The organism is Paenibacillus sp. GCM10027630, assembly GCF_042676305.1.
Classification (GTDB): Bacteria; Bacillota; Bacilli; order Paenibacillales; family NBRC-103111; genus Paenibacillus_S.
In genome coordinates this window covers 115,344-207,889 of sequence record NZ_JBHTGY010000033.1, presented here as the reverse complement: position 1 = coordinate 207,889, position 92,546 = coordinate 115,344, and the positions used below count along the sequence as shown (strand labels likewise).

80 protein-coding genes and 2 pseudogenes are annotated in these 92,546 nt (G+C 42.8%); 7 read left to right on the top strand and 75 right to left on the bottom strand.

What is annotated here, in order from left to right; translation table 11 throughout:
* Positions 1 to 360: 360 nt before the first annotated feature.
* The 19 genes and pseudogenes from ACFQ0C_RS16645 to ACFQ0C_RS16555 form a co-directional block, all read right to left on the bottom strand.
* On the bottom strand, positions 361 to 588 hold the full coding sequence (locus ACFQ0C_RS16645) for a dihydrofolate reductase family protein (protein ID WP_379368195.1): 228 nt from the start codon (positions 586 to 588) through the stop codon (positions 361 to 363).
* A gap of 866 nt (positions 589 to 1,454) precedes the next feature.
* Positions 1,455 to 1,805: an MmcQ/YjbR family DNA-binding protein gene (locus ACFQ0C_RS16640; protein ID WP_379368194.1), complete on the bottom strand. Its 351-nt coding sequence runs from the start codon at positions 1,803 to 1,805 to the stop codon at positions 1,455 to 1,457.
* Positions 1,806 to 1,916: 111 nt separating this feature from the next.
* The gene (locus ACFQ0C_RS16635; protein WP_379368193.1) at positions 1,917 to 2,372 is read right to left on the bottom strand and encodes a GNAT family N-acetyltransferase; all 456 of its coding nucleotides are present in this window, start codon (positions 2,370 to 2,372) and stop codon (positions 1,917 to 1,919) included.
* Between the two features lie 292 nt (positions 2,373 to 2,664).
* Entirely contained in the window at positions 2,665 to 3,324 is a 660-nt protein-coding gene (locus ACFQ0C_RS16630; protein ID WP_379368192.1) for a peroxiredoxin-like family protein, read from the bottom strand.
* A 119-nt stretch (positions 3,325 to 3,443) separates the two neighbouring features.
* Positions 3,444 to 4,442, bottom strand: coding sequence for a helix-turn-helix domain-containing protein (locus ACFQ0C_RS16625; RefSeq protein WP_379368191.1), 999 nt, complete (start codon positions 4,440 to 4,442; stop codon positions 3,444 to 3,446).
* 255 nt (positions 4,443 to 4,697) lie between these two features.
* Positions 4,698 to 5,360: a CPBP family intramembrane glutamic endopeptidase gene (locus ACFQ0C_RS16620; RefSeq protein WP_379368190.1), complete on the bottom strand. Its 663-nt coding sequence runs from the start codon at positions 5,358 to 5,360 to the stop codon at positions 4,698 to 4,700.
* 307 nt (positions 5,361 to 5,667) lie between these two features.
* Entirely contained in the window at positions 5,668 to 6,120 is a 453-nt protein-coding gene (locus tag ACFQ0C_RS16615) for a 2'-5' RNA ligase family protein (protein ID WP_379368189.1), read from the bottom strand.
* A 275-nt stretch (positions 6,121 to 6,395) separates the two neighbouring features.
* A complete protein-coding gene (locus ACFQ0C_RS16610; protein WP_379368188.1) occupies positions 6,396 to 6,884 on the bottom strand; it encodes a DinB family protein in 489 nt (162 codons plus the stop codon).
* 105 nt (positions 6,885 to 6,989) lie between these two features.
* Positions 6,990 to 7,610, bottom strand: coding sequence for a nitrite reductase (locus ACFQ0C_RS16605; RefSeq protein WP_379368187.1), 621 nt, complete (start codon positions 7,608 to 7,610; stop codon positions 6,990 to 6,992).
* Positions 7,611 to 7,865: 255 nt separating this feature from the next.
* A complete protein-coding gene (locus tag ACFQ0C_RS16600; RefSeq protein WP_379368186.1) occupies positions 7,866 to 8,354 on the bottom strand; it encodes an MFS transporter in 489 nt (162 codons plus the stop codon).
* On the bottom strand, positions 8,302 to 9,288 hold the full coding sequence (locus tag ACFQ0C_RS16595; protein WP_379368185.1) for an MFS transporter: 987 nt from the start codon (positions 9,286 to 9,288) through the stop codon (positions 8,302 to 8,304). The genes ACFQ0C_RS16600 and ACFQ0C_RS16595 overlap by 53 nt, the downstream gene beginning before the upstream one ends.
* Positions 9,289 to 9,616: 328 nt before the next feature.
* Complete coding sequence (locus ACFQ0C_RS16590) at positions 9,617 to 11,221, bottom strand: extracellular solute-binding protein (protein ID WP_379368184.1); 1,605 nt, start codon at positions 11,219 to 11,221, stop codon at positions 9,617 to 9,619.
* Between the two features lie 81 nt (positions 11,222 to 11,302).
* On the bottom strand, positions 11,303 to 12,163 hold the full coding sequence (locus ACFQ0C_RS16585) for a carbohydrate ABC transporter permease (protein WP_379368183.1): 861 nt from the start codon (positions 12,161 to 12,163) through the stop codon (positions 11,303 to 11,305).
* A 13-nt stretch (positions 12,164 to 12,176) separates the two neighbouring features.
* Positions 12,177 to 13,145 (bottom strand): ABC transporter permease, encoded by a 969-nt coding sequence (locus tag ACFQ0C_RS16580; protein ID WP_379368182.1) that lies wholly within the window; start codon positions 13,143 to 13,145, stop codon positions 12,177 to 12,179.
* A gap of 267 nt (positions 13,146 to 13,412) precedes the next feature.
* Positions 13,413 to 14,173, bottom strand: a pseudogene (locus tag ACFQ0C_RS16575) (family 43 glycosylhydrolase); the annotation flags it as partial.
* 141 nt (positions 14,174 to 14,314) lie between these two features.
* Positions 14,315 to 14,485 carry a hypothetical protein gene (locus tag ACFQ0C_RS16570; RefSeq protein WP_379368181.1) on the bottom strand — a complete coding sequence of 57 codons (171 nt, stop codon included), beginning with the start codon at positions 14,483 to 14,485 and terminating at the stop codon, positions 14,315 to 14,317.
* A gap of 248 nt (positions 14,486 to 14,733) precedes the next feature.
* The gene (locus tag ACFQ0C_RS16565) at positions 14,734 to 16,119 is read right to left on the bottom strand and encodes a hypothetical protein (RefSeq protein ID WP_379368180.1); all 1,386 of its coding nucleotides are present in this window, start codon (positions 16,117 to 16,119) and stop codon (positions 14,734 to 14,736) included.
* Between the two features lie 43 nt (positions 16,120 to 16,162).
* Positions 16,163 to 17,704 (bottom strand): extracellular solute-binding protein, encoded by a 1,542-nt coding sequence (locus ACFQ0C_RS16560; protein ID WP_379368179.1) that lies wholly within the window; start codon positions 17,702 to 17,704, stop codon positions 16,163 to 16,165.
* Between the two features lie 147 nt (positions 17,705 to 17,851).
* Complete coding sequence (locus ACFQ0C_RS16555; protein WP_379368178.1) at positions 17,852 to 19,996, bottom strand: helix-turn-helix domain-containing protein; 2,145 nt, start codon at positions 19,994 to 19,996, stop codon at positions 17,852 to 17,854.
* Between the two features lie 216 nt (positions 19,997 to 20,212).
* On the opposite strand from ACFQ0C_RS16555, the gene ACFQ0C_RS16550 reads away from it, so the two are divergent.
* The 3 genes from ACFQ0C_RS16550 to ACFQ0C_RS16540 all read left to right on the top strand — a co-directional run bounded on the left by ACFQ0C_RS16550 (position 20,213) and on the right by ACFQ0C_RS16540 (position 23,600).
* Entirely contained in the window at positions 20,213 to 21,175 is a 963-nt protein-coding gene (locus ACFQ0C_RS16550) for an ABC transporter permease (protein WP_379368177.1), read from the top strand.
* 19 nt (positions 21,176 to 21,194) lie between these two features.
* A complete protein-coding gene (locus ACFQ0C_RS16545) occupies positions 21,195 to 22,055 on the top strand; it encodes a carbohydrate ABC transporter permease (protein WP_379368176.1) in 861 nt (286 codons plus the stop codon).
* Between the two features lie 171 nt (positions 22,056 to 22,226).
* The gene (locus tag ACFQ0C_RS16540; RefSeq protein ID WP_379368175.1) at positions 22,227 to 23,600 is read left to right on the top strand and encodes a rhamnogalacturonan lyase family protein; all 1,374 of its coding nucleotides are present in this window, start codon (positions 22,227 to 22,229) and stop codon (positions 23,598 to 23,600) included.
* Here ACFQ0C_RS16540 and ACFQ0C_RS16535 read toward each other — a convergent pair.
* The 5 genes from ACFQ0C_RS16535 to ACFQ0C_RS16515 form a co-directional block, all read right to left on the bottom strand.
* The gene (locus tag ACFQ0C_RS16535) at positions 23,595 to 23,738 is read right to left on the bottom strand and encodes a DUF2711 family protein (protein ID WP_379368174.1); all 144 of its coding nucleotides are present in this window, start codon (positions 23,736 to 23,738) and stop codon (positions 23,595 to 23,597) included. The genes ACFQ0C_RS16540 and ACFQ0C_RS16535 overlap by 6 nt on opposite strands.
* A gap of 394 nt (positions 23,739 to 24,132) precedes the next feature.
* Positions 24,133 to 25,323, bottom strand: a complete 1,191-nt coding sequence (locus tag ACFQ0C_RS16530; protein ID WP_379368173.1) for an oxalate decarboxylase family bicupin — start codon at positions 25,321 to 25,323, stop codon at positions 24,133 to 24,135.
* Between the two features lie 360 nt (positions 25,324 to 25,683).
* Positions 25,684 to 25,968, bottom strand: coding sequence for a hypothetical protein (locus tag ACFQ0C_RS16525; RefSeq protein WP_379368172.1), 285 nt, complete (start codon positions 25,966 to 25,968; stop codon positions 25,684 to 25,686).
* 21 nt (positions 25,969 to 25,989) lie between these two features.
* A complete protein-coding gene (locus ACFQ0C_RS16520; protein ID WP_379368171.1) occupies positions 25,990 to 26,610 on the bottom strand; it encodes a phosphotransferase family protein in 621 nt (206 codons plus the stop codon).
* A gap of 1,148 nt (positions 26,611 to 27,758) precedes the next feature.
* Entirely contained in the window at positions 27,759 to 28,598 is an 840-nt protein-coding gene (locus tag ACFQ0C_RS16515; RefSeq protein ID WP_379368170.1) for a sugar phosphate isomerase/epimerase family protein, read from the bottom strand.
* Positions 28,599 to 29,191: 593 nt separating this feature from the next.
* On the opposite strand from ACFQ0C_RS16515, the gene ACFQ0C_RS16510 reads away from it, so the two are divergent.
* Positions 29,192 to 29,680 carry a hypothetical protein gene (locus ACFQ0C_RS16510; RefSeq protein WP_379368169.1) on the top strand — a complete coding sequence of 163 codons (489 nt, stop codon included), beginning with the start codon at positions 29,192 to 29,194 and terminating at the stop codon, positions 29,678 to 29,680.
* 408 nt (positions 29,681 to 30,088) lie between these two features.
* On the opposite strand, the gene ACFQ0C_RS16505 is transcribed toward ACFQ0C_RS16510, so the two are convergent.
* From ACFQ0C_RS16505 to ACFQ0C_RS16490, 4 genes are all read right to left on the bottom strand, one after another.
* Positions 30,089 to 30,652 carry a beta-class carbonic anhydrase gene (locus ACFQ0C_RS16505; protein WP_379368168.1) on the bottom strand — a complete coding sequence of 188 codons (564 nt, stop codon included), beginning with the start codon at positions 30,650 to 30,652 and terminating at the stop codon, positions 30,089 to 30,091.
* A gap of 234 nt (positions 30,653 to 30,886) precedes the next feature.
* Positions 30,887 to 31,288, bottom strand: coding sequence for a hypothetical protein (locus ACFQ0C_RS16500; RefSeq protein WP_379368167.1), 402 nt, complete (start codon positions 31,286 to 31,288; stop codon positions 30,887 to 30,889).
* Positions 31,289 to 32,191: 903 nt separating this feature from the next.
* Positions 32,192 to 32,986 (bottom strand): aminoglycoside phosphotransferase/kinase family protein, encoded by a 795-nt coding sequence (locus ACFQ0C_RS16495; RefSeq protein WP_379368166.1) that lies wholly within the window; start codon positions 32,984 to 32,986, stop codon positions 32,192 to 32,194.
* Positions 32,987 to 33,327: 341 nt separating this feature from the next.
* Complete coding sequence (locus tag ACFQ0C_RS16490; RefSeq protein WP_379368165.1) at positions 33,328 to 33,750, bottom strand: VOC family protein; 423 nt, start codon at positions 33,748 to 33,750, stop codon at positions 33,328 to 33,330.
* A gap of 543 nt (positions 33,751 to 34,293) precedes the next feature.
* Here ACFQ0C_RS16490 and ACFQ0C_RS16485 point away from each other — a divergent pair.
* Complete coding sequence (locus ACFQ0C_RS16485) at positions 34,294 to 35,034, top strand: class I SAM-dependent methyltransferase (protein WP_379368164.1); 741 nt, start codon at positions 34,294 to 34,296, stop codon at positions 35,032 to 35,034.
* 214 nt (positions 35,035 to 35,248) lie between these two features.
* Here ACFQ0C_RS16485 and ACFQ0C_RS16480 read toward each other — a convergent pair whose 3' ends face one another.
* From ACFQ0C_RS16480 to ACFQ0C_RS16395, 18 genes are all read right to left on the bottom strand, one after another.
* Entirely contained in the window at positions 35,249 to 35,968 is a 720-nt protein-coding gene (locus ACFQ0C_RS16480) for a metallophosphoesterase family protein (protein WP_379368163.1), read from the bottom strand.
* A gap of 17 nt (positions 35,969 to 35,985) precedes the next feature.
* Positions 35,986 to 37,464 (bottom strand): DUF4340 domain-containing protein, encoded by a 1,479-nt coding sequence (locus ACFQ0C_RS16475; protein WP_379368162.1) that lies wholly within the window; start codon positions 37,462 to 37,464, stop codon positions 35,986 to 35,988.
* Positions 37,465 to 38,904, bottom strand: coding sequence for a Gldg family protein (locus ACFQ0C_RS16470; protein ID WP_379368161.1), 1,440 nt, complete (start codon positions 38,902 to 38,904; stop codon positions 37,465 to 37,467).
* Positions 38,905 to 38,906: 2 nt separating this feature from the next.
* Positions 38,907 to 39,770, bottom strand: a complete 864-nt coding sequence (locus ACFQ0C_RS16465; protein ID WP_379368160.1) for an ABC transporter permease — start codon at positions 39,768 to 39,770, stop codon at positions 38,907 to 38,909.
* Entirely contained in the window at positions 39,754 to 40,710 is a 957-nt protein-coding gene (locus ACFQ0C_RS16460; protein ID WP_379368159.1) for an ABC transporter ATP-binding protein, read from the bottom strand. Before ACFQ0C_RS16460 ends, ACFQ0C_RS16465 begins: the two co-directional genes overlap by 17 nt.
* Before the next feature lie 43 nt (positions 40,711 to 40,753).
* Complete coding sequence (locus ACFQ0C_RS16455) at positions 40,754 to 41,620, bottom strand: carbohydrate ABC transporter permease (RefSeq protein ID WP_258213730.1); 867 nt, start codon at positions 41,618 to 41,620, stop codon at positions 40,754 to 40,756.
* 9 nt (positions 41,621 to 41,629) lie between these two features.
* Positions 41,630 to 42,535: an ABC transporter permease gene (locus ACFQ0C_RS16450; protein WP_379368158.1), complete on the bottom strand. Its 906-nt coding sequence runs from the start codon at positions 42,533 to 42,535 to the stop codon at positions 41,630 to 41,632.
* 107 nt (positions 42,536 to 42,642) lie between these two features.
* Positions 42,643 to 44,205, bottom strand: a complete 1,563-nt coding sequence (locus tag ACFQ0C_RS16445; RefSeq protein ID WP_379368157.1) for an extracellular solute-binding protein — start codon at positions 44,203 to 44,205, stop codon at positions 42,643 to 42,645.
* Positions 44,206 to 44,287: 82 nt separating this feature from the next.
* Positions 44,288 to 45,013 (bottom strand): histidine phosphatase family protein, encoded by a 726-nt coding sequence (locus ACFQ0C_RS16440; RefSeq protein WP_379368156.1) that lies wholly within the window; start codon positions 45,011 to 45,013, stop codon positions 44,288 to 44,290.
* Between the two features lie 272 nt (positions 45,014 to 45,285).
* On the bottom strand, positions 45,286 to 46,185 hold the full coding sequence (locus ACFQ0C_RS16435; RefSeq protein WP_379368155.1) for a dihydrodipicolinate synthase family protein: 900 nt from the start codon (positions 46,183 to 46,185) through the stop codon (positions 45,286 to 45,288).
* Between the two features lie 312 nt (positions 46,186 to 46,497).
* The gene (locus ACFQ0C_RS16430; protein ID WP_379368201.1) at positions 46,498 to 47,232 is read right to left on the bottom strand and encodes a PHP domain-containing protein; all 735 of its coding nucleotides are present in this window, start codon (positions 47,230 to 47,232) and stop codon (positions 46,498 to 46,500) included.
* Between the two features lie 103 nt (positions 47,233 to 47,335).
* On the bottom strand, positions 47,336 to 48,208 hold the full coding sequence (locus ACFQ0C_RS16425; protein ID WP_379368154.1) for a sugar phosphate isomerase/epimerase family protein: 873 nt from the start codon (positions 48,206 to 48,208) through the stop codon (positions 47,336 to 47,338).
* A gap of 97 nt (positions 48,209 to 48,305) precedes the next feature.
* Positions 48,306 to 49,376, bottom strand: coding sequence for a Gfo/Idh/MocA family protein (locus ACFQ0C_RS16420; protein WP_379368153.1), 1,071 nt, complete (start codon positions 49,374 to 49,376; stop codon positions 48,306 to 48,308).
* Positions 49,377 to 49,426: 50 nt separating this feature from the next.
* Positions 49,427 to 50,458, bottom strand: coding sequence for a zinc-dependent alcohol dehydrogenase (locus ACFQ0C_RS16415; RefSeq protein ID WP_379368152.1), 1,032 nt, complete (start codon positions 50,456 to 50,458; stop codon positions 49,427 to 49,429).
* A gap of 33 nt (positions 50,459 to 50,491) precedes the next feature.
* Positions 50,492 to 51,394, bottom strand: a complete 903-nt coding sequence (locus tag ACFQ0C_RS16410; protein ID WP_379368151.1) for a sugar phosphate isomerase/epimerase family protein — start codon at positions 51,392 to 51,394, stop codon at positions 50,492 to 50,494.
* Positions 51,395 to 51,411: 17 nt separating this feature from the next.
* Positions 51,412 to 52,086 carry an orotidine 5'-phosphate decarboxylase / HUMPS family protein gene (locus tag ACFQ0C_RS16405; RefSeq protein ID WP_379368150.1) on the bottom strand — a complete coding sequence of 225 codons (675 nt, stop codon included), beginning with the start codon at positions 52,084 to 52,086 and terminating at the stop codon, positions 51,412 to 51,414.
* An 18-nt stretch (positions 52,087 to 52,104) separates the two neighbouring features.
* On the bottom strand, positions 52,105 to 53,145 hold the full coding sequence (locus tag ACFQ0C_RS16400) for a zinc-binding dehydrogenase (protein WP_379368149.1): 1,041 nt from the start codon (positions 53,143 to 53,145) through the stop codon (positions 52,105 to 52,107).
* A 909-nt stretch (positions 53,146 to 54,054) separates the two neighbouring features.
* Positions 54,055 to 60,603: an S-layer homology domain-containing protein gene (locus tag ACFQ0C_RS16395; protein WP_379368148.1), complete on the bottom strand. Its 6,549-nt coding sequence runs from the start codon at positions 60,601 to 60,603 to the stop codon at positions 54,055 to 54,057.
* A 461-nt stretch (positions 60,604 to 61,064) separates the two neighbouring features.
* On the opposite strand from ACFQ0C_RS16395, the gene ACFQ0C_RS16390 reads away from it, so the two are divergent.
* Together ACFQ0C_RS16390 and ACFQ0C_RS39140 are read left to right on the top strand one after the other, a co-directional pair.
* On the top strand, positions 61,065 to 61,244 hold the full coding sequence (locus ACFQ0C_RS16390; protein WP_379368147.1) for a hypothetical protein: 180 nt from the start codon (positions 61,065 to 61,067) through the stop codon (positions 61,242 to 61,244).
* Positions 61,245 to 61,353: 109 nt separating this feature from the next.
* Positions 61,354 to 61,461: a hypothetical protein gene (locus ACFQ0C_RS39140; protein ID WP_445324357.1), complete on the top strand. Its 108-nt coding sequence runs from the start codon at positions 61,354 to 61,356 to the stop codon at positions 61,459 to 61,461.
* Between the two features lie 257 nt (positions 61,462 to 61,718).
* Here the strand turns inward: ACFQ0C_RS39140 and ACFQ0C_RS16380 are convergent, their stop codons facing one another.
* The 29 genes and pseudogenes from ACFQ0C_RS16380 to ACFQ0C_RS16240 all read right to left on the bottom strand — a co-directional run bounded on the left by ACFQ0C_RS16380 (position 61,719) and on the right by ACFQ0C_RS16240 (position 92,526).
* Positions 61,719 to 63,503: a sulfatase gene (locus tag ACFQ0C_RS16380; protein ID WP_379368146.1), complete on the bottom strand. Its 1,785-nt coding sequence runs from the start codon at positions 63,501 to 63,503 to the stop codon at positions 61,719 to 61,721.
* Positions 63,504 to 63,535: 32 nt separating this feature from the next.
* The gene (locus tag ACFQ0C_RS16375; RefSeq protein ID WP_379368145.1) at positions 63,536 to 65,347 is read right to left on the bottom strand and encodes a sensor histidine kinase; all 1,812 of its coding nucleotides are present in this window, start codon (positions 65,345 to 65,347) and stop codon (positions 63,536 to 63,538) included.
* Positions 65,348 to 65,355: 8 nt separating this feature from the next.
* Positions 65,356 to 66,369 carry a helix-turn-helix domain-containing protein gene (locus ACFQ0C_RS16370; protein ID WP_379368144.1) on the bottom strand — a complete coding sequence of 338 codons (1,014 nt, stop codon included), beginning with the start codon at positions 66,367 to 66,369 and terminating at the stop codon, positions 65,356 to 65,358.
* A gap of 129 nt (positions 66,370 to 66,498) precedes the next feature.
* Complete coding sequence (locus tag ACFQ0C_RS16365; RefSeq protein ID WP_379368143.1) at positions 66,499 to 67,368, bottom strand: carbohydrate ABC transporter permease; 870 nt, start codon at positions 67,366 to 67,368, stop codon at positions 66,499 to 66,501.
* A gap of 2 nt (positions 67,369 to 67,370) precedes the next feature.
* Positions 67,371 to 68,309: an ABC transporter permease gene (locus tag ACFQ0C_RS16360; RefSeq protein ID WP_379368142.1), complete on the bottom strand. Its 939-nt coding sequence runs from the start codon at positions 68,307 to 68,309 to the stop codon at positions 67,371 to 67,373.
* 13 nt (positions 68,310 to 68,322) lie between these two features.
* Positions 68,323 to 69,720 (bottom strand): sulfatase family protein, encoded by a 1,398-nt coding sequence (locus tag ACFQ0C_RS16355; protein ID WP_379368141.1) that lies wholly within the window; start codon positions 69,718 to 69,720, stop codon positions 68,323 to 68,325.
* 24 nt (positions 69,721 to 69,744) lie between these two features.
* Positions 69,745 to 71,277 (bottom strand): extracellular solute-binding protein, encoded by a 1,533-nt coding sequence (locus tag ACFQ0C_RS16350; RefSeq protein WP_379368140.1) that lies wholly within the window; start codon positions 71,275 to 71,277, stop codon positions 69,745 to 69,747.
* 133 nt (positions 71,278 to 71,410) lie between these two features.
* A complete protein-coding gene (locus tag ACFQ0C_RS16345) occupies positions 71,411 to 72,889 on the bottom strand; it encodes a sulfatase family protein (RefSeq protein ID WP_379368139.1) in 1,479 nt (492 codons plus the stop codon).
* 715 nt (positions 72,890 to 73,604) lie between these two features.
* Positions 73,605 to 74,756 (bottom strand): oligogalacturonate lyase family protein, encoded by a 1,152-nt coding sequence (locus ACFQ0C_RS16340; protein ID WP_379368138.1) that lies wholly within the window; start codon positions 74,754 to 74,756, stop codon positions 73,605 to 73,607.
* Positions 74,757 to 75,013: 257 nt separating this feature from the next.
* A pseudogene (locus ACFQ0C_RS16335) lies at positions 75,014 to 75,997 on the bottom strand (SLAC1 anion channel family protein).
* Positions 75,998 to 76,583: 586 nt separating this feature from the next.
* A complete protein-coding gene (locus ACFQ0C_RS16330) occupies positions 76,584 to 78,167 on the bottom strand; it encodes a sigma-70 family RNA polymerase sigma factor (RefSeq protein WP_379368137.1) in 1,584 nt (527 codons plus the stop codon).
* Between the two features lie 437 nt (positions 78,168 to 78,604).
* Positions 78,605 to 78,946, bottom strand: a complete 342-nt coding sequence (locus ACFQ0C_RS16325; protein ID WP_379368136.1) for a hypothetical protein — start codon at positions 78,944 to 78,946, stop codon at positions 78,605 to 78,607.
* Between the two features lie 263 nt (positions 78,947 to 79,209).
* On the bottom strand, positions 79,210 to 79,629 hold the full coding sequence (locus tag ACFQ0C_RS16320; RefSeq protein WP_379368135.1) for a DUF1801 domain-containing protein: 420 nt from the start codon (positions 79,627 to 79,629) through the stop codon (positions 79,210 to 79,212).
* 469 nt (positions 79,630 to 80,098) lie between these two features.
* Entirely contained in the window at positions 80,099 to 80,959 is an 861-nt protein-coding gene (locus ACFQ0C_RS16315; RefSeq protein WP_379368199.1) for an RCC1 domain-containing protein, read from the bottom strand.
* A 178-nt stretch (positions 80,960 to 81,137) separates the two neighbouring features.
* Positions 81,138 to 81,485 carry a VOC family protein gene (locus ACFQ0C_RS16310; protein ID WP_379368134.1) on the bottom strand — a complete coding sequence of 116 codons (348 nt, stop codon included), beginning with the start codon at positions 81,483 to 81,485 and terminating at the stop codon, positions 81,138 to 81,140.
* Between the two features lie 77 nt (positions 81,486 to 81,562).
* Positions 81,563 to 82,255 (bottom strand): DUF3888 domain-containing protein, encoded by a 693-nt coding sequence (locus ACFQ0C_RS16305; RefSeq protein ID WP_379368133.1) that lies wholly within the window; start codon positions 82,253 to 82,255, stop codon positions 81,563 to 81,565.
* Between the two features lie 122 nt (positions 82,256 to 82,377).
* Complete coding sequence (locus tag ACFQ0C_RS16300) at positions 82,378 to 83,037, bottom strand: SDR family NAD(P)-dependent oxidoreductase (RefSeq protein WP_379368132.1); 660 nt, start codon at positions 83,035 to 83,037, stop codon at positions 82,378 to 82,380.
* Positions 83,038 to 83,387: 350 nt separating this feature from the next.
* Positions 83,388 to 84,629 carry an RNA polymerase sigma factor gene (locus ACFQ0C_RS16295; protein ID WP_379368131.1) on the bottom strand — a complete coding sequence of 414 codons (1,242 nt, stop codon included), beginning with the start codon at positions 84,627 to 84,629 and terminating at the stop codon, positions 83,388 to 83,390.
* A 7-nt stretch (positions 84,630 to 84,636) separates the two neighbouring features.
* On the bottom strand, positions 84,637 to 84,984 hold the full coding sequence (locus ACFQ0C_RS16290; protein ID WP_379368130.1) for a YciI family protein: 348 nt from the start codon (positions 84,982 to 84,984) through the stop codon (positions 84,637 to 84,639).
* A 122-nt stretch (positions 84,985 to 85,106) separates the two neighbouring features.
* A complete protein-coding gene (locus ACFQ0C_RS16285; RefSeq protein WP_379368129.1) occupies positions 85,107 to 86,093 on the bottom strand; it encodes a phosphotransferase in 987 nt (328 codons plus the stop codon).
* Between the two features lie 174 nt (positions 86,094 to 86,267).
* Positions 86,268 to 86,435 carry a hypothetical protein gene (locus tag ACFQ0C_RS16280; protein WP_379368128.1) on the bottom strand — a complete coding sequence of 56 codons (168 nt, stop codon included), beginning with the start codon at positions 86,433 to 86,435 and terminating at the stop codon, positions 86,268 to 86,270.
* Positions 86,423 to 87,421, bottom strand: a complete 999-nt coding sequence (locus ACFQ0C_RS16275; protein WP_379368127.1) for an aminoglycoside phosphotransferase family protein — start codon at positions 87,419 to 87,421, stop codon at positions 86,423 to 86,425. The genes ACFQ0C_RS16280 and ACFQ0C_RS16275 overlap by 13 nt, the downstream gene beginning before the upstream one ends.
* A gap of 258 nt (positions 87,422 to 87,679) precedes the next feature.
* Complete coding sequence (locus ACFQ0C_RS16270; RefSeq protein WP_379368126.1) at positions 87,680 to 87,943, bottom strand: hypothetical protein; 264 nt, start codon at positions 87,941 to 87,943, stop codon at positions 87,680 to 87,682.
* Between the two features lie 249 nt (positions 87,944 to 88,192).
* The gene (locus ACFQ0C_RS16265; RefSeq protein WP_379368125.1) at positions 88,193 to 89,182 is read right to left on the bottom strand and encodes an SH3 domain-containing protein; all 990 of its coding nucleotides are present in this window, start codon (positions 89,180 to 89,182) and stop codon (positions 88,193 to 88,195) included.
* Between the two features lie 70 nt (positions 89,183 to 89,252).
* The gene (locus ACFQ0C_RS16260; RefSeq protein WP_379368124.1) at positions 89,253 to 89,687 is read right to left on the bottom strand and encodes an ester cyclase; all 435 of its coding nucleotides are present in this window, start codon (positions 89,685 to 89,687) and stop codon (positions 89,253 to 89,255) included.
* Between the two features lie 199 nt (positions 89,688 to 89,886).
* Positions 89,887 to 90,858 (bottom strand): alpha/beta hydrolase fold domain-containing protein, encoded by a 972-nt coding sequence (locus tag ACFQ0C_RS16255; RefSeq protein WP_379368123.1) that lies wholly within the window; start codon positions 90,856 to 90,858, stop codon positions 89,887 to 89,889.
* Positions 90,859 to 91,155: 297 nt separating this feature from the next.
* Entirely contained in the window at positions 91,156 to 91,365 is a 210-nt protein-coding gene (locus ACFQ0C_RS16250) for a hypothetical protein (RefSeq protein WP_379368122.1), read from the bottom strand.
* A 124-nt stretch (positions 91,366 to 91,489) separates the two neighbouring features.
* Entirely contained in the window at positions 91,490 to 91,786 is a 297-nt protein-coding gene (locus tag ACFQ0C_RS16245; protein WP_379368121.1) for a winged helix-turn-helix domain-containing protein, read from the bottom strand.
* 122 nt (positions 91,787 to 91,908) lie between these two features.
* Positions 91,909 to 92,526 (bottom strand): FMN-binding negative transcriptional regulator, encoded by a 618-nt coding sequence (locus tag ACFQ0C_RS16240; RefSeq protein ID WP_379368120.1) that lies wholly within the window; start codon positions 92,524 to 92,526, stop codon positions 91,909 to 91,911.
* Positions 92,527 to 92,546: the final 20 nt, after the last annotated feature.

The window sequence follows — 92,546 nt, the reverse complement described above, 5'->3', positions numbered from 1 at the left end:
GTAATGCTCGAGGTGAAGAACGTCGGAAAGCCGTATGAGGGAAAACCTCACGTACGGTTTGATGAGGAGGGGCTGGATGCCCAGCCCTTCACTCTACTATTTTTCGTCCATGGGTGTTGCTGTTTCGTTTTTCGCGTCAGTCTAATACTTATTTTTCAGAGTTTGACGAATTGAACAATTTCCTTCTTTCTATTAAGTTCTTTGTATATATAGCAAAAAACCTGTCATGGAAGCCGCTCATAACTTCCGTCTTCCGTAATTTCACTTGATTATAGTAAGCCCAAAAGCGTATCTCCTGAATTTCACTTGATTATAGTAAGCCCAAAAGCGTATCTCCTGAATTTCACTCTAGCGTCGCGGTCAGACGATCACGCGGTAGTGAAGATGAACAACGCCGCTTCGGAAGCGGCGCTCACCGTCTCCCAGTACACCATCGAGACGCCCGAATAGGTAGGTGCCAATCGGCCGCTCGAAGTCAGTCCAGAACGCAAACACCTCGTCATCGGAGATCGTCCACTCGATATTGCCGCGCTCGTCCTCAATGTAACCGTCCAAAGATACGTTAGCAGCGTAGATCAGTTTAGCCATTTCAATAACGCCCTCCAATTTTCAGTTTCCAACGAGACCAAGGCCTGCCCCTCTGAATTTGAAGAAAGAAACATCTTTTTCTATATTAACACATATTGGAAGTATCATTCCCGTTACTTCAATAAGAATCAAAAAATACCCCACATCCCTGCAAGCTCCTCTGCTATCGTGTCCCGCTTGAATCCCTTACCAACCCACAATTTATGCTTCCTTTTTTGTATAAAAGACAGTATTGTTTTTCATTAATCTTCCCAGTAAAACAATGCGTCGAATACCTTATACCCATCGTCGTTTAATATAGTTCTAATTTCAGTTTCAAATGAAAGTTGTTCCTTAACGACCCTCTTAGTCAAAAATTCTATTTTATACTCCGCAATCTTCTCCTTAATAAATTTCAATTCTTCATCCCACTTACCTGACGGGATTTCACCTATTGAATATGGGTTTAGCATACCATAGCTCCCATTTCGATTACGCATATCCACTGCCATATGATCGGAAATCGGCATCAAACTTAAGTAACCTTGATCTTTCCATTCTTCCTACTAGCTCTTTAGGTAAAACACTACTTGTTTATTGGTCCCTCCTAAGTAAGGAAAGAAATCTCCAATAATTTTACCTTGAATTATCTGCTGTAATTGTTCATCTGAAAACTTCATAGCTATCACTTCTTTTCATAGGATAGTTAAATATTACCATGACAGCAAAGCAGATGAATTATTATTTTTCAAAAAAACTCTATGGAAAATGTTAACGCGGCTGTCCAATAGTGCCTGCAGCCGCGTATTTGTTATTTATTAAGTTATATTTTTCCGTTAGCTCAATACCCAATTGCGGACCCGGTCGATTGCTACACCATTGATCAGTTAGTTCATTTTCGATATAGATTCTTGGAGACTCTTTGGAAGATTTTTAACAACCAAATCGTAAGAGTGATCAATCATTGCAAAAACATCCGACACTGGCAAGGAACCATCGATCGTAATTGTATTCCAGTGCTGTTTGTTCATGTGGTACGCTGGTCGAACGGTCTCATGTTGCTCTCTTAAGTTTTCCGCAATCACCGGGTCACATTTTAGGTTTAAGTACCCTTTATCCTCAAAAAAAAGAGCGAACATTTTACCTGAAATTTTTAGCACCAATGGATCGGATCCGAAGGGATAATCCTTAGTCGCTCCTTTCTTCTTTAAACAGTATTCGATGATTTTATTTTTCAAATCAGCACCTCTCCTTCTCTTCTGAATCAACTTGAATAAATTTACTGTCACTGAAGTAGATTTTATAACTCAAACCGTTTGCCAATATTCCCAGTAGAGTCACCTCAAACTTCATAATTCCAATTTCATGAATGTACTATAGGGGTCCTCAATGTAATCCGAAAATGGTTCACAATACTGAAACCCGAAACTTTCGTAGAGTCTTCTAGCCGGTTCGAAGGCTTCCATCGATCCCGTTTCCAAACTTAATCGTTGGTAGCCACGTCGCTTAGCTTCTTCAATGATGTGTGTAAGGATTCCCTTCGCAACCCCTTTTCTAAGATGTTGTGTAGAAGTACGCATTGACTTTACCTCACCATGTTGATCATCAATTTCCTTAAGTGCTCCGCAACCCACTAATTGATCTTCTTCCCACGCGCTCCAGAATGTAACATCTGGCTTTTTCAATCCTTCAAGATTTAAGGCGTGTATACTTTCTGGTGGAGAATGAAGAGTCATACTTTGAAGATGTTCACCGATTAATGAAGTCACTTCAGGTCCACTTAAATCATCTAATAATATAATCAAAAATACCACTCCATTTCCTGTATTTACTTAATTGCTAGTTTCAATTTCCACATTCTTTCTTAATTATCCTGCATGTACTTCAATAAAGAAAAGAGGAACTGCACAGCTGCAGATCCTCAACTATATAATACTGAAATATCTTATAATCATCTCTGCCGTTGATTACCTTTTAGATCTATCGGGACGGAAACTCTTTGAGTGTGCGATGGATCGCGGACAAGTCCAATCTTTAAACACTGAGGCGATCCGATTTATTTGGATGGATAAATAGAAAACTCGTATTATCAGGCTGTTATAGAGATTGAAGAATGTTCAATATTTCATTTGGCTCCGTCCGTTTTGTGTAATCTGGGTCCACGTTCGCAAAACGGATAACCCCCTGCTTATCAATAATATAAGTTGCAGGTACAGGAAGCTCCCATGAATCGTCGCCGTTATGTTCATCTAATGCAGCTCCAAGTGATCGATGAAAATCATGCAGATCTTCACGGAGCTTGAATTTGAGTTGATACATCTCCGCCACCTGATTGTGCAAATCACTCAAGACATGAAAGCTCAATTCGTTCTTTTCATGGACGCTTAACGAATGGTCCGGTGTTTGAGGACTGATGGCCAACAGTTGAGCGCCGGCTTCATGAATGTTGTCAATGATTCGCTGATAAGCTCTTAATTCTAGATTGCAGAACGGGCACCATCCTCCACGGTAAAAGGTAAGGATAACATGACCCTTCGCGGTTTTTTCCGACAAAGTAATATTATTACCTATTTGGTTACCCAAGGTGAAGTCAGGCGCCATTGCTCCAACAGCCAAACCTTTAGCAGTGCCTGTTTCCCGGAGCTCCTGGGTAGAATGCACGAAGGCCTCTACGACCTCCTTAGGAAGAACCTCCAAACCATGCTTCGCCTGTGCATCCAGCTCATCTTGCAATTTTAGATATTGCGGGTTTGCCACTGTCCATCTCTCCTTCCCTAATATACGACAATCGTAGCACTCTCATAACCAAGCCTCTACCAGTGGGCGGAGACCGGTGCTGGTTTGCGGGATTATCCGCATCATCACAATCCAAAAAACTAATTCAAAGAGTGATTAGGGGAAGAGCTTAGCGAACGTCGAATAAACTCGCCAGGGTTGACGCCATATTTTTCACGGAAAACTTCCGCAAAATAACTGGGATTCGAATAACCCACGGCATAAGACACCTCAATCACGCTGGTACTACCATTCTGCAGCAAGCGATACGCTTTTTCCAGACGTTGATCTTTTAAGTAACCGAACACCGTTTTGCCATACATTTCTTTGAAGCCAATTTTTAATTTATAGTCATTCAGGCCAATCAATCGAGACAGATCCATAAGTGAGGGCGGCTCCGCCATCTGCTCCAAAATTATTGCCCGAGCTTGTTCAATTTTTGCCATATCGGTCTTGGATAACTTGGTTGATGCTGACTTATCGTCCATTAAGAAGGAGCCGAAGGCCAAAGACATCAATTCGAGCATTTTACACTCTATCTCGAGGTTTCGTATGCCCTGACCTCTGGCGAACTGCATCATATGTTTGAGGAGGACGAACGTCGCCGGATCTATAGTCTCCTGAAACATGCGGTATGGCTTCTCACCAATGATTCGATTAAATTCGACCGATCGAGCACCGCCAGTCTCTTCCATAAACTGATGAAAGGTCGACACAGGGATACCGATACTCAGCATTTTAACAGATTGATCTTTTTTAAAATGCATGCTGGCCTCCGCAGGATTAGCAAATTGCAAAGTGTAGCTACCAGGTGCTACCTCGTACTGCACACCGGCGACTTGGATTTCTCTAGTACCTTCTAAGCAGTAGCTCAGTTCAACCATGGGTGCATCTGTGTGAAAATTCACATTACTGTTGTGATGTAGCTTAAACTCAGCAATAGCCACCCCTAAATCAGAACGGGGTACAAATCGGTGAACAGAGCCCACTCCTATCCTTGAATGGAGCTTCATCAGTTCAGTCCGGTTATCCGTAAACCTGTGTATTTGAAGACCGTCGAAGAGAAGATTAAAGTTCTGATGAAAGTCAGTAATACCCATAGCTCAGACACCTCTCATGCAAATAATAATTAATTATATGTGTTGTTCGAGTGATTTTCAGATAGTTCTGTTTAGTGATGCTCGAACCTATCTCAGATGAACCTTCCACCAACATAGACACAACTTTCTATCTCTCAAATAGACGCTCGGCGCTAACCAATTGTTTCGCTAAACTGCTAGTTTGGAGAACGCTCAGCCCTTCGAATACCTATACTCTCCTTCTTTGAGATCCAGATCATGCTTGGTAAAGAGTTACTATTGTATGTATTGCATATATATAATCACGATTCCAAAGTCGGCAAACATATGGCTTACAATCGGGGTGAGCACAGATCGCGTCTGATGACGAATCCATCCCCATAGTACACCTGCTGCAAAAATAGGAACCGCAGCAATAACGTTAAGCGGCCAACTGAATACCGATACAATGACAACAAGATGATAAGCTGTATACCAAAAAGAAGCATGAAGCAAGCTTTTCGCAGAACCTGGGGTTTGTCCAATCCTGCGGTATAAGTATCCACGCCAATAGATTTCTTCCAAAATAGGATTGAGCAACACCAGTACGAGCAGCAATAGAACAGACTGGTCACCGGAAAAACCCCACTCTCCAAACAAGCTTCTCAATCGAACGATATCGAACAACATGTCGTGCAAATAATAAGCGCCAATTAGGAGAGCTATTAAAAAAGAGAGTCCTAAACCAAGTCCGACTATCGTTTGTCGGGCGTTTACAGTCAACCCCCAACTGCGGATCGTATGAGTCAGACTTTGTTTTCGAAACAGTAGGTAATCTAAAAACGGTACTGCACCCAACCAACTGTAAAAGAGCGCAAACGTAAGTACTACGCTGTGCCCTGCATAAAGTCCGAGTGCCACCAATACAGTTGGGGCCAGTCCTATCACATAACGGTTCATAATAATCTCCCTAATTGAGACATATTCCATATTCTGATGGGAATATCATATCGGGAACTGTTCGACAAGTATAGTACTAATATCATATAGTACCGATAAGATTTTCCTATTAGCAAAAGGCATCTGTTTCTGATGCCTTTTGTTAATAGTATTTGACTTGTTTCAAAAATAAAACAGCGGCATACTTTAGACTATATAAAAGTCTAAGTATGCCGCTGTTCTATTAAGATATAGTTCACCGTTAGTTGAATCACACTCCTATTTCGTCTTGTCATTTAACAAAAGTTGCTTTACCACTTGCCAACTATTAACTCGTAAGTACCTTTAGGGCGTTCATCGCTGCGAGCTTCATTTCTTCAATCTCCGTTTCGTTCATCCCCCAATAGGTTTGGCCCAATGTCAGATGAGGATGAAATCGTTCCAATTCGAAGTAGCGGTCGATAAGCTCCGGTGACGGAGATACCGTACCTACCAGTCGCCTGTGCAAATCATATATATCTGATGATTCAACTGTAAGGAATGTTACGGCATTCCCAAACGTACCCGGTTCTGAAAGTGATAACCGAAAGCATTGGATCGATGAACAAGTTAGCCTTACATTATGAAGCCAGCGTAGATCCACTGTAAGTCCACCTTGCGCTTTGACAGTAATGTGAGGCTCCACAACATCGTTAAGACGATTACTAGGCCAACGAATACGATATGCTGCTATTTTTTCTTTATATTCGTCTGGCGGGACAATCCCAATGAAATATTGCATCTCACACCTCACATCCTTTAGTAAAACAACGCTATTTACCAATACTCCTTTTCTTTGTTATTCTTCAATTCATTCCATTATCCTGCCCATTAGGTGAGAAAAGGCCTGCCGATCGCTTCGACAGCCTTTTCATGATTGAACTAACGTTCTCCGTAATCCTTGTATTATATATGGTCGTCCGACACCTCTCGAGCCATCAATAAATCTAAAACTCCCTGCTAGGCAAGGAGTTTTAGATTTATTGATTTAATTTAGAGCCATGCACTGAATCACCGTTATTGTTCGTCCGCGCTGGGGCCATATATCCCTGGAACCGGTATTCCGAGCAGTCGGAGATAGACCGTCAACTGACCCCGATGATGATAAACGTGATTGAACATCAGCGTGCGCACCATGTCGATCCGGGGCGCTTCCAAGACGGTCTCCCCCTTGCTGACGAGCTTCCAGGTATCCCTTAGCCCGTCTTCTCCCCATTCCCGAAGCTTGCTCTCGGCGAGAGACACGCTCCATTCCAGCGCTTCGAGCAGTTCTTGCCGGGTGGTCGGCTCCGGCATCGGAACGACCGGAACTTCGCTGACTGCCTCGTCCAGTAATAAAGCTAGCCCTCCGGGCACTCCTGCAGCGTGTAGGGCGAGCTGTCCTAAAGACATCGACCTCGGGTGCGGTCTCCAAGAGAATTTGTCTTCCGGGAGCCTTTCGAGAAGCGATCGCGTCGATGCGGCTTCCCTTTTTAATTCGCCGCTCCAATCCTCAATAACATTCATAATAATATCCTCCTCTGGCCAAGGCCGTTCATCACCTCAATCCTATCACGTCATGCGCGCGAACGTTTCTTACGGATTGCGGAAATCATCGCCGGTAGATTGAGATTACGCGGCGATTTGCTTAAGGACCTCCAGTGTTACCCGATCCACAAATTTACTGAACTTCTCTTTTCCTTTAGCATTCTCTTTATAATAACTAATGATATTGGTAACGGACTGCACAAGCTGCTCTTGGGCGATCCCTGACAAAAGAAGCTTTCCCACAGATGCTTTTAAGCTCTTAGGTTCACCTCCAACGTAAACATCAAAGGTCTCCCTCATTTTTACAACTCCAATATCTTTAAGCATCGGTTCGCTTGTACCGAGTGCACACCCTGCATAGCCTATTTTGATAGGAATTGGCGTTTCGATCCCGGCGACTGCTTTATTCAGTATGTGTGCCATCTCCAACCCGGCTTCTTCAGCGCCCCTGCAGAAATTGCAGGCAATTAGACTTTTAACACTAAAACCTGCAGAATAGATCTCCAATCCGATCTTTTGTAGGTTATTTTTAACGTCTTCGACCCTGTCGGTATCGACTTCTACATACATTTGTTTGAATGAAGTCATTTCAATCTTGCTGCTGGGTCCTGCAAGTGTACCAATCGCGGCTAATTGATCCGCGGTAAACAGGCTTCCTCCGACTTGAATCGGGGGTGAAACGGCAATTTTTATTTTCTCTCCCATGCGTTCATCCTCCTGTTTATATTTTGTTATTGCACATTCACAACAAACGGAACTGTGAAAACTTCCCCATTGTGCTGGAACTTATACATTCCAGTTTTCAGGAAGGATGTCGCAAATTTGGCATCAGGCCCATCGCTTTTTCCTCCAGTGGGTGCACATCCCGTTCATCCCTTCCTTTGAGTTCGTATTGCTGGTACCCCCAAATCCTATAACACGGCCAAACTTGTGTTTGGCCGGTAGTATAGTCGTTAACTCTTACATCGCTGAGGATGTACTGTGATCTGCATGCTTCGGAGTACGAATAAACAATAGGGCAAGCAGGGCTCCTGATGCTGCTATTACACCTGACCAGAAAAATGCAGCTTGAAATCCGAGGTTTAGCGCTACAACCTGATCTAAGGCTTCGTTTGTCGCTGTAGTCGCTCCAGCGATGGCGACCATAGCTGCCAGTCCGATCGCGGAACCGATTTGATAACTGGTATTCGCCAAACCTGAAGCAAGACCGGCTTCCTCCGGTTTTGCACCCGACATGGCAGCTATCGTCGCCGGGATATAAGCAAGCGACATTCCTAATGCACCAAGCAAGGATGCAAGTAGCACATGAGAAACAAAATTCCCGCCTACCGGTGTATTTCCGGCGAAAATGAACAAGGAAACGGAGAGTACAATTAAACCTAACACCATGTTCATTTTAAATCCGAATTTTGCAATCATTTTGCCCATGAGTCCAACCATGAGAATCATAACCGAGTCCCCCGGCAAATGCAGAATACTTTAACACTTGTTGTAAGTATAAATTCAGAAAAAACCATAATGGTATCCAGGCACCCGATAGTGCGATTAATGCAAGATTACCCGCAAATAAATTCGGAACGGAGAAAATACGGAGAGGTACTAACGGTTCTTTTTTAATTGATTGAGTAATAAGGAACAATATGAATAGAACAACTGATATCCCTAGGAACCAAACGGTTGTTGAGGAGCTCCATCCATTATGCTCTGCAGTAACAATACCATATACCGCCATGACTAAAGCACCTGTAACGGATAAAGCTCCGGTCATATCAACAGTGCCCTTTCTTCGTACACCAGCAGACAAAAGTCCGGATGACATCAAAAGAACGATAAGTCCTACCGGAACGTTGATTAAGAAAGTCCACTGCCAGCTTAACCATTCTGTGATGATACCACCTAAAAACACACCCGCTGTTCCTCCTGCTGCTGCCGAAGCACCCCAAAACCCTAAAGCTTTACCTAGTTCCTTCGGGTTACCATTAAATAAAATCATCACAATGGTAAGCGCTGCTGGCGCAATCAATGCGGAACCGAATCCTTGCAAGGCACGCCCTACATTTAATGAACCTTCATTCCATGCGACACCTGCTAATAGTGACGCTACCGTAAGAATCAGGAAGCCGAGCATAAAGATGCGCCGTTGTCCGAATAAATCCGATAGCCTTCCGCCAAGTAACAGAAATCCGCCAAAGAAAATAACATAGGCGTTGAAAACCCATTGAAGACTTGCTTGTGTATATCCTAGAGCTTCTTTAATAGCAGGTAATGCAACCCCGATGATGGACGTATCCATAATAACCATGAAATTAGCCAGACATAATAACGCCAAAGCACTCCAACGCCGTGGATCAGGTAAGCCCGCTGCTTGCGCTTGATTCGCCATAATAATTACCTCCTTTTCTTATCAATACGGGGTTATGAGTTTACAACAGTGTCTCGTGACGGCCGTCCTGCCGAGCCCATTAATCAACTCTCCAACCATGTATTAACATTAAATATAGTATACCCCCGTTATGTATATTGTCAACACATTAACTGAGTAGTTTGTACTAAATTGTGTCATTGGACAAATAATTAGTTAGTTGCATACCTCCGCAGATAACAAAAAACAGTGGCAGCCTTGGAATTATAATCCCTAGCTGCCACTTTATTATCACTTATTCATTTGTTGAAAGTATTTATTAATAACGAGATATAGCGAAGAGCCCTTATTATTTACCATTCTGAACTTTGTAATTTTTTACATACTCGTCTTGAACTGCCTTGCCACCCTGATCCATGTACTGTTGTACTAATGTTTTGTACAGGCTATCCACTTCGGCTGGCTTAGCAACAATTAGTTTTGCAAGCATTTGAGCTGAAAGATTCCTAAGCTCTGCGTTGTTTTTTGCATCGGCTGCATTCGGTATTGAATAAAAGTAAGTCGTATAATAGTCCGCCATCCCTACCTTTAAAGCATTCTCTGCATCCTTTTCATAACCAGGATATCCTGCAGAAATTGCTGCATTATTCTTCTGCTGATCACCAAGTTCGATACCGTTTGAAAGTATATCATAGTCGAGGTTGTTAGCAACCGTCATCATCTTTTCGCCTGTATTTGTTGTTCCTGTCTGTTTTGGAACACCATTAACCATGTTGTAGTCCACGCCTTCCTGACCGTTCTGGAGGAAGAGGGTTACCTTGGGATCAGCCATCCAGTTGAGGTACTGTATTGCAAGGTCAACATTCTTACTTGATTTAGGTATAATTATATACATACCATTTGGGCTGTACCCGTTCTTAGGATGTTTGCTTGCATCATTCTGCCATGGATCGATAGGAATAAGCTGAGCACCAGGAACGTTCTTTGCAAGGTTGACATAGGTGCCGGGAGCTGTCCTGTACGGACCGTCCCAGTTAGTCTGGAATGCTCCGACTTTTCCATTGGAAATATCCGCATCCAACAGTTTTCCATCCTTGTCAGTTGCGAAATTCGGGCTAATCAAGCCTGCATTATACATCTTGTTCATATATTGAACAGCTTTATCAAACCCTGGCATACTCCAATTTGCCTGCCAAATAGCTTGCGGCTGAAGCGTAGCAAACTGTTCTTCAGTAAGGTTAGATGGTTTAAAGGCTTCCGGTACATAGCTCAGCCCGGGATTTTGAGGTTGCAGTGAGTAACCATATGGAATAACTCCGGTTACATTTCCAGGGTTTTTCTCTTTGAATGCAACCATGGTGTTATAGAATTGTTCCGATGTAGTAGGAACAGGAAGACCCAGTTTATCGAGCCAGTCTTTACGGATAAACGTATTTGAACCTGCGAGAACAGTCCTCTTGCCTGGTACAGAATATTGCTTGCCATTAAATTTACCATACTTTAATACATCATCGCCAAGATACTTTGTAAGAATAGGTCCATGCTGCTTGAGTACTGAATCAAGCTCTGCCAAACCACCCTGCTGTACATAATTATAAACAACACCCTGGTTGTATGTGTAGGAAATGTCAGGTGCCTGGCCGGCTGCCATCAATACGTTCAACTTGTCTACTTCCTGGGCTCTAGGAACTGTAACAAAGTTTACTGTGGCATTAAACTGCTTGCCGAAATTATCGTTGATATACTTTGTCCAGAAGTTATTATTCAAATCCGGCTGACCGGGTTTGCCTCTGTCGAAAACTTCGACAGTCAACGTTCGATGTTCTTTTGTAGTGCCTGCTGCACCATTTTGTGTGCCGCTTGACGAATTACTCTGACAGCCGGCCAACACAATTGTTAGCGCTGCCAAAGAAACACAGATAGATCTTTTTGCCGTTACCTTCAAAGAAACCACTCCTTTTGTAAATTTGTTATTTAGCAAATTAATTATATAAATTCGCGAAATAGATTAAATAATCCATTTCACTTACCTACATCAACCTTTAACGGCACCAATCATAATGCCAGATACAAAGTACTTCTGGAGCCACGGATATACTAAAAGAATCGGAACTGTACCAAACATAATACTTGCCGCTTTCAAAGCCTCTGAAGGCAGATTTACATTGACATTCTCGCCAGACATTTGCTGCGAAATATTGATGACATTATACAGCTTAAGCTGTATCGTATACAGATTTTGGTCTGTAATGTAGAAAAGAGCATCCTGAAAATAATTCCACCTGAATACCGCATATAGTAAACTGACTGTGGCAAGTGCTGGCTTAGAAAGAGGCAGCACAATCTTAAGCAGAATCTGCAGTTCGTTGCATCCGTCCAGGTGTGCAGCTTCCTCCAAGCTATCAGGTAAGCTCTGGAAGAACGATTTCAAAATGATCATATAGTAAACGCTCAACATACCCGGAAGAATAAGTGCAAATGGAGTATTCAAAAGATTCAGATTCTTTACATTCAGATAATCCGGAATTAAACCACCGCTAAAATACATGGTAAACAGCATCATTAGCAATAAAGTATTTCTGCCCTTGAGTCTTTTTTTAGTCAGCGGGTAAGCCGCCAATATTGTAACTGTCAATGAAAGGAGCACAAATGCAACTGTCAGGATCACCGTATAAAACAATGAGTACAACATACCGGCATCACCGAAAACAACTTTATAAGCTTCTATATTAAAGTCTATAGGATAGATGGTAACCGCCTGGGATATAATTGCCCTATTAGAGCTAAGTGATTGCGAAAGAATATAGAGAAAAGGAACCAGGCATATAAAAACCGCAATTAATACTACAAATGCTGCTGTATAGTCAACAATTCTATTTTTTATAATTTGTGACATTGTCAGTTCCTCCTTACCATATTCCATTTTCGCCTAGTTTGCGCGTAATAAAGTTGGAAGTTACCAGGAATATTAAGCAAATTACAGACTGGAACAGGCCGACAGCTGCACCAACTGAAAAGTTCGCAGATTGGATACCTACACGATAAACATAGGTGCTGATAACGTCACCAAAGTCCATGACAAGGTTGTTTTGAATGGTAAATGGACGGTCGAAGTTAATAGCCATAATATTACCGAGCTGCAGTATCAGAAGGATCGCAATAGTTGGTCTGATACCTGGCAGCGTAACATGCCAAATCTTCCTGAATCTCCCTGCACCATCTGCGTCAGCTGCTTCATACAACTGCTTGTCAATTCCCGTCATAGCAGCAAGATACAAAATTGTACCCCATCCTGCATTTTGCCATACTCCAACTAAAGCATAAGTTGCAACCCATGCATATTTGTCCGTGAGGAACGGTAACGGTTGTCCACCCATATGGCTAATTAATGTATTTAACATACCTGTAGGAGAAAGTAACTGAGCAACAATCCCGCCGATAATAACCCAGGAAAGGAAATGCGGCAGATACAGTATTGTCTGACTTACCTTCTTAAACTTATTCCAAACCAGTTCATTTATTAAAATAGCCAAAATGATCGGCGCTGGGAATCCCACAATCAAATCCAAACCGTTAAGCATCAAAGTGTTTCTAACAACCTGAAAGAATTGTGGTGATGCAAAAATTTGCTTGAATGTTTCAAAATTATTCCAGGGACTCATGTTGACTCCCTGAAAAATGTTGTAATCCTTGAAAGCAATCTGTATGCCATACATGGGAGCATATTTAAATGTCAATAAATATGCAACAGGGATAATCAACATAAGGTAAAGTATAAAATCATATTTTATATAATAAAAGAATCCTTTCTTTTTTTTCAGCGGCTTTCCAACGCTATGCTTTTTATCCAGAGCAACACTACTATTCATTGCGTTCATAAACTACAACCTCCATTTACGGTTCTTCGCTATACTTCGTAACTAAAGTTATGTTCAACGGATGGTAATGAACCGTCTTTTTTCATGGGTTTTAGCCCGGTACGATACGAACTAAGGTTGCACATTTTTCAACCTGACTATTTCAATTTGTATATTTCTTCAGTACATTGAGCAGGCCATCGTTGACCTTGCAGTTTTTGAACGCGAACGGTCGATCTCTGAAAGGTAGCACTTGGCTTCCTCCATAACAGGCGATTCCACTTATTGTCTGTCTGTAAGATGAGCCAAATACCATTCTCCTGTATGCGTTTGCACTATCGAAGCATGCCCGCACTTTTGCAGCGGATTTCTCTGGACGTGCCATGACGTAAGGAAGGGATTATCAGGATGCAGTTCATAAGGACCATCAATCGTTTTCGACCTGGCCAGAGTGGCTGCGTGCCCATACCGGGTTTTACCCACTGCCGTAAGCAGGTAATAATATCCGTTTAACCGGTATAAATGGGGCCCTTCCGTTATTTTGATGTCCGTTCTTTGAAAAATAACTTTCGGTTTTCCAATAAAACGTTGTTCTACCTGAGAGTATTCCTGCAATACAATGCCGGCAAAAGTAAGTCCTTTGGTTCCAATGCATATTGACCAGATATTTCTTTCCGTCATCGTCGTGAAACAAAGAATGATCGAATCCCCAACTGTTCAAACGAACCGGGTCGCTCCACTCGCAGGTAACCAAATAATTATGGCCGTCTTTCCAGGCCCCGGCATACACCTTCATATCCGAAAAAATAGCAAAACTTCCCGTCGTGGTAATTTAAAAACGGAGCCTGTACCCCGTCGGAGCTCGGATCCCCTTTCATATCCAATTGGGAAACACGATTTAAAGGCCGGGCCACAAGATGTCAGTTGACCAAATCCCTGGAATGGTGAATTTGCACCCCGGGAAGCCATTTGAAATTCGAAACGGCTATGTAATAATCGTCTTCAACCCTGCAAAAGTTCTGATCGGGATTCCCCCCCCAGTTCCGGATTTTGAATGTTTGCCACGGACATCACTCTCTCGCAGTTCACTTGGTTAATTCAATGAATAAACTAAATGGCAGAGGCTATGCTCACCCTCCTATTCTATGGGGGGTTGTTTACGTTTTCATAACCTAATTGTAGTTCAGATTTTAACCGATGTAAACCCTCTTGTATTCTTGTATTCTAGTATATTTTTTAAAACAAGTTGGTCCCACCCCGAAAAATATATATTCAGGCACTAGCGTTGCATCAATTTCATCATAATTCCCATAATATTCTGTCTTTAAGCTATCAAGCACAGCTTTAAACTCAGGTTTCAAACAATAAATCTCCGCTACGGTAAAAGGGGGAGATTTTGTCGTCAATAACGGAGAATGGGAGTAATTTAATGTCATTAATAAATGACACTAAACTACTCCCATAAAGTCGAATTGCGGTTTCTGCCATAAGCCTGATTCCTCAAGCTTTTCTTCCATATGTTATGTTGGCACATTTGTGTCCAAACTAAACCAAAAACCGTGTTCTCAGCCCAAGGCGGGGAACACAGTTTTTGGTGTTTTGCCGCTCCCTACAAGCCGGCAATAATATATAAATTATAACCCACTGCATACAATCTTTGGCATGCCTTGTAATAAGGATCCTTATACCGAGCTGTCGCCTCCGGGCCATCCTCGGCATTTCGATCAGCCCATAGGGTGATCGTACCATCAGGACTGAACGATAATATTTGCTCGCCAGGCAAATCCAATAACTTCGATGCCATAGCCACGGTACCTCCCACGTTCCCATAGGAAACGCCATGACGATCGAACACCTCTCCATCACCGGCAGGCATCCCCCGTACAAGCTCATGGTAGCCGTCGCCATTAATGTCAACTGGTATCGTGCGATAAACGCTAAATGGCAGCTCATAAGACTCGCCTGACTCCGCATCATATATAAATTCGTCCATATTCTGATGAAAACGGCCATCAGGTCCGCACGTTTTGGCACCAATTCGAATAGCCATGGTCACGTGGCTCCGGTCATCCTGAAGCCGGGCCGCCCATCCGATGTCCATGTGTCCTGCCTCCACATCTCCCCATTTGCGGTTCCCTTGATCGTCAAACATGACGACACGCGGTGTAGCAGTCGGATCGGATTCCCGAACTGTAAACAGAGACCACTCGTTCTTATTCCGATTAAGCACCGGCTGAACCACATCCGAATGACCCGCATATACATCCCGGTCAGCGCAGAACAGCTCTTTTCCTGTATCGAGCTCGATGCAGCGTTCTCCCCACATTAATTCATCGACACCGTCTCCGTTCAAATCTATGACTGGAGTGACATGGCTGCCCCGAGCGCCTGGATCGTCCTTCTTGATGTTCAGCTCCCAACGAGACGACATATCCGGGTTCCAGCCTTGCAGATGCATGCCCCAATACGTACCTTGTGCCGTTACCAGCACAGGCTCGCCGTTGGCATAGCCCCCAACAATAAAGTTACGGAAGGTGCAGCTAAGCGGCTCCTCCTTACCTCCATCATTAGGCCATTGCCATTGTCCGGTCGTTTCCCCATTCGTTGCATCCAGCCGCTCCAGCCGATAAAAAGGAAGGGCAAACGGATGCTGCTCATTCAAATTGTTGACGAACCACAACTCATCGACACCATCTCCATCGAGGTCGAACGGATACACCGGACAAAACCAAATACCGGGTACGACCGTTTTCCCCAGCTCCCGCTTCCACAGCACTTCCCCTGTTTCTTCAAACAGCATCATTTTCAATGTATCCGTAGGATAAAAAAACATATTAACCGACGGATCCACATCGAAGTCAGCCGAATATACGGCGAGAAAGGCTTGCTTACCTCCTCCTAATTGAACGGGAATAGCTCTAAGCTGTCCAAGCTTTTGTCCAACCGAAAATTGTATTATTTTCTCCAGCTTAACTTGTTTTGTAGAATGGGTCATTTAATAAGCCTCCTCGATTATAATAGCGTAAATTGCTGCAGCCCTATTTAAGAAGGGTCTTTCCTTCTGTGTTATACCAATTGGTCCAGAATTGAATGGCTTTGTCTCCTCCGGCTGAATTGTACCGATTTACGTAATCGTCCCATGTTTTATCCACATCAGCGTTGCCAAGAATCGCTTTGGTCGTATACTCGCTTGTAATTTTACCTAGATTAAACCCTATCAGATCCGGGTAGTATGGCAATGCCGCACGAAGCAGATCGGCCTTACCGATTTTGGCCGCCATTTCCAGATTATCTACCGCTTCCTTCGGATAAACGACCCCAATGTATTTCTTTACATCATCAGTCAATTGTCCTGTTCTCACCAGCGAGAACGACCAGTGGATAGGAGCCAGCTGCTGCTGGGTCAGCTCAATTTTGCCGCCCACTTCCTTATAGTTGAAATCAGGTACGCCGATAAATGAGAATTTCATCCCCTCAGGCGACACAGCCCAATCCATAAACTTCATTAATTGATCGATATTTTTAGTCGTTTTAGGAATGGCCACGTAATGCCGGTTCAAGCTCGGGTACGAGAAGCTGGCAGGCTTGCCATCCGGCTGCAGTGGCAGCGGTAAAGCTATATACTGGCTCATTACTTCCTTCGGGATTTCAAGACCGGATGGATAATGCCAGAAGCCGGAGATCACACCGTACTTGAGCGACTTAAACTTTTGCTGAAAAATCGGCGACGTCACGGTAGGAAACTCAGGATCTAGAATTTTCTCATTAACCAGCTTGTTCATAAACTTCAAGAAATCTTTGTATTCCGTAGTAATTTCCGGAGGCGTTACCTTGCCATCTCTAATTGAATAAGCCTCTGCATTATAAGCCGCCTTGAAAGCTCTGGCCCCATTATCTATATTGTTAGTGGTCAGTAAGCCGAAGGTATCATTCTTGCCGTTGCCGTCAGGATCATTTAATGTAAATGCTTTCATAACGTTATAAAAATCATCTATCGTCTTCGGAATGGGCAGCTTCAGCTTATCCAGCCACACTTTGTTAATATAAACAACCTGGCTCAAGCCGTCGGGGCGGCTGTAAGGAATGGCGAACACCTTACCTTTCTCAGTAACCGGCAGCCATGAGTCAGCAGGCATCACCTTTTTCAAATTCGGATACTTGGCGGTGTCATTGATGTAAGGACTCAGATCAGCCAGTAGATCGTCTTTGGCATATTTCATTATTAAATCCCGGTCCCCTACGGCAAAAGCATCCGGGTAGCTGCCAGAAGCCATAAGAACATTCAGCTTATCGACATATCCGGCTGTCCCTGGCGAATCGAGCACAACCTCAACACCCGTCTTTTCTTTAAGAAACCGGATGTATTCGTTATCGGTCAAAGACATTCCCTTCGGATCTACATTATAGTCGAACATAACCTTGAACTTGGCCGGCCCTGCGCTCTTTGCTTTGTCTGGGGTATCGGCAGCTCCTCCAGTTGTTGATCCACCTGAGCTGCAGCCGGCTATAGCCGTGCACGCAGCGGTAATTAGCAACATGGGGAGCGAGATAGATTGCCAAGAGACCCTTTTCCTTTTCATGCGACTTCCTCCTTCAAAAGTGTAGGATGCATCCGTCCGTCAACTAGTGCTGGACGTTATCCCTATTGTTGAATGCCTTGGAAAGAATCGCAATTTACAATATTTCGAGTCATGTATAAACTTTTGAAACCAGCTCTGTTCATTTTTTTATACATTCCTCTTGGCCAACAATTTATTTCGGTATTCACTGGGTGTAAACAAATTTAGCTTCTTAAAATTGCGAATAAACGAATGAACCGTATCATAGCCGCACATTTCCGATATGAGCTTAATAGCCAGATCTGGATTCTCCAACAGAAGCTGGGCTTTTTTAATCCTGAGCTGATTCAAATACTCAACAAAGCCGCAGCCAAACTCGTGTTTCATAAGGGTACTAATGTAGGAAGAGTTGATGCCGAGCGAATCCGATATGGTCGTCAGCGATATCGTTTTGTCATAATTGGCATGAATGTAGTCGACGATCAGCTGAAGCGTCTTATTGTTAGAGTTTTTCCGTGACATGATGCAAGCCGACACCTTACCAGCTACCTGCTTTACGTACTCCGTTTTATCCTGTACAAATTCATAGCTGTACATGTTCATAAAAATATCGCCTTGAACAATTTCATTCATTTCAAGTCTAAGCTCCAGCATCATTTTCACAATTCCGTACAGAACATTGGAAAAAAACGCATTTACGCGATCCAACGAGAACCTTTCCTCATTTACCAGTCCATCCAGCATTTGCTGCAGCTGCACTTCAAATTCATTCGTCAGCCCCTCTTTAAGAAGCAGACACAGCTTGCTGATATCGTCTACCCCATATGCAGATTCCTCCGTCTTTTTGGCGGCAATGTCCCGATAATGGATGATGCTGTGCTTTCCGTATATGGTTTTGAACCCAACGGCCTGGAGCGCTTCATAATACCCGTGGTGCACACGATTAAGCCCATCCTGAATCCGGCTGATCCCCGCACAAATCGTTAAATTGCAGCTGTCCCGGATTTCATTTTGCAAATATCTAACCGTCCCTTCCAAACGTTGAAGCATCGCGCTTTCCTCCACATCCCGCGGGACAGCAACAAGAATGGCGATCTTCTCCAGCTCAGCTTTAACCGGATAGCAGGCATAGGTTGTCATGAATGTCCACTTAATGGCATTATAGATCGTTTTGTCCATGAAAAAGCGTTCATCCTGCTTCATGCTGAGAAGGTAATTGTAAAAGTCATCAATCTGGAACACGATCACCATAAACCGATCCGTCGGAAACCTCAGCCCCATCTCCGTCATTTTATCCCGAATATCGGCTTCCTTCAGCTTTCCAGTCACTACATTCAGCACCAGATGATGCTTGAGATCCTCCAGATTTTTATTAAATGAGATTTCCAGCCTCTCGATCGGTTGAAAATAAGATCTTCGAATATATCCGTAAATAATAACAATTAATCCTATTAATAAAACAGCTACTGCCAGTATCATATTCCTGCGGTTTTTCCAGGAGGAGGACAGCTCAATCTGCGGTGTGAACGAAACCATTTTCCATTCGCCGCCCGGCTGCCCGGAAACGGACATGTAATAGGCCCCCCATTGGACCGGTTTATCCGATATCTTGTTCAGATCAGGCAGTTGACCGAGCGGCAGTGTGTCCACGTTCACATCCTTGCCGGCTCTTATCGTAAGAATTCGGTCCCCTTTGCCCATCAGAAACATGGCGTAATTATCCGGTGTTGTAGCAAACAGCTTCTGCTCATCCACATTAATGGCTACAAGCCCTGTATCCCCTAATGGACCGACAAACGTAATAATATTCTTTTTGTTGACATACCCAGCCTTCTCCTCACGCTTGCCGACCCAATGACCTTCTCTTTCATTAAACTCGGAGAACAGCTCCTTTTCGGGAAACTGGTCAAGGTTTGTGAATTCATGGTTGGAAGCCAGTACCATTCGGTTTACTTTACTGTATATATACACGGAAACGATTAGTGGGTTGCTGTTAATAATTTTGAGCGAGTTTTCCTGCACCTCACCCAACATATACATATTTGTAATGAGCGGCTTGGGCTGGGATAACCAGTCCCTGAGGACGCGTTCCAAGGTCAGTTGGTAATAAATAGAGTTAATCTGCTTTTCCAAAACTAATGAAAGGGAAACCAGGTTCTCGTGGGTCACATGAAACGATTCCACGAACCGTTCCGAAGTATCTCTGTGGACTTTAATCAGATTCACCCCATAGGAAAGCACGATCATCAGAACGACAACCATCAGTAACAGCACAAGCTTCTTTTTCGGCAGCTTCAGCCTTGCGAGCCTCATTTGACTATCCCCCCGATAATGTTGTCTTTTTACAAGTAAACGCTGTCATGCCGATTATAACATTTTATACATGCTGGTTAAGGTACATTTCTTTGACTCAAAAATTTGTTCAGTCCAAAGCTAGAAATATATACACGATCCGTTATAATGTTAGTTTTCCAGGCGGAGCTGCACTCCTATAATAAAGCCAATATCGAATGAGGGAGGCGAAAGATCATGAGAGCTTGGACGGAGTCACAGAGCCGCGTCACGCAAACAGCTAAACGCAAGAAGCTAACGGCCGCTTGGCTGACCATAACGAAACATAAGTATTTGTACGTACTGCTGCTTCCCGGGCTGCTGTGGTATTTCATTTTTCGTTATATGCCCATGTATGGAGTCATGATCGCGTTCAAGGATTACAATTTTTCCAAAGGCATTTGGGGTAGCCCCTGGGTGGGACTTAAGCATTTTGAGTTTTTATTTCGCAATCAGGATTTTTATGCCATTGTCCGAAATACGCTGGTAATCAACTTGTACGAGCTGGCGTTCGCTTTTCCCGTCCCCATCATCCTTGCCCTATTACTGAATGAAATGAAAAATCTGCTGTTCAAAAGAGCGATCCAAACGGTCGTTTATTTCCCCCATTTCTTGTCGTGGGTTGTATTTGGAGGCATTGTTATTCAACTTTTATCCCCGAATGAAGGCTTGGTCAACAATATGCTTCGTTCCTTAGGTATGGAGCCGATCTTTTTTCTGAGCAAGTCCGAATTTTTTCGACCTATTGTTGTTATTTCATCCATTCTGAAGGAATCCGGCTGGGGGGCTATCATTTATTTAGCGGCATTAAGCTCCATCGACACTGAGCAATACGAAGCTTCAACCATCGATGGAGCCAACCGTCGGCAAAAGCTGGTTTACATCACTCTGCCGGGCATACGCAATACAATTCTCATCATGCTCATCTTGAAAATCGGCTACTTGCTTGATGTTGGCTTTGAGCAAATTTACATCTTGTACAATCCGTCTGTGTACGATGTCGGCGATGTATTGAGCACCTATATTTACCGAGTTGGCTTGCAAAGCGCTCAATTCAGCATTACCGCCGCAATCGGGCTGTTCCAGTCAGTCATTGGCTTCTTCCTGATTTGGAGCACCAACCGGCTGGCAAAAAAATTCAGCGAGGTTTCCTTATGGTAAACGGAAAGGAGCAACCACCATGTCCATGAAGCTATCTGCGAATGCAGGAATCGGTGCTATACTTATCGTTTTTGCTATCCTGACCTTCCTCCCCTTCTATTATGTTATGTTGGCGTCCGTCAGTGACTCCAATCTAATTCGAGAAGGCGAGCTTATGCTGCTGCCAAGAGGCTTCAATCTCAAGGCTTACGGTCTGATCTTCGATAATCCGCAGTTTCTGCATTCCTTTATGGTGACGGTAACACGTACTGTGCTTGGGCTTGCAGTCAATTTGCTGCTGCAGCTAACGATAGCCTATGCGCTTTCCAAGAGGTATTTGCCGGGCCGAAAAGCATTTATGATCTACATCATCATCACGATGATGTTTAATGGCGGCATCGTGCCCACCTTTCTGATTGTCAAAGCAACCGGATTGATGGATACGATCTGGGCGCTCGTCATTCCAACAGCCATCAGTACGTGGAACGTTATTTTGCTTCGCACCTTTTTCGAGAATGTACCGGACAGCCTGGAAGAATCCGCCAAAATGGATGGAGCTAACGACATTTTTATTTTCGCCAAAATTTATTTACCCTTGTCCCTTCCGGCCATTATGACCATCGGTCTGTTCATAGCTGTACAGCATTGGAATGCTTTTATGGATGCGGTCATTTATACCAGCTCCGCCGATCTCAAAGTGCTGCAGCTCTTCCTGAGGGATATGGTTATCCAGATGGAAATGGCAGCTTTAATGGGAGACATGTCAGCCATGAGCGAGGTTTCATCTCTTTCTATCCGCACGGCATCAATCTTTCTGGCATCACTGCCAATCATCGTGATTTATCCGTTTATCCAACGGTTTTTCGTAAAAGGGGTTATGGTGGGAGCAGTTAAAGGATAGAAGATTCAAGCGGGCAGTAACTTACACTTAAGAAAAGCTATATCGAGATCTCTCAAGGATGAAGGACCGCAGATCAAATACAGGTTTTCTTGCTAGTAGAAAGTTCAACATGCACTTTAGGTGAGGTTATGCTTTCTTAGCTTTTATAAAAAATGTAGGAGGGTTTAATCAATGACCAAAGAAATCGAATTAAAGCAAGTCCTGGAGCTTTCGCTGGGGTCCCCTATCGGTATGCTACGTGCTTTCCCGGTGCGGCTTGGCGAAGGTAACAATGCTATTGCGGTAGTGTACAGCGCCGATTTCGATATTGACCCATATTATGAAATGTTTTTCTTTCCAACAGATACCTTGAAGCTGACGCTATTCACGCAGGAGGGGGACCTATTATGGACTCGTGATTTCGGCAAAACCGTTATTCCTGGCATCTGGTTTTGCCCTGTCTTTCCTTTCGATCTGGACGGCGATGGCGTGGATGAAATCTGGTATGTCAACAACCTCAACCAGCAGCATCAGCTAAGCCTGCAAAACAGCTGTCTGGAAAGGCTCGACGGACGGACTGGTGAAACGATCGGACAATATCCATGGATCTATCAGGATGTACAGCAAACGTTATCCACCCAATTCCGCAATTTTATTGCAGGCGGGCACGTGAACGGTGACCCTGTATTAGTAACAGCGCAGGGAACCTATGGCAATATGTACCTTCAAGGCTGGAATAAGGACATGAGCCTTCGTTGGGAATTCAAGGTAGGTAAAGACGAAGCAGGTGCCAGAGGGAGCCACCTGTGCCCCGTAGTGGACATCAATCAGGATGGGATTGATGAGATTTTCTGGGGGGAGCGCTGCATCGAGCTCGATACCGGCAAGGAACTGTTCTGCGCCGACCGCGATACTTACCGCGGGCATTCCGATATTATCCAGCCGATGCGCAATCCAAACACGGGTGAATGGAGTTTTTATACGATCCGAGAGGGAGACCCTGAAGCATCGCCGCGCGTGCTTCTGTACGACACCGCGGGTGAAAGGCTGTGGGGCGACGTCGATTATGGCCACATGGACATGGGCTGGACCGCTCGTCTGAAAGACGACGGCGGGCATGTCGCGATGGCGATCCGCATCGGGAAGAAAACCTGCGGGCCGGACGGCCGCTTTCATCAGGACCGCGATGAATTCGTCTTCGATACCGCAGACGGCCAGCCCTACACGCTGCCCTTCAGCGTGTACCAAACCATCCCCGTCGACCTGAACGGCGACGGGTTCCATGAGCTCGTCTGCGGCGTGCCTGGCGGCGATGGTGAAGTGCTCGACCGCAGCGGACGCTCCTGCGGGCACGTCGGCGGAACCGTGGCCATGGCGTCACGGTTTATGGATTTGCCGGGTGAGCAGCTGCTCTGCTTCTACCCGGACGGCATGATTCGCATCTGGGCCGATGCGAACGCCAAAGACAATGAGCGGGCGCTCCAGCGTTATCGCGACCCTTTCTATATCAACAGCCAACGGTTAACCGGTGTCGGTTATAATCTATGCCTCATGTGCGGGCTATAAAAAGGCTACCGGCCCCTTGCCAACGCATGCTCCATTAGAACTCAGAATATCGAGGATATCGGGTATAAAAAATTCCGATATTCTGTTTTCACGAGGATAGTAAAGGTCTTTGGATAGATTGTTCCTAGGGGCTGGCAAGTGCTATCCGTCGGGAATGGGATCAAGTTCTTGTCATTCGGCTTTGACAAGAACTTGATCCCATAAAACATAAAAGCCGCGATATTCGCGGTTATTAATATGATAATGTTCTTGTCACCCGACATGAACCCAAAAAATAAACTTCGTCTAAATATTCGTGTGCCCAATGTTGGATAAAGGAAAATATTTCATTTGCAGCTGTATGTGGGAATGTATTTGGACCTGTTGGCCCCTTGTGAGTACACATTTAAAAGCAAGTCATGTGACAAATTAAATGATCACACCGATATCAACTTTTGTGATGTTTCTTTTAGGTAGGTGTTTTATTAAGCTATCGTACTCGTTGTCCAACAAGCTTTCCAACTAATAGAGGAGCCTAACAACGCTGATGCACCTATATATCAGTTTTTGGGTAGTAAGAAAATCCCGGATTTTTTACAATATATTGTTTTTCTTTTGTCAATGCGTTTATTAATTCTGGTCCTACATTAAGGTTCCCCTGTACTAATTGATGAGGTGTAAGTGCCATCCACTGATTAAGCGAAACATCTTCAAAGCGGTCACTCTTAAATATCTCCATAACCCAAAGGGTTTTATCACCGGTATTCTCAATATAGTGACCAAATGCACGCGGTACATATCCTACATCCCCAGCTCGATAATCGAAAGTGCGAGCAGTGCCATTGGCTGCGAATACCGTCATACGAGCTGTACCTGAGATATAATATTGCCATTCATCATTATTTGGATGCCAATGCATTTCTCTCATCGCTCCTGGTTTGATTTCCAACAACGATGCGGCAATTTGAGTGGAAATCAGAAAGTTGGTAGAATCGACTATACGCACAGTGCCGCCCGGAGTTACAATCGGCTTTTGTGCGAGTAGTCGATGTGTAAAGGATAATGGTATCGTACCTTGCGGGTCTGCTACCTGCTGACTTTCGATTGGACCGGGAACAGTTCCCTGATAAATGTATAGTTGATGGTTCGGGATATGGGCAAAAGTGCTTGTTGGCACACCGAAATTCGCCGATAGTACTTCCTTTGGTGTATGTGCGAACCAATCTGAGATAGTTATAGTATTGAGGTCAGAGAAATTGCCGTCAGGGAAGACGAGCAAAAACTCGCTACCTTCTTCCAATCCTTGAATAGAATGCGGAATTCCGGGAGGGAAGTACCACAAGTCGCCTACACCTACGTCGGCAATGAAGTTCCTCCCGTTCTGGTCAACTGATGTAATGCGCGCTCGCCCCACAAGCATGATAGCCCATTCCGCTTGCTGATGCCAATGTAACTCGCGCACACCACCCGGAGTCAAAGCCATATTCACCCCCGCAATCGTGGTTGAAATCGGCAGTTCTCTAACCGTAATTTCCCGCGACCAGCCACCATGGTTTAACTGCATGTGAGTGTCGGAGAAAGAGAACTTCATATTGGACAACGACCCGGCATCGGTGGCAGGCGATACTAGCATGTCAGGGTTCTCAATGTCTCGCATGATGTCGCGTGGCCCTAAATCCCACCAACCGGCACCATCATTTCTTATCGGTTGTGGTATATTTCCATTCCGTGTTTCATTTTCCATAATTATTTACTCCCCTCGATCTATTCACTTCATAATCGTGACTGGGTAAATGCCTAATGTAAGTTATGAATAGAAACAGGAATTGGAAACATGTCCACTTTAAACTGCTCTCGGACTTGTTATAAGTCAGACATTGATAAAGAGTAATGTAAAAAGCTTTTTTGATTACTGTACTCTTTGTTTATTAAGTTATTTTCTTCTCGCATAATTTCAAAGGTTATGTCAAATAACAAATCTTCTTCGAATTGATTGTTGCATCGGCTGATTAAATGCTTCTTTTATATTTACCCAAAGTGATTGTCCTTAAGGTGAACTTTCAAGTAAATCACTTTAGAAGCATTTTATTCTTCTTAGAATTACTTAAGTCTCTAAGTTGAGAAGAAAGTTACGAGTACTGTAATAGGCATCTTTCCACCCCATTTTTGCATAAAAACGAAGTCCATCCATCCCTTTAAAATAATAGGCTCCAAGTAATCTCTCTTTGAAATCTGGAATAATAATTCCAACTTTTTCTTGATAGTCTTGATAAGTTTGAATTACCTGACGCCCTTCCATGTGTCTATTGAGAATTGCGAGATCAACAAGAAAATCGCCATATGCAAAGTTGCCATCAATGATACCGGTTATACGTGTGCCGTCGGACAAGATATTCTATTGGTGAAAATCTCAGTGAATGAAGTAACGGTGAGGTTCATTGTAGGACGAGTAAGCCATTAATCGTTTGTAGCATTCATCAAATACATCTTTTTCTAAACAAGTACTTTGAAATAAGTCGTACCAATTCTCCCAGAAGTTCCCCGTCTGATCCTCCGCAAATGATGCAACCAAATAGTCTTTCCATGTTTGAAATGCTCCGTCACCGTTAGGCCCGACCCACCCATATCCGCTTGTTAGCCCGAGATCTACATGGTTTAGACGTGTCAATATCCTTATAAGCTCTGGGAGTTGGTGGGTTTGCTGTTCAGCTGAGAAATCCGCTAGATTACGGCCATCAATCCGTTCCATTATGGAGTATGCTAGATGTCCGACTTTCCCTTGTCCAAGGCATCTAGGAAACGGTATATCCTGGTTAGAAAGCAGTTCCGAAATATAATGTTCAGTTTTATACGCTCCCTCCATGTCACTGAATTTAATCACGCATCTTTTTCCTTCATTGCTGAAGGAGAAAACAATGCTCAAGTTACCGCCAACCAGCGGCGTTATCTCTACCACTTTAGAACCGAGATGAGTCCTTAATACTGCCTCTACCTCACTTAAGTTCAAGCTTGGTTTTTCGTATGCAGTCATTACTCGCACTCCCCTCCTATTGTTACATGAGCCCCGAATATAAACATTAACATAATAATAAGTAAACTAACCTTCGAATTCTAGATAAAGGATCTATTAAGTCAAATAATCCGCTTCATTTGGAGTTTTTTAATTTTGCTCAAGTTTTATAACAAGGCATCATCATTTCATAGAAACTGATCATCAAAGTACTTACTCTTTTTACCAGAAAAATCGTAAAATAGAAGTAGTCAAGGAGGTCGTTGCTATGTTGACGGAGCAGGTCTTCGTTGAAAGCGTGTTTATTGCAGGTCTGCTCTCCTTCTTCTCCCCGTGTATTTTTCCATTATTGCCTTCTGCCCAAACTGGGTGGTGTCGGCTATGGTGTCGCTATACAATCCCAACTCGGAGAAGGGACAACAGTAAGGGTCGTGATTCCATCAAAAATTAAGAAGCAGGACTGATTATTTAATCTTAACCTTTATCGGACATGATAATTTGATCTATAGCGAAACGCGGCTGCAGAACAATGCTGGCAGCCGTGTCTTGGTTTGATTCGACATCAAATGTTGAAACATAAATAATGCCCTTCCGACTTCCTATTGGGAGGCGAAAGGGCTGCTGATCCACATGTACGGTGGTGTGAGAGGACTGGTGTTAATCGCCCCCTCCTACTCGATTGCCTAAATTGCTTTAGTACGATATACGTTTGACAATTTACCTATTTTACAAATAATGCTGGTGCGACATCTCCGACTTGTCCTTGATAATCTTAAGGCTTTTTCTTAAAGAGTTTCATGTCTCCAGTAAGTTTTATTTTCAAGATAATGTAGCAATTTTCAATATCTTCGATTGCATAGCTTTTAACACGGATGTCTTCCCTTCAATACATCACTTAACTTGAAAATCACATTCTGCTTTGTTTTCTTAAATTCTCAACGGCTTTTAACAAATAGACTTCCTGACCGTTTCTCTCCCATATGTCGCGAGGCTCGACACGAACTTATGCGCATAATCGCGGTGATAGTAAGGTTGGATTTGTAATGTATTATTCACATGCCCATTAAGCTAAATGGCATTTTAATGTGGCTGAATATTAAGATTTTGCCCCCTCGTCTTAGTTGATACGGGCTAGACGATTCTTTCGGCGTCATTAAGTTCTCAAGTTTCTATCCACGCGGGATACCAGCATTGGCCAATGCTACACTAATCGTTTTGTAACAGAACTCAGCACTTATAAGAGCATCATAGTTTGGAGACTTAGAAACTAACATAGACACTTCCGAGGTAAGATAGCCGTTATAGCCTGCTCTGTACATTCGCAGGGCAAAATCAGCATAATCAAACACGGTCTCACCTGGGAGAGCAAAGCGCGAGTTCGGGTAACGCCCCAGTACATCTTTGAGGTGAGTGGCATCCGTATATTTGATCAATTTATCAATCGACTCTTGTAAGGACTCACCAATAGCCTCAAAGTGACTGAAGTCAAAGTTCAATCTAAGAGCGGGATGATTGACCTCCTCTAACATCCATAATGATCGATTAGGGTTATACAACATTTGACCTACGTGAGGCTCAAGTGCGAGCACCGCCCCTGCCTCATAACATATTTGAACCCATTCGAGTAAATTCTCCGCTGTGCGACTACGTAACTGATCCCAATCGCCTATTTTTCCATCGTCCGTTTTGATCACAACCGCTCGCTCCACTCCCATATCCGCGCTTAACTCCAGAACCCGCCGCAGTCCATCCAGATTGGCGGAGTGCTGTGCAGAGTCTGTCTCAGTCAGCTTGCCTGGTGTACCCATAAACGCGATGATGTCCAGATCAATATCGTTTAACATGCTACTGAACTGCGTGCGATCCATTTTCGTCAATCTTTGAGGTGATGTAGGCCACTCGGGCTTCACACAAATTTCTAATCCATCGAATCCAATTTCTTTCACCTGCTGAACGACCGTCGGGTATGGTGTCTCAGGCATCCCATAGTTTCCGTATCCAACTTTCACAAAACATCCTCCTAATAGTTTTATGAGAAAGCGCAAACTTCAGAATAAAACTACTGCAGTTAATGAAATACTTGATGCACTTTGGTCCCCGGGTTCATAGTTCCTGTTATAAATTTTAACATTAGGCACCACTCCAGACTTTAACAGGATGTATCTATTTTACTATAATAATGGATTAGATTGTTATTGTGCTTGTTGCGTTAATCTGCCCGATACTAGTAAATAAAAACGAGGAAATGCCGCGCGGCATGCTCCTCCACTATAGTTTCTTTCATTAATGCATTCCAGCATATTTCTTCTCCTTCAATCTTCACAGCCATATAATCTTGCATGACTCTAAAATATATCGTTAATGGCTGGGAATCTGCGAGAATACCTGCTTCTCTTCACTTAATGTTCAGAGTGCTTCTCTCGTCTTCTGTTCTTCAATCATTTGGGTTATCTGGTTAAACGGCTTGTGGAATCCTCTTGATTGGAATTGATAGCTCCTGGTTGTAAGCCTTTTCTCTTAAAAATAGATCATTTATCAGTTTTCTTCCCACCTTGTCCCTACATTATATGAAAGTATGGATGAATAAGGGAGGGGAACTAGGATGGCGGTTATTTTCAAAAAAGTGGAGGAGACGGCTATACTCTCCGCGAATGCCGAAGTCAAGACTAAAGATGGCGTCCTGGAGGTCAGTTTCGTGGAAACCCAGCGTATTCCTAACGGAAATTTGAACGGAGTAATGCAGATTTCCTTGAATGGAAAACCTTTGCTTATCACTTCGAGCAGCGTTATGCCGAAGTCAGATGGGGGCAAATCGAAAATTACCCAGCAGCAATTCAAAGTCTACGATGGCGACAAGGTTAACGAGCTTAGCGAAGATTTGGCTCGGGCCTTTGGCAAGCTGAGAAAAGAGTTGATCGCATTCGAAAAGAAAAAATCGGTTTCGCTGAGACTGCCTTGCTTTATTAGGATCCCGCTATGCCGCTTGACATACTCCCAATACATCGTAGCCTGCAGGCTCAGGGGGAGACCCGCTCTGGACTGTTTGCGGGAAGCAGAAGCCATCTACAATAACTGCAAAGGCAACTGCTGAATCAGGTTTTCCTTTATTTCATTCCACTTCACTACGTTATCGTGCCAGTTAATTCAACGACGAAGCAGACCACCCCGGCAGTCTGCTCAATTTCAATATCGTATCCCGTTAACGCAATTTTAAGGATCCTTGAACATACTTTATTGCCACACCATATATTGCCTAGAGGGTCTCATACACGCCCAACTCGTTCACTGTTCATTAAAAAGTTGCCGATATTTGTGATACGGTTCACCGAATTTAACATTTAACTAAACTGCCCGTCACTTCAAAGGAAACGGCAGCCAATCGTCTGTCGGCTGCCGTCGTGTCTTCATTGAGATATAGTTTCTTGATAGCTCAGTATTCCTCAGAATAGCGCTTCGTGATCCAGGAAGGCTTCAATCAATTCGGATTTCCCTACGATTCCTAATGTTTATAACCGTCAACTATTAAGTCCAACTTTCCTGTTTCCGGGTGGATTACAAGGCCATGAACTGGAATGTTTTTTGGCAGGAGGGGATGGTTCTTGACCGTTTGCACGCTTCCATTGACGGAATCTTCAACACTATCGAAACCGTGTAGCCACTGTTGCAAATTAATTCCGGCACTTTCGAGGGTGTCGATAGTTTCGGAAGATATGCCTTTTTCCTTCATTTTATTAATTGTTTCGCCAGGGTCAATACAGCTCATCCCGCAATCATGATGTCCGACCACAAACACTTCATCGGCATTTAATTCGTATACAGCGACAATAATGCTGCGCATAACGCTACCAAATGGATGCAAAACAATCGCTCCAGCATCTTTGATGATTTTAGAATTCCCATCCTTTATATTTAATGCTCGGGGAAGAAGGTCGGTAAGCCTTGAGTCCATACAAGTTACAACAACCATCTTTCTATCTTTGAATCTAGATGTTTTATATTTTTCAAATTCCTTCTTCTCTACAAACTCCGAGTTAAAGTGCAAAATATCATAAAGTCTGTCCAAGCTTCTCACCTCAATTTCTCTCTTGATATCTCATTATCTTATCATAACTTACGAAGCACCCTCAACATGCCAAAAGGCTGCCGATTCATTCCAGCAGCCTCGACCCGATTTCTATTGAACAAACGTTTTCCGTTAGTTGAATCTTGAGACGCTATGGTTAACAATTCTGACTCATATGATTCTTGATAGTTGAACTTAATCCAGTGGTTAACATTTTCTTACTAATGCACTAAACTAAAGTAGTTCATAATCCGTAAAATCTTCATATTTTTCTAATTCGATAAATACTTGTTCTGATGATACACTATTTTTGATTTGAATCATTGAATAAGGATTACTGCCTACATCACTAATTAAACAATAACAGTTCAATAGCTCACATAGTTTCCCAAGTATCAGAATATCATTCTTAGGAATTAACTGATGGTCCCTTAAGTACATTGTTATTCGTAAAGGGAATTCTGCTTTACAGAGATATGTTTCGCAAAGCAGCTTAACGTCTTCTGGAATACTCTGGCTCCATGTGCTGTCCGTAAAAAATATCTGGCTTTCTTCTATGTTAAATACAATCTTTAGCCCTTGTAATAATTCCTGTCTTGTAAACTTACGATTCATAAATAAATCTTGCCATATCAATTTTGTAGTACCTCCCATATTTTCCGAGCTGCTTGCCTTGTTTCATTACTTATTTTAATGATATGGAATATTTTAATAGATTGGGGATGCTCATGAAGCCAAGTAATCCATACTAACAATCTGCCCTTTAGCACAATGCGGCTGCCGTGTTTGAGTTGTTTGTTAAGCTATAGTAATGCGTTAACTTAATTCGCCAAGCCTATAATATATGAAGTCTGACGCAAAAAAGATTACATATTTCTATTGATTCATAGCCTTAATGGCGAGAAAAAGAACGGTGAAAATTAGTAAAAGTCCATATATAAGGTATTTAATAAACTTCGCCATTTCTTCCGAAATAATTTGGTTTTCGACTAGATAGCCTTTAACTAAGACTGCAATAATGTACAGTACTATTAAGGTCATCAAAACTAATCTAGAGCCAATAACTCATCCCACCCCTGATATATCCATTCATTATTGGATGCTGAAAAAGTAAGCTGCAACGCTATAGTATTGTAGGCCTTACCGGACGTCAATACGAGCTCGGCAACCTCAACTATCATCCCTCGTTAGGTTATTAAGCTGTAAAGGTAACTTATGATTATCTTGACCAACATTATTATGAATACTGCGATCCATCCAAAAAAGAAAATACCTAAACAAGCACTTAGCATTTGTTTCCCGAAACTAATTTTTTCATCTGAAATCTTGAGTGTTAATAGAAAACTTATTAATACTAAAAAAAATAAAGACCAAAAGAAGCTCTTGAATAGATAGATTGCTCCGCCGTATAAAAACGAAGCTAACATAAAATAAAGTAATTAATTTGTATTAAACTGCCCAATTACTTCAATAAACAAAAAGAGCTGCCGCGAAGCAAGCCCCTCCATTATCATTCTCTAATAGCTGAATGGATGAATGCTACTTTATATACTCTATTATGGATTTGAATGCCTGATACTCTTGGAAAAACTTATTATAATCACCATTTGAAAATATACTGGAAACCGCTAAACGGAAAATAATAGCTCGTATAATCATTTCTTTATATAGTTCATTATCTGGAAGCAGGTCTATCTCAGATATTTTGCTTCCTTGCCATGCTATACAATCACAAACTAAAATGGCTTCTGCATATTCTACTGGGGCAATTGTTGGAGAAAAATCAATTACTAAAGGACTCAAATCTTGGTCAAAAAGAATGTTTCCCGACAAATCGCTATGAACAATCTGTACCTTATATTGCTCTTTCAGGCTTACCCTACTAAGTAAATTATTAATTATTTCTTGTGTCTCTCTTGGCAATTCCCCGGGCAAATCATCTATTTGCCATGCTATACGATGACCCTTTGACCAAGGATTATCCGTATGAGGGAAGTCCCTAAAATGAATGGAAGATAGATCGCGATGAAATAACCTCGATACCTGAAGTTTTTCTTCTATTCGCCCTTTTGTATCCTTACCTATCTCATACTGAGTGCAAGCCCATCCTCTACTTACAAAAGTACCGTATTTACTTCTAATAGGCTTAGATACCCTATAACCTTCAGGGTTTATATTGTAAAGAATATTCAGTAACCATTCCGAATGATGTATGTCATCCACAGGTTTTAGTACAGCGTTACTAATTCTTACTGATGTATTTTGACCACCACTCAATGCCACAATATCCCCACTAAGAATAAATGAATTTAGTATTTCTTTGGATAGTTCCATTTCTTCACCTTCCTAGCATCCTACTTCTAAAGATTCATTTTAATATTTCAATATAACCCTAGAAGAATCCTGCATTCGCATAGGTTTTCCGCCCAAATTGAACAGGCTACCGATGATACCGCAGCCTGTTTGTCATGGTACTAAAGTCTCCGTTAGTTGAGCGACCGTCATCTTTAACCTAAGATACGGTTCTCCGCGCTGTCTGTGACGGCAAGTTTACAAATGCGCTCCATCGGTCGCATCGAGCATCTTGTACAAAAATGCCTGTTCCCTATAACGAACGGCTACAGATTCTCGACAACCCTTTGAGGGAGCTATTCCCCTTGGAAATCATAGCTTTTTTAATGTCTTGTAGTAAATATTTGAAATGTGATACCAAATTGGTCCGTTAGCATACCATAAGCTGGACTAAAATGAACTTCTCCTAACTGCTGCAGCACCTTCCCGCCTGGCAGCAGAGCTTCATAATATTGGCGAGCCTTTCCAGCATCATTGGTCGTAATGCATATTGTCACTTGATTGCCAACTTGCAACTTTTGACCCGGAATTAGATCAGAGGCATACACATTAGTTTCCCCAATTTTTAGAATGGAATGGGAAATTTGTGCCTTCTGTTCTTCTGTTAATTGAACTTCAGGACTCAAGGGGTCTTCACCAACCGTCTGCTTAAAAAGTACTTTGGCTTCCAGAGCCGTTTCATAAAACGAAATTGCTTCACTGGCGTTACCGTTAAACATTAAAAAGGGAACCAGCTGCATTGTCATGTAGATCTCTCCTTCGAGTTTTATTTTATTTGTTCCTGACTTTAGTTTAGCCAATAATAGTGACAGCAATTGTCATTAATTTTGAATGATAAAAAAAGAACGCCAAAAGAAAACGCCGAAGTAACAACCCGAACATTTTCTTCCGCTCTGTAGCCGTAAAATAACGGGTAATGATCGTGTTATTTATGGCCGCGGGATGGCTGAAGCCCCCAATCTGTCGCCGCTCTGCCACGAATGTTTAGCAAATACAAATATTACCATCCCTTAATCCATTGGATAGAAAATACGATATGGCATATTACCAGCATGCGGTGTGAGACGCTTCGCATCCGGTACCATTGCCACAGGATGGGCCGGTCATGTTTTTGAGATCAAATGGACGCTAGATGGAATATTTTAGGTGGATTTGTTCATAGAAAAACGATATATTATTTGGGGAGTAATAGCGCAGAATGTTTGTGTTCGATATGTGTTATTGGGATAACGCGCAAGTCGGGATATACGTTTAGGCTCATATTATTTATATTTGGGGAGGGCGTCGGCATGGACAAGAATTCTGTTTATAAAACAAACAGCTTCTATTGGGATACAAAAGGAAACGATTTCTTAGGAGCAATCGTGCTTCCTTTTTATGGAGCATTTGTCTCAGAAGAAAAATGCCAGCTTTTTGGCGATGTCTCAGGTAAAAAGATGCTGGAAATAGGCTGTGGAAACGGTCAATCCTTGCAATATCAGGGGGAACGCAAAGCATCTGAACTATGGGCTGTGGATATATCAGAAAAACAAATCGAAAAGGCAACGCAACATTTGAAGGCATGCGGTCTTTCAGCAAAAATAATCTGTTCTCCCATGGAAGAAGAATGTGGCATACCCGTGGATTATTTTGACTTTGTTTATTCGATTTATGCCATAGGCTGGACCACCGACCTTGAGGGTACTTTTTGCCGGATCGCTTCTTACCTTAAAAAAGACGGTGTATTTATTTTCAGTTGGTCCCACCCTATACACAAATGTGTTGTTGCAGAAAACAATATGCTTGCTTTTAACAAATGTTATTTCGATGAATCTTGGTATTCGGTATCTCTTGATGAAGGTGCGCTAACATTGTCGGATCGCAAACTATCAACCTATGTGAATGCGTTGGCAAAAGCAGGATTTGTAATTGAGCAAATGATTGAGCAATCTGATGATGAAATTATGCAATCGCGGGATGAAAACAGTGATTTTGCAAAAAAAGCAAAGATGCTTCCTGTAACTTTTGTAGTCAAGGCAAGAAAACTATAGTATCCGATAGCTTAATCATGACTCGCATACTTTTAATACATCGCCATACATTTTCACTGTTACTGACTACTGCAACTCTAATAAAAATGTTAAAATATTCCAATAAATAAGGAGACCCTATGACTAAAGGTCTCCCCGTTCCAAATTCTGTTATTTAGTTTTCTTCACATGCCATTTCCAAGTCACCCGATCAGATTCCAGAACCTTTCTACCGCTAGTTTTCCCCGAAAAAGACAAGAGCTACATCTAGTTCTCCTTTTTTCTTAAGTGTTGTGGACAAGGTTGCCTTCAGCAGGGGTGAACGATCGTACTGTAAGCTCTTCATATCGATACGTCCATCTGTAATCGTCATATAATGCGCTTCTTTACATGGATCGTCAGGTCTGCGATACGAGATACTTCCGGGATTCATCCACAGTTCATGGTTGCTGAGATAATGAATAGCTCTCCGATGTGTATGGCCGAATATCATTCGTTTATGTTTCATGCTCGTAATTGGTTCCTTGGTCTGCTGTTCCCAGAAGCTATAATAATGATGGAGACTAGGAATGATCTCGTAATTGTTATACATATGCTGCATGCTATATCCAATAGAATCCATCGTGAATGCAATAGAATAAGGCAGGTTTTCCAAAAATTCAATATCCAACTCACTAAGCTTTTGAGCATTATCATGCGCCCAAGTTCGATCCTCAAGTGTAACATTCCACAATTGATCTTTGTTGCGATATAAGGCAGTTACACGCTCATCATGGTTTCCTTTCACGCACAAAGCCTTATGCTCCCTAATCCACTGTAGTACTTCTTTGGGAAAAGGTCCGTAATCTACCAAGTCTCCCGCACAATAAATGACATCACTGTCTTTTTCTTGTTTCCATATGTTTTCTAATGCATAAATATTGGCGTGGATATCAGAAATAATCAGTGCCTTCAACGAGCGTCATCTCCTAATTATTTGATAAATCTATCTGACATAATATCATTGCATGTGATTATGACTTCATCAACTGCTTGTTCATTTATTAAATATTGAGCAGGTCCATCACCTACTTTTACCAAATAGAAGTTATCATCATATGTATAGAAAGTTACATTCTTTTCTCCTTTTTTAGTTGTATATTTTATCGTAATAAATGGATTTCCGGGCTTTTCTACAGGTTCAATAACCACATCAAAACTTAGTCCTATTATCATTTCATAAAACTTTCTTAATTGATCAACCTCGACCACTTTAAAGTTAAATGTTCCGCTTTGTTCTTCTCTTTGAGTTGATTGTCCACTTGCTAAGGGTAATTCTTTATGATTAATTTTTACGTTGAATTTCGAAGATGAAGCTTCTATTGAAATTTGATCACAATCAACAATATTGATTAAAGCCAAAAAGCGATCTATAAACTGAATGGGCTCAAATGTAAGGATTGAACGGATACTTTCTCTGTTTATCGAAAATATATAGTTCTTGTCAGCAAATTTAGCATAAATGATATCACCGCTAGTATCACCTAACATTAGATGATAACCATTTTTATCATCTTGAATTTTAAGCTCTAATGCAGGCACCGAAAGTCCGTAATGTCCCATGTCTAACGGCTTCTCATCAACTAAGGATAATACTTTTATCTTATTATTATTTATATTGGAAGTGCCATCAGGCAATCCAAATGTCTTTTTAGCAAAATCTTCCAAATAAACATCTCTGTCAGGTACAGGATACTTCATAACTAAATGATTAATTGGTAAAAGATGTGCTCCAGGTAAAGATGCAGGTGCAGACTCTATATTTTGTTTTGCTTTAAGATCTAAAAAAAGTTTTCCTGCTTTAAGGATCTCAATCGATTTTAAATTTTTTAAATTAATTTCAGGAATTTGGTTGTCAAACAACTCGTTTGAACTAACTAATAATCTTTTTGCATTACCGCTATTCATTAAATAAATTGCTTTTTCATCATTAATAGCAACATAATAATTTGCCAGATCCGGAGTTGGATTACCAATTTTTATTGTATGATCTCTACCATTATTAAGTGTAACAATCACTTCAGCATTTGCTTGGTCTAACCCGAATTGCTTTAAATTTGTTGCATGTTCGTCAAGCAAAGTGAATTTGGTTAATGTAGCACTTACAGCCATATTGTTTAACAAATTCGGGTCAACCGGAAAGTCCGGCTTGGTTTCCAAAGCCCAATCTATACTCTCGCTACCCGAAATCCCCTTTGTATGTACCAATTCAAACCTACCAGCTGTGTTTACGATTTTGATTTTTTTTACTTCGCTTTCACTACCACTAATCGAAAATGTAGGTGATGATACGGTTGTTTCCGCTGCGTGAGTGCCTTCGATTTTATTGCTATTTTGAATTGCAAATTGAATAACCAGCAGGATAATCAAAACTACTACTACCGCGTTTAAAAATATGATTTTTTTTTTCATTTAGCTATTTCTCCTTCTAGCCCAAACCACAATACCAATAACTAATATTGTCAAAGGAATTATAATTACGGTCACTAATGTTATGATAACCGCTTGTCCGCCACTTAATTGTAACTGTGTAGCAGCATTAGGTGCTTTAGGAGGGATGTAGCTTCCGCTTTCTTTGCCTTGAGTCCAGTTTATTGAATTTACTATAAAATTATAATTCGTTCCTCCGGATACCGAATTTGATTCAGGTGAAATTAACGTATCTGTACCAATAACGACTAATTTTGTTTCGAAATAAGTTTTCATATCCGTATAATCCGTAATCATTACTGCCAAATTAAAGGGCCCAGAAATATCGCCATTCACTTTTTCAACACTTTGGGCTGAACTATTTTTAGCATATGACTTAGCTGAACTGGTTAATAACGGATTAACTCTTAATGAATTTCTCTTAATATTATTTTGTTTAATGCCAGTTGCTACCGGCAACAATACTTTGTATTGTTTGTCTGCTAAATTTTTTGTAATTTCATTTGCTTCCAGGTTAGGTAGCAATACCGTAGGTTGATTTGGTAAAGAATTATTTGTATTTGCTTCTATTATTACTTTATTATCTACAGACACTCCGTAAGCACCCAACACTGACATTAAATTAGGAAAACCAGAAGTAGTAAAATTAAGTGCAAAAACCGCATGTCCGCCATTTTGCAAATAGGTTTTCATTTTATTTGCCATCTCTGGTGTCCAGTCTTTAGCAGGTGTTGTTGCAAATATTAAGTTTGTCTCTTTTGGAACCTCTTCTGTTAATATATTTATATCTTTCATCTCATAATTGGCAAGTTTAATAGCATGAATGAGTTTTTCTGGCAAAGATAGCTCTCCATTACCTGTTATACTATAAATGTTATGTGTTTTATCACCTGTAACATTTTCAATAGCATTAGTAATTTGAGGCTCAACATCGATTGACTGCACATATTCTTTATATGATTGCTGATCAAATCTTATGGTAATCATTTGCCCGGCATCTATTAATTTGAACTTTTTTGTTATTCCATTTTCTACCACAACACTGTTACTTGAAACCGATTGCGAAGGGTCCGATTTAAATTTGTCCACAAGCTGCGGATATAAATTGGGATCTTTTACTTCAACCTTAATATTACGGTTATATTTTGTATAATCGAGGATAATAGCTTTAAAATCAGGATTTTCACTCCCAGTCTTAGCCAAAACATAAATATTTATAGGATCTTGTACTTTTTTAATAATATCTATTGAATATTTCGATATGGAATACGATTTGTTTTTACTAACATCATAGCTTAAATTTAAACTGGAAAAAATTAAGTTTACAACGATCAACACCGCTATAACGACTATTGCTGTTAATGTTGAAAATGCTCCATATCTAAATTTTTTACTATTCAGGGCATGAATTAAATTACTCATTATTACCTCCATCTTCTCTTTTCAATTCCATCTATGGTTAGATAGGTGAACGCAATAATAAATGTAAGGTTATAAATAATGTCAGATACATTCAAAACGCCGCGTTGAAAATTTGTAAATCTGTTAAACACAGAAAACCATTGTAGAGCATAAGCAATTGTACCCTCAAAAAAGGTTGGCTTTATGAAGTATAAACCCGCTTCTACTACTATGAATAAAAGGGTAATAAAAACGGCCACTGCTTTATTTTTCGTACTGTCGTACACGATGATTCCAAATAAACCTATTATTGCTGTAATAAAAAATAGGGAGCTCATTTTATCAGCTGGCAGCGCTCTTGCTAAACCGTCCATTATAAAGAACAAAAATACCGTTGCAAATGTTATAATTGCAGCTATGATTTGGTTTTCTGTTAAAGACGATACAAACATTCCTATACTAATTAAGCTTAAACCGAACAATATAAATCCCAAATAACTAACAACGATGAGCATCAGGTTAATATCTGAAAATAGTAATAATATTATAGGAAAGATGAATGTAAATACCGTACCTATACATAATACAATTGAAGCAGCTATAAATTTGCCTACAGTTATATCCGTTATTGAAACAGGCGATGTGTATAATAATTGGTCTGTTTTTAATTTAGCCTCTTCCGAAAATAACCTCATGGTCAATATGGGAATTAAAAACAAATAATAAACAGCAATACTTGTTAGTACTCCCGAAAAATCTGCTGATTGTGCACTTATATTTCCAATTACAAAATATACCGCTGAAAGTAATAATAAAAATGTCAAGAAAATATATCCTGACATAGTAGTGAAATAAGTTCTTAATTCTTTCTTAATTATGCTTGTCATAATTGTTCCTTTCCCCTGTTGCTTCTAAGAAAATTTCTTCCAAGGAAAGATTAAGAGGTTGTTGTGTTAATATCGGTAAATTACTTTTTGACATAGCTTTAAAAATAGATTCTCTTATATCCGTGTGACCGTCTCCCTCAAAAAGAACATCTATCGTATCGCATTCTTTGCTGCCCACTATTGTTACATGCTTTATTAATGGAAAACTAGTAACCGCATTTTTAATTTCTGCTTCTGTCCCTTTAATACGAGACAACAATTTAGACCCTTGTATCAAGTTATTTGACAATTTGTCAGGAGTCTCGCTAGTAACAATTTTGCCTTTATTTATAATTATAACTCTGTCGCAAACTGCACTAACCTCTGAAAGTATGTGTGAGCTTAATATGACGGTATGTTTATTACCTAATGTTTTAATAACGTCGCGCATTTCAATAATTTGTTTAGGGTCTAAACCTACTGTAGGCTCATCTAAAATAATGATTTCGGGATTGCCTATCATAGCTTGTGCTAAACCAACTCGTTGCTTATACCCTTTAGATAAATTTTTTATTAACCTATTAGACACATCCATAATCCGTACCGTTTCTTTTATTTCTTCGATCATTGCCTTTTTTTGACTTGACTTGACTTTTTTTATATCAGCTACAAAATTTAAATATTCATCTACTTTCATGTCAAAATAGAGCGGTGGTTGTTCAGGCAAATATCCTATTTTGGATTTTGCTTTTTCCGGCTCATCCAAAATATTATGTCCCGATATGATAACCTCTCCTTCTGTTGAAGCCATGTATCCGGTCATTATATTCATTGTAGTAGATTTACCTGCACCATTGGGTCCAAGAAAGCCTACAATTTCTCCATCGGCTATTGTGAAACTTACATGATCTACCGCTACATGTTTTCCGTAATGTTTCGTTAGATTTCTCACTTCTATCATATGTACCTCCTGAATTAGACACTAAAAAACAGACTATGGAGAATTAGCCTTTTATACCACCAATCATAACGCCTTTTACAAAGTATTTTTGGATAAATGGATATACAAGCAAAATAGGTAATGTCGTAATAAACACCATGGCCATTTGAATTTGATAGGCTGGAGGAATTGTACCCGTATCAACATTAGAGTCGGCGGCTATCGTTGTACTTAAAATATTTTTCAACACTAGCTGTAAAGGCCATTTGTCTTTTGTGTTTATAAAAATAGATCCATTAAACCAAGCATTCCAGTGATCTACGGCATAGAACAAGCCAATTGTGCTTATAGCTGCCATTGATAGCGGAAATATAATTCTGAAAATCATTTGTATCTCTGATAACCCATCAATTCTGGAAGCATCAATAATTTCTTGTGGAATAGTTTCGAAGAAGCTAATCATAACAATGACGTTAAATGTATTAATAAGTCCCGGTATAATTAAAACCCATATCGAATCGATTAAGTTTAAATTTATATAAAGAATATAGAGCTGCACAATACCTGGTGGAAAAAGCATAGTAAGTAATAAGAAAAATTTAACAGGTTTTCTGTAAGGTAAATCTTTTCTTGATAACGGATACGCCGTAACTACTGTAAAAATCAAATTTAAAGCTGTACCTACAACCGTCACAAACATAGTTACATTAAAACCGGTCAAAAGTTGACTGTAATTAGCCAGATATTTATATGCTGCTATATTAAAGCCTATAGGAAATATAGTTATTGATCCTGTGTTAGCAGCAGCCGTAGAACTAAAAGATATGGCAATAATATTAATAAATGGATATAAAATTGTTATACTGAAAATGATTAGTAGTAACCCATTAACGTAACCGAATATTTTCTCACCTGTTGTACGTCTTGTCATCTTATCCTCCTACCATATGCCATGATCTTTATCTACGTATTTGACTATTTTATTTACTGCAATAATCAAGAGTAAACCTACAACTGATTTAAATATGGTTATAGCGGTTGCAACTCCATAGTTAAAGTTATTTTGGATACCAATACGTAAAGCGAGTGTATCCAGAATATCCGCAACAGGATATACAGGTGGAGTATAGAACAAGTAGATTTGCTCAAACCCTGCGTTAAGAATACCTCCTAAATGCAAAATCAACAGTATAATAATCGTAGGGATCATACAAGGTAATGTTATATACAGGGCTTGTTTAAATCTGGAACACCCATCAACAATTGCCGCTTCATACATTTCTGTATCTATTCCGGATATGGCAGCCAAATAAATAATGGTACCCCAGCCCAGGTTTTTCCATACTTCAGTAATGACCATAATGCTTCTAAAATAATTGGGGTCTGCCAAAAATATAATTTTATCTTGATGAAGCATTTCAACTAAAACATAATTTATTATACCTTTAGAAGAAAGGATCCCTGTCAATATCCCGGCAATGATGACCCATGATATAAAATGAGGCAAATAAGATATGGTTTGGATTACTTTTTTAAATTTAGTACTTATTACTTCATTTAATAACAATGCTAAAATAATGGGGCCGACAGTTCCAAAAATAAGTTTATATACACTGATTATGAGCGTGTTATTTAAAGCGTTTACAAAATTATTGTCTTGAAACATAAAACGAAAGTTATCTAAGCCAACCCACGGACTCCCGAATAGACCTTTACCTATTTTGAAATCTTGAAAAGCCATTAAATAACCAACAATAGGCACGTATTTAAAAATGATATAAAATGCAAGCCCAGGCAATAAAAGCATATATAATGAAAAGTGTTTCTTGATATTTTGAACAAACATTTCGGCATCTCCTCTTTACTAAACGGAGTTTAATATCTTGTCAATAAGTGCAAGGACAAGAAATTTCTTATCCTTGCACTTGTAATATTTAAAATAATTCGCTTGCTTTATTTAGCATTTTTAGCATATCTTTCGTTTATTTCCTGAGTCATGACATCGCCTTTTAACAATTTAAATTGTTTTTCCCATTCAGCCCAACCTGCTTCTAATTCCACTTTACCTGAAATAATTTGTGTAAATAATTCAGTTGCTTTTGCTGTAATTTGTGTTAATTGTGCATCCGTTGTAGGAGTTGAGAAATAGATGACCCTTGGTTGAGTGGATAATCCTGTATTAGCCATGTTAGCAGCAGTTTCTGCTGGCCATAGGTCTTTCCAGAACTCTCTTTGCCCCTCCATATTGCCGATGGTGTATACGTCCCAAGCACCATCTTGTCTTAAACCTTTTAAGTCTTTAGATAATTTATAATCATTACCTGATTTTGTGTAATCTTTACCTTCAACACCAACTGTCATTAATTGGTCTTTAGTTGTAAAGTCAAAAATTCTTGTAATACCATCTAAAACTTCGGCATTTACTTTTGAATTCACAGCCCAGATGCTAGAGAAACCAACAGGCAAACCATCTTTATTTTTTTTGATAATGTTTCCATAAGCTGATACACTTTTTGCAATTCCAGGCGCAGGTGGAACCTCTAAAACAACGACTTTAGCATTAGGTGCCTTTTCCTGGATAATAGCTAAGTCAGCAGCAGCACCAGAGGAAACCCCTTGATACACCCCAACTTTGCTGTTTCTTATAAGTTGAGATTTACCATTGTTGGGTTGATAGGTCACAAATTCAGGGTCAACTATTTTGGCTGTAACTAATTCTCTTGCAAACCCGATAGCTTTCTTATATTCGGGAGTGATCTGCGACCAAACTAATTTATTGTCAGCCGTTTTCATCCAATCTGCGGTAGGAACACCGAAAGGTGCTAATGCCGGTTCCAAACTGCCTGATTTATCAAATACAGCGCCATAAGTATCACCGTCTTTGCCATTTTTGTCAGGGTCTTTTGTTGCAAACTGTTTTAAAACTTCCTTATATTCATCAAATGTTTTTGGAGTTTTCAAACCTAAGTTATCCAACCAGTCTTGTCTAATAAATACTGCGCCATATCCAACATCTCTTGGTGTAGGCAATATATATAAACTGCCGTCAGCATTTACAAATTTGCTTTGCATCTCTTTGTCATAAAACTTTTGAACATTAGGCATTTTAGGTAATAGATCAGACATTTTCTTTAACAAACCGTTTGCGCCAAAATTGTTGATCATCCCGATCGTTGTCGTATCAGTGCTGGAATGAACGACATCAGGCGCGGTTCCGCTGTTGAATTGCAAAGTGATTTTTTGAACATAACCGTCATCCGGCATCTCTTGAACTTTAATGACCGTGTTGGTTTTTTTCATCAATTCGTCTAATACCGGGTTTTTGGTTCTGTCTCCCTCAGTAAACACCCCTTTGAAACCTATATTGATTGTTGGCGCAGGCCCTGCAGGAGTTGAAGATGATCCAGAAGGTGCAGGTGAAGCTGTAGTACCTCCAGAGCTTGAACATGATGTCATCATAGCAACGGTTAATCCAAACGTAGCCACTTTACCAAATAAATTGAAATACTTACTCATTTTGATTCCTCCAGTAATATATTTGTTATAACTTGACGATTGTTTTGGCTTACTCCCAATGGCTCCTGAAACCGTCTTACATCTACAATTCCAGACCTTCAGTGACCATTTCCGGCCGAAGATGCCCAACATAATTCAACAGTCGGAGGCTTACCGTATCGTCATCCTCGATATCAACCCTGGCAATGGCTGCATGTGAGAAGCTGAACCGGTTATGGTCGCACGGATCGCATCCCAGCAGGTCGTTTAGCATAACGGAGCCAAACGCCGCATGGCAGACAATAGCAATCGTGACATCTGTGCCTTCATGAATTTTCCTGATAGTCGCCATCACACGTCTCGCGCGATCATAGGTTTTCTCTCTCGTTTCCGCTTCTAGCGCAGGCTGCCAAATATCCGGCCAATTGAAGTCCCGTCCTGTTTGTACACCGGGGAACAGCTCTCCTACTTTAGATAATAACGGGTAATGCTCGCTTTGGGCGGCTTTGTTGGCAGCCGCTTCTTCAGCATGGACCTGATACCTCCCTGCACCTACCAATTCACGCATCAGTGGCCAGCCTCTGCGATCGGTTTCGGACAACGCCGGATACACATACCAAGGTACGCTCCTCCTTTTATGGATCGCTTCTGCGGTCTGAAGTGCTCTTTGCAGGGTGCTGGAATACATAACATCCAGTGGCAGCCAATTGGCGAATTGTTCTCCTACACACGCTGCCTGCTCCATTCCAAGCTTGCCCAGCGGGTAATTAGGCCCGCCTGTATAGCCCAGTTCTTGATTAGCAGGCTGCGCATGCCTGACTATATACATCCTTATGGTCATACTCCTTCACGAACCCTTCCTACTTTTCTGCGAATATGACATTTAACGTCATCTGCGAAGCCCCTTCATTCGTGCCCATCTCAGAAACTTATGAAGCAAGCGCTACCTGTATCACGATGTTTTCCTAACGATTACCGTCCGCGATTGTCCCCTATTGGTCATCCTTGGACGGCATTGCTGCGACTGCAGCCTGTCCTTTAATCAACCATTTTGATCATTTTCAAATAGAAGCTGGATAGGCTTGACCTCTTACCATTTCTTCATATGTTCATGGTTGAACGGTGCCATGCGCGTATCGCTGCTGATGCTTCTTCACTCAGGCTTTTGTTTGACCTTGTTACATTACTCATTGGTATTCCACGTAAGGCTGCAAGATATTTTGCGGTTGCTGTATAGCCCAAGCCAAGCGCGGTATCTAAAGCTACAAGCTTCTCGTGTGTCTTGACAGCCTCGTCGGATTGGCTTGATGCTTCGCGCCATAGCTGTATCACGACGTCAGCCGCAGCTGTTGCCGTAATGGCCATAATGCCTCCTGCACCGAGATGAATTGCATCCAACATGTACTGCGTATTTGCTTGGTAAACGATACTATCTGGAGCCCCTTTAATTTTCGCCTCGATACCTTCGATCGTACAAGTCGTGTCTTTAATCCCTACAATCCCATGATTAACAACAAGACTGCTGTACACATGCGGATCGATAAGATGCGGCTTATTTGACGGACACTCGTATAAAACGACGGGCACCGAAGATCGGTCGGCTAGATCAGCAAAATATGCACCAAGCCGTTCCTGATTTTCACCCATTCCTTTTGGAGGAATGAAAACCACACCTGACACACCGGTATCCTCCATACGGAGCAGTTCTTCAGCGTGGCTGCCGGTGTCGGGGCTGACATTGGTAGTAGCGACAACCGGCATATTGCCAGCTCGATTCACAGCAATTTCCGCAAGAGACAACCGTTCATCCAAGGTCAGCATCCCCATCTCGCTGCTGCCGCAAACGGCAAATAGGCCGTTTGGCTGCATGGAGAGCTGCCAATCTACATATGTATCGTAGCAATTCCAATCTATACTTCCGTCTTCCAGAAAAGGGGTAAGAAGCAATGAATACACACCGGAGAATGGATGATTATGTTTCAATTTAAGATCGTTCGACATACTATCACTTCCTCAATATTCGAAATTTAACTTGCAATATGCATCTCCGCCCGCCCGTTAAGCTGAGTGAAGTCAGATAAACATAGAAAAGATTCTCCTTTGTCGGGCTACTACGATCCAATTTATTTCGGCACGTATTCAATTCAAACGGTCCGATATACGCGTTACAGCCTATAGTTCTTACTTAGCTTCCACATTGTATTCTTATTGATTAAGATAATTGCTTATACATTTAGAGTCAGCCGCTCGACGCAGCATGATTCCCCCCTGTAGCGACGTATCTGGAGGCGTGATTCGCCATAGGATCCCTATTTACTCCAATAACTGTTTCAATCGCTCCAAGTACTGGGACGTCGAGACGGCGGCCATCGAATGGGCGTCAGTACCCAAATGGAACACAACGCCAACCTCTTTGCCTATACGCCAGTATCGCTTTGAAAATTCCGGATCTGCGAACAAAGCCGGCACGTTCAATTCCCAGGCAACCTGGCTTCGTTTCCCCTTTTCCAGTATATCCCCCAGTTCGTTATCAGTGATCTCCTTCGTAACGAGTGTCTTGTCTTCGAAACAATGAATAAATCGGCCGATAAAAGGATGGGCGATGCAATCAGCCCGACTCGCAGCAAATAACGACTCCAGTACTTGCAGCGCATGCTGCACATACCCTCGCGGTGACTTGTCTTCGGGGTGCTCCCAGTAATCGAGGTGATAATGATTGTAGGCATATAGGCGATAATCCAAAGCTTCATTAATGTCAGGTGTATCGAGAAATTTGCCGACACCGTATGCCGACAACTCAGCGGCGTATAAAACTTTTAGATCCGTACCGCATTCCTCCGCTTGTTTCTTTAACTTGCGATTCGTGTCCAGTATTGGAAAATCTCCACTGTTATAATGATCGGTGAACGCGATAACCCGAATGTCGTCCTTCACTGCCATGTTCACGATATCGCGAGCAAGCATTTCAGGTTTGGCACAAGGCGAATACGTAGTGTGAATATGCAGGTTTTGTTGGATTAACCGTTCCAAATCGTAGGTTTGCTCCATTTTGTACACAGGTGCGCCTCCTTTCACACTTTCTACTTAATCAATAAGATAATTTCATGTGGAAACACTCACCTTGTCAAAACCTAGGGTCTTTTTATAAAAATCACTTAAAGTATTTCGTCAAATGTTCGTAGGCTTTCACAATACCTTGCTGTTCATTCTCGATGGTACCATGGAACCGATGATCCTCAAGTTCGATGCAAATCGCTCCTTTGTAGCCGAGACGATCGAGCCGAACCGCTACTTTATCCCACTCCACCGTTCCGTGACCCGGAATGGTATACCTCCAGGAGCCGCCGCAATAGTGATATTTCGAGCCAAAGGTCGGCGATATAACACCGGAATTGTATAACTCCTCGTACAAAATTTCCGTATCCTTGCCATGACAGTGATTTATCCGCTCCCCGAATTCCGACAAAGCCCGCAAATAGTCGATGCGAAGCCAAACGAGATGAGAAGGGTCGTAGTTCAGTCCGAAATGCTTGGAAGGGATCGCTTCGAACATGGCGCGCCACATCTCCGGAGTACAACCAATCGTAGGAAGTTCCGGACTCGGGCCCGGCCATCCTTCGATGGCAATATACACTCCCTTCTGTTCTGCGTACCGGACGACTTCAGGAAAGGTTTCCTTCCAAATGGCAAATGTTTCGTTACGCGGCATTTTACGGTCTTCTGGAACGAGGCACATAAACATGACGCTTGCCCCGATAGATGCCATATCATCCATTTGTCTCTTGATGGACTCAAGAGCATTTTCTCGCTTGCTCTCGTCCGCACTCAGCAAATGGCCGACAAGGCTCGCATCTACGGAACCGATCTCCAGGCCGTATCGATCGCATATTTCCTTCTTTGCAGCCAATTCGGTTCCCCCGATATCCAGTACATCGAGTCCTACACCTGCCGCCCATTTCGCGGTATTATCAAAGCCTTGCTCTCCAATCATTCGGGGAATACGCATACCGATTTTCCATTTCATATGATCATCTAGTCCTCTCTATCATATTTGAATAACGGTTTCAGCCCGTAAAGATCCCATCCCGTCTTGGTGTGGAACACTCGAATCCAATAGCCATTTAAAATTTGGGAATATGAACTTCAACTTCCCGGCCCTGTTTAGAAGAACGGAGAATACCGTCAAGAATTGCTTGGTTGATCATAATTTGTTCACCCGGGATCGGAGCAGAACGGTTTTCACGGATTGCCTCTACAAAATCGCGAATTTTTTCATGAAATACATCAATTTTATGCTGTTTAACCGGAATCGACGTGTCTGTTTGGTGTCCTAGCAGGTCATGGAACAAGGTCATGCTTTCAACCGGACTATCCCATGTCTGCCCCGATGGATTTGCTTTCAAACCGCCTTCCGTACCAAGGAACAAAGTCGGCCCAAAGGAATCGGCATGCATCGCCCAAGAGATTTTGAAGTTGAGAAGGATGTCTCCTTCAAGACGGATCATTGCAACGCCGAAATCATCGACTTCGAATTTTTCCGATTGATTGTGATATTTCGGATTAGTTCCGAAGTAATTAGACGTATAGGCTGAAACAGTGAGCGGTTTCGGATAACCAATGGTGTTCAATGCCATATCAAGGGAATAACAGCCAATGTCGAATATTGCTCCAGCACCCGATATTTCTTTGCTTATAAACGTTCCGCCAGGCATACCGCGTCTGCGACCGGCACCAGTCTGAACATAATACACTTTACCGAGCTGCCCCGATTCTACGATCTCTTTCATTGCCTTATGGTTAGGGTCATAACGCGGTTGGAAACCAACCGTAAATATTTTCCCGGATTTTTTGCCGGCCTCAACCATTTCCACCGCTTGCTCCAAAGAGGAGCACATCGGTTTCTCAACGAGCACGTGTTTACCTGCGAGAAGTGCATCGACTGTTGTACGATGGTGCGCGACATGCGGCGTACATACGCTGACGGCATCAATATCTTCGTTCAGTAGATCGAGGTGATTTTCGAACGCTGAAGCACCGTTCAACTGTCTAACCTCGATAAATTCCTTCGCTTTGCTGGGAACAATATCCGCCACCCCGACAATCTCTACTCCTGGAAGTGCTTTGTAATTGGCCGCATGCGCTCTAGCGACGCTTCCGCTGCCTATAATTCCAACACGAATTGTTTTTGTCACGGTTCTGTCTCCTCAATTCAAATTTTAACATTCAATCTTTTCGAATATTATTAGGTAAGCTCGATCAGCGTTTTCCCTATCCCTTTCCCGGAATCCAAAACATCGAGTGCTTTATCAACCTCTCCAAGCGAAAATCGATGCTGAATCAATTTATCTACGGGGATCAGGCGATTGGTAACGAGATTAACAGCATCCTGCCAAGTCTCTTTGGTGTAAGATAGAATCCCGTGGATTTCGAGATCCTTCACATGAAATATGTCACTGAAAAGCTCCATTTTCGCATCCTTGCCGGCTGCACCAAGTAGAACGACTTTCCCGCCCCTGCGAACGATGGAGAAGGCCATACCCACAGCACTGCTTTTTCCCGCACATTCATACACGATATCGGCTCCCAACCCATCTTCCAACTTGGACACCCTGTCTGCTGCTTCTTCTAGTGTTAAATTTACGATTTCTGTAGCACCCAGACTTTGGCCAAGCTTTAAGGATTCGTCGGTAACTCCGATCAGAATTATTTTACGCGGTGAAAACATCTTAGAAATCATAATCGCCAAGAGACCGACGGTACCGGGACCGATCACTGCAATCGTCTCACCTGGTTTTGGTTTTGCACGCCATACCCCTCGGGTGACTACTGCTGTCGGCTCAATCAAAGCGGCCATATCCAAAGGAAAATCCTCCGGCAGACGATGAACCATTCTGGCATTTGCAACCACATACTCCGATAACCCGCCCGGAATGGTGAAGCCCAATTCCTTCATATTCTCGCAAAGGTTGCTTTGCCCCTGCCTGCAAAACCTGCAATATCCACAATGCTGCACGCCTTCAGAAACGACTCTGTCCCCGCGCTTGAGGCCGGTGACACTGGCTCCGACTTTTTCAATGATTCCACTCCATTCATGTCCAGGTATGCACGGGTAGTTAACTGCATCAGCGCGAACCATCCCTTTCGCCAACTCCACATCCGTCCCGCATATGCCGGCATACATGGAACGAACAAGCACCTCTCCATCCCCCGGTTCTGGGACAGGAGCTTCCACAATGGAATAATTATGGGGCTCATGTATCATAAATGCCTTCATGGTTGCTCTCCTTTTCAAACCCGATTACTGTTATTACATCAAATATTCGGAAACTTTTTCCCTCAAGAAAATAACAGAATTGCGCAAATCCTCAAGACCGTTTACTCCGTCTTCAATCGAAATCCAGCCTCGAAAACGAACGCTTTGCAACTCTGTGAAAATGGCATTGTAATCGTTCATGCCCTTCCCGATCACCCCATGAGCCAATGCTTCGGAATAGCCCTGCAAGGAATACTCCTTCAAATCTTCCAGGGTATACCCTGCCTTCAAGTAGCGATCGCTCGCATGCATCGTAATCATCCTGTGTTTGACTTCATTTAATAGTATTAATGGATCTTCCCCGGCGAAAATCGCGTTGGAAGGATCATAGTTGACACCGAACCATGGAGAAGATATTTGCCGTATGATCGCCAAATATATATCGGATTGTTGGGCAAACTCGGGATAAATCCAAAATCCGTCCTTGTAATGGTTCTCCATCACCAAGAAAACCTGTTTCTCTTCAGCATATGGAATCAGTTGTTCGATGCACTCAACTGTCCAACGAATCCCATCTTCTCTAGATACTTCAGGCCGTTTCTGCCCTGACAGTACCCGGCAGCTTCGGAATTGCTTCGGACCCAGAAAAGCTATTACATCGATCATTTGCTTCATTTTGACAATTTCTTGCGTCCGAAATGAGGCATCGTGATGGGTAAAATCTGGTGAGGCACACATCATCGGAATGTCCAAGCCTTGTTTTGCCGCCGCTTCCTTTATGGATTGCAAATAATCCTCATCTTGTCGCTTAAGAAATAGCGGATATAATTCCAAGCCGTCTGCACCGAGTGTGCCGGCCATTTCAATCCACTCTTCCAATGACATGGATCCGTTGGATAATTCTTCGATATATCCTTTTGGAAATACAGCTATTTTCGCTCGATCTCCCGCGTTCATTTCCAACCCCTCTTTTCTTAGGCGGTCTTCACTTTAGCTACAAGGTCCTGTAATATGGCTTTTAATTCGGATTTGTCTGTACTTGGGCGGAACTCTTTCTTATCGATGACAAGAGGAGCACCGACCACTACCAATGGGGCACCGTGTTTAGGCATTTCAGCCGCTTGTGCAACGGAAAGACCGCCTACAGCCTGAACAGGAATGGAGACGGCATTTACCACCTCATGAAGATGATCAAACGGATTTCGTTCTGGGTCTTCTCCTCTTTCGTCGAAGCCCGTATGAACGATGATATAATCAACACCGTTCGCTTCAAGCATTTTGGCACAAGCCACTTTATCCGGGCTAGCCATGATGTCCCCCATTACTTGGATGTTATAATCTTTGGCTGCTTTCACAACCGCTCGGATTGTAGCTGGATGGGCAACTCCCATTACCACGACATGGGTTGCACCTGCTTTTGCCATCATCTCCGCTTCCAAATAACCTCCGTCCATCGTTTTTAAGTCTGCAACGATTGGGTGATTTGGGAACTCTTTCCTCAGTGCCTCTACGGAGTGAAGTCCTTCGCCAAGGAGCAGCGGGGTGCCTGCTTCAATCCAATCAATACCGGCTTCCACGGCGATTTTGGCCATTTCGAGCGCATCCTTAATGTTGGTTAGATCCAGTGAAATTTGTACAATAGGCTCCATTTGCTTCACTCCTAAGTTTTATGAATGGGGTAAAATGATGGACTTGGCATGTACTAGGGAATCCATTTCATCAAAAGCTGCTTTCCATTGATCGATACCATACGACTTCGTCATAGGTAGCGGATCAATCTCGCCAGTGCCCATCATCAACAGCACTTTTTCCCACATCGGATAATTATGGCTGAAGGAGCCCTGAAGACGAACCGCTTTTTGAATTAATGGATCTAGGGAAAATCCAATCGGAGCCGGACCCCATCCAATCTTTGTTATTTGTCCGGCCGGTCGAACGACTTCAATACTTTGCTTTAGCGTTGTGGATATCCCCACAGCATCAAGCACCAGATCAGGGCCGAATCCGTCTCCGAATGAGAGAATTTCTTTGACCACATCCTGTTCATCGCCAACAATAACGGTATCCGCTCCGAATTGCTTCGAGATTTCCAGACGATTTTTATCCTTGCTGGTTCCCACGACGGTCAGTCTTCCGGGCGAAAACAGTTTAGCGATTTGGACACACATTAAACCTATCGGTCCCGGCCCGAATACGACAACATAGTCGCCGGGGCGAATGTGGGAATGATGGGCCACCGCGTTATAAGCAACGCAGGTAGGTTCTGTCATAGCCGCTTTCTCAAAAGAAACATTGTCAGGCACATGATGAACGATGGCTTCTCTTGTTTTTACATATTCAGCCATTGCACCGTCTTCGAGTACGCCAAACCCCCGACGATCCGGACAAAGATTATATTGACCGGTACGGCAATAAATGCATGTTTCACATATATAGGCAGGAGTTTCACTAACGACGCGGTCTCCCTGTTTAAATTGGGTGACCTCGGAGCCTACGGCTGATACAATACCGGAATATTCGTGACCGAGCGTAACCGGCCTTTTAACTGGAAAGCCCTGTATATCGTGATACATATGCAGATCGCTACCGCAGACACCTGCAGCTTTCACTTGAATCAATACGTCTTTCGGCCTCAATTCAAGAGGTGCCGGGACGTCACATACTTTAACCATTCCCGCTCCGGATTGATAGTTGACAACAGCTTTCATTTCAATTCCCCCTTGAAAAAATAAGGAACAAAGTTTCTCACCACAAAATGCAATTGCATCAAAGTACGACCTAAACAAATACAGCAGGGTTTGCCCACTTGATCCGACAATTGAACCCTGCTGTAACTATTCGTGTTGACTTTCTTGTAGGAGAGAGAAATTCTTATTTATACTTCGCATGACCTAGACTTTCATTGGTTTTTACAATCCATCCGTGAAATAAGTTTCAATTCTGTTGCGGCTATTGACGACAATCAGTTTCCCTTGAACCGACCAATATTGTTCACGCCTCCGTTATCGACTTGATCAATGACACCAATCACATCAACGCGGGCAACCATCTGGTCCAACTCCGTATTGCAGCAATTCCGTAATCCGTCTCTCCAATTTCTTCTCAGTCAGCAACATTGAATTCAAGCTTTTCAAGGATGTGCTTCCCGTACTTCACTATATACTTTAATGATTAAGATAATATGATTATAGCAAACGTTTTTTTGTATGTAAACTTAATTATAAGCGCTTTCATTCAGACGTTGCTGGTCTCAACATTGAGGAAAAACTTTTGCTCGAGAATCATGCATGGTAAACTGCTAAATGCCTCTCCTGATTAAAAATACCAGATAATGGTTATACAACTTATTTCTGTTATATAAAATGGCAAAAAAATATTATCCTACTTAATAAATAAAGTCCATTCCTTGTAACTGATTAAGTTCGTGTTTCTCGGGTGGAAGTTTGCCTCCAGCTTCCTTCGGATTCCACCTCACGATGGACACCTTTGTTCTTGGCTATAGTAGACGCTCGCCAGCCCCCCCGTTCAGGACTTTCACCCTAGAGATGACGTCCCTGCTGGGCGTACTTAAAAAAGGTGCCGGGGTAAAATACCCCAACACCTTTTTTGTTTTGTTTCTATTTCAAAGAATTAATCAAAGAAGCAATTTCAGGGTTCAATTTTAAGGAGCGAAGCAATACGGTCAATGCTTCGGCACGAGTCGAGTTTTTGTCCGGAGCAAAGGAACCTTCACCCGCACCGTTAATAATGCCGGCCTTTGTTGCCGCTTCGATCTGGTTTTTATTCCACGAATCGCCGATATCGGTAAACGCAGTGTTGCTTGTTCCTTGAACTGTAGTCAGGTTAATGATTCTGGCGATAATGGCGATCATTTCTGCACGGGTGATGTTAGCTTCAGGATAGAATGTGCCATTTTCATATCCGTTGATGATACCATTTGATGCAAGTGCCAAGATCGCTTCTTTAGCCCAGCTTCCGTTGATATCACTAAACTGAGCAGCCTTCAATTCGCCAGTACCGATATTGAAGGTTTTGGCAACGATAGCAGCAAACTCTCCGCGAGTAATAGGAGCATTCGGCTTAAATGTGCCATCCTCGTAACCATTAACAAGCCCAAGCTTCGAGAACACATTTATACTTTCAGCTGACCAATGTTCGGATACATCTTTGAACGTTACAGATTCATTAGAAGATTTTAATTTTTCTTTCAAAACCTCCTTCAATACGGAAACCGACTCGGGTTTGCTCAGATCGAATACCGGTTGGCCAGGGGTAGTCGATACCACTGATGCCGGTGTTTCTGGCGAAGATGGTGATGCTGGCGTTGTCGGTTCTGCCGGTGTTCCTGGTGAAGATGGTGATGCTGGCGTTGCCGGGTCTGCCGACGTTGTGGAACTGCGTCCCGATCGGTGGATCACCTCTGTTGTCACCGTCACGTTCGGCCCGCTGGTAGACCAGTTGCCTGCCGCATCCCCAGCCTGTACTGCGAAAGTATAGGTGGTTCCTGCCGTGAGCCCTGTTACATTAAAGCTGTTTACTGCGCTCGTCACTGTTGTAAGCAGTGTTGAGCCTTGGTATACCTTATAGCCTGTTACTCCTACATTGTCTGTTGCTGCAGTCCATGTAAGTGTTGTCCCTGTTTGGGTTGTGTTACTTGCAGTGAACGTAGTTCCAGCAGGCCAAACCGGTGCTGTCGTATCAGTGGAAGCAAGAGTGGTAACATTAACCGTTTTTGCTTCAGACAAATTATTTACATTATCTACAGCCTTTACACTGAAGGTATAGGATGTACCCGCGGTGAGCCCTGTTACTGCATATGAATATACATTTGATGTTACTGTCTGCAAAAGGGACGAACCGTTATATATTTTGTAGCCTGTAACCCCTACATTATCTGTTGCCGCAGTCCATGTAAGTGTTGTCCCTGTTTGGGTTGTGTTACTTGCAGTGAGCGTACTTCCAGCAGGCCAAACCGGTGCTGTCGTATCAGCTGAAGCAAGAGTCGTAACACTAACCGTTTTTGCTTCTGACAAATTATTTCCATTATCTACAGCCTTTACACTGAAGGTATAGGATGTACCCGCGGTGAGCCCTGTTACTGCATATGAATATACATTTGATGTTACTGTCTGCAAAAGGGACGAACCGTTATATATTTTGTAGCCTGTAACCCCTACATTATCTGTTGCTGCTGTCCATGTAAGTGTTGTCCCTGTTTGGGTTGTGTTACTTGCAGTGAGCGTACTTCCAGCAGGCCAAACCGGTGCTGTCGTATCAGTTGAAGCAAGTTCGGAGGCATCTACTCGCACGTTGTGCAGCATGACGGTATTATTGGTACCCGTGTTGCCGTATTCGTAAGAGGAGTTGCCAGAGTTGTTAATGCGGATGCCGAAGCCGCCGAAAATGTTCTTACCCAAAGCGCCGGTATCATCCGTCCACGAGATGTCAACCGAATTAGGCAGATTTTGTTCGGTTTGCAGCGGCGTCTTCTCGGACAGCGTCGAGCCCTGTACGCGAAGGGTGCTGCCCGTTACGGAAACGGTAATGGTGCTCTTTGGCATAAACGCGACTGTCTTAAGGGGCTCGCTCAACGGTGTTTGATCGGTACCGTCATATTTATACAGCATCCATATCGTAGCGTTAGAGCCGCCGGCAGCGGTACGTTCTACGTGCAGGCCGTATCCCTTGCGGGTCGCCGGATCATATTTAACATAGATATCCATGAAGTTACCGTTGCCGCCGAAGCCCTGGCCCTCTACCTTACTTGTGGAGTAGTTCAGGTTCAGCGACATGTTGCCGTAGCTGCCGGGTTGACCGAACACGAATCTGGTGTTCGTACCGTTGGAATTGCTCTGAAGGCCCCAAATCTTATCTGTGCCGTTGCTTCCAATACCCCATCCCCACGGCACTCCTGTACCGCTCACGCGATCAAAGAACCATCTGCCCTTCGTGGCGGTATTGTCTTCATTGGTAAAATACAAATTCTTAAAGTCGGTATATAACGACGTTTCCGTTACGTCGGCCGTCGTGACCGCACGCTGGGAGTATACCGTGACGGGGGCGCCGGCGGAGCTGAACTCATACTTCGGTGAAATAACGACTCGCAGGTAGTACCCTACGTCGTACTTATTAAGCGCATAATTTTTATACGGATCGTCTACGAATAAATCTTTAACATCGTTACGCATCGTGCCGATATGAATGCCGTTCGTAGTATCGGGCCCCGTCTCGCGGTACCATTCGATGACGGAGGTATCCTTGTTTTCGAGCTGATCTAGCGTGTAGCTGAGCGTCGCAAGGTTTTTGCTGATAGCGATCGCGGGCGCCGTAACAACAGGCGCGGGGACGGGCGTCGGGCGGATGTACAGCGTCGCGCCGGCCGAGATACCGCTCGGAAGCGTGCCCGTCACAATCGTCTTAACGATAGCGCGAGTATTGTTGGGCTTGGCGGTCAGCGTAATTACGCCGGTCGCGGCGTCGACTGTGCCATTCAACAGATTCGTATCATACGTCCAAACGGTATTCTTTACGTCGACGGAAGTCGCCGGAGCCGCGGCGGGCGTCAAAACGGCCTTGTTGGTGTTGTCTACTTTGTCGGAATACATGGTTTTACCCGTTGCTCCGACTAAGAATCGATACGGCAGGTTGGCGTAAGGTGCCCACTCCGCGTTGTTCTGGCCTTTAGGATCCCAATTGTCATTACCCTTTAAGAGGTTATACACGTTGTATTCCTCGCCGACCTTAAAAGCCTTAAGGGCGTTTCCAGTAAGCGTGACGGAAGTTTGCGGCTGGGACGGGCTGATTACGAGCGGCCTTTTTCCTTCGCCGATTGTGTTGTTCGACACAAAGTGGCGAGCGTCCTCGCGTACCACGTTTTCCCACTCGACAGATTCGATCCGGCCGGTGAACTCAGTATCGATGATGGCGAAGATACCGTTCGCGTTAGGGCCGATTTCGTTGGACTGCTTAGCAAGGTAAAGATCCGTACTAGTCATTTGCGGCATGCCGATGATTTTGCTGCCCAGCAGCGCGTTGATGCCGCCGTTACCGGCGCCGCTTACGGACGGGTGGTTGCCGAAGAAGTGGAAGGTACTGTTCTCGTACACATTGACACCACCGGCGAAAATGGAGTCGTCGGTTAATTGGAAAAAGCTGTCTAAGAAATACGCACGGGTAGGCGCAAGGTTAAGCATCATGTTCAAATAGCCGACGAACCTCGTGTTTTTAAAGTACAGCTTGTCGGGCGCGCCCGTGCTGCCGTTGGCTCTCGTTAAAACCTCGGCGTGGTTTTTGGAGTCTATCCGCTTTTTTATATTTTGCGAAGGATCGCGCGGATAAACCAAATCCTCCTGCGCGTAGTTTGCGATTGTGATGTTCTCGCTGTGGAAGCCCGTAGAGATGCCAAGCGTATACCAGCTGCCGTTCGCACCTAAGCCGGTCTCGCCCCCCTCGCCGCGGTTTCCGCTGATGATCGTGTCTGTAGCGTCCTCGGTAAGGCCGAGGAAAGATATGTTTTGGCCCTGAATGCTGAGCCCGATATTCGGACCTGCAATCACGCCGCCTTCCTTATACGTCAAATCCGTCCAGTACACGCCGGGGGCTACGTACACCGTCGTGCCTGCGGGCAGCGTCAGGTCGCGTTGGTTTGCGGACAGCGTTCCCAATGTCTGCAGCGTCGCCGCGACGTAAGGGCTTTCAAGCTCTTCGGCCGAGGCGTAGGCGTTCAGCAGGCGATGCGTCGCGTCCACCTTGACCCACTTTGCGTGCAGCTCCGTGGAACCGGCCACTTTTTCATTCAAAAAGTCCCACATATGGACACTGGTGGTTTTATCCCTGTACCAGCCCACAAAAACCCAACCGTCCTTTTTAGGACGCGCTGGAACCGCGATTGCGTCACCGACACGCACGCGTTGTGGAGCAACCGCGCTACCGCCGTCGGTGTTAAACGTTACCAACAGATCATCGCCGCTTATCGCGTAAATATTAGACCAATCACTTTCTCCGAAGGAATTGCCCGCCTTTATCCTAAAGGCATATGTTCCGTTCCTGTTGTCGGCCTGTGCCAAAATGCTTTTGAAGTTGGCGAATTGGTCTATCTTTTGGGTGATAAAGGTGTTTGGTCTGGAATTCGCTTGAACGGTTCCAATTGTTTCCCAATTGTTACTTCCCTTATCCCACTGAATTTCATAGTGGTCTGTCAAAACATCTTTGGAAACCCAATTGATTGTAAAGGTATCTTTATAGACAACAATCTTGCCGGGAGCAGGTATAAATGACCCACCGAAAGCAGAACGCACTTCGTCGTTGATTTTGACGCTTGAAATTGCAGGAGCCGCAGGAGCCGAATTGGGTGTCATTGCAGGCATTGCGCCGGTATAGGTCTCAATCTCGTTTCTCAAAGCTCCCACTTGTTCCGAGGTTTCTGTTGGCCATACGCCAGTACGGTTTGGCCTAAATGACCAATCCAATTGCGCTGCTGGGGTTGTGGATATATTCGGATTCGTCGTAGTTGAACCCGCAGCAACCACTACGCCAATGTCCAGCTTCGGGTCATAGTACTTCCGAGAAGCTTCGTCAAGAACATTTGGCTGAAGGCTTAGAGCAGCAGCCCTGAGCTCTTGAAGACCTGTTTCTGTAAGACCGGTCATATAATCTGAGGAGCGTCTAAAACCATCTACACTATTAGGGAAGTCACCTTCAGTTACATCCTCTTTTGCGATGATAAAGCCGGGAGCGTCTCCAAAGAAATGGTTATATCCACTTCCAGTAGTAGAATCAATGGGATCATTACCCCTTGCATGACCCTGGCGGCTTCTAAGGAATGGGAAGTTGACGTTCTCAAAGATATTGCCTTCCGCCCATATGGTGGCATTGTGGGCCGCGCCGATACCATAACCCGTATTTCTATTTAAGAGAGTATCATGATACGGATGCCCCTGAATATCTTCATACAGGTTATTAAACACGTGAACCCTGCCGTTCCGCACACGGGGGGTCCTTTCCTCCGAGCCCAAGAACCAGTTGTGGTGTAAGGTGCCATAGTGAGGGCTCATTGAACCGGTGCCGCCACCTATCAGCAAGACCTTGCTGCTTCCGGCATATTTATTGTAAGAAACCGTATAGTTTCTTGCGTGGTTCGTTATATCTGTCGCGCCGTCACCCTTTGCCTGGTCAGGGTCTTGATTCAGAGTGAGATACTTGTTCTGCCCGTATCCAAATGTACAGTTATGCACCCATACATTGGAAGCCCTTACAGTCGCGCTGGTGCCATTAATCTCTATGGCGTCGTCATGCCACTGGTCGAAGTTGAGGTTGCTAAATACCACGTTGTGGGCACCACTGGTGCTTATACCCCAGCCAAAGATCGTCGCGTCGGGGCCAATACCTTCTAAGGTTACATTGCCGTTGCCCTGACCGACCTGAATCATACGGTTGGCGTTTAACCCCGGAGGTCCTACCGTGCCGGAGTTGGCAACGGTTGAGTTGACCGTTTCAAAAGAGCCTACAGTACCTAAGAAGCGAATGACAAGAGGTGTTCTCGCATTTGCAGTAGATCCTCTGTTTGCTGTAAATACATTCGCAGGAAGGGTTTCCCTCATATTTTCATGGGTTACATAGATTATGATAGCATTGGGATTCACTCTGCCATCCGGCAAATATCCACCTATGGCCCCATCGAGAGCAAAAGTGTGGCTTCCTTCGAAAGTATTTTCGTTGGAAGGCACAAACGCTGCGCCATTACGCGGGAAAGACCACGTTTTAAGATTGGTGAATGAGTGAAGAACGGTCGTCCCGTCAGTCGCCCTGACTTGGATTTCGTATTCTCCTCTGGGAAGGCCGGGAATATCCACACGCCAGGTGTTGCGGGCAGGATCCACCTTGCGAACAAGCTGGGCGTCCACTTCTTTCCAGTCCACAAGCCAGCCTGCGATTGGGCTGTTATCTCTCCAGTCTTTAGCGCCCAAAGTCCGGACGTAAGCCCGGTATCCACCGACGGATTTGCCTGTCCAAGTGGCATGCGCAGTTTCAAACCAAGTGCCTGCGCTCGCAGTACCTGTGGGTGCAGCTACACTGTCGCCTGTCGCGGCAAACCCCATTGTCGGGAACATACTGAGCACAAGAAGAACGCTGATCAGAATGTTGACTACTCTCTTTACTACAATCATACATACACCCCTAAGCTATTTATATTTGAAGGCTGATCCTTCACACCCGCAATAATCAATACTTCTCCCTTCCCTATGGCGCCGTGGCTGCGGGCGGATCGACGGCACCAGAATAAAAACTCTGCCAAGCAGTGTTTCATCTGTCAGTGCACCAACTACGGCTGCCTGTTGATAGGTAAACACGTTCGGGAAAAATCAATAACTAATAACGAGCAATTGCATCTCCCTTCTTAGCGATTATGAAAGCACTTACAAAGCTAAATATATTGGGTTAGGTCGTTACAAACAATATACATATATTAACCTTTGTCCATATGGAGCTGAAATATAATCATTATAGACCGAATTTATTAGTTTTCATTATAAATAGATAATAAAATTTTCAATCAAACTATTTCATTTGACACACTACCTTGATAGTCATAGTAGCTTTCGTATTATAAAAATGCGGTGGTGATTATATGAGCGAGAACAAAATTGCATCCAACCTGCTGATCGGACATACCCAAAAGGGTAAGGCGACTTACGCCGCAACAATAGCAACTGGGAGTATACAAAACGCGTGCTTGAAAACTTATTCTAGAGAGGTTTCACTGGAGTGGCAGGTGGTAAGAAACTTTAGCGCAAGCAAATCTACCTAAGAGCGACTTTGCTGGTGTTATTGCGCATAAAGGGAAATTTTCAGGGAGTGCACTGCGAGGTCTGTGTTTTGACGGGCAAAACTTTATCGGCGTCAATTTCGGCAAGGTTGTGCTGAAAGGGGTTTCATTTAGAGGTGTGACACTTAAGAATGTGTCTTTCCATTCGGGGTTTACGTTGTCTAAAAAATATTATCTGAACCAGAGCTCTTGTCGCTAGTACGAATTTTGCAGAATGATCAATTGAAGACAATATAGCTTTATTAGTATAGAGGTAGCATATATTACTCCTACCTTTACCTCCTTAGTATTTATTATACCTTTTAACAAAAAATGCTCGTATATTCAATAGTATAGGAGCAGTCTGCTGCTACGGCAAACTACTCCATGTTTAGCAATATCAACTCGTACGGCATTAGAAGTAAGATTTGTCATTGTCACAAGTAAAGCCATTTTCCCTCTATTCCCATGATTTATCTAACTAGTACGCCCCGCCAGCCTGATAAAGTATAAGGCCATTTCTCTTCTTTCAGAAGGCAGCATCACGTTGATAAAACCAAGAATGACTTCTTCTTCAATGTTCATAAGGGCTGCATCGGTTACATATTGCTTAAAGCTCTCTAGAGTCTGATCTCGCATTTCCTTTGGTATCGTATTAAGAAGCGTCCACATTTGAAGCTGAGCTCCCCGCGTCCAAGAAAGCTCCTGTAGGACCGGAATCTCGATGGCTTGCTCTACTTCTTTTTTCTGCTCGGTTAATTGGGAGACGTCCAAGATTCCATCCCTAGGTATGCCTAACCGCTCATATTGTTCCAGCGGAGCATCGTTTTCACTCATCAGCTCGGCCATCCTGTGAATCAGTCGCAATTCGGTGTCGCTATCTTCCACTTCTTGGCTTTGTTGCGGATCGCTCGCTAGATCGAAGAGCTTCGATCCGTATTGAAAAGGGCTCACCCTGCCTGACCCTGCACGAATTTTCATGGTTTGGCAGCCTTTGGTGAAAGCAAATGGCTCCTGCAGTTCTATATTTTGAAGCTGCTGCAAGGCAAAAAAGCTCCTCATGGTCGTAGGCATAAGCGTATATTCGAATAAAGGACCGTTGTCCGGAGATACCGGGCCTCTCATATACACATACCGCCCGTCTGTAATGTTAACACTGCTGCCGTGGAAGCCGAACAGAGCTGCATCCCGGATTTTAGCATCCGTCAGGATCGTATCCTTCAATGGCTTTCCACTCATCCCTTCCGGAAGGGGCACCCCGAAAAATTCAAGCAGCGTTGGGGCTACATCGACATTTTGGACAAGAGCCGATCTTCTCTCCCCTTTAATACCCAATCGAGGATCCCAAGCAAAAAAAGGTATGTGGGCAATTTCCTGATACAGCGGCATCACCGACTTTGACCACCAGCCATGTTCACCGAGTAGATAGCCGTGGTCAGTATTGACAATCAGCATGGTATCCTTCCACATATCATGTTGATCCATCAGATCAAGTACACGTCCTAAGTAATGATCGCACATACTAAGCAGAGCCGCATATTGATATTTGCCATGCTGAACGACATCCTCAGATTCTTGTACAAAATAATAAGGTGGCCAGTCGAAATGCTTCCCATTATAGGCGTGAGGATATAAATCCTTGTAATGCTGGCAGCTGAAGAAAGGCTCATGCGGATCGAACGTTTCGATTTGCAAAAACCACTTGTCTTCCTCCGTGTTCTTCTCTATAAATTCCAAACCCAGATTAAAGGTCATCGCCTGAGGGAAGTTTTCCTCCGCCTCTATATACTTGCGGTTAATCGTATCCTGCCGAGCCATTTTCTGAAACACAGGAGCCTTGAGACGGGGAATTTCCGTTTCTGCCATATCAGGGTCCTTAACCTCACCTTTCCAAGGATCGCCTTCCTGTCCACGGACGAATTCCACGGAGCTGTACCGAGTATGGTAAGTAGCCCCCCCGTCTTCCCAGTAGTGCTGATGGTCGGTTATAAGATGTGTATACACCTGGTTATTCTTTAGCCTCTCAGGCATACAGTCATCGAAAGGCTCAATCGGTCCCCAGCTCCGATGCAAGAAATTGTAACGTCCTGTATGCAAATCTCTTCGAGCTGGCATGCAGGGCATACTGCCGACGTAGCAATTATCAAAGGTTACCGTTTTCTCTGCCAGCCGTTTAAAATTCGGTGCATGTGTCCAGTCACATCCGTAATTCGGGAGCATATGACGATTCAGTGAATCAAACATGACCATGATAGCGCGCATAAAGTTCTACCTCCAACCAATATTTAACGTTATTATTCAATGATATTTAGCGGCAAACGAATGGACACGACGGTCCCGCGACCCTCGAAAGAATCCAACCTCAAGCCATAATCTGTTCCATGCATTAAAACTATGCGTGCATGCACATTAGCTATACCCAGTGATTGCTGTATTCCATATACGAAATGAGAGCCTTCATTAAACTGAGAAAGCGATTTTTCAATCTCGATCAGCCGATTATTTTCGATCCCCGGCCCGTTGTCTGCTATTTCTATGACAAGATCGGAATGATCATCGAATGCATTAATAATAATAGTCCCTTGTCCCTCTTTAGGTTCAATTGCATACTTTACGGCATTTTCTACAATAGGTTGAATGATTAATTTGGGTATCAGGCAATTCATGAATTTTTCATTTACACTAAATTTACTCCGGAAAGTCCCTGGAAAACGGATGTGGATAATCGATAAGTAATCCTTTAATTGAGATAATTCCTCTTCTAGTTTTACAATCCCATTCGTATCCTGTGCGGTATACCTATAAAAATCAGCTAGACTGCGGGCCATCTTTACAATTTCCGGCATATCCTCCAAATAAGCCATGCTTTTAATAATATCCAACGAATTATATAAAAAATGAGGATTAATTTGGTTTCGTAACGCTTTAACCAGAGCTTCCTTTTCCCTGAGCTGAAGGCTTACTTCTTTCAACTTCAGGGTGGAAACAGTCTCCAGCAAGTCATCGATTCTCTCAATCATATTGTTAAAACTGCGGTTTAAATATTGAAATTCGTCTTGACCCGATATATAGGAAGCCCGAACGGATAGATCCCCCCGCTCCACACTGCCCATGACTTGTCGAAGATGGACAATCGGCTTCATGAAAGCTCCAGATAAAAACGGAACAGTCGATATAATACATACAGCAATAATCATAAACGCAATTAACATAGCATTAGGGGTATTTTTTGTGGCTGACGCCATCTCGTCAAATGGAACGATTGACACGAAATTCCAGCCGATTTCAGCTGATTTCGTCACAGCAACTAGGGTCTTTTTACCGTCCCATTGTTGGATAGATGCACTTTCATTATCCGAAAGATTCAATTTACCAAGCTCTGTTTCATTGCGGGCAACCCCTAGCCATTTATATTCTCGATGATAGACGATCGAGTCCTGATCTGAGACGATAAAGAATTGGCCCTTTGGAGCCAAGTTAGTCTTTTCGAATGTACGTTGAATTTCGTCTAAATGAAAATCAATGACCATCTTCCCTAAATAATCCATATTTGCGATACTATATATCGGTAGCTCTAACGAAAGGACACGCACGTCACCAGGATAATACTTTACCGTATGCGTCGAAAGAACCGAAATTTTTTCCGGAAATCCATTATTGTACCAAGGTTCATCGTTAAATAGATCCATGGATGTCGATGCCAAAGTAGACATAGCCAACTTGCGTCCATCCGGAGTCAGAAGAAAAATCCCAACGATCTCGGAGTAATTAAGCGCCACATGTTTTCGCAGTAGATTTTGAACATCCGCTATTTGTTCCAGGGAAAGTCCTTGTTCACCTTGCAGCCACTTCTGAATTAATTCATCTTTTGCAACGGACGAGGTCGATTTCGCGAGCTGATAAATATAAAACTCGATATGATGATTAAGACGAATCGTTGCTTCTTGAGAGATGCGGTAAAAATCTCGCTTAATACCAACGGTGTAATAGGTGTATGATAAATAACCCATTATTAAAATGGTGAGAAGCCCCACCAGAAGAAAAGCAACCGTCAACTTTGTTTTGATCGAAAATCGGGAGTGAATATTAGCTATTCTTTGTTTCATGGTTAGTCTCATACACTCATACACTTTCTGTATTCCTTGGGCGAAACTCCTGCGAATTGTTTGAACACACGATTAAAGTGTGGCAGTGAATTAAACCCAACCTTCTCCGCTACTTCATAGATCTTCAGGTCACCGTTCATCAATAGATGCTTTGCTTTTTCTATTCTCAACGTATTTAAATAAATGATAAATGATTGTCCTGTATACTTCTTAAATAGCAAGCTAAACTGAGACACGCTAATGTGGAAGCGACTTGTCATATCGGAGACAGATAAATCTTCGAAAAAATGGGCTTGCATGTATTCGCATGCTTTACGGATGATCTGACGCATCTCTCCATTTAATAGAGTCTTAAAGCATGTCAGCCAGTGCTCCGTCAAACTAAGAAAATGAAGGTTTACGTGCTCCATTCTGTTTTGAGTGATTGTTATGCGCTCATAAGAAGGATTCACACTTTGAATCAAATCATTATATTTATTGGAAAACGTTTTGAATAAAATGATCTTTTCACTGTCTTGTAACGTAGGAGCGCAAGATATCAGTTGTACGATTTCAGCTTGCTCTTGAAAAACCGTCTGGGGATCCATGTCCTGAATTTTGTCGAAAAACTGCTGAATCATTAAAAAGAAGCTTCTTAAATTTTCGAATTGCGGAACCCTTTCTCGAGCTTGATCCAACGCCTTGCTAAGCTCTTCCTCCAATACAGGTTTAAGTAAATAATCACTTACGTTATACCTAATTGCTTGTCGGGCATATTCAAATTCATTGTATCCAGATAGAATGATGGATATGATCGGCAGTTGCCTCTCAAAGATCTCTTGAACCAGCCAAAGCCCGTCTTGGACAGGCATTTTAATATCGGTAATAACAATGGTTGGCCAAACCGTATAAATAAGCTCAAGAGCCTCTTCCCCATTTCCAGCTTCCGCCACTACTTGATAGGCTTCCCCTTTTTGTTCAACCATTTTTCCGACTGCAGCTCGAATCCAGTGATCGTCCTCGACAACCATGATCTGATACATAGATACACCATCCAGTAATTTAATGAATTGGCCCCGTGACCTCCGACACTACATGTTTAGAGGTTGTTCAAAAAACTCTTTTGAACACGCATTTTAAGTATACCATGTCATGTCATTGGCTCTCTATGATCATCCTTTTACGGAACCGACCAGCATGCCTTTATCGAAATATTTTTGGAAAAATGGATACATGATCAGCATCGGGATTGAAGCTGCGACAACAACTGCCATCTGCACGGGCTGACCATACTCATACCCATTTATTGTTGTTTCGAGAGAATTGCTTGACTCCAAAATAATTTGTCTTAAAAATACTTGTAATGGCATTTTTTGAGAATCACTAATGAACAGGATGGCTTGGAAATAACTATTCCAGTAGTACACCGCGTAAAACATAATAAATGTAGCTACAGAAGTCATGGACAAAGGCAAAATAACTCGGAAAAACAATCTCCACTCTCCACAACCATCAATTCGCGCTGATTCCTCCAGCTCTTTGGGCGTATTCTGAAAAAAACTTCTCATTACGATCAAATTAAAAGGTAATATGGCATTATTCAAAAAAAGCGACCAGTAGCTATTCAACAGGCCGAGTTGACTAGTCAGCAAATACTGGGGAATAATTCCACCACTAAATAGCAGCGTAAACATAACCATGATGTTTAAAGCTTTTCTTCCCTTCAACCAAGTTCGGGATAATCCGTAGGCCATTAGAGTGGTGGTTGAAATACTGACAGCCGTCCCGCCCACAGTAATTTGCAAAGCATTCCAATAAGAAGTAGTAAAATTGTGACTGCTGAACAAATAACCATATGAATTCAATGTCCATTGATAAGGAATAAGGAAAATGCCTCTTGTTAGCATCTCATGCTTAGTGGAAAATGAACTTATAACGATATATATACATGGAAGCAATATGCATAGCAAAATTAAAGACAGTAGTAGGTATATTAAGATATCAAATGATGGGTACGACTTGGTGCTTGAATTTCTTTTCATTTTTAATATACCCCTTCCTCACCCAGTTTACGGGAAGCTCGATTTGCCAAATAGACAAGCCCTAATCCGATAAACGCTTTAAATAGACCTACAGCGGTTGTATAGCTATATTCTCCCTGCACAATGCCGACATGATATACATAAGTATCAAAAACCTCTGAAATGTCGACATTCAGTGAATTCTGAAGGAGTAAAATGTGCTCGAATCCAGTATCCATTACATGTCCCAATCTTAAAATAAAAAGAATAACAATAGTAGAACGAAGTGCCGGTAAATTGATATGCCAGATTTGCCTTAGTCGACTTGCGCCGTCAACACGTGCCGCTTCATACAATGTCGGGTCTACTGAGGCAAGCGCTGCAAGAAAAATGATCGCACTCCAGCCAGCTTCTTTCCATATCACTTGAAATAAATACAACATGCGAAAATAAGCGGGATTAGTCATCAATTCGATTCGTTCATAACCCCAAGTCGAAAGCAGATTGTTAATTCCCCCATCTTGAGTGGAAAATAACAACGCGGTCATACTGACAATGACTACCCAGCTTAAAAAATGCGGGACATAAACTAAAGTTTGAGCCCCTTTCTTGAACCAGCTATGCCGTACCTCATTTAAAAGCAGCGCCAGGATAATGGGCACAGGAAAATAAAAGAACAGGTTCAAGGCGCTTATAATTAACGTATTGCTGAATATTTGCCAGAAATCAGGATCTTGAAACAGCCGTTGAAAGTGCTCAAAGCCTACCCACTTGCTCTTGAGAAAACCATCAAACGGATCATAATTTTGAAAAGCAATGAGGATACCGCCCATGGGAATATATTTAAAAATGATAAAGAACAGCAACCCGGGTATAATCATCAAGTATATCGGTAAACCACGCTTCCAATCTTTCCACTCGTTCTTTTTGTTTGCTGCTTTGGTTACCAAAGAAACACTCATGATCAGCACCTCCCTATTTTCTTAGCAGCATCATACTAATCATTAAGCGTTTTGCCAGCTCAGGACAATCTTGTATGATATTTACTAGCTCATGCGGATCGTTCTGAAGATCGTATAATTCATTTAAGTCGTTATGATTCTCGATAAACTTGTACCTGCCATCAAAAATCATACGGACATTATTCAGTTCGCTAAATTGATAATCTTTATGATGCTCGGTTTCAAATTTAATTTGCGGAACCAGTGATTTACCGTCTAAACGACTCTGCATGTACTCCACACCTGCTAAATCCAAAATAGTTGGGTGCAGATCCATTAATTCCGCAAGTGCTCCACTTGTTCCGGTCCTGTTTTCCCTCGGGTCGGCAATAATAAGGGGAATGCGTAAAGCTCCCTCATACATCGTGCTTTTCTGAAATAAACCGTGATCCCCCATCATCTCTCCATGATCCGCGCAGAAGATGACCACAGTTTTATCCGATAATCCCTTCTGTTCCAAACTATCCAACATATTCCCTACCCAGTCGTCAATCAACTTGATTGCAGCTCCATAATGCCGCTTAACCTGGTTTACATCCTGCTCAGACATCCCTTCTGTCTGCTTTTTAACCTTTTTCTTAATCCACTCTGGCTTATTCTCAAGAGTATCCTTAATAGAATCGGGAAATGTCTTATCCAGGAAGGCCTCCACGTACTGGACTGGAGCGTCCCATGGATCATGCGGCCCGACGAAGCTTACGAATAAATGCCATGGCGCTTCCGATGAGACTTGCTCCAAAAATTCACATGATTTACGGCCGATATAACTATCATGAAAGTGTTCCGCCGGAAGAGGCGACGGCCATGCTTTCCATACCTTCGACTTCGCTAAGCGTAGACGATAATCTTCTACGAAAGCGCTTAATAAACCCTGTTCAAGTAAATAGATTTGATACGGCCCGGCGATATGATTGTCGTTATCTGGATCCATATCAAAATTAGCCAATTGGCTTCTTCGAAACGCCGCGTTCATTTTACCTTCGGTTTGATGGGGATCCGTAAAACCAAGATGATACATCAACGGAAGATTCCCATTCATCCCATAAAAATGATCCCCCTTATGAAAGTCGGTTTTTCCGACTACAGCCACTCGATAGCCCGCTTGTCTCAAAGCTTGATAGTAGGTGGGCTGCTCCAAAGGATAATTTATGAAATTTTCGAGGTTTCCAACCCGATGAGGATACACACCTGCCGCCAAAGAGCAGCGGCTCGGCCCGCAAACAGGACTGTTGCAGGCCGCCTGTTGAAATCGTATGCCCCTCGCAGCGATGCGATCGATATGAGGGGTTTCCACAAACCCCGTACCCGAGCAGCTCATCCAATCGAAACGGAATTGGTCGACCATAATCAATAATATATTAGACTGACTCACTGCGTTAACTCCTTTTTGTTCGAATTATTTTTGCTTCTGATACTGTTCATTCATTTCCTTAATGATGGCATCGCCCCCAGCTGTTTTCCAATCGGCGATCACTTTATCAATGCCATCTATGGGCTCTTGACCTACAATAATTTTGACCATTGAATCCATCCATTTTTTGTCTATGGTCGTTCCAACCTTCGTTGCCGTTTCGGAAACAAAGCCAAAGCCATCATTTGCAATTTTTACTTTCTCATTATTATCGAAATACGATTTGATCGTGGCTATCTCCTTAGGATCCATCCATTTATAAATTAAAAACATCGGATCAAACCGCTTGAAAAACCAGCCGACAAGCAAAAATTGTCTGTCCTTCGTCGATGCCTCCAACTGTTCGTATTTGGTGTCAGAGATTTTCTTATAATGGACGCCTTCAATGCCATGCTTAACCAAATCATAACCTTCATCCGATAACAAATAGTCCATCATTTTCAGTATTCTTTGCTGCTTCTTAGGGTCAAGCTTCGAATTAATGACGATTTTATCCGACGTAGGGTCGCCCGGCATTCCGCTCTTGCCTGATGGTCCTTTGGGCGGTAAGATCTGAACGAGTTCAGCCTTAGGGTCCACTTTCATCAAAGGAGGTAAGGTTTCGATATAAAGCTGCTGAGGATTTACATTTGCAACTCCGGATTTTCCAGCCTCTAGCTTATTAAGTGAATCACGTGACTTTAAGATCGGAAAATCTTTATCTAATACACCCTCTGCATACGCCTTACGCATAAACCCTATGAAATCCTTCAACTCTTTACTTTGTACCTGCATCGGGACAAGTTTACCGTTTTCCAACTTCCATTTGTTCGCAAGCCCGAAGCTGGCAGTCAAGTAATTTGCGGTACCCTTAAAGCCGAAAGCACCTCCTGGACTAATTTCCATCGAAAAGCCTACCGTATCCTGTTTTCCGTTACCATCCGGGTCTTTTGTAGCAAAAGCTTTTGTCACCTCATAGAATTCATCGATCGTCTCCGGCGCCTTAAGCCCTAATTTATCAAGCCAATCCTTGCGCATGGCGAGTGAGTCCCTTGCTTCTTGATAGTAGAAGGGAATACCGTAATATTTATCTTTCGGGTTAAAGTGTTGTAACGACACTTCCGGAATATACTTGGTAATGTTGGGATACTTGCTCAATTCGGGTTTAACATCCATAAACACATTTCTTTCCTGCCACTTCACATACTCTGTGTTCGTCATATAGAACACATCCGGGAAATTGTTAGCCGCTGCCAAAACATTCAGCTTCTCCGGATAGTTGGCAGAGGGAACCCATTCAATCTTGAGGTCAATATTAAGCTTTTTGTTCAGTTCCTCTATGATAGGATGATTAGGCGGCCATCCTCCTCCGGCGTAGCTTCGTGTCATTAGGTTAATTGTCATTTTTTCTCCAAGATCATTTGCTACTGCCTTGCCGCCCGCCGCTTCTTTCTTATCAACGACTTGTCCCCCCGAACATCCCGCGATGGTCCCTGTTAGCAACAAACAACTTACGGTAAGCGCTATCTTTTTTTTCATATCTATAAAACCTCCCCCAATTTTTCTCCACTAATGGATACTTTGAATATATCAATAAACCGATCCAAGTGTCGTTAACGGATCTTCCGATTTGTTTGCATTTTATCCACAATGTTCAGACTCCCTCATTAAGTCACGATATCTGCAGACCTCTTGAATCTCTATGATGAGGGACCACGTCACAGGTTTCTTGATAGAAATCTAACATTCGCTCTTTTAGAAGTAGCAGCTCACCTGCTAAAGAGCTATCATTAATTTTATTTTGCGTTTCACCAGGATCTTGGTTTAAGTCGTATAATTCATCTGTTTCGTAAAATCTCCGTACATATTTAAAGTTTTTTGTACGGATCATCGTGGCCTTGGTGTGCTCCGGGCCTTCACTTCGCTGCATCTCGCCTCTAGGCCAATACAACATGGAGGTATTTTCGTTAGCCGGGGCCGACTCATTGCAGTGGAATTCATCATGCAATCGGCCGCCTTCACAAAATACAGCATCTCGATGTTCATCCCTTTCTCCTGCAATGAGTGGAGCAAGGGAATGACCGAAATGCGTATAATCAGGAGTGATTCCTGCGTAATGATGCACAGTGGCTGACAAGTCTACAAGCTCTACAAGCGCCTCACTGATTCTTGGTTTGACCTTGTTATGTAACGGGGGCTTTACGATAAACGGAACCCGGGTCAAGCAATCCTCAAACGTGTTTTGTGCTTTTTCAACCAGCCCATAATCCCCTGTGAAATCCCCATGGTCTGAAAAAAAGAAAACAGCAGTATCATCATAAATCCCGGCTTCTTTAAGAGCACCCATTACCATGCCGAATTGATGGTCAACGCGCGAACACATGCCATAATAGGTAGCTCGAAGCTCAGTCCATCGTTCCTCTGTCCAGTCCTGCATATTTTGCTTCTCTCGCAGACCCGACATCATAGACGACTTGTCGCTTGAGAGGATGTCTGGAGAAATCCGCTCCGGAATAAGGGATCGGTCGATAAGATTATACCAAGGGTCTTCTACGGCATATGGCGGATGCGGGTAAATAATTGGCAAATAAATACATAAAGGCTGGTCTGTAGGGGCATTCTTTATTAGCTCGATTGCTCCTAAAACATTAGCCCAGTCGGAGTCGTAATACAACTCTTCATCGCTTTCATTTTCCATCTTACCCACATAAAATGAGTAAAATGTATCGCTGTCCGGTTGTCCGCGTCTTAAATCTCCACCAAACATAGGCTTGGGTGTACGTTCTGGTTTGTATTTCACATTGCAGTAGGCACCAAATCCGTTTTCAGCTGGAACTAGATCATTTTTGCCGCCCCACCAGACAAAATACCCTTCATCCTTTAACGTTTTTAGTAATACCGGTTCATCCGGCTTCATCATATTATACATGGTGCGATGTCCTCTAACATGTGGATACCATCCGGACATAAACGAGCAGCGGCTCGGCGTGCATACAGGGTTTTGACAGAAGGCATTTTGAAAAGAAACGGCATCGTTAGCAACGATATGGTCCAAATGTGGCGTTATTGCTGCAGCATTACCCATATGGCCCAATACGTCGCCCCTCCACTGATCAGGGTTAAATAAAATAATATGCGGCTTTTTTTTCATTCGAGCAGATCCTCCCATTTATTATGATGCTTCCTTATTATTTGAAATATAAAGAGGTGTATTAAATATACGGTTAAAGGCATCTATGAGTCATTATCGGATTGTCCGATTTCTTTGCATTTTATCCAGATATATAGCTTACAGTCTAAGAAGGGAGCAAATAATCCATTATCCGATCTTGTGAAATGTTTGAACTAAAAACAAGCTTGGGTGGGAGATTCCCTCCACCCAAGCTTGTTCTTTTTTTACAAGGCTTCTTTATCATTAGATTATTCAATATATCAGCCTTGTTTTCCCATATTGTATTCGTATCCTCCATGAAATTCCGCGTCATAACGCATGTTCATCTGCCGGAGGCTTAGTACGCTCTAAGTTCGGGAGCAGTTAACCCTCCCTCACTTTCATTCGGCACCCCAAGCCCGGCCGCAGCAAGTAACGTACCGCCACAGCAGTACTGGAGACGAGGTCCGGTATGACCTTACCCTATTATAGACTAAAGTGGATATATTTACTGATTTTTTAAAGAGGTAGCTGCCGTCCATACAAAACATACGAAGTGAGATTCGTTTCATCGATAGCTATCCCTGTTTTGAAGTACATCTGTACCAAGTACCCTATTTTATGAGGATGTCCGACCACAAGGAGACCCACAGCAACGGGCTGTGGGTCATAAGTTTATAGATTATAAAGGGAGATCTGCCCTTCGAAGTTTGGTTTAGTCCAGATCGATTAAATACAAATTATTGTTTCTGTTTTCCCGATCGGAAGCGAACAGGATCTGCCTACCTGTCCAGCTGAAGGTCGGGTGGGCGTGCCTGCGGTTGTTGTACCAGGATGTCTTGTGAGTGCAAAGCGGAACCGGTGCCGGCTTTTCTTCATCAAGTCTGATCAGCACCAGATCATCGACGTCGTCGCCAACAAGCAGGGAATTGTCGTTATTGGCGTGGTAATGGTTACAATAATAAGGCAGCTCTATTGTGCGTATGACTTCGCCTTTCTTGTTAGCCAACCCGACATACGGAACCTGATTCTGATCCGGCTCTGCATGTACAGTAGCTTGGGTGCGATCAGAGGTGATCGTACCGTCGTGGCCTTTTCTTCTATTATCAAAGAAAATCATGCCGTCACGGGTCCAAAATTCGTGACCTACACAATCATCCTCCCCCTGACGAAAGCATGGGGTCACCGATCGTGAGACGGTATCAAGCAGCCACATCCGCTGGTGCACTAAGTTCCAAGGACCCTCATGACAAAACATTGCGATCGTGCTGTCGTCCGGGGAAAATTGAAAATGACCGAGATAATGGGTATCCTCCCACACGTTGACCGCAGCGGAGCCATCCATATTCACGAGGGTGATCCACGCCTTTTTCACAGAATACATTGATTCCTTGAACCCGGAATAGTTTGCCCCCCGCTCAATGTTGACGTTTTCATTGCGGATCACTCCGGTATATTTTTTACACGGACTAATAAATGGTGAGCCTAATCGGACGTTTCCTCTTTCTTCATAAATCACTTCTGATTGCAGCGTTCTCGTATTCACCTTTTTCAATGTATTACCGGTTGTATAGACTAGCAGCTCGCTGTCCGGGCATTTTGTATGTGTTTTGATCCCCTGCTTTTCGTCCGTCACTTGCGTTATGAGCCCTGAGGCTATATCCATTTTAAAAAAATTATAAACCTCTGGTCTTTCCGAGGACCGGTCCGACAGAAAGTAAATCTCTTGATCGCCAAGCGTAAAGGAGTTATCCGTAAAGTAAAGGTGGTAATTGTTGGAGCCGTTTGACGTCAACTGCCACACCAGTCTGCCTGTTTTCTCGTCCTTATAGCTCTTTTTCTCTGACTGAAACGTTTGTCCTATCATGTAAGCCCTCCTCGTTTATCGTTTTATTTTTGAACTTCGCAATTGCCTATTGAGGTATTCGTGAAGTGATTTGAACTATCCTGCCCGTCAGCTCAATGAATACCTGATCATTTTTGAGAAGATTGCTCAATTGTGAGAAATAATATATGTTCTTGACACTGACTTTTGACAAGAACATATATCGTTAAAATGAAAAAAACCGCAGTTACGCGGCTTCTATAACTAACTAATCTGTGTATGATTATTTGAAACTTGAACTATCCTCTAAGCAATTTGCCATTGAACAAAATGTTCAGCGTTCGAATAAACAAAACGATCAGAATGATGCTGAGCAATGCCAGAATGACCGCGGCGATAGCGATTAACAGCCAGGAATGCACGAACATCGCATACTTCAAAGCAGCATTGCTAAGCGCAGCCATCGGAAAACTTACCCCCCACCAAGAAGCGCCGAACGGTACAGATTTTTTGAAAACTTTAAAGAACAGGACGATAAATAAAAACAAGCCAAAGTAAAACAAGATAGATGCGAATTGATCAATTTGTTGAATGAAGTTCGTATAGCTAAGAAAACCAACCTCAAACGGTGCAATCATGATGATCATGGACGGCGTTAATCCAGCTGGCATTGGAGCATGATGGATCAATCTGGATACGACCATGATGAAGAAAACTAAAGCAACAATTCCGCCGATCGCTAGGCACATCAGATTGATTTCATGCGCCTAAGGGAACGGCATCGTTCCGCCGGCAACGCCCACGTCTAGTGTAGCCACTCCAGGAATAATCAATGGAGGAACCGCGTTTTCTGGTTCTTGATTTCCTTTTAATAATCGTGAGATGAAGACAAAACTAAGCGCTAAAGCGAACGCTGTACCTATGATCCAAACAGCTTGTGCTAATACTTGACTGTAGGTACCAAGCACAGAAGAAAGCAACAGAATCGCAATCGCGATTGTAGCAAAAAAGTTCCCTAGGATAGGATGCGTAAATTCACTTACCACTTTCTGAGGGTATAAAATCCATTTTGAAATATATCCAATGCTTAACGCGATAAACATAAGAACCGCAACGATTCCAATAATATCAGCGATGACAGGCGAAGTGCCGAATAGCTTGCTCGCTTGTCGCCAAGCCAAAGATAAACCTGAAATTCCCATAACTGACGCGAATAAATTAACTGGTAAGAATTGCACTGAACCGATGCTTCTTTGTTTCTGTACGGCAGCTATTGTCTGCATAGAAAATCACTACTTTCTTTTTATACCGGACCCGAATCGCAAAACAAACCTAGCTAGTTCCACTAGACGAATGACAAGCTCCATATTTGATAAATTCCATGCTTCTAAGCTCTTCCAATGAGTTTCCTTATTTTAACCTTGTCACGAAAGGTGATCAATATCGTTGTTTCTATCATTCCTATAGATAGGACTATATTGATCTAATAAAGATTATGTGCATACTTAATCGGTATCGCGATGGCTCGGGATAGCTCTTCGTTTTCTACCACCAACGGAACATACGTTCTCTATATTTTTGTAGTGTACCGTTAAAACAAAAAAAGCCGCAACTACGCGACTTTTAAGCATATATGTTCTTGTCATCTGACATCGTCCGATACAAAGATTGTCCCATTCCATTTAGCGGCTCACCATTACAACTACTGCATCTATCATCTATCTAAGTTGGATTGGTCGCACAACCATCCTACGGGATCTTCAGATATTTATCTGTTTTTCAAGCACTATGTTTGGTTTTAAGCCCCAAGTTTCATACAAAATCCTGTGGAAAACCTTATTCAATGACTTACTTTGTGCCCCAGCAAACTTAATCCTCACCGCTTACATCATATAGCCCTTGTCTGTACATATCCCAACGCCATCTCGGGAAATTCCCTTGCAGATGCACACCACCATACCACTGGTCTATTCCTTTCTTCGCGATCCAGTCCTCTTCCCCATTCAAAACTTTCTTACCCAGCTCTGTCAAAACAACTTTACAGTCACGAAGTGCAATCGATGATTCGTTATAGGCAGGAAAAGCCTTTAATCCGTGAATTTGCAGCAAAGGGTAAGGAGCTTCTGATATTTTCATTAGAATATGCCAGTATTCCAGATCCCCCATACCTAAAGCGTCAAGCTTATTTCCCACATCCTGAAACAATTCTAATGGGCTGCTTATTTCAGCTTGAATCCTCTCCAGCGTTGTCTGCTCTACGATGCCAAGTCCATTGAATGTAGAAGGAAACCGCGATAAATGCATTTGAAATGCTTCATTCGCGAATGGCAGCGCGGAGGTATCTCCACTTAGCAATTGTTGCAGCAAGCTTGGATCTGGAGATGTGTAAGCCTGCCAAAATGCTTTGCCTAACTCCAATTCTTTTGCCCCAATAGTCTTCCATGTTCCCGACAAAGTTTCCATTTGCTCCAATGATAGCTGCCCTAGCCCTCGAAACAGCTCAATTCCCGGATATTCGCATATGCACAATAAGCTCAGCTTCGTTTTTAACAAAGACTGTCCCGAGAACCAATGCAGCAAATAGCATAACATCGTCTGATCGAATAAATCATGCTCAAACCATAACACAATCTCCTCATATTTATGAAAATCAGCCAAGAATTTCTCTTGTGCCTCGCTTCCTTGGTTAAATTCCGCTTGAGGAATTCCCATCGTTTGCTCCAGATATTGAGCCCTGACAGAGCGATTGTTCCAATCAGCAGGATACAAACTTACAGGACCATGAGGGTATACCTCCCTCCACACTAGAACATCTCCGTGCACGATTCCTTGCCGCAGCTTCTCCGCCACTGAATCCCCGTTTACAATGTGCAGCATTCCTTTTCCTCCTTCGTACAAATGGTTGAAAACTGATATTAGATCAGCTACTGGCAGCGATCCCTTCAGCTTACGGCGAGCATCAAAAAGGCGCTTTTTCAACACCGGAATCGAAGTGCTGAGAAGATTGGAGATTTCCTGGAGAGAATACCCTTGAAAATAAAATAATTGCACAACAATTCGCATATTGGGCGTTAATCCCGCAATAGAGTCGTGAACCATCCGCTGCATTTCTTTTTTCTCAATAAGTTCCGAAATGTCCACTGAACTTGCCGTAGCCTCTATCGATGGCCGGTCTTCCGTATAGGGAACTGCACGGTGCTTCTTTTTGCGGATTATCCGGTAACATTGCCGTACAACAATGGTTTTGAACCAACCTGGGAATGCTTCTGCCGTTCGCAGCTTACTCAAATGCAGAAATGCTTCTGTAAATGCCTCTTGAACCGCATCTTCCGCTAATTGAAAATCATGCAGCTTTTCATAGGCAACCGCATTCGCCATCGCTGAATAATGCCGAACAATATGCTCAAAGGCTTGCCGATCCCCTTGTTTCGCGTCTGCCACATATTGAAACATGCTCTCCCCACTCTTTCCTTCTTTATGTTATAGAAGTGTCACGAGAGGTCTAAAAGGTTACGGATGATATGGTTTCGAGTAAAAAAAATTTGTACCTTATTTTCGGTTAGAGCGTTAATTATTTATGAAATGTGATCAATTTGTTGTCCTTCGAAAGACGGATATGTTTTGTGTCGTGAATTGACGACAAGAACATTATCCTTTAACGCTATGGGTAACTGCTCCTGGACATCTTATAGGATAATATTTGTGTCCTCTGACATCACTTTTTATTTGGTGTCGTATATTATATATCCCATTTTTATGGATAAATCAAAATAAGTTGATCAAAGTTTTGTGATGATCCGATTGGTCAGAAGTTACCTCGGTGACAAGCATATGCTTTTATTCTTACTATAATCTTTTTTTTGCACTAGCTTTTCCTGATAGAATATCATTTAATCAGCGGTTATGCCGTAGAGCGCACAATAAACATTAACAAGAATAAAATACATATCTCGAGCTTCTTCGTCGGCCATTAAATTTTTTTTGAAAATCAGCCAATCCGTTAACAAGTCATACTTTAACAGAGTTTCAAAAGAGACGTCTCTCTCTATACCTGTACAAAAATGGGTTATGACCTTTCCCTCGAGAGTCAAATCAACATTTTCGAAACCATTTGTCAGATCTTCCCTCAAACTACCTTGATAGTAAATATCAATTACTCGCTCGGTAAACTCATTACTATTTGTCTTCAAAAATTTCTTGAGATTCTGTTTTAATACATTTTTTGCATTCAATCTTTTATCCCTCTTTCTTCAGATTGCATTAAAGAAGTTTGACTCACTTAGTAAATTTTTAGATATTAGTTGAGTTATTCCATTCAAAAACCACTCTATACCACAATTATCCATTACTATAATTTAAGACATCCGAGTGCTGTATTTCTGCGCTATCCTGCCCTTATGCTCAAAAGAATGAATAACTGATCATTTTCCCCAATTGCGGCAAACGATATAAGTTCTTGTCATAATTGACACGAACATTATCCCATTTCCGACAATCAATTCGGGTAAGTTTTATTCAGAAACTTTACAGATTGATTAATCAACGCCTTCAATACATCAACATCAATGTCAGCTACTTTGTTAATGTAGACGCAGCCTTTCCCTGACGTATGTTTTCCGAACTCCTGTAATAACACATCTCGCTCCATATCACCCGTCGCAAAATACAGACTGATCTTGGCTTTTCTAGGTGAAAAGCCAACTAGCGGTGCATCACCTTCGTGACCAGATTTATATTTGTAGTGATACGAACCAAAGCCAATGATGCTCGGTCCCCACATCTTCGCTGGGTAACCTGTCGTTTCGGTGAATATATCTAATAATTTGTAGGCGTCCTCTCGCATCTTAAGATTTTTGACATTCTCAATAAACTCTATGACACTGCTGTCGGTTTCCTTTGTTTTTTGTTCATACATAGGTAAGATGGACCTCCCTTACTTTTCACAATGTTAAACTTCAAAGTTACAGTATCATGTATACAGAAAGGCTGTCAAAATTGGAGTTGATCCGCAGCCTTTTCCTGGTGTTTGAACTATCGTTTTCCGTTAATGCGGTTGGCAGTATATAATTATTTTCATTGTTCAGTTGAATAAAAAAACGGAAGTGATAGGTCTTTATTTGTCTCTTCCATTAAAGTAAGAACACAGTCTTGCTTTCGCTCATTATATTATCCGAACATAGCAAAATAGTCGAATTCGGGTATACCTTCGTTCTCCTCACGGAAAAAAAAGAAGACAAGCTCACTCCTAAGAGAGAACTTGTCTGATTACGATCATTTTGTTTTTTTCAAGTAGCTGTTAACCAATTGCGTTCAATTCCTCACATTTAACTTCCGATAGCATTGAAATACCATCATCCTGCTGCTTGGAATGATATATGGCCGAACTAATTGCCCGGTAGTTGGATACCGCGCCAGCCGCTTACATCGCACTGGCCATATTCATTATCACCCACAGCAACCATCGTGCCGTCCGATTTAAGACCGACGGTATGGGCACAACCCGCCGCAATCGCCACAATATCGCGCCAATCACTTACATTACATTGGCCATACTCATTCCAACCCACAGCCGCCACCGTTCCGTCCGATTTAAGGCCGATGGTATGATTACTACCCACCGAGATCGCCACAATACCGCGCCAGCCGCTTACATTGGCTTGGCTATACCGATTATTACCCACAGCCGTCACCGTTCCGTCCGATTTAAGTCCGATTGTATGAAGATAACCCGCAGAGATCGCCACAATACCGCACCAGTTGCTTACATTGCATTGGTGATACCGATTATTACCCACAGCCGTCACCGTGCCGTCCAATTTAAGACCGATGGTATGCCAGTCACCCGCCGCGACTGCCACAATATCATGCCAGCCGCCTACATTGCATTCACCTTCATTTTTTCGGCCCACAGCAACAACCGTACCATCCGATTTAAGCCCAATGGTATGACGCCAACCCGCCGCAACGGCTACAATATCGCACCAGTCGTTTACATCGCATTGGTCATGTTTATTCCAACCCACAGCCACCACAGAACTGTCAGATTTAAGACCGATTGTATGAGCATTACCCGTGTTCGTCGCCATATGAACATTACCAGCCGCGACCGCCACAATATCGCGCCAGCCGCTTACATCACATTGGCCATATTTATTATCACCCACAGCCGCCACCGTGCCTTCAGATTTAAGCCCAACAGTATGACGACGACCTGCCGCAATGGTATCTTTAGGCCAGCGTTTCATCTTAATCGACGCTTGTCCGAGCCAATCGCCTTCAATGTTCACTTGTTTATCACCTTCTATTTTTGATTACATGCCCAATAGCATAACGAAAAATGGAGCAGTTTGCGCTGGCAAACTGCCCCAAGATGCTTTAAACTATCGTTTCTAGTGAGCTCAATAGCAAATGAATTACCACTCGTTATTTCTCCCAAAGCTCAACCAGTCGACCATCAGGATCTTCAATCCAAATAAACTTCCCAAATTCACTAATCTCTTTTTTCTTTGCAAGAGGTACACCAATATGTTCAAGATGCTTAATAGTCTCGTCTAGATTATGTACTTGGAAATTTAACATCACTTGTTGTTCTGTTGGAAAATAACTGTCATTCTCGGTAAAGAAAGAAAAGATAGTCTCATTTCCTAATTGGGGTTTTATCACAGTCCCATTCCAATTTTCTATTTCAATCTTCAACACTTCACTGTACCATTTTTTTATAACTTCAAGATTCTTAGTTCTCCAAAATACTCCTCCGAAACCTTTTATCATCGTATCTAACTCCTTCCTCTCATCCAATTTTTAGCTATCCGATTATATTAGTATGCCCATTGTACTATCGTTTCCAGTTACTTCAAAAGATTTTGGTAATTGGGGAGGAAGTCATCCTTATCGGGTCCTCTAAGATGTTCAAAATTTATAAGTTCAACTCCAGCCGACGAGATCCGATATGTAAGTACATCTTCGCCGACAGGTATATGAGGGCCGACTATTGGTTGAGCATCTATTGTGATTAAAAAATCAAAACCACGGAAAGCAGCTACCCTTTCAACACTCTTCACATTTATAGAATCTGGATGAATAACTGGTGGTATTGAAATTACATCTGAGTATACCTCAGCAAGTTTCTCTTTCATATGCTGAAGTAGAATTAAAACAAGCATATCTTGTAGCTGCAGTTCCCATGAGTCCTCAAGTGGCTTATTATCAGCTGCATTTGAAGTTGGCTTTAAAAGAGCCTCTTCAGCAACATAGTGAACATCTATTTTATGTTTGTTATCCGTCTCAGGAGAGGCTTGTGTGTATTTTACAAGAGCACCACTGCTCTCAGCGAATAAACGAAGAGGTACATATGCCTTATTATTAAAGTTAAGCAGCTCTTCACCTTCCTGTGGTTGTACTTCTTTAGAGAGCCCGTTAGCTAGAAAAAAAGTAACTTTGCTTGGAAAGATTGTTGCTTCAATTACACTCGAAGCAAATACAGAAGTTGTTGCCATTAAGAAGACACCACACAACACACCTGCAATAAAATGTTTCTTCAATTTGTCCTCTCCTCGCCAAATGTAAATTCTTATATCCATTTGACGAAGCCAATGTACTGTTAGTTGCAAACACGTATATATTAAATACCGCCAAGTGATAGGTCTTTATTTTCTCCTCCTATTCATACATTTTCTTCTGTAATTAATTCTTCTACTCGATCTCTTTTGGAATACATGTCGTACCAGATGTCGGCGATTTTGTCTTGAACTCCCGAGTTTGGCTGCATCCAGATTCCGATCGAAAGGTGCCCTGCATAAATCCCTTTGTCCTTCAATTCGCTGTTCAAATTTAAGATGTAATTACGAAGACCGGACATTGCAATTCCGATATTGCCCATCATCGGCACCGGATGAATTGCCGATCTACCTGTCGTAAATAACAGAGCTCCGCTTCGTTTATCCAGCATATCCGGAAGCACTTCCCGAACACTGGATATCGCGCCTAAAACGTTGAACTGAAATTGGAATAGCGCATTTTCTTCTGTTATGTCCAATGGGTTTGCTAATGTATCGATACCCGGCGTTGGACTGTATTCAAGTACATCAATAAATCCGTATTTCTCTTTGATCGCTGCGAAAGTTAAACCTATTTGGGCTTTATTTAATATATCCGCTTGAAACGCCGCCGCTTCAATGCCTAGTTGTTCCAGTTCAATAACCAGTTGGCTCAACTTATCTTCATTACGGGCTATAAGGGCTGCACGAAATCCATTTTTACCGAACTTCTTCGCAATGGACATTCCTAATCCTGGTCCTGCTCCAACAATTGCTATCGTTTTCATTTATCTCAGTATGATAAAGAACTGCTATTCCATGAAATTTGCAGATATTTAAGTATTCGTTTCTAAATATAACTTTCCTTTTTTTGTAACTATCCTACTTCATTAAGCTAACGCACCTGACTTTACCCTTTCACCTTAATGAGATTGACGTAGTCACTTATTATGATGCTCTTGTTTCCTTTTAATTGAATGTGTTACTTCTCCAATACGAGCCAATCATTCAATCGTTGGACTTCAAGCGATAACCGCTCCGTTTTTAACCATTCTATTACTTGAATAACAAGGGGTGAGGAATTAATAGCTCCGATATCATTAATTGACACAACTCGTTTCCGAATCCGCCTTGGATTTCATATGTTTTCAATGGACATCCCCTCCTTTGCTCGTTGATGTAAGAATTGTTTTACAGAAAGATCTTCACAAAGTCCAATAGCGCGGCTATAAGCCGTTCGAGCTTCTTCGAATTTTTCCATTTTCTTGTACAAATGGGCAGCAAGCGCCCAATAAGGCTGGTAGTTCACGATTTTAGCCTGAGGAATAGCTTCAAGCAGGGCCAACCCTTTTTCAGTCCCATAGGCCTCTGCAACAGCGGCTGCTCGTCCGACCAACCCCCCGAGAGTGGGACTCAAGCGGGTGAGTCCCTCATATAACAATGCGATTTCTTCCCATTCAATGCGTCCGGTCCGTGTTCGCTGGGAATGAACCGATTGAATGGCCGCCAAGAGCTGGAATCGTCCTATTCGGTTCGATCGCACAGCGGTATGAAGACAACGTTCTGCCTCCATCATCAGGGGGATTGACCAGCGTGACGAATCCTGCTCAGAGAGAGGTACATAGCTCCCCGTGTCATCGCGGCGAGCTTCCCGTCGCGCCTCACAATGCAGCATTAACGAAAGAAGTCCCTGAACTTCGGGTTCGTCAGGCATATACTTAGAGAGGAGTCTCCCTAGGTAAATCGCCTCATCTACTAAACCCCTGCGACGCGGATCTACTCCCGTCAGATCATCCCAACCACTGCCATAAGCCGCATAAATAGCCTCCAGAACGGCATCCAAGCGCTTAGGCAATTCTTCGACATCGGGCATGGTGAACGTCAAACAGTCAGTTCGCATTTTGGCCTTAGCACGAGTAAGCCGCTGCCCCATGGTGGAGGGCTTTACAACAAATGCAGTCGCGATGCGAGATGCATCAATGCCAAGTACGGTTTGCAACATTAGCGGAGTGTGAATCGACGGATCAATCTCCGGATGCGAGCAAAGAAACAGCATCTTTAACCGCTCATCGGGAAATGAAGCTTCAGTGGAATCCATTCTCTGGGCTTCCTCCGACATGGTGAGTAGAACCGGCAAAGCTCTTTCGGTAACACGGTCACGGCGGGCGCGATCCATAAGCCGCCGTCGAGCTACCTTTAGTAGCCATGCCTCCGGCTTGTCTGGAATGCCAGTCTGCGGCCATGATTCCAAAGCGGAGACAAGGGCATCCGCAAGCGCATCCTCAACCGCCTCTAGGTCACGCCAGTTTACTGCTAGATATGAAATTATTCGGCCGTAAGAATCGCGCACGGTATTTTCTACAACATGATGAGTATTCATTGATATCCTACTTCATGGTCGGGAGATTTTGTCTCACTTCAATTGCGTTTACAGGGGCTCGGGCCGCCCATTCCAGCGCGGTGTCCAGATCCGGTACGTCAATAACGAATAAACCGCCGAGTTGCTCTTTTGTCTCAGTAAAAGGCCCATCCTGTACAAACATTTTTCCGTCACTTCGTTGTACGGTCGCTGCCGTCTCAGGAGCATGAAGGCCAAATCCGCTGACAACAACTCCAGAATCACGCAAGGCATGCACATAATGTGACCAACCTGCCAGGTATTCCTGTTGTCTTTCTGAATCCTTGCGAGCGGCGAAATCCTCCTGAGATTCGAAAAACATAAGTGTGAAATGCATGATATTAACTCCTCTCATATTTTGGGTTCGTGATTTTTCTCACGTAATAATGTCGTTTCAAGGATGCGGATTTCTACAATATTTGAATTTTTTTTGTAATTTACATTATTGCTCAGCATTATCTAAATATTTCCTAACAAAGCGGACATATTCTTTTGATTTTCTGCAAGCCAAAGCATTTCCTTTGCGAAGCGGGCGGGAGGTGCACTATGTTGATCCATGTTAGCATTTATCCACCATGTGCTTTCCATATACCACAACAACTTTAATGAATTTGTTAAGTAACCCTTTACCACTGTGAGTTCTTCGCTGTACCCTTCCATAAATGCTGAAGCAAGGGAGACATCTAAATTATCATCTAACGCACATGATATAACAGCACGAGCAACATCAAGCTGCGGATAGTCATATTTTAGCCGATCAAAATCAAGAATTGCTGTTAATCGATTATCATTAAATAAAAGATTATCGACCCAAAGGTCACGATGAGCCCACCCTAATTGAAGAAATTCGAGTATTTCTATATTAAAATCTTCAGTTGCTTTACGTTGAGTTTCTATATCAGCAAGCAACCGAGTTTTGCCAGCTTCCTTTGTCTGTTCCCAAACTGAGTTCCAATGTGCTAAACGCTCCTCACGACTTGGAGGAATAAATTGCGGGCTCTTATTAATACTGAGTGTTCCATCGTTTAACAATCGATGCATTTTTCCTGTTGCTCGACCTAAATCGTATATTTGATGTACATTAGTTTTACCTGGTGGAATTAGTTTGCCCTGACAATATTCCATCACCGTGAATCGTTCTCCGTTATCAGATTCAAGCAAAATACTTTCATTGTGTGATAACAAATTGGGACATGCAAGACCTTGGTCAAATAATCTAACCTGTTGAGAGAATGCAAACAATAGCTCCTCCGGATTATACAATTTATATCTTTTTTTGTTGTATTGTTTAAGTAAAAATTGACCTGAATCAGTTGTAACTTTCCATTTTAAGTTTAACAAACCTCGTTTTATTGGAGTATATTCAAGTACATTCAAATCGAAGAGGCGCTGAAATGTTTTTATTAGGTCATCTCGGATCATTTCTTCTGATAACACTGTCTCCACTTGACCAACTCCTAAATTAATAGTGTATAACTTAATATTCCTCGTGGGGTCCTATGTAACCTCTCTGCTAAATCGATGTTTTGCGTTATCCTGCCAGTTACTTTAAAAGAAAAAGGGAGCAGCTGCCGGCCGCGGCGAATCTGCTCCTTGTTATTCTATTGCTTTTTTGACAAACTAAATATCAAATTCTATATCAACGTTTTGATATTTTTCCTGTAACATTTCTATATTAAGGACGCCAATCATCGTTTGCTCATTATCACCGAATGAATCAACAATCATCGCCCAATAATTGCGTATTCTAGGGTCATTCATTCCTAGCTGATACCTCAATCCAGACATTTGGCGAAACGCTCCGTTATTTGGATGCCTCGTTGCCAATCCGTTCCTCCGTCTTCAATCGCCCAGCATGCCTCAAGCACGCCACGCGCCACGCCCCACATCGCGATTCGGCGTGGGTCCAGGCCGAGGCGATCGGCCATAATCGCAATTCGGCCCCGCAGCACCTGCTCGCAGTCACCGCCACGATCCTCGTAGTTAAGTAGATACTGGATAGTATCAAAATGGATGTCTCCGATGATGCCTTTGGGGTCAATGACAGCCCATTGCTCTTCACCTTGGAGAAGGATGTTTTCATGGTGCAGATCGCCATGCAGTAGGAGATTCTCACTCGTGGTCGTAATGAGATACGCCAGACATTCTTCGGCATTTTCCACCCAGCTCTCAGGCAGTGGTACGTCAATGTTCACATCGTCGAATCGCTCGCGGTATCTCTCGATTGCCGCGAAGTGCTGCCTCATGGACGGGTACAAACTACCGGTTGTTCCAGGAAGGTGAAGGCGTCGAAATACTTCGCAAAAGATATCCGTTGCACGCGCATCATCCTCAATTTTCGACAACGGTGTGCCAGGGTCGGCACCCTCCAGCAGGGCCACGCCCCATTCCTCGTCTGCATCTAGCACATGAATCGCCCCCCGGCCCTCGTAGGCACGAAGCACACTAACTTCCTTAGAAAGCTCGTCCTTCATGAAAGATGATTTAAGAACGGCTAGTTTCCCGTTGCTACGCTTTACCCGCAGCACGAAGTTATAAGATAAATTGGAAAATGGAGCTTCCGGGCTAAAATCGAAGCGGTTTGCACAGTCGGTAATCAACCCAGGCAGCGCCTCCGACCATGCTACTCCTTGCTTACCGTGGAGTTCGTGCATTCTTTCAATAAAAGTGTCAGGGATCACAATCACGCCGCAATGGCTCCTTTCAGCGAAGTAGTCTGCTTCTTCCATCCAGTAAGCCGACTCTGCTTGATTATCTAATTTGGCTACTCGCAAACTAACGCAACCTATTAAAAGTTAACTTCTTTTTTGACTTCCCAAGCTTCTGTATCACCATTATATTCCATATGCGTACTCAATTATCCTGCCCTTTAGTTGAATAGAATAAAGAGACCTACAGCGAAGGGCTGTAAGTCTAAGATTTATATTAAAAAGAGGGTCGAGTTTTATTATAAGCTTGACTCATTAAAGCCACATGAAAACAAGATTTTAATCTGTTACATTTACAGAACTTTGTTCGCTTATTATCTTACTTCAATACTCTCCTTTAATTACAAAAAACGAGCCCCGAATTGTTCTAGCCAGTTTAGACTTCTGCCTAGCAAACTTAAACTTCCCTTCTAATTCTTTTGGTATCTCCATCCACTCAGAAAGCTTAAAACCAACGGCCCGTTTCTTAGGGTCATCAACCGTAAGGTAACGGGCTTCATTAGCACGTAAACCAGCAAGCGCTTCTATTACAGGTGAAGACTCTAAACCAACCGTAGACACATTATTAAAATCAACGATATAGGACATTACAACACTCCTTCATCTCTTTATTTCCTAACAACAGAAGTCCACATTTCACCAAAAACTAAGCCGTGTGTATATAAGTTGTATCTCAAAAAGGCTATTCTTACTCAGCTAATCTGCCCAATACCTTAATGAAGCTGCTGGCATAATGCAATCCTGCCCATTATTATGGAAGGGACGTAAGTACAGCTTCGGTACGCCCCTAAAGTAAAGATAGTATGCTCCTCCTGTAATTCTTACTTCTTACCTGTATCAATTATCCGGCAAAATCCATAGATCGCCATTCCAGCTGTGAATCCGGAACCAGCGATTTCCATCGGGAGCGTCCCACTGCTGGAAAGCCTTCACCTTTTGCGGGGTAAGAGATCCGAAAATTGGATGGGATGCCGTTGGAACCAGATGTACCAGCGTATTTTTGTTTAACTCAATCGTTTCGTTAATCTCCTTGGCCCCAACCGGCTGGGCGTAAGCTGGGTTGATCCAGAAGGTGCTCCCATCTCCGGCACGGACATAATATTCGCCGTTGACGGTTTTTTCCATAGCAAATACGGTTTGCGGTGGAATGAAATGAGCTTCAGACGGGCTCTGCATTCGGTGTGCCGCATCCCAGTCCTCCATCCGTAGTGTTTCCGTCGGCAAGGTCATTTCGTGGTTCAATATTTCCATGTCGAGAAGGATGTAGTTAGGATTAACCAGCCACTGATCTCCGAGCCAAGATGTTTCGATCCGGTAAGCGCTGCTGCCGTTAGGGGTAAAAAATATCGCGTTGCAGTGAACGGTCTGTTGAGAGAGAACGACGTCCGTTAACGCATCCTTCATAGGTTCTGAGTACAATGCGGCGGGCCATATCAGAGCGATATTCGTATCGGCCGGTTTCACCGTACCAATTCGATCGTAGTCCAAGTAAATCCACATTTTTCCGAGCCACGTCGTTTTGATCATAATCCACCTCTTTCCTGAATCGCCGCTCTGAGGTGGTATATACCAGTCCTTTTCCGCCTCTACCGTTTCCACATCTTGAGGGGTAAGCGTAGCCCAAGGATCGACGGATTCATCCTGATCCGGATACAATGGCGTATTTTCGAATAAGGTGATGACGGGTGGAAGTGTTGGCGGCTCGAACTTGTGATAAAAAGCGGATGACGGGGCGACGGCTGAGGCAGTCAAACAGGCAGCGAAGCTGATCAGCAGACAGATAATAACTCCAGCGGTCACGTACAAGCTTCGGTAACCGATTTTCATGCGGAGAAGCCTCCTTTTGGCAAAAATAAGTTCATTCATATGACGCAACGACTGTTAGAAAAGTTTCCCTTCAAGGAGATAAAAAGTTCTCTGCATTACGCTCCAATTGAACGCGGATTCCTTCGCGGTCTATCTGAATCCAATACTCTGCGATTTTGCCATTTTCAACGCGGTAGACGGCGCTCGCAATCTCTACAATCGGTTTGCCGGTTGGTGAGAAACCGTCAACCTCTCCGATATGAACTCCAGTTTGTTTCCAACGTACATAGACTCTATCATCTTGGATTAGAAACTCTTCAATATTTAGACTAAAAGTGCCGTAGGCTTCAATCATTTCACGGACATGATCCGCATAGTTGGCGGGAGTTCGCTCTACGGTCACCTCATTTTCCGCAATTATCTGGTGTGCAAGCACACGCTCTGCCATCAAACTGTGTGCAGCTTCGGGTTCTATGCCGGAACGAACCTTCTCAAAAAATTTTCGCACTACTTCTGCTGTTGTCATAGTGATCCCCCTATTCTTAGCTACGACATAAGTTCTTGCCACATGACTTTTAACAATTGTTGAAATGAAAATAGCCGCAGTTATGCGGCTTCTAAAACATGTTGTTCTCGTCCTCCGACAATTATTAAGAGAGCTTCTCTCCTCTCTTTGCAAGCAATAAGTACAATTACAATAATATCCTTTTTTATTCATTCCCTCTTTAAAGTAAATTCAGCGCCTTCAGCAAAGCCCATTCACTGGATTTGGTACCTTCTATTGAAAAATGGGCATCAGGAAACATCGGAGACAAATGATGATACCCTGGGTATACATGTAATTCCACTAAGACACCATCAAAAACTAGTTGTTTTGTAAATAATAAGACTTCATCAATGAATAAATCAATGCTACCAATACTTATATAAGTAGGTGGTAAACCGGCCAGTGATTTTGCACGCGCAGGCACATAATACTCACTAACCTTTTCATGGCCTGGTTCATGTCCTAAAACAGATTTCCAGCCAAAATAATTGCTTCGTTTTGTCCAAACAAACTCACCAGCATATGGATGTTCTGATGCAGTGCTAGTACGGTCATCAAGCATTGGATTACGTAGCCTTAGATGATGGATATCAAATTCCTGCTGATCACGAATGTATAGGGCTAGACCCGCTGCTAATCCTCCACCAGCGCTGCTGCCAGCTATGGCCACTTTCTGAGTATCTATCGCTAATTCCTCAGCATGTTCAATACACCATTTTAGGCCGGAATAACAATCCTGTAACTGACTTGGCTGAGCATGCTCTGGTGCCAATCGATAATAGACAGATACACAGCAAAAACCGTGCTGGGAAGCAAGTGACGCGTTCGCTTTACGATCACCAACTGGACTTCCCATAACCATTCCGCCGCCGTGAATAGAATAATATAAAGGCATCTTCTTGTACTTTGGCTGGATTGGTTTAATGATTTCTATACGTATATCTGGACCTCCGAAATAACTTGGTACTGTATTTTCTTCAAAAGTAACTGGGAACAACTGCGTAACATCTATTTGCGGCAACATTTTCGATTGATTTTGACGTGATTCCATTAACAATGATTCAGAAAGATCAGTTGTTGGAAATAAATCAACAGCACTGATTATTTCTGGATCAATCAAATGTCGGCTTCTGTTTTTTTGCTCACTCATGGTTTTTAACTTCCTCGCTTTCTATACACACTATTCATTATGAGGTGCTGCTCTTCGTTTTATTCAGAAATTTGAGAGAAAGCGTGCCTCCGTTTAAGTTGTGATTGTGGAAAAGCTTAAATGGAATTAAAGGCTATCGCCGGTGGAGGTATTGTAGGAGGTGGCGCCATTCTCAGTGATTCGTAGACTGCTCGTACCTGGTGCCGGGTATAAACAGCGTCAAAAGAAAACCACAAAACGACGATTAGCCGAATTGTGGTTTATATGTTTCGTGGGAATTTCACTTGCTTATAGTTCTTAGGAAATCGTGTCTTTACTATCTGAAACTTTTGCCTCCAAATGTTCTAGTTGGGCTTTGTAAAGCTCTTCTTTTGCTTCCTGAACGTCTTGCTCTCGATTGACATTACTATGTGTTGCTTCATTCAGCGTGTGCAGTGCATGGTTCAGAGAATTTTGAGCTTGTGTTCTTTTACTTTGTTCTTGTTGGTTCGATTGTTGGTCAGTCATTGAATATTCCTCCTTAATGTTTTACAGCAGAGTTAATATGGTCAGAATGTTCAATTGTAATTCATATTATTTGGCATTTATGCCGATTTGTTTATTAGTTATAGCTGATCTTTATGCATTAAACTTATTTAAAGGTGAATAAATTACCAATAAATTCCTTTCCACTTTCAGTAATAACAATATGGTTATCAGTTACTAATTCGATATATCCCGACTTTTTTAAAAACGTTCTTGCGGTAATGATCCGATTTTTATATCTGTACTGCCTCCCGCATTTTACAAGTTCATCCTTTTCTTTTTGAGAAAGGTTAAATGCAATAGCCAAGCTTTCATTTAGCGAATCCAGCGTATGCGGTTGTCCATCACTCAGTATGTGCAAAAACGGTAGTAAGAAACTTTTATAATCGGGAATACCCGACATAACCTCACCTACTTTGACATAACCAATTCAGAGTTGGCGGAGCGTATCAAATACACACGCCTGGGCTCTTTTAAATGAGTTGATTTAGCTTGTCCTGTGCCTTAACTTTATTACGTTTTCTGTTAGCTTAATGACCTAATATTTTGTTTCATAAGAGAGGAGATTAGTTGCTCGTCTGTATTTTTGATCTTTTCTAACTGTTGAATAACCAATTCCTGTCGTTGTATGGAATGATTTTGGCTTAACTTGGCTTTCCCTTCTATTCTGTTAATTTTCAGTTTAAAGCCTTGAACTCCTTTATTCAAACCACTTAGAAAGTTGGGGTCTATATCCTGCAATCTGTAGGAACTATCAGGGGTTTCGTACTTCAATACCATATCATTTAAGGAAACCATTAACACGTTTTCGTCATCTATAAGTTCGACTTCCCCATATACATGAACGGTCACATAGTTCCACGTTGGAACTGCCTTATTCGTCTCATACCAAGAAGGGGAGATATAACAATGAGGACCATGAAATACTGCTAACACAATTTGATTCCTTATGTCTGTGTATTGAGGATTTGGACGAGCAAAATGACCGTATAGATACATATGATTTTTATCGAGAATTAATGGCAAATGGGTAGCATATGGTGTCCCATCATGTTGAGAAAACAATGTAGCAAAACTATGTTCTCTAATAATCTTATAGGCAATTGATATATCAGTAATTTCAAAATGCGAAGGGATATACATAGGCTATTCTCCTCTCATAC

Excerpts from the sequence above, each read along its gene's own strand:
- ACFQ0C_RS16645 (WP_379368195.1), bottom strand. The coding sequence starts at position 588 with ATGGCTAAACTGATCTACGCTGCTAACGTATCTTTGGACGGTTACATT.
- ACFQ0C_RS16625 (WP_379368191.1), bottom strand. The coding sequence starts at position 4,442 with ATGGGTATTACTGACTTTCATCAGAACTTTAATCTTCTCTTCGACGGT.
- ACFQ0C_RS16620 (WP_379368190.1), bottom strand. The coding sequence starts at position 5,360 with ATGAACCGTTATGTGATAGGACTGGCCCCAACTGTATTGGTGGCACTC.
- ACFQ0C_RS16615 (WP_379368189.1), bottom strand. The coding sequence starts at position 6,120 with ATGCAATATTTCATTGGGATTGTCCCGCCAGACGAATATAAAGAAAAA.
- ACFQ0C_RS16610 (WP_379368188.1), bottom strand. The coding sequence starts at position 6,884 with ATGAATGTTATTGAGGATTGGAGCGGCGAATTAAAAAGGGAAGCCGCA.
- ACFQ0C_RS16605 (WP_379368187.1), bottom strand. The coding sequence starts at position 7,610 with ATGGGAGAGAAAATAAAAATTGCCGTTTCACCCCCGATTCAAGTCGGA.
- ACFQ0C_RS16600 (WP_379368186.1), bottom strand. The coding sequence starts at position 8,354 with ATGATTCTCATGGTTGGACTCATGGGCAAAATGATTGCAAAATTCGGA.
- ACFQ0C_RS16595 (WP_379368185.1), bottom strand. The coding sequence starts at position 9,288 with ATGGCGAATCAAGCGCAAGCAGCGGGCTTACCTGATCCACGGCGTTGG.
- ACFQ0C_RS16585 (WP_379368183.1), bottom strand. The coding sequence starts at position 12,163 with ATGTCACAAATTATAAAAAATAGAATTGTTGACTATACAGCAGCATTT.
- ACFQ0C_RS16580 (WP_379368182.1), bottom strand. The coding sequence starts at position 13,145 with ATGAACGCAATGAATAGTAGTGTTGCTCTGGATAAAAAGCATAGCGTT.
- ACFQ0C_RS16565 (WP_379368180.1), bottom strand. The coding sequence starts at position 16,119 with ATGACCCATTCTACAAAACAAGTTAAGCTGGAGAAAATAATACAATTT.
- ACFQ0C_RS16560 (WP_379368179.1), bottom strand. The coding sequence starts at position 17,704 with ATGAAAAGGAAAAGGGTCTCTTGGCAATCTATCTCGCTCCCCATGTTG.
- ACFQ0C_RS16555 (WP_379368178.1), bottom strand. The coding sequence starts at position 19,996 with ATGAGGCTCGCAAGGCTGAAGCTGCCGAAAAAGAAGCTTGTGCTGTTA.
- ACFQ0C_RS16550 (WP_379368177.1), top strand. The coding sequence starts at position 20,213 with ATGAGAGCTTGGACGGAGTCACAGAGCCGCGTCACGCAAACAGCTAAA.
- ACFQ0C_RS16545 (WP_379368176.1), top strand. The coding sequence starts at position 21,195 with ATGTCCATGAAGCTATCTGCGAATGCAGGAATCGGTGCTATACTTATC.
- ACFQ0C_RS16540 (WP_379368175.1), top strand. The coding sequence starts at position 22,227 with ATGACCAAAGAAATCGAATTAAAGCAAGTCCTGGAGCTTTCGCTGGGG.
- ACFQ0C_RS16530 (WP_379368173.1), bottom strand. The coding sequence starts at position 25,323 with ATGGAAAATGAAACACGGAATGGAAATATACCACAACCGATAAGAAAT.
- ACFQ0C_RS16520 (WP_379368171.1), bottom strand. The coding sequence starts at position 26,610 with ATGACTGCATACGAAAAACCAAGCTTGAACTTAAGTGAGGTAGAGGCA.
- ACFQ0C_RS16510 (WP_379368169.1), top strand. The coding sequence starts at position 29,192 with ATGGCGGTTATTTTCAAAAAAGTGGAGGAGACGGCTATACTCTCCGCG.
- ACFQ0C_RS16495 (WP_379368166.1), bottom strand. The coding sequence starts at position 32,986 with ATGGAACTATCCAAAGAAATACTAAATTCATTTATTCTTAGTGGGGAT.
- ACFQ0C_RS16490 (WP_379368165.1), bottom strand. The coding sequence starts at position 33,750 with ATGACAATGCAGCTGGTTCCCTTTTTAATGTTTAACGGTAACGCCAGT.
- ACFQ0C_RS16485 (WP_379368164.1), top strand. The coding sequence starts at position 34,294 with ATGGACAAGAATTCTGTTTATAAAACAAACAGCTTCTATTGGGATACA.
- ACFQ0C_RS16475 (WP_379368162.1), bottom strand. The coding sequence starts at position 37,464 with ATGAAAAAAAAAATCATATTTTTAAACGCGGTAGTAGTAGTTTTGATT.
- ACFQ0C_RS16470 (WP_379368161.1), bottom strand. The coding sequence starts at position 38,904 with ATGAGTAATTTAATTCATGCCCTGAATAGTAAAAAATTTAGATATGGA.
- ACFQ0C_RS16465 (WP_379368160.1), bottom strand. The coding sequence starts at position 39,770 with ATGACAAGCATAATTAAGAAAGAATTAAGAACTTATTTCACTACTATG.
- ACFQ0C_RS16460 (WP_379368159.1), bottom strand. The coding sequence starts at position 40,710 with ATGATAGAAGTGAGAAATCTAACGAAACATTACGGAAAACATGTAGCG.
- ACFQ0C_RS16455 (WP_258213730.1), bottom strand. The coding sequence starts at position 41,620 with ATGACAAGACGTACAACAGGTGAGAAAATATTCGGTTACGTTAATGGG.
- ACFQ0C_RS16450 (WP_379368158.1), bottom strand. The coding sequence starts at position 42,535 with ATGTTTGTTCAAAATATCAAGAAACACTTTTCATTATATATGCTTTTA.
- ACFQ0C_RS16445 (WP_379368157.1), bottom strand. The coding sequence starts at position 44,205 with ATGAGTAAGTATTTCAATTTATTTGGTAAAGTGGCTACGTTTGGATTA.
- ACFQ0C_RS16440 (WP_379368156.1), bottom strand. The coding sequence starts at position 45,013 with ATGTATATAGTCAGGCATGCGCAGCCTGCTAATCAAGAACTGGGCTAT.
- ACFQ0C_RS16435 (WP_379368155.1), bottom strand. The coding sequence starts at position 46,185 with ATGTCGAACGATCTTAAATTGAAACATAATCATCCATTCTCCGGTGTG.
- ACFQ0C_RS16430 (WP_379368201.1), bottom strand. The coding sequence starts at position 47,232 with ATGGAGCAAACCTACGATTTGGAACGGTTAATCCAACAAAACCTGCAT.
- ACFQ0C_RS16425 (WP_379368154.1), bottom strand. The coding sequence starts at position 48,208 with ATGAAATGGAAAATCGGTATGCGTATTCCCCGAATGATTGGAGAGCAA.
- ACFQ0C_RS16415 (WP_379368152.1), bottom strand. The coding sequence starts at position 50,458 with ATGAAGGCATTTATGATACATGAGCCCCATAATTATTCCATTGTGGAA.
- ACFQ0C_RS16410 (WP_379368151.1), bottom strand. The coding sequence starts at position 51,394 with ATGAACGCGGGAGATCGAGCGAAAATAGCTGTATTTCCAAAAGGATAT.
- ACFQ0C_RS16405 (WP_379368150.1), bottom strand. The coding sequence starts at position 52,086 with ATGGAGCCTATTGTACAAATTTCACTGGATCTAACCAACATTAAGGAT.
- ACFQ0C_RS16400 (WP_379368149.1), bottom strand. The coding sequence starts at position 53,145 with ATGAAAGCTGTTGTCAACTATCAATCCGGAGCGGGAATGGTTAAAGTA.
- ACFQ0C_RS16395 (WP_379368148.1), bottom strand. The coding sequence starts at position 60,603 with ATGATTGTAGTAAAGAGAGTAGTCAACATTCTGATCAGCGTTCTTCTT.
- ACFQ0C_RS16390 (WP_379368147.1), top strand. The coding sequence starts at position 61,065 with ATGAGCGAGAACAAAATTGCATCCAACCTGCTGATCGGACATACCCAA.
- ACFQ0C_RS16380 (WP_379368146.1), bottom strand. The coding sequence starts at position 63,503 with ATGCGCGCTATCATGGTCATGTTTGATTCACTGAATCGTCATATGCTC.
- ACFQ0C_RS16375 (WP_379368145.1), bottom strand. The coding sequence starts at position 65,347 with ATGAAACAAAGAATAGCTAATATTCACTCCCGATTTTCGATCAAAACA.
- ACFQ0C_RS16370 (WP_379368144.1), bottom strand. The coding sequence starts at position 66,369 with ATGTATCAGATCATGGTTGTCGAGGACGATCACTGGATTCGAGCTGCA.
- ACFQ0C_RS16365 (WP_379368143.1), bottom strand. The coding sequence starts at position 67,368 with ATGAAAAGAAATTCAAGCACCAAGTCGTACCCATCATTTGATATCTTA.
- ACFQ0C_RS16360 (WP_379368142.1), bottom strand. The coding sequence starts at position 68,309 with ATGAGTGTTTCTTTGGTAACCAAAGCAGCAAACAAAAAGAACGAGTGG.
- ACFQ0C_RS16350 (WP_379368140.1), bottom strand. The coding sequence starts at position 71,277 with ATGAAAAAAAAGATAGCGCTTACCGTAAGTTGTTTGTTGCTAACAGGG.
- ACFQ0C_RS16345 (WP_379368139.1), bottom strand. The coding sequence starts at position 72,889 with ATGAAAAAAAAGCCGCATATTATTTTATTTAACCCTGATCAGTGGAGG.
- ACFQ0C_RS16340 (WP_379368138.1), bottom strand. The coding sequence starts at position 74,756 with ATGATAGGACAAACGTTTCAGTCAGAGAAAAAGAGCTATAAGGACGAG.
- ACFQ0C_RS16330 (WP_379368137.1), bottom strand. The coding sequence starts at position 78,167 with ATGTTTCAATATGTGGCAGACGCGAAACAAGGGGATCGGCAAGCCTTT.
- ACFQ0C_RS16320 (WP_379368135.1), bottom strand. The coding sequence starts at position 79,629 with ATGTATGAACAAAAAACAAAGGAAACCGACAGCAGTGTCATAGAGTTT.
- ACFQ0C_RS16315 (WP_379368199.1), bottom strand. The coding sequence starts at position 80,959 with ATGAAACGCTGGCCTAAAGATACCATTGCGGCAGGTCGTCGTCATACT.
- ACFQ0C_RS16310 (WP_379368134.1), bottom strand. The coding sequence starts at position 81,485 with ATGATAAAAGGTTTCGGAGGAGTATTTTGGAGAACTAAGAATCTTGAA.
- ACFQ0C_RS16300 (WP_379368132.1), bottom strand. The coding sequence starts at position 83,037 with ATGAAAACGATAGCAATTGTTGGAGCAGGACCAGGATTAGGAATGTCC.
- ACFQ0C_RS16295 (WP_379368131.1), bottom strand. The coding sequence starts at position 84,629 with ATGAATACTCATCATGTTGTAGAAAATACCGTGCGCGATTCTTACGGC.
- ACFQ0C_RS16290 (WP_379368130.1), bottom strand. The coding sequence starts at position 84,984 with ATGCATTTCACACTTATGTTTTTCGAATCTCAGGAGGATTTCGCCGCT.
- ACFQ0C_RS16280 (WP_379368128.1), bottom strand. The coding sequence starts at position 86,435 with ATGTCTGGATTGAGGTATCAGCTAGGAATGAATGACCCTAGAATACGC.
- ACFQ0C_RS16270 (WP_379368126.1), bottom strand. The coding sequence starts at position 87,943 with ATGTCCTATATCGTTGATTTTAATAATGTGTCTACGGTTGGTTTAGAG.
- ACFQ0C_RS16265 (WP_379368125.1), bottom strand. The coding sequence starts at position 89,182 with ATGAAAATCGGTTACCGAAGCTTGTACGTGACCGCTGGAGTTATTATC.
- ACFQ0C_RS16260 (WP_379368124.1), bottom strand. The coding sequence starts at position 89,687 with ATGACAACAGCAGAAGTAGTGCGAAAATTTTTTGAGAAGGTTCGTTCC.
- ACFQ0C_RS16255 (WP_379368123.1), bottom strand. The coding sequence starts at position 90,858 with ATGAGTGAGCAAAAAAACAGAAGCCGACATTTGATTGATCCAGAAATA.
- ACFQ0C_RS16250 (WP_379368122.1), bottom strand. The coding sequence starts at position 91,365 with ATGACTGACCAACAATCGAACCAACAAGAACAAAGTAAAAGAACACAA.
- ACFQ0C_RS16245 (WP_379368121.1), bottom strand. The coding sequence starts at position 91,786 with ATGTCGGGTATTCCCGATTATAAAAGTTTCTTACTACCGTTTTTGCAC.
- ACFQ0C_RS16240 (WP_379368120.1), bottom strand. The coding sequence starts at position 92,526 with ATGTATATCCCTTCGCATTTTGAAATTACTGATATATCAATTGCCTAT.